Here is a 110,237-nt window from a genome sequence, read left to right as displayed (position 1 = left end):
GCTGGACCGCCCAGCCGTCCCGCGTCCGTACCTGTGCGCGAAGTCCCATCCCGTATCTCTCCTAGCTCGATGACCCACCCGGCCGTGCCGTCGGGGAATGAGTCGGGCCCCGGGGCGGACACGGCAGGCCGTCCCCTGCCCGCCGTACCCGCCTCCGGGGCCCTTTTTCACCCGGTCGCGACAGCCTCTCCGCTGGAAGTGCCGTCCGACCAGGGGTCTTCGCGATCCCTTCACGTGCGTACGCGCATCCCTATAGGTGCACGCGCGCCCGCGCCCGAGGGATCAATCACTCACCCGGGTGGGCGAGTTCGATGTCGTGCCCGTCGACTCCCGTACCGCTGACGGTGAGGGAGCCCGCCACCGGCGGGTAGCCGGTCGCGATGACGGTGTACTCGCCCGTGTCCAGGTCGGTGAAGGCGTACGCCCCGTCCTCGCCGGTCGTCGCGGTGGCGACCACGTTGCCCGCCGCGTCGATCAGCGTGACCCGGGCGTCGGTCAGCGGGCTCCGGGCGGACCCGGCCCGCACGATGCCCTGGACCAGCGCACCGGACCGCAACGCGGCCTCGACGCGGGTGACGCCCTGGCCGCCGATCTCCACCGGCAGCGCCAGCGGACGGAAGCCTGCCGCGTTGACCGCGACGGTCACGGAGCCCGGGATCAGCTCGCCGAAGGCGAACTCACCGGCCGGGCCGGACGTGCCGGTGGCCAGCACATCGCCCCGGACGTCGGTCACGATGACCATCGCGCCGTCGACCGGAGTGCCGGACCCTTCGGCCCTGACGGTTCCGGCCAGCCCGCTCGTACCGGACAGCAGGATGTCGAAGGCCAGCGGCTCCTCGCCGACGACCACCGTGGACGCCTGCGGCTGGTAGCCGTCGGCGGAGGCGATCAGCACATAGCTGCCGGAGCCGGGGGCGTCGAGGGTGTAGCCGTCGTCGGACCGGGCGACCGAACGCCCGAGCTGACGGCCGCCCAGCGAGATCAGCGTGACGGCCGCACGGGCGACCGGAGCGCCCTCCGCGCCGCGCACCACACCGTGCACGGGAGTGCCCTGGACGGTGTCGTGCACGTTCTCGTACGCGACACCGGCGCCGGCACCGCCGCCCTCGGCATGGGCATCGGCCTCGGCCGTGTCGACCGAGGTGACCCCGGCCGCGCCCTCGGAGACCGGCCCGGCCGCGCCGACGGCGGCGGGCACGGGGGCCTCGGCCGCCTCGACGGCTGCCGGAGCGTCGGCCAGGGTGTCGTTCCCGGTGCTGCTCTTCAGCGCGACCTCCTTGATGAAGATCGTCACGATGAAGGCGATCAGCGCGCACGGAGCGGCGTACAGGAAGACGTCGCCGACGCCGTGCCCGTACGCGGCCTCCATGACCAGCCGGAACGGCTCGGGCAGCTTGTCCAGGTCGGGGATGCCCCCGCCGCCGGTGCCGCCGTGGCCGAGCTCGGCGCCCTCGGGGCCGAGGGCGGCGAGGCCGTCCTTGACGTACTGCGTGACGCGGTTGCCGAGCACGGCGCCCAGCGCCGAGACGCCGATCGCACCGCCGAGGGACCGGAAGAAGGTGACGACGGAGCTCGCGGAACCGAGGTCCTCGGGAGCGACCTGGTTCTGCGTGGCGAGGACCAGGTTCTGCATCATCATGCCGATGCCGAGGCCCATGACGAACATGAAGATCGCGACGTGCCAGTACGGGGTGTCGTACCGGATCGTGCCCAGCAGCCCCAGCCCGGCCGTGACCAGGAAGCCACCGCTGACCAGCCACGCCTTCCAGCGCCCGGTCTTGGTGATGATCTGGCCGGAGACGGTCGAGGAGAGGAAGAGCCCCGCGATCATCGGGATGGTCATGACGCCGGACATCGTCGGCGACTTGCCGCGCGCCAGCTGGAAGTACTGGCTGAAGAAGACGGTGCCCGCGAACATCGCGATGCCGACGAACAGCGAGGCGATCGAGGCCAGCGTGATGGTGCGGTTACGGAAGAGGCGCAGCGGAATGATCGGTTCGGCGGCGCGCGACTCGATGAGGACGAAGATCAGGCCGAGCAGGGCGGAGCCCGCGACCATCACGTACGTCTGCCACGACAGCCAGTCGTACTTGTCGCCCGCGAAGGTCACCCAGACCAGCAGCAGCGAGACGGCGGCGCTGATGAAGAACGCGCCGGACCAGTCGACCTTGACGCCCTCGCGCTTGACGACCGGGAGCTTCAGGGTCTTCTGGAGCACGATCAGCGCGATGATCGCGAAGGGCACGCCCACGTAGAAGCACCAGCGCCAGCCCATCCAGCTGGTGTCGGTGATGACGCCGCCGAGCAGCGGACCGCCGACGGTGGCGACGGCGAAGACCGCGCCCAGGTAGCCGCTGTAGCGGCCGCGCTCGCGCGGGGCGATCATCGCGGCCATGACGATCTGCGCGAGGGCGGAGAGCCCGCCGACGCCGATGCCCTGGACGACCCGGCAGGCGATGAGCATGCCGCTGCTGGTCGACATACCGGCCACGACCGAGCCCAGGACGTAGATGATCAGGGCTATCTGGACCAGCAGCTTCTTGCTGAAGAGGTCCGAGAGCTTGCCCCAGAGCGGGGTGGTGGCGGTCATGGCCAGCAGCGAGGCCGTCACGACCCAGGTGTAGGCGCTCTGGCCGCCGCCGAGGTCGGAGATGATCTCGGGCAGGGCGTTGGAGACGACCGTCGACGACAGGATCGCGACGAACATGCCGAGCAGCAGCCCGGCCAGCGCCTCCATGATCTGCCGGTGTGTCATCGGCGTGCCGTCGGAGGCGCCGGAGGCGTTGCCGCCGCCGTGCCCTCCGTGCTTGGCGTGGCCGCCCCGCACACCGGTGGGTGTGGTCGTAGCCATTGAGTTCCTTATCCGTGCGTATTTGCTTCTGTTACACAGGTGTACGGGTGTGAGCCTCGTCGCCGAGGCGGGTCCTGCACTCGCCGGTGTGACGTCCGGGGGCGCAGCCGCCGGATCCGCGACAGGCGAAGCTGTCGCGCAGCCGGGACAGCAGCGCGATGAGCCGGCCGACGTCCTCGTCGGACCAGTCCTGGAGGTTGTGGGCGAACATCTCGGTGGTCCGCCGGGTCAGCTCGCCGAGCTGCTCGTGCCCGCCGGGGGTCAGCCGCAGGATGCGGGACCGCTTGTCCGCCGGGTCCGGAGACCGTTCGATCCAGCCGCGATCGGCCACATGGGCCACGTGCCGACTGGTCACCGACATGTCCACGGACAGCAGCTCGGCGAGCCGGCTGATCCGCATCTCGCCGTGCCGGTCCAGGAGGGTCAGTACGGCGGCGGATCCCGCGGGACACTCGGGGGGCAGGGCTCGGGCGAGCCCTCTTTTGACGGCCCCGACGGCACTGAGCTGCCGGGCCAGTTCCTCGTAACTACTCCGTGCGGCCACGGGAACCCCCAGCACACTCACGACTATGTTGTTGCTTAGGGCAACGATAGAAGCCGTTGGTTGCTGCAGGCAAACGAAAACGGGCTTGCAGAAGTAAAGGAACGCAAAAGCCTCCGTAGGGTCGAGGTCAAGCGCGTTCGCTGTCCGTCCTCAGGGGCATCTCCGCCCACGCTCCGGATGATCTCCGCCCGCTCACCGCCCGCTCTCCGCGCTCTCTCCGGGCGATCTCCGGGTGGGCCGCCGCAGGTGGAGCGGGGTGCCCCGGGTGGCCCCGGGGGTTGGGCCGGGGGCCCGAGTTCGCTAGGGTCCTGCCCCATGGCACACAACCCCCACGCCCCTCAGCCGGGCCCCGAGGGCAACCACGACCCGGCGGGCAGCACGCAGATGTTCCGCGCCTTCGTCGACGAGGGCGAGCCGCAGCGCCGGCAGCAGCCCGCGGCGACCTCGTCCGGGCCGAGAGCCGGGGTGATCGCGGCGGTGATCGCGGTCGTCGTCGTCCTCGGCGCGGTGGCCTGGCTCGCACTGGGCTGACCGGCTCGCACCGAGCTGATCACGACATCACGCAGGACGTCACGCACGACCGCACGATCCGGCCGCACGGGGGACGGACGGCGGGGCCATGACCGACCGGCTCCCGCTCCGCCCCGGGCGGCCTTCGTGCGTCTCGGGGCGGCTTCAGCGGGCTCTGCGGGTTCAGCGGCTCCGCGGACTGCGCGGGGTCAGCGGCTCCGCGGGGTCAGCGGCTCTGCAAGGTCAGCGGACTCTGCGGAATCCGGGCCTGCGGGCTCCGCGGAATCCGGATCTGTGGGCCCTCCGGATTCCGCCGGTCCGGGTCACTCCCACGCGGCGGAGACGTCCTCGGTCTCGACGCGCATGCCCAGCGGGACCCGCCAGGACTCCACGCAGACGGTGTACGTCTTCGAGCGCGTCGAACCCGCGGCGATCGGGGCGGGCAGGGGCTGGGACGAGGTGATGGTCGCCCAGTCGACGCCGAGGGCGCCGATGATGTGCGTGGCGAAGGTGACGCTCCCCGAACGCACCGGGGAGCCGCCGGTGTTGCGGAACTCCACGGTCACCTTCTCGCACCACCGCTTGTCCGCCGCCGCACGCTCCGGGGCGCTCAGCGTCAGCGCGGCCGGGGTCGCCGGCGGGGCGGGAGGCTCCGGGCTGCCGGAGGACCCGCCGCCGGGCTTCGGAGGCGTGGAGGGCTCGGTGGGCGTGGACGGCTTGGAGGGCGTCGAGGGCTTCGCACCCGCCCCACCTGGTGAACCGGATGAACCAGGCGAGTCGGGAGAGCCGGGTGCACCAGGAGAACCGGCCGCACCGGCACCCCTTTGACCGCCGGCCGCCCCCGTACGCTCCCCACCGCTCCCGCTCCCGCCACCGGGCCCGGGACCGCCCGTGGGGCCCGGCGAGGCGTTCGCGCCGGAGGCGGGCGCCGCAGAAGGGGGCGTACCAGTTCCGCCGCCCCTCGCCGCACCCCCGCCGCTCTCGTCGAGGGGCGTGAGCGTCACCTCGCCCGAAGGCCGCCCGCTCCCGCCCGAGGGGCTGCCCGAGCCTTCGGCGGCCGCGCCCACGGCCACGTAACCGTCGCCCGGTCCGCTGCCGCAGCCGGACAGCAGGCCGGTGCCCAGGCACAGCGCGACCGCCGAGGCGGCGATGGCGCTGCCTCGGCGGCCGGTGGATCCGCATGTCTGACGTCGCATCGCGTCAGTGTGTCTGACGCGCCGTCACATATGAAGCCTCGTGAACAGCTTTTCCGGCTCAGTCGGCGATGAGCCCTTCCCTGAGCTGCGCGAGCGTGCGGGTGAGGAGCCGGGAGACGTGCATCTGGGAGATGCCGACCTCCTCGCCGATCTGAGACTGCGTCATGTTCGCGAAGAACCGCAGCATGATGATCTGGCGCTCGCGCGGGGCGAGCTTGGCCAGCAGCGGCTTCAGCGACTCGCGGTACTCGACGCCTTCCAGCGCCGAGTCCTCGTACCCGAGGCGGTCGGCGAGCGAGCCCTCGCCGCCGTCGTCCTCGGGCGAGGGGGAGTCCAGCGAGGAGGCGGTGTAGGCGTTGCCGACGGCGAGACCGTCGACCACGTCCTCCTCGGAGACCCCGAGCGCGCGGGCCAGCTCCGGCACGGTCGGCGAACGGTCGAGCTTCTGGGCGAGCTCGTCGCTGGTCTTGGTCAGCGCGAGCCGCAGCTCCTGGAGGCGGCGGGGGACCCGCACGGACCAGGAGGTGTCGCGGAAGAAGCGTTTGATCTCGCCGACGACGGTGGGCATCGCGAACGTCGGGAACTCGACGCCGCGTTCGCAGTCGAACCGGTCGATCGCCTTGATCAGGCCGATCGTGCCGACCTGGACGATGTCCTCCATCGGCTCGTTACGGCTGCGGAACCGCGCCGCGGCGTACCGCACCAGCGGGAGGTTCAGTTCGATCAGTGTGTCCCGCACGTAGGTCCGCTCCGGACTGTCCGTTCCCTCGGGCCCCGAGGCGGGGCCGAGCGCGGCGAGCCGCAGGAACAGGGAGCGGGACAGCGTGCGGGTGTCGATGGCTTCCGGTGAGCTGGTGAGCACGGCGGGTGCCGGCACGCTCTTCGTGAGCGTGAGCACCTTCGAGCTGCCCTGTTCTTCGGACATGCCACCCCCTTGAGGTCGCGGACGGTCGCGGTGGCCGCGACCATCGGAGGAACGCAGCCTCCACCTGAATACCGGAGGCGGGGCTGCGGCAAACGCGCTTCGAGCAGAATGTCACATGTCGGCAACACGCTGTAGTGACATGTCGACAAGTCAGCGCCGAATCCGCCCTGGAAACAGGGGGTGTAGCCCTTTTATGCCGTCAGAACTGCTCTGTGGACGGTCTACCCGTTCCGGTTACGCCTCGATCCTGTTTGCGGATCTCAGTCGGGCGAAGCTTCGGGCGAGGAGCCTTGACACATGCATCTGGGAGACGCCTAGTTCGGCGCTGATCTGAGACTGGGTCAAGTTGCTGTAGTAGCGCAGGAGGAGGATGCGCTGCTCGCGTTCGGGAAGCTGGACGAGGAGGTGGCGTACGAGGTCGCGGTGCTCGACGCCGGCGAGCGCGGGGTCCTCGTAGCCGAGCCGGTCGAGCAGTCCGGGCAGCCCGTCGCCCTCCTGGGCGGCCTCCAGCGAGGTCGCGTGGTACGAGCGCCCGGCCTCGATGCAGGCGAGCACCTCGTCCTCGGAGATCTTGAGCCGCTCGGCGATCTCGGCGGTGGTCGGGGAGCGGCCATGAGCGGTCGTCAGGTCCTCGGTGGCGCCGGTGACCTGGACCCAGAGCTCGTGCAGCCGGCGGGGGACGTGGACGGTGCGCACGTTGTCGCGAAAGTAACGTTTGATCTCGCCGACGACGGTGGGCATCGCGAAGGTCGGGAACTGGACCCCGCGTTCCGGATCGAACCGGTCGATGGCGTTGATCAGACCGATCGTGCCGACCTGGACGACGTCCTCCATCGGCTCGTTGCGGCTGCGGAACCGGGCGGCGGCGTAGCGCACCAGGGGGAGGTTCGCCTCGATGAGGGCGTCCCGGACCCGGCCGTGCTCCGGGGTGCCCGGCTCCAGGTCGGTGAGCTGACCGAAGAGGACCTGGGTGAGCGCCCTGGTGTCGGCGCCGCGGGTCCTGGAGGGCCGGGCCGAGGGGTCGGGGGTCTCGGTCTGGATGTCCTCGGCCCGGACGGCCGGGACGGTCTGGCCGTTCTGGGCGGTCTGGGGAGGCACTTGAGGCGCTGTACTGGCCGGCACGGTGACGCCACCCCTTTGCGGTCAACTACGGTCAACTCATCCGTCAAAAGCGGTCATAGCATCACAAGACATGTCCACTGTGTGCAAGCACCGCATAGTGCCGTGTTGAAGGCATAAGGGTTTAAAAAGAACAAAGAACCCCTCGCCGGAACGGCGAGGGGTTGGGCGGAACCGGTACGGGGAACGGGTGGCCGGTCTCCGCGAGGGGGGTCAGAAGGGGTAGTCGGCGATCACCCAAGTGGCGAACTCGCGCCACTGCCCCGCGGCGGCCTGGTGGGCGGGGTGCTCGATGTACCGCTTGAGGGCGTCCTCGTCGGCGACGGCGGAGTTGATGGCGTAGTCGTACGCGATCGGCCGGTCGGTGATGTTCCAGGCGCACTCCCAGAACTCCAGCTCGGGGACCTGCCCCGCCAGCTCCCGGAAGGCCCGGTCCCCTGCGACGACCCGCGGGTCGTCCCGCTCGACGCCCTCGTTCAGCTTGAAGAGGACCAGGTGGCGGATCATCGTGGGTCTCCTACTTCACCAGTTCTGACATGAAGTCACCGACGCTCTGCGCGGCGGTGGAAATGCCCTCGAACCCTACCTGGACCAGCTCGGCGGCCCGCTGCGGAGACATGATGATCGTGTACAGCACGAAGACCACCAACATGTAGATGATGATCGTCTTTGCCTTGGCCACAATCCTTGCCTCCCCATCGACCCCACGTGCGATCGGGCGATTGTATCCGCACGAATGGTCGTATCCGGTGGCCGTTCGCCGGCCGTTCCCTGGCCTTCCTGATCACTGACGCGCCCTTTAAGGACCTACGGCCCCGCCATCGAGGTCTTTCGCCGGACCTCACGGCCCTCGCCGCGCGGCAGGATGGATACCGAGCCCGACGGGACCAGGCAGGACCCGAAGGGCCCGGAACAGGGCCTCCCTGTGGGGCCACCGTCGCGCGAACCCCCCTGACCGCGGCGGACCGGCCAGCAGGCCCTGTTCTCACCGGGGGGAGCGGCTTGTCCCCCCGATGCCGCTTCCCCCGACCTGAACCGGAACGCCCGGCCGCCGTACATCCTCTGTACGGCGGCCGGGCGCTCTGCTGTGCGCAGGGCGTCGGCGAGGACACCGCGGCAGCGCGTTCAGGCGTAACGCTCGAAGAGTGACTGGACGTACCCCTCCAGCCGCTGAGCGAGGACATCGGCGGTCAGATCGACACGTCCCAGCTCACGCCAGGGAACAGCGACCTTCTCCCCGTCCGGGGCGAAACCCAGCGCGTCCAGCAGCCGCCAGTAGAGATGGTCGGTGGGGTCCCCGGCCAGGGTTCCTCCCGCGGCGACGTACCGATCGGCGAACCGCATGCCCGCGGGAACCCCGTGCAGCAGGGCGACGGCCGTCGAGCAGTGCGCCACGTCCAGATCTGCGGGCCCCCAGGAGGTCTCCACCCAGTCCACGACCCCGCTGATCCGGAGATCGTCACCGGTGCCGGTGAAGAGGACGTTCCCCGGATGAAAATCCCGATGCAGGAAGCGCCCCTCGTACTCCGGAGGCTCACGGCGGATGACGTCGACGGCCCACCGCCAGAGCTCGGGCCGCGCGCCGGCCGAGGGCAGGGCCACCCGCTCGGGAGAGGCCCAGGCCTGATAGGTCCGAGGGCGTTGTCGCGCGGCCACGGGCAGCCGATGAATACGCACGAGCTGCCGCGCCAGCAGGTCGGCACGGTCATCGGCACCGCGATCGTCGAGGCGCAGGGTCCCCGGCAGCAGGGACATCAGCAGGGAGGGGTGATCGCAGTGCTCGGCCGCCGCGTCCACGGCCACGAGGGTGGCCGCCGGTACGTCCGTATCACCGAGGAGGCGCAGGACGTCCGCCTCCCGGTTCAACAAACCCTCCGCGTGCCGAACGTAGAAGGGCTTGACGAAGGACCGCAGAACGAGCGAGCGCGCCCCACCGGGTCCGCCGACATCCAGCCGCCGCATCTCCGACGACCAGCCACCGCGCAGCGACACGACCTGCTCGATGCGCTCCGCCTCGAACAGCCCCTTCTCCACCCAGGATCGCGTGGCATCCCAGCTCGGACGGTCACCACCATCCACACCGATGCTCTCGGCTCCCTCGCCCATGGAGGGCAGGCTAGCCGCGTCCCGTCGGGCGCGTCCCGAGTCCTTGCCGCCGAACTCGGATTGGGCCGACTCAGACCGATTTCAGCAGGTCGCGGAGGTTGGTCATGCGTGCTCTGACGTCGGCGGCCTCGGCGGGCGGGGTGTCGGGGTGGTGGGTTGTGCGGCAGGGGCGGCAGAGTCCGTCGGGGAGGGCTTCGGGCTGGCCGGGCCGACCACAGTCGGTGCACTCCATGAGGATGCGGCGGGCCGGGGCGGGGGTGCCGGGTGAGGGGCTCTCGGTGGCGAGGTAGGTGTTCCACCATTCGTTGTCGCGTGCGGTGCGGGACCAGAAGGTGCGGAAGGCCCAGCGGGTTTCGCCGCTCGCGTTGGTGATGGAGCACCGTACGCGGCGGAGGTGCCCGGCGACGGAGAGGGCGTTCAGGGCGGTGGAGATGGCCTGTTGCCCGTAGAGCGGGAGCTGTTTGGCGAGCTGCTTGACGCTCATCGCGGCACCTTCGGGAAGGTGGTCGACGAACCCGGCGACGTACCGCTCACGCGTTGGCAGGAGGGCAAAGTCCTGTCGTGTTCGGGGGAGTTGCTGTGGTGCGGAGCGCTTGCCGTACCCGGGATTGGCCATCGGGTACGCGGCGGAGAGTGCGGGGGCAGGCGGGGCGGAGCTAGTGTGCTGGGTAGCCACGGGATCGTCTTTCTGGGTTTAGCGATCTTGCGGTGAGACCCCGGCCTGGTGCGACAACACCGTGTCGGGGTCGTTTGGTTCTCGCACCGTAAGCGGCGGTCACGCTGCGCCGCAAGCTGTCACGATTAGTCATACTTCCTGGCTGTGACGGGGTGGGGAGGGAGGGAAGGTTTTCCCCAACCCCCTTCATCTACCTACTGGTTAAAGAAGGCGCTCGAACCTCGGGGCTCGCATCCCGACACCCGAATCCCGGGTCTCAAGCTTCGGGCCGGGCCCCCGTTCACGTACCCCCGGAAGAGTGAGTCGGCCGTCCCGAAGCTCGGGGCCCGGAACCCGAGCTTCGGGGGAAGAGCAGGGTGCCACGGCATTGCTGCGCACGAGGGTGCCTTTCCCCTCGCGAACGCTCGGCCGCCGCCTACGATCGCAGCATGATTCGTGCTGTCGTGTTCGATGTCGGTGAGTGTCTGGTCGACGAAACCCGTGAGTACGGGACCTGGGCCGACTGGCTCGGGGTCCCTCGGCATACCTTTGCCGCGCAGTTCGGAGCCGTGATCGCTCAGGGCAAGGACTACCGCGAGACGTTTCAGGTGTTCCGACCAGGGTTCGATCTCTACGCCGAGCGGGAGGCACGGGCCGCCGCCGGGCAGCCTGAGCACTTCGACGAGTCGGACCTGTACCCGGACGTACGCGACTCTCTCAAGGCGCTGCGTGCGGACGGCCTGTGGCTCGGTATCGCGGGCAACCAGACGACGCGTGCGGGCGGCATTCTGCGGGGCTTGTTCGCTCAGGATGTCGATCTGATCGGTACGTCCGACGACTGGGGCGCGTCGAAGCCCGACCCTGAGTTCTTCGTACGGGTCGCGGAAGTCGTCCCGGCCGAGCCCGAGGAGATCCTTTACGTCGGGGACCGCGTCGACAACGATCTGCGGCCGGCCGTCGCGGCGGGTATGCGTACCGCGCTCGTCCACCGAGGGCCCTGGGCCACGATTCAGTGGGAGACGGAAGAGGCGAGGAGGCTCCCCACCTTCCGAGTGGAGAGCCTCCTCGAACTGTCTCCGCTGATAAGACAGTTCAACGCGCGAGAGCGCTGACCGTGGTCGACCAGTCGTAGAGCCGCTCGTCCAGATCCTTCACGCACTGTTCGCCTTGGTGGCCGACCAAGGCCTGGCGAACCTCGCAGACTCGGTCCATGCCGGTCGCGTACCACGTGCGCTTCAGCTGATCGAGTGCGTGGACGGCGACGAGCCGACCGGCTTCGCGTACGGTGCCCCGCTCCAGCCGGGCCGTGAGTGGTGGCGTCCCACTGCGTCCGAGCCGAACAACGGGTACACCGCGACCTACGCCGTCTCCGAGGTCATGGTGCGCCCGCAGTGGCGGAAGCAGGGGTCTCGGAGCGGCTCCACGAAGCCCTGCTGAAGGAACGCCGCGAAGATCTCGCGGTGCTCCTGGTCGATGTGACGCACCCGAAGGTTCAGGAACTTTACGAGACGTGTGGCTACGAGAAGGCGGGTGAGCAGCAGCCCTTCGCCGACTGCCCGGCGTACGCGGTCATGGTGAAGAGGCTGCACCCCTGAGCGGTCCTGAGAGCATGCAAAGCAAAGGGCCCGGTTCACTGAACCGGGCCCTTCCTCTACAGCGGTAGCGGTGGGATTTGAACCCACGGTGACGGGTTACGCCACACTCGCTTTCGAGGCGAGCTCCTTCGGCCGCTCGGACACGCTACCGAGAGAGAGCTTAGACCATCCCGGGGCGTGGACAGAAATCGGTTCTCGGGCGTGGGGCCGTAGCCGGTCCGGCGTCGGGGTCGTGACCGGTCGGGTGGCGGGGCCGTAGCTGGTCAGAGCGTGCGGAAGAACGTCGTCAGCTGCTGGGCGCACTCGTCCTCCAGCACGCCCGCGATGACCTCCGGGCGGTGGTTCAGGCGGCGGTCGCGGATCGTGTCCCAGAGGGAGCCCGCCGCGCCCGCCTTCTCGTCGCGGGCGCCGTAGACGACGCGGGCCACGCGGGACTGGACCAGGGCGCCCGCGCACATCGTGCAGGGCTCCAGGGTGACCACCAGCGTGCAGTCGGTCAGGCGCCACTCGCCCACCGCCTCGGCCGCTCGGCGCAGGGCCAGGATCTCGGCGTGCGCGGTCGGGTCGCCGGTGGCCTCGCGTTCGTTGTGGGCGGCGGCGAGCTCGGTTCCGTCGGGGCCCAGAACAACGGCGCCGACCGGCACATCGCCGGCCGACGCCGCCTGCGCGGCCTCGGCCAGGGCGCGGCGCATCGGTGTCTGCCAGGGGTCGCGTACGGGGTCGGGCTCGGGTGCGCGTACAGGACCCGGGACGGGCTCGGGTGAGGGGTTCGGCGGTCGTGCGATCACCCGCGGACCCTAGCGGACGGGACAGGTGGGGGAAGGGAGGGAAGGTAGGAGGGGCGCGCGTAAGGGGCCGGCCTAGCGGACCGACTCCAGGACCTCCGCCGCTCCCACGGCCTCCGCGATCTCGGAGAGTGCGTCGGTCTGCAGGGTGAGCAGCTCCTTCTCGGACATCCCGAGGTCGGCGAGGACCCCGAGCTCACCGATCGGCCCCGCCGGAACGGCGTCCGGGTCGGGGGCGTCGTCGTCCTGGTCGGCGGCCGTGGGGGCGGGTCGTTCCGGTTCGCCGTCCTCCGTGCCGTCGAGGTCGACGAGCTCCTCCAGGGCGGCGATCTCGTCCTCGGCCCCTGGTTCGCGGCCGAGCATTTCGTCGGTGAGCAGGATCTCCCCGTACGAGGAGCGGGCGGCGGCGGACGCGTCCGAGACGTAGATTCGGGGGTCCTCCTCACCGTCCACCCGGACGACGCCGAACCAGGCGTCCTCCTGCTCGATGTAGACCAGGACCGTGTCCTCGTCCACCGAGGCCTCCCGGGCCAGATCCGTCAGATCGGACAGGGTCTCCACATCGTCGAGCTCTGTATCGCTCGCTTCCCACCCGTCTTCGGTGCGCGCGAGCAGTGCGGCGAAGTACACCGTGACTCTCCCACTGGTCATAGGCGAATCGGTCCGACGGGAGGGCGAACGGTGATCCGTCCGTCCTGAGCCCCGCCCAATCGGCATCGTGGCAGAAACAAGCGCCGTGCGAGACCTCTTCGACCGTTGCGTCGGCCATCAGTTCCAGGAGTGCCTGGTCGGCCCTCTCTCTGACGCGCCGATGGGCGAGGGGGTGCGCCGGTGGTACGGGAGGGGGCGCGGGAAGGCTCTTGGTACGGCCTCACCAGCGGAAAGTGCGCATCCGCATCTGCTGCCGCATCCGGGCGGCGCGGGCCCGGCGCGGCTGCACCCGGTCGCGCAGCTGTTTGGCCTCGTGCAGCTCGCGGAGGAACTGGGCGCGTCGGCGGCGGCGGGCCGCGTCACTCTCCTGCGCGTCCTCGACGTCGCTCGCCGCACCCGCCACGCCCTCGGCGTCGCGTCCGTCGCGCGGCCCGCCAGCGGCCTGGTTGCGCCGCAGTTCCCCGTCAGCCATCGACACACCACCCCAGTGCTGGGTCCGTATGCCCCCACCTTCCCCCCGAACAGGTGGTTGATGCCAGCGCAGAGTGCCGGACGGCACGGTTACTGTTGACGCATGCGGATCCACGTCGTCGACCACCCGCTGGTGGCGCACAAACTCACCACGCTGCGCGACAAGCGCACCGACTCCCCGACCTTCCGGCGGCTCGCCGACGAGCTGGTCACCCTCCTCGCCTACGAGGCCACCAGGGATGTGCGCACCGAGCAGGTCGACATCGAGACCCCGGTGACGCCCACGACGGGCGTCAAGCTCTCGCACCCCCGGCCGCTCGTCGTTCCGATCCTGCGGGCCGGTCTGGGCATGCTGGACGGCATGGTGCGGCTGCTGCCGACCGCCGAAGTGGGCTTCCTCGGCATGATCCGCAACGAGGAGACGCTCCAGGCGGAGACGTACGCGACCCGGATGCCCGAGGACCTCTCCGGCCGCCAGGTGTACGTCCTGGACCCGATGCTGGCCACCGGTGGCACCCTCGTCGCGGCCATCCGCGAGCTGATCAAGCGCGGCGCCGACGATGTCACCGCCGTCGTCCTCCTCGCGGCGCCCGAGGGCGTCGAGGTGATGGAGCGCGAGCTGGCCGGCACCCCGGTCACCGTCGTCACCGCCTCCGTCGACGAGCGGCTCAACGAGAACGGCTACATCGTGCCGGGCCTCGGGGACGCGGGCGACCGGATGTACGGCACGGCCGAGTAGGGCCGCCCTTCCCGCGATTTTCGCGCCCCGTTCCGGCTTCGTACGAGATGAGAACGTAAGAAGCCGGGGCGGGGCGCTTTCGTGAGCCGGGCCGGCCGACGGCCGGCCCGGCTCTCAGCAGGAGGGGGAAGGCGCCGGGGCCGGCTTCGTCAGGGCCGTCATCGCCGCGGTGGCCTCCTGCGGGGTGCTGAACGCCTTGAACTTCGCCCCGAGGATCAGATCGACCTCGCCCGTCTTCCGGGTGTCGGTCTTCTGCACCGTGCCCGCCAGCTGGGTGCCGAGCACCGTGAAGCTGCCGTTCTTCGCGGCCGGTGCGCCGAGCAGCACGCCCGCGCCCGGCACCTTCTTGTCGTACTCCTTCGACGCGTTGCCCACCTCGCCGATGGTGAAACCGCGCTTCTTGAGCTCCTCGGCGGCGGCCTTGGCCAGCCCGCTGCGCGTCGTCGCGTTGTAGACGTTGACCTTGATCGTGGCCGGTTTCGGCAGCGCCTTGACGGGGGTCGCCGACGGCTTCGCGGTGGGGCAGTCGCGTTTCTGGTCGGCCGCGCTGGCGCTCTTGTCGCCGCCGGTGAAGACGTCGATGAGCTGCAGGGTGCCCCAGCCGGCCAGGCCGAGGGCGACGACGGCGCCGATGCCGGCGAGGACCAGCCTGCCGCGGTGCCGGGGGCGCCGCATGCGGGGGTAGGTGTCGCCCGTGATGCGGTACTTTCCGCCCATGCCGGGGGGAGTGAGCATGCTCATGGACGCAGCGTAGTGCGACCCGGTGATGATGCGTACTAAATGATCAACGTATGGCACCCGGATGAGCGTGAAAGCACCCGAAAGCCCGAATCAGGGTCTCGGTGGGATGCGGAACTCCGTCGGAACCCCGTCGGGCCGCGTTCGTGACCCGTCGGAACCCCGGTGGGGTGTGCGGGCGCCTCGCGGTGGAGTGGGCGGGTGGGCGCCCGGGGCGGCGGTGTCAGCCCAGGTCGAGGACGCGGGCGTGCAGCACCTGGCGCTGCTGGAGCGCGGCGCGGACCGCCCGGTGCAGCCCGTCCTCCAGGTAGAGGTCGCCCTGCCACTTCACGACGTGCGCGAACAGGTCGCCGTAGAACGTGGAGTCCTCGGCGAGGAGGGTCTCCAGGTCCAGCTGGCCCTTGGTGGTCACGAGCTGGTCCAGGCGAACCGGACGCGGCGCGACATCCGCCCACTGGCGGGTGGATTCCCGGCCGTGGTCGGGGTACGGCTTCCCATTTCCGATGCGCTTGAAGATCACACGGAAAGCCTACCGGGCAAGGGCCACCGGGCGCAGCCACGGAACCTCACCGTGATGCGCACGCACGGCGGTGCAAAGGTCTTATAGCGCCGAATAGAGCGGGATACCGGGACAGGGCCGTCAGGCGGATGTCCCCGGAGCCCGGCACGGAATCCGTACCGGGCTCCGGGGGCGGTCGTCGGCTACCGCGCGACTCGGCCGTTGCCGCGCGACGGCTACTGCGTGACTCCGCTAGAGCGCGACTCGGCCGTGGCCCTCGCGCAGGCCGCCTCCGCTGCCTCCGCTGCCGGGCGTCCCGGTGCCGGTGTCAGGGTCGACCGGGCGGGTCAGCGAGCGCAGGTCGTGGGCGTACGTACCGACGGCGTCGGCGATCACGTCGATGTTGGTGTCGAAGTGGCCCATGTCGATGTTGTCCAGGTCGTCGCAGGCCGCGTGGTAGCAGGGGTCGTACGCGATCCCCGCCTCGCCGCCGTACACCTCGGCCTGGGCCGCCGTCTTGATGCCCTCCGCCCCGGTGTCCGTACCGCCGGAGGGGATGCCGGCCTCGATGAACGGGCCGTAGTCCGAGCGGCCGGTGAAGTCGGTGCCCTCGTGCGGCTTGCCCTTGCCGTCGAGGAACTCGTTGATGTCACGCTCCAGCTGGGCCGAGCCCTCCGGGCCGGGGCCCTCGCCGACCTCGTCGGAGTTGTCGCCGTCGAAGACGAACTGGACGCCGTTCGGCGAGGCGATCATGTCGAAGTTCAGATAGAGCTGGATCTGCTCGCGCTGCTTCTCGGAGAGCGCCTCGACGTACTTCTCCGAGCCGATCAGACCGTTCTCCTCGGCCGACCACCAGGCGAACCGGACCTTGTTGGCGGGGTTGCTCTTCGACTTCGCCAGTTGCAGCGCGACTTCGAGCAGACCGGCGGATCCGGAGCCGTTGTCGTTGATGCCGGGGCCCTCGGTCACCGAGTCCAGGTGGGCGCCGAGCATCACGGTCTTCGCGGCGTTGCCGCCGGGTGTCTCGGCGATGACGTTGCGGGTGGGACGGTCCTCCTGGAACTCGCGGATCTCGAAGGAGACCGTCACCTCGCCGCCCGCGAGGTCGGCGACGAGCTTCTCGCCCTCCTCCTGGGTGAGCCCGCCGGTCGGGATCCTGCCCGCGGCGACCTCGCCGAGCGTGCCGGACAGGACGCCCTCGACGTTGTTGTAGATGACCGCTCCGGCCGCGCCCGCCTCGGCGGCCGCCGCCTGCTTCTCGGCGAAGGAGCAGGCGCCGCGCTTGATCAGCGCGATCTTGCCGGTGAAGTTCGCGGAGGCGTAGTCGGAGACCTCGCAGCCCGGGGTCGCGTCGTCGGGTACGGCGACGAGCTCTGCCGTCAGACCGCCCACCTTCGTCGACGGCGTGTAGGTCATGGCCTTGATCGTGACGTCGCGCGGCGTCGGCGTCACCACGGAGAGCTTTTCGGCCAGCGTCTCCGTGTAGATGAAGCGGAAGCTCTCGTACGAGACCTTGTACCCGGCCCGCTGCAGCTGGCGGTAGACGTACGCCGCCGACGCGTCGTGGCCCAGCGAGCCGGCGGCGCGGTGGCCTTCGGTGGAGTCGGCTATCGCCTGGAACTGCCGGAGGTGGCGGTGGGCCTCGCGCGCGGACGCTTTCCTCACCAACTCCCGTGACAGCTTCGCCGCTTCCTTGCCGGGGTCGTGCGGTGCGGGGCGTCCGGGGTGCGGGGACGCGGCCAGGAGGAGCGGTGTGGCCAGAGCGGTGGCGGCCACGACAGCGATGGCTCTGCGACGTGTTGCGTGCACAGGAGTCCTTCCGGTCCGAAAACGGCTGAACGAATGTGCTGCGAAAGCTAGCGAGTGGCGTGACGCCTGTGAACCGGTGTGGCTGGTTCTGATCGGTCGGACGGGGGCGTCGGCCTGTTCCTGCGCATGTACGCGTCACTTCTTCCGCGCGGTTCCGGGCTTCTTCGGCGTTTTTGCCGACTTCGCCTTCTTGGCTGCCGCCTTGGCCTCCTGCTTGTACGCGCGCACCTCGACGAGCGACTCCGGGCCCGTGATGTCGGCGACCGACCGATGCGATCCGGCCTCCCCGTACGGGCCCGCTGCCTCCCGCCATCCCGTCGGCCGTACGCCGAGCTGTTTGCCGAGCAGCGCGAGGAAGATTTTGGCCTTCTGCTCGCCGAAGCCGGGCAGCGCCTTGAGCCGTCCCAGCAGCTCGTCGCCGGTCGTGGCGGTCCGCCACACCGCGCTCGCGTCGCCCTCGTACTCCGCCACCAGGTACTGGCACAGCTGCTGCACCCGCTGGGCCATGGAGCCGGGGTAGCGGTGCAGGGCCGGTTTGGCGGTGAACAGTTCGGTGAAGGCGTCCGGGTCGTAGGCGGCGATCCGGCCCGCGTCCAGGTCGTCGGTGCCCATCCGTTCCGCGAGGGTGTACGGGCCGGTGAACGCCCACTCCATCGGGACCTGTTGGTCCAGCAGCATGCCGACCAGAGCGGCCAGCGGGCTGCGGCCGAGGAGATCGTCGGCCTCCGGATTCTGGGCGATCCGCAGGGTGATGTCCTTGCCGCTGTCGCTCGGGGTCATGCTGCCGATCATCGCGAGCCCTGCGGACGACGGCGACCGGGGCTGGGCCGATGGCCTCTTCCCTGTCGACCGAAGGGAGTAGCCGGAGGGTGTGGTCGTCGCGCCCGCCGGGAGCGGCGACGAGCAGGGCCGGATCGCGTTCGACGAGCTGATCCCGCCCGCGAACACCCTCGCCCTGATCGCCGGACACCTGGACGCCCGGCGGCCGATCGGGGGCCCGGCTGGTCGTCGAGCCGCCGTTCTACCAGGGCGTCACCGTCGTCGCCCTGGTCCAGGCGGAGCGCGGGGCGGTCGCGGAGAAGGTCCGCGAAAGCGCGCTGGCCGCACTGTACGGGTACTTCAACCCGCTCACCGGCGGGCCGGCCGGGGACGGCTGGCCGTTCGGCAGGCCTGTCCAGTCCTGCGAGGCGTTCGCCGTGCTGCAACGGGTGCCGGGGGTCGACCTGGTGGAGGACGTACGGCTGTACCGGGCCGACCCGGTCACCGGCGAGCGCACCGACGCCACCGGGAAGATCCCGCTGGACCCGCACGCGCTGGTCTTCAGCTACGAGCACCAGCTCCGGGTGAGGGGGGCCTGAGCCGATGCGCAGCGGAACACCGGGGCTGCCGACCCCGCACCCCTTGATCGACCAACTCCCCGCCGTCTACCTGGAACAGGACTTCCTCCAGCGTTTCCTGGCCGCGCTGGACGACGTCCTCGCTCCCGTCCTCCTCTCCATCGGCAACCTGCCCGCACACCTGGACCCGCGCAGCGCCCCCGACGACTTCCTCGACCGGCTGGCCCAGTGGGTTGCCGTCGACCCGCACGAGGACAGCCCGCCGGAGCTGCGCCGGGCGGCGGTGCGCGGCGCGGTCACCCGGCATGCCCGGCGCGGCACGGTGGGCGGCCTTGCGGAGGCGCTCCGGCTGGAGACCGGCACGGAACCGGAGATCGTCGAGAGCGGCGGCACGGCCTGGTCGACCCGCCCCCACACCGCACTGCCCGGCCAGGACCGCCCTTGGGTGACCATCCGGATCCGGGCGGCGGGGGACGGCGGGGCGGGCGGCGACGGCGAGGCCGGCAGTGGTGGGGCCGGGGTGGAGCGACTGGACCGGGTACGGCTGGAGGAGCTGATCGGCGCGGAGGTCCCGGCGCACGTCGGATTCACCCTGGAGCTGCTGTGATCTGCGACGAGTGCGGCCGACGGAACCCTTCGCCGCCGGTGGGGCCCTCGTCGCCTGCGCAGGGTACGAGGCCTGCGGGGGGCGCGCGGCCGGCGGCTCGGGGGAGGACCGGCGTACGGCGGTGGCGGAGATCGAGTCCTTCGGGCGGCGGGAGTGAACGGGCAACGGGGTGGACGACAGCCCTGGACCGGGTGCGGGTCGTCGTTGTTTAGAGTGAGGCGAGTGGTTGATGCGTAGGGGGACGTATGAGCGACGCCGGACTTGTCGTCAGCGGAAGCAAGTTGAAGAAACTTGCTGACGATCTCCATGAGATGCAGAGGTACTTGGATCGGCAGGTCAGGCGGATGGATGCCGTTGTCGACTCCATCGAGGCGGGGTGGCGGGGCCCGGCGGCCAAGACCTACCGCCGGCGACACCGCGAAGCTGCCGAGGACGCCGTCCGTATCCGCGAGCTGATGAAGTTGGTCGAGTCCGCGGTGCGCATGAGCAAGGACGGCTTCACGGAACAGGAACTGGACGTGCTGGCACGCTTCCGACGTGCCCAAGCTGCCGTTGACGTCGAAGCCGAGGCTGATGCGCTGTCCACGCCCAACACTGACGTGCCACCCCCCGAAGCCAGGCCGCAGAGCCGTCTTTCCGGTCTGTGAGGAGCAGAGACATGCCACGGGACGAGGATCGGATAACCGTCGACTTCGCCACCCTGCACCGGCTCTCCGGTGATCTGGAAGAGATCATGAAGGAGCTCAACGAGAAGCTGGGCTTGCTCTACGACCGGGTTGAGAAGGTCGTTCTGACCTGGGACGGGGAAGCGCGCGAGGCCTTCATCGACAAGCTGGACGAGTGGGACAGGTCGGCGCAGGACCTCCAGGCCACTCAGGCCTGGCTGCATGAGGTCGTGACCAAGGGGCAGACCAACTACACCGCCGCCCATGCCGCCGTGCTGCGTGGCTGGGGAGCGGGCTGATGACCACGCCCGCCGGTCCGTCGCCGCAGGGCACGATCGACGTGACCCCGTTCGTACTGTTCGGGCTGTCCGGAAACGTGGCCGCGCAGCAGGACACCCTGCACCGAGGGGCCAACCGCTTCCTGGACGAGCTCGAAAGGTATCCGGACTGCGGCGGATACGGAACCGTCGCCTGGGAGTTCTCCGCCGAGTACAAGAAGGTGGGGAATCGTTTCCTTGAAGTGTGGGCCAGGTCGGTGGTCAGTATCGGCGGTGCCGCGGTCGGCTTCACGACCACGGCCAACAACTATGCGGCGGCGGACGCCGCGACCGACCCATCCGGCGCTTCACCCGCCCAGCAGTCTCCGCCTCCCGTGATCGACAGCCCTCCGAAGTACCGCTCGGTGACGGACATCAAGTGGGCCGACGCGGACCAGGGGCAGGACATCTTCCAGATGGCCCTCGAAGGCCTGGAAGCGGGGGTGCTGGCAATCATCAGGCCGCTGCTGGAAGAGGCCTTCCGGTGGGGCAAAGCGGCTGACATCGTCCCGCTGCCCGACTACCTGGGCCTGGACAACGTGTCCAAGGCCTGGCTGATGCCCGGGATCACGGTCGGTACCGCGGACGGCAACCTCACAGCGGCGCTCAACAGTGTGACGGATCAGCACAACACCGAGTGGTACATCGCGATGCGCCAGTTCTGCAGTGCCATCTGGGGCACCAGCGACTGGGGCAAGAAGCGCGGTGAGTACGTCTGGTCGCACGACAAGGCCAAAGGCACCGGTATGAGCCACCCGATCATGGCGGTGCTCATCGATACGTGCGATGCGGTCAGCGACGCCCTGCGGATGTGGGCGGAGGCCGCCGAGGAGGCCCGGGACGATCTGAGAAAGATCTATTACCGGGCGGTGCGTGACGCCCTGCCGCACATCGATACCAGTGACGGTATCGGCATGAAGGACCTGAAGAGCGTGGGAAAGGGCCTTCTGAACATGGGAAAGAGCTTTGCCTCAGGCATGGCTCTGGAGATCGACGAGGGGGCACTGAACTCTGTCGTCGAGGCTTACAACAACAAGGTGCGCCGGCAGGTGCGCGAACTCGAAAAGCTCCATGCGGACCTGGATGAGGCGTATCTCAGCGCGCCTTCCTTCAAGACGGAATCGGCACGTGCCGAAGCCTTCGGCGCCCGTGCTCTGACGGATTTCAAAGGCGACCCTCTCTACACTGTCCCGGGCGATGACGAAGCGAAGCACAAGTATCCGGTCGACCTCGCCAATCAGGAGGGGATATCCGGTGCGCACGTCATCGACAAGCATGTGGGCAAGACGGACGAGCAGCTTGAGCAGCGACTGCGCGACCAGCAGAAGGTGACAGCGAACGGAGTAAATCCAAGGGCTGTTTCGACCTTCGATACCCTTTCCGACGCGCAGCGGTACACCCAGGCCGTCCTGGACGATCCCGGTAATCAGCAGAGGATCGAGAAATGGCTGGCGGGGAATCCTGATCCCGCCAGGTCCACCCGGAACCTCGGGCTCGAATTCACCGACCCGGTGGGCAGGTCGTGGAGCCGTGGGGACTCCGCGCCGCACGATGCGAACAACGTGATGGTGACGCTCAGGCCGGTACCAGGGGGCCACCCGCCCTATGTTGTACTGACGTCGATGCCTTCCGACCTCCCTCCGCCTCCTTAGTTCGCCCGGCCGACCACGCTTGGCCGACTGTGCCTGACCGATGCCGCCCCTGACCGACGTACCGGGAGAAGCCACATGACCGTGGTGGACAAAGAGACCTGGAAGACAGCTGTGTGCGAGCTGTTCGGCGGCAGTGCGTTCGCCGCGGTCGGGCCGCGCGAGGGAGAGGGAGAGGGGGACTGGCGCGGAAGCGCCGTTGACGTCATGAGGCTGAGAACTCGTGACCCGCGGGGGTGGCTGAGCGTCAACCACGCCCCGGACGGCGACGTGCACACGCTCTGTGGTCCCGATCGCCCCTTTCTCCCTCCCCGCTCCACGGACTTCGACGCCGTGTACGACGTTTCGAGGCGGGGAGCGGCCCAGGTGCTGGTCACCCTGCAGGGCGACTGGTTTCTCACCGCCGGAATCCCCGGGTTCGACGAGCGTGAACCGGATTTGATGCGGCATGCCGGAGTGATCCTCGACCGCTTCGGCCCTGACGCGCTCTGCTATACGAATGCCTCCGCGGCCGGTGACGATCCGAACGGTGACATGTTCAACAGGGAAGCCGCCTATGAGGGCTTCACGGACTACGCGCTGGACTGCGGAGTGATCGTGGTATCACCGGCCGAGGTCGGTGTTTTCTGGGGCTTCGTCATTGACTGAGAGAGTGGGCTGTGACCAATCGTTCCTCGACCTACCCCGACCGGGAAACCGCGCACTGGTGCACCCAACAGGTCATCACTCGGAATGAGCAGACGGTTCACCGCTGGCTGGCCCAGGGCACGCGGGTGCGCCTGGCCATCGAAGCGGCCTGGCCTTCCCGGCCCGAGCCGGTGGGACGGGTTCTGTTGCAGTCGATGATGATTTCTGGACATGGCGCTGTGGACGTCCGGGCGGCGCGTGTGGTTCTCCAGCGTGATGCCGCGAGCGCACACGGTTTCGTCGTGCACGCCACTTTCCCGATCCATCTCTAGAGGGCCCCTCGACCATGCCGATGAAACCATTCGAATTCGATCGCCGTTACGGCGAGTTGGATCAGGTCGTGAGCGCCCACATCGGGCAGAACGCCGAGAACGTGAACGAGGACGGGCGCGAGCCGAGCCACGCGATGCAAGCGTATCTGCGCCACACCTGGCACACCCGCCCGTGGGCCCTGGCCATCGCTGAACAACAGCTTCGTGAGTACGCTCGCTTCCCGCCGGGCCGGCTCCGCCTCCGCCTGGGTGAGTTCTACCCCGTACCGGACGTCGGCCTGCCCGAGTCGCGTACGCAGGACTGGCTGCTCCACCTTGCGGACCAGGTGCGGCGCAGCGTCGACTCCGGTGAGGTCCCTGTGCCGTCGGCGCCTCGGACGCACTGGGAGTGGCACGCCCGCTTCCCGGAACTCGCCCAGTTCCTCGGAGGATGGTTCTCGCAGGACATGGTGGACGAGTTCGCCGACCATGAGGCGGCCGTGAGCCACTACGAGGCCACCACGGACAGGGCTCTCGTCGCTCGCTTGGTCGGTGAGGTCGCCGAACTTCTCGCCCTGGACCTGGAGGAGACCGACTACGTCCTCGGGCTGGCGGAGCTCGGCCTGGAGGTCGACCCGCCCGCACCTCTGTCGGTGGGCGCCTGGCTCGAAGCTGTCATGGGCAGGCTCGGCCGGCCCCGTCCGAAGTACGGGCCGAGCCCGACAGCCGAGTAGCAGGGAAGCCGCCGCTCCGGGGCGGCTCTTATGGGGACAGCCGCCCCGCCCGCATCCGCAGATAGCGGGCCTCGGGCTCGCTGAGGGTGGCGTCGGCGGCCGCGAGGTACGCGGCGCGGGCGGCGGCCGGCTCGCCGGCCCGTTCCAGGAGGTGTCCGCGTACGGCGTCGAGGCGGTAGGGCGGCTCCACCGCCCCCGCCAGCGCGTCGACCGCCGTGAGCCCCGCCCGGGGCCCGTGCACCATGGCGACGGCGACCGCCCGGCCCAGCGCGGCGGCGGGGTCGGGGGTGCGCCTGACGAGGAGGTCGTAGAGGGCGAGGATCTGCGGCCAGTCGGTGTCCTCGGCGCGCTCCGCCTCGTCGTGGAGGGCGGCGATCGCGGCCTGGAGCTGGTAGTCACCGGCGGGGCCCTGGGCGAGCGCCTCCTCGGCGAGCGCGGTGCCCTCGGCGATGGCGTCACGGTCCCAGCGGCCGCGGTCCTGTTCGTCGAGCGGGATCAGCTCGCCGTCGGGCCCGGTACGCGCCGGTGTGCGCGCCTCGGTGAGGACCATCAGCGCCAGCAGCCCGGTCACGCGCCCCTCGTGGGGGAGGAGCCGGCGTACGGCACGGGTGAGCCGGATCGCCTCGCGGGCCAGGTCGGTGCGGTGGAGGTCGGGGCCCGCGGTGGCGGTGTAGCCCTCGTTGAAGATCAGGTAGAGGACCTGGAGCGCGGCGGCGAGCCGCTGGTCGCGGTCCTGGGCGTCCGGCTGCCGGAACTGCGTACCGCGCACCGTCCGCTTGGCCCGGCTGATCCGCTGCGCCATCGTCGCCTCCGGCACGAGGTGGGCGCGGGCGATCTCCGCCGTGGTGAGGCCGCCGACCGCGCGGAGGGTGAGCGCGATCTGTGCGGCGGGGGAGAGCGCGGGGTGGCAGCAGAGGAAGAGGAGGGTGAGGGTGTCGTCCTCGGCGGGGGCCCGGCCCAGCCCGGAGGGTCCTTCGCCGGGCGGCGGGGCGACGAACGCGTCGGCCGGGGTGAGGGCCGCCGCCGTCTCCTCGCGCCGCCGCCGGGCCTCGTCGCTGCGCAGCCGGTCGGTGAGGCGGCGGGAGGCGACCCGGATCAGCCAGCCGCGCGGGTTGTCGGGGATCCCGTCCTTCGGCCACTGCCCGGCGGCCGCGATCAGGGCTTCCTGGACGGAGTCCTCGGCCGGGTCGAAGTGCCCGTACCGGCGTACGAGCGCGCCGAGGACCTGCGGCGCGTGGCGGCGCAGCAGGTCCTCGATGTGGTCGTCGGTCGTACGGTCCGGCTTCAGTCGTCGCTCCTAGTCGATCCCGCCGCCGACGGTGCGGATGAGCACCGGGTACTCGGGCGCCCCGGGCGGCTGCGGACAGCGTGCCACGCGGGCGGCGATCTCGGTCACCCTCTCCAGGTTCTCGCATTCGAGGATCCAGAACCCGGCGAGCAGCTCCTTCGTCTCGCTGTACGGCCCGTCCGAGACCACCGGCCGCCCCTCGGCGTCGACGCTCACGGCCCGGCCCTGCGCGGGCTCCGTGAGTCCGTACGCGGTCACCAGCTCGCCCGACTCGGCGAGGTCGTCGTTGATGCTGCCCATGTAGGCGAACATCTCCTGCATGGCCTTCTCGTCCCAGGCCGGGCTGGTGGCGTTGCCCTTGCCGGACTGCGCGTCGTAGTCCGCCTGGCTGCCCTGGACCATCACCAGATACTTCATGACCGTCGCCTCCTGGTCGCTCGTTCGCTCGGTGGTCCTTCTTCCTCTTGCACAGGGGACGTCGGGGCCGGGGCGGCGTTCTCGACACCACGCGCGGTTCTCTTTCGGATTCACTCCGGATGCGCCGCCGGATTCACCCGCTGGAGGGGTCGGATCGGGGCGTTCAGTAAGGTTCGGCTGCGCCTGGTTTCCGCCAGTCACCCCCGTATTCCCTCTCCTCTTCTCCGCTCTCCTCCCCTCCTCCCTTCTCCACTCCGAACGCCTGAGGTCCCGGCCCGTGCCCCCACCCACATCTCCAGCCCCGCTTCCGCACACCGCCCCCGCCCCCGTCTCCGTCGTGGGGATCGGCGCGGACGGCTGGCCGGGCCTGTCCGGTACGGCACGGGAGGCGCTGCGGGAGGCGGAGGTGCTGATCGGCGGGGCGCGCCAGCTGGACCTGCTTCCGCCGGAGTGCGCCGGTGTACGGGTGGGCTGGCCGTCCCCGCTGAGGCCGGCCGTTCCCCGGCTGCTGGCCGAGCACCGGGAGCGCCGGATCGCGGTGCTGGCGAGCGGGGACCCGATGTTCTACGGGATCGGCCGGGCGCTGGCGGAGGAGCTGGGTCCGGAGGGGCTGCGCGTGCTCCCGCACCCGTCCTCCGTCTCGTACGCCTGCGCCCGTCTCGGCTGGCCGCTGGAGGACACGGAGGTCGTGACGCTGGTGGGCCGCCCTGCGGCACGGCTGGCGGCTTCGCTGTACGAGGGCCGCAGGCTGCTGGTCCTGAGCGCGGACGCGAGCACGCCCGCCACGGTCGCGGCGCTGCTCACGGCCCATGGCTTCGGCCCGAGCCGGCTGCGGGTGCTGGAACAGCTGGGCGGCGAGGCGGAGGCGTACGTGGACGGCGTCGCGGAGACCTGGGCGCATGCCCCGGGGGACCGCCTGAACGTCATCGCGGTCGAATGCCGGGCGTCGGCGGACGCGCTGCGGCTCGGCACGGTCCCGGGCCTGCCGGACGCGGCGTACGAACACGACGGCCAGCTCACCAAGCGCCACATCCGGGCGGCCACGCTCGGGGCCTTGGCGCCCGCGCCCGGGGAACTGCTGTGGGACGTGGGCGGCGGCTCGGGCTCGATCGCGATCGAGTGGCTGCGGGCCCATCCGTCCTGCCGGGCGGTGAGCGTGGAGCGGGATCCGGTACGGGCGGAGCGGATCACGAGGAACGCGGACCGCCTGGGCGTCCCGGGCCTGCGGGTCGTCACCGGCCCGGCTCCCTCCGCACTGGCCGAACTGGAAGCGCCGGACGCGGTGTTCATCGGCGGCGGCCTGACCGCGCCGGGCCTGCTGGAGGCGTGCTGGGAGGCGCTGCGGCCGGGGGGCCGGCTGGTCGCGAACACGGTGACGCTGGAGTCGGAGGCGCTGCTGGCCGCACGGCACAAGGAGTTCGGCGGCGAGCTGGTCCGCCTGTCGGTCGCCCACGCGGTCCCGGTCGGCGGCTTCACCGGCTGGCGCCAGGCCATGCCCGTAACGCAGTGGTCGGTCAGCAAGTCCCCGGGATCCGGGGCACGTTCGCACAAGGGAGATCGATCATGACGGTGTACTTCATCGGCGCGGGCCCCGGCGCGGCCGACCTGATCACGGTGCGCGGCGCCCGGATCCTCGCCGCCAGCCCGGTCTGCCTGTACGCGGGCAGCCTGGTCCCGGTGGAGCTCCTGGCCGAGTGCCCGAAGGACGCCCGCCTGATCGACACGGCGAACCTGGACATCGGGCAGATCACGGCGGAGCTGGTCCAGGCCCACAAGGACGGCCACGACGTGGCACGGCTGCACTCGGGCGACCCGTCGGTGTTCAGCGCGGTGAACGAACAGATGAAGCGCCTGGACGAGGCGGGCGTGCCGTACGAGGTCGTCCCCGGCGTCCCCGCGTTCGCGGCGGCGGCCGCGGCGCTGAAGCGCGAACTGACGGTCCCGACGGTCGGCCAGACGGTGATCCTGACCCGCATCGCGCAGCGCGCCACGGCCATGCCGGAGGGCGAGGACCTGGCCACGCTGGGCCGCAGCGGCGCCCTGATCGTCCTGCACCTGGCAGCCCGCTACGTGGACCGCGTGGTCGACGAACTGCTCCCGCACTACGGGGCGGACTGCCCGACGGCGGTCGTGGCGATGGCATCCCGCCCGGACGAGATCGTCCTGCGCGGCCCGCTGGACTCGATCGCGGAGCAGGTGAAGGCGGCGGGCGTGATCCGGACGGCGGTGATCATGGTGGGGCGGACGCTGGGCTCGGAGCAGTTCCGGGACAGCTACTTGTACTCGGCGGGGCGGGACCGGGGGGAGTGCTGAGGGGCGGGGAGCTTCCGGCTCCACGCAGGACGCTGTTGTCGGACGCCTCTGCTGGAACACGGTCATGACATACAGATTCACCGCGCAGTTCGCCTGGGGCATCGACGACCCGGACCAGGAGTCGTGCATGCAGGCAGGTGTGGCCGAGTCGGACGACGAAGAGGGTTTCTCCCTGCACTTCATGTGCGACTTCGGGGACCCTCGCCCGCAGGAGATATCCCTGGGCATGGATACACACTGCCTTGTCACCCCCGACCAGAGCACGGCCTATGGATGCATACGCACCGTGGAATTCGAGCGGGATCTGCTGCGCGTGACGTTGGACCCCGAGTCGTTGGACGACCTTGAGCTGGAGGACCACGTCATCGAGGTCGTGCTTCGAGCACCGGCGGAAGATGTGGCACGCCTGCGCGAGGTGTTGCCCCGAATCCTGGAGTACGGGCGACTGGACGCCCGCCCGAAGCTGACCATGGTGTAGCGCCTGTAGCGGTCGGCCGCGCCGCTCGTGGCCGGGACGGCGCAGCCATGGACCTGTACCGGGCGGATGATCCGCGAGCGCGTGCCGCGCTGATCCCGGTGGCGAGTGACGAGAGCATCCCCAGAGTTTGTGGTTGGCGGTGGCGAAGGCGTTGATGCCTTCGGGTGGCGCGGCGTGCCAGGCGGGGATTTCGGCGGCCCGGTGTTCGGCGGAGGCAGGGGTGTGGCCGGTGGCGATGAGCCGGATGATCCAGTAGCCGGCGCCGAGCCAGGCGGCGCGGGTGGCCCAGGCCCAGTCGACGATACGCGCGCGATCAGCTTGCGGAGCACGGTCGTTGACGAGCACGTTGGTGTGGTTGAGGTCGGTGTGCAGGAGATGGTCCCCGGCGGGACGGGAGTCCCGCATCAGGGCCGAGGCGGCCCGCTGACCGGCGGCTGCGCGTACACCTGGACACCTCCGCGTCGCCCGCTCCTCCGCCCCGACCACCGGCTCACCGGATCGCGTATCCGTCCCACAGGGCGCCACCGGACCGGTCCAGCACCCCCGCCACGACCTCCGCGAAGGCCTTCGTGTCCCCGGTGATCGCCTGCGCGGCGGATTCCGACAGCGCGCGGTGTACCTCGGGGGCGGCCGCGGCCAGCCGTCGTGAGAGCCATTTGCCTTTGCCGAGCCAGTGCCCGCCGGCCAGCAGGACCAGCTCCGAGGCGCGCTGCAGCAGGTGCGAGACCAGGTACACCCGCTCCGCGGGGTCCGTGCAGCCCCGTAGGCCGTCGAGCAGGTCGGTCAGGATGTAGCGCTGGTAGTCGTGCTCATGCTCCGAGAGCGGCGGCGGGCCCGCGGCCCAGCGCGTGCGAGCCTCGTCCTGGAGCGCGGCGCCCAGCCCGTCCCTGTCCACCAGGAGCCTGCCCTCGGCGCACATGGCGAGCAGCGGCGAACTCCGCTTCGCGGTCTCCTGGTCGGCGAAAGCGTGCCAGCGGGTCTCTGTCTGCACGAACAGCTCCACCGGCCATCCGCGAAACACCAGGTTCTCCCGGCCCGCAGCGAGCTGGTCGTCCAGGAGGACCACGATGTCCAGATCGGACGTGGGTGTCCGGCGAAGGCTGCCGCTCCTCCCGGCCGCCTTCAGCGACCGGCGGCCGCCAGCACTGACGCCAGGCCCTCCTGCAGGTCTTTGACGAAGAGGTCGGGGACCTCCAGCGACGGGAAATGACCCCCGGCTTCGGGTGACCTCCAGTGGACGATCCGGCGGAAGCGCTCCTGTGCCCAGGGGCGCGGACTCTTCTCGATGTCGCGGGGATAGACCGTGATGGCCGACGGGACGTCGACCCGGAGGTCGGGATCGAGCGAGTCGTGGCTTTCGTAGTAGATGCGGGCCGCCGACGCACCCGTGCGCGTCAGCCAGTACAGGGTGACGTCGTCGAGGATTCTGTCGATGGAGATCCTCTCGAACGGGCTGTCCTCGGTGTCCGACCACTCCGCGAACTTGTCGAGGATCCAGGCGAGCAGCCCGACCGGTGAGTCGACGAGCGAGTAGCCGATGGTCTGCGGGCGGGCCGCCTGCTGCTTCGCGTACGCCGCGCGGCGGAGCCAGAAATCGCGGGTTTCCTCGGTCCACCCGCGCTCGACCGTCGTCAGCCCGTCCGTCGTCAGCCCGGGGGGTGCCTGCGCGGTCGTCGTGTGAACGCCCAGTACGTGTTCCGGGAACCTGCCGCCGAGGATCGTGGTGATCACGCCTCCCCAATCGCCGCCGTGGGCAACGAACGTGTCGTACCCGAGCCTTCCCATCAGCTCCACCCAGGCGGCCGCGATCTTCTCCGTTCCCCAGCCGGTGGTGGTCGGCCTGTCGCTGTGGCCGAAGCCCGGCAGGGACGGGACCACGACGTGGAAGGCCGGTGCGTCTGCGGCTTTAGGGTCTGCCAGTTCGTCCACCACGTCGATGAACTCGGCAATGCTGCCCGGCCAGCCGTGCGTCAGGATCAGGGGAGTGGCATCCGCACGTGCGGACCGGCGGTGCAGGAAGTGGATTCCCAGATCATCGATGGTCGTGCGGAACTGGCCGATCTGGTCGAGGCGCTCTTCGAACGATCGCCAGTTGTATGCGGTGCGCCAGTAGTGCACGACATCGACGAGGTCGGTGAGGGGAACGCCCTGTTCCCATCGGAGGGGGCCCGGTCCGGTGCGGTGGACCGTCTCGGTCTCCGGCAGTCGCGCCGCGGCGAGTCGTGCGCGCAGATCGTCGAGGTCGGCGTCGGTTGCACGCGCTTCAAAAGCTTGAACGTCGTTCGTCGGGCGGGGCATGAGACCTCCTGCCATCGGGAACCGGCTAAGCCGGTTCTAGCAGCAGCCCGAGCCGCGATGCAACCACCTAAGGTGGTTCCATGCGTGATCGGTTCCCTGACTTCCGTCTCGGCGGCGTGCTGGCGACCAGCTTCACCGGGACCCTGTCGGAGCGGCGCGGCGACCCTGTCGAGCGCATTCCCGTTCCGCGGCGACTCGTCGACTGGCTGGTGGTGAACGGCCTCGCCGTGGACTCCTGCACCCGTGTCCAGCTCGACCGTGCCCGGGATCTGAGGGAGGCGATTCACGCCGCCGCGACGGCGGCCGCGCTCCAGGAGGCGCTGCCCGCGTCTGCTGTCCAGGTCATCAACGACCGCAGCGCTCAGGGGCGGGCCGCGGCGATCCTGACGCCCGAGGGCGAGCGGCGCTGGCGGCTCGGCCCGGCTTCCTGCGTGGAAGACGCCCTCGGCGTGATCGCCGCCGACGCGATCAGCATCATCGCGGGCGAACGCGACGGAAGGCTCGCCCTCTGCGCGTCACCGACCTGCCGGGCCGCCTTCTTCGACACCAGCCAGAGCCGGACCCGTAAATGGTGCGACATGAACACCTGCGGGAATCGTCAGAAGAAGGCGCGCTTCCGTGCCCATCAGCGCGGAGGTCTCGGATCGGCGGAGTGAGACCAGGCCGGCGGTTCCTCCGCCTGCTCCTCCGTCAGGCCCCGCGCCGGGAAGCGGATCACCGGTAGCGGTGGGAGGTTGAAGACGGGGGCCAGGTACGTGTTCCGGGTGGGCAGGCCGGGGCCATGTCCAGGAGCAGCAGCGGGCGTGGACCGTGTTCGTACGGTCCTGGCGGGTGGTCCGTCTTGCGCATGCGGCTCCGGAGTCGGTAGGTCGCCTGGTCGGGTGGGGTGTTCCGACTGCGGGCGCGGGCGGAGGGACCACCGGCGCACCCGGACACGGACATGCCGGTGCCCGGCGGCGAACATGTCGCTGCCGGGCACCGGTGACGGGTGAACGGGCTCAGCCCCTGGCAGGGGCCTCGCGCGTCAGCCCTTGATCTCGATCTCGCCGTTCTTCGACGTCGAGGAGTCTGACTCCGGAGCCTCCGGCGTTCCCGGCGCGGGCACCGTGGCCGTGCGGGACTTGAGGTTCTGGAGGAGGGACGCCAGGTCAACGCCCGTCGTCGAGTTGAGCAGTTCCATGCCCTGCGCGACGTTGTCGGTGACCGTACGGGCCAGCTGGCTCGCGCCGTCCGTGGAGATGACCGTCATCTTGTCGATGGCGCTCAGCGGCTCGGAGGCCTTGGCCACGACGCTCGGGAGGACCTCGACCAGCATCTGGAGGACGGCCGCGTCGCCGTACTGCGCGAACGCGTCGGCCTTCTTCTGCATGGCCTCGGCCTCGGCCGCACCCTTGGCGGCGATCGAGGCGGCCTCCGCCTCACCCTCGATGCGGACCGCGTCGGCCAGCGCCGAGCGGTGCAGCTTCTCACCCTGACCGGTCAGGCGCGAGCGCTCCGCGTCGGCCTCGGCCTCCTTGACCTGGGCGATGCGGCGGGCCTCCGCCTCCTGCTCGGCCTGGTAGCGGGCGGCGTCGGCGGGCTTACGGACCTTCGTGTCCAGCTCGCGGTCGGTCAGCGCGGCCTGGCGCTCGGCGACCTTCTCCTGCTCCTGGAGCACTTCCTGCTGGCGTGCGGCCTCGGCGAGCGGACCGGCGGCGTTGGCCTTGGCGGCCGCGGCTTCCGTCTCGGCCTTGATCTCGGCCTGCTTCAGGTAGTACGTCCGCTCGGCGATGGCGATCTCCTCGGCCGCCTTCAGCCGGGCCTGCTCCGAGGCCCGCTTCGCGATGGCCTCGGCGATGTCCGCCTCCTGCTTGGCGCGGGCGGCCTCCGGGCGGCCGAGGTCCTCCAGGTAGGAGCCCTCGGTGGTGATGTCCTGGATCTGGAAGGCGTCCAGGATCAGGCCCTGGCCGGAGAGGCTGGCCTCGGCCTCCTCGGCGACCTGCCCGGCGAACGCGGCCCGGTCCCGGATGATGTCCTCGACCGACATACGGCCGACGATCGCGCGGAGCGCGCCGGAGAGCACTTCCTGGGTGAAGCCGACGATGCCGTCCTGCTGCTGCAGGAAGCGCTGGGCGGCGGCGCGGATCGCGTCCTCGCTGCCGCCGACCTTGACGATCGCGACGCCTTCGAGGTTCGACTTGACGCCGCGCAGCGTCACCGCGCCGCGCACGGCGATCGGGATGTGCCGGCTGGACAGGTCCAGGGTGAACTTCTGCTGGACGAACGGCACGACGAAGACGCCGCCACCGACGACGACCTTCTGGCCGCTGTTGTCGATGCTGGTCAGTCCGGTGACCGGGTCCGTCGACTTCTTGCCGCGACGGCCGGTGATGATGAACGCCTCGCTGGGCCCGGCCACCTTGTAACGCGTGATGACGACGAGGCCGAGCAGGACGAGAAGGACGACGATGCCGATGACGGCGATGACTACTGGACTCATGAGAGGTGTCCCCCCTGCCTCCCGTGGGGGGACGGCAGATTGTTGTGGAGCGGGGTGGTGCCAGGGAAAGGAATGGGAATGGGTAGCGGAATGGAGGTGATCGGGGCGGGCTGTGCCGTGTGGCGGTGGGGTGTCAGGTGGGCGGACGGTTCACGGTGGTCACGTGGTCAGCGCTCCACCGGGCGGACCGCGACCGAGGTGGTCGACAGCGCCGCTTCCACCCAGATCTCGGTCCCGCGCGCCACGGGCGTCGCCGACTTGGCCGCGTACTTCACGGGCTGGTCGCCCAGCCGCAGCAGCACCTCGCCGTAGCCCTCGGCCGGGATGGCCGTCACGACGGATCCCGAGGTGCCGACCAGGTCGCTGTCGCGCGGAGTGGAGTGCGTCTGGTCGCGCATCAGGGCCTTGCTGAGTTTCCAGGTCAGCCAGCCCGCCACCAGGCCGGCGGCGACGCCGACGGCCGTGGCCACGAGCGTTCCCGCACCGGTCGCGCCGAGCACGATCGCTCCGCCGAAGCCGAGCATCGAGATGAATCCGGCGATCACCGGGAGCGAGAGCAGCCCGTCGAAGAGGCCGTCGAGCACACCGTCGAAGAGGCCTTCGAGTACCCCGCCGAAGATCAGTGAGAGCGCGAGCAGCACGATCCCCGCAATGCCGAGACCGAGAAAGAAGGTCACGCGATCACTCCCCTGTTGTCGACTTCCCCCGAGCGTTTTCCGTCGATCTGGCTGGATGTTCCCATACACCACCTGCTTCGGTCACTGCCGGGTTCCGGCAATCTTTACGCTCCTTTGATGCCGGACAACCGGTCGGTGAGTGTGGAGAGTGACTGGAACGTCGCTCCGAGCAGAGCCACGTGCTTCCAGCGCAGGATTCCGTCCGGGCCGATGAGGAACACCGCCCGCCGCACCCCGATGCCCGGCGCGGAAACCCCGTACGCCTTGGCGATCTCCCGGCCCTCGTCCGCCAGCAGCGGCATCCGCAGGCTGAAGGCGCGGGCGAACGACTCATGGCTGTCCACACCCTGTGGACTGATTCCCCAGACGTCGGCGTCGAGCCCCTCGAAGGCCTCCATGCCCGAGGAGTACGAGCACAGCTGCTTCGTGCAGACGCTGGTGTTGTCCCCCGGGTAGAACGCCAGCACCACGGACCGGCCGCGGGCGGAGGACAGCTGGTAGTCGGCGCGTTCGAAGGTGTCGCCCGAGCCTGACAGCACTCCGCCGGGGAGGGTGAAGTCCGGTGCCGCGCTGCCGAGTTGAGGACCAGATGCCATGGAGGGCTCCTTCGATGTCGTATACGGGGATGTCGCGGATGGCACGGATGGTTCCGTGCCCGTGACCGTACAGTGGACGGCACTTCACCCATCCGGAGCGGCCGCGGCGCCGAATACGGGGAGAGGGGCACCGCGCCCCGCACCCGGACCTGGAGGTACGCGTGGCCGGACGACCGCCGTCGGCAGCGGTTCTCGTTCTGCACGGGGGCCGGGAGAGCGGTACGGGGCCGCCGCCGCCGGGCCCGCTGAATCTGCCCGGCGTACGGATGCGGCCCTTCGTCCGGGCTCTCGTCCGGGCCGCCCGTGCCGGCGGTGAGGACGTCCTCGTGCGGCAGGTGCGGTACGCCCACCGGGGCTGGAACGGCGACCGTGCGGACCCGCTCCACGACGCCGTGGCCGCCCTCGACGTCCTGCGGGAGGAAGCGGGCGAGGAGCTGCCGGTGGTGCTCCTGGGGCACTCCATGGGCGCGCGCGCCGCCCTCCGCGCCGCCGGGCACCCGCTGGTGCGGGGCGTCGTCGGGCTCGCGCCCTGGTGCCCGGCGGGGGATCCGGTCACCCAGCTCGCGGGGCGGGACGTCGTCCTCGTCCACAGCAACCGGGACCGGCTGACCAGCCCCCAGGCCACCCAGTCGCTCACCGCCCGGGCCCGCCGCGCCGGAGCCCGTACCTGCATGGTCACCGTCCGGGGCGGCGACCACGCCATGATCCGCCGGGCCGCCGCCTGGCACCGCCTCACCACCGGGCTGGTCACCGGGCTGCTCGGTTCCGGCAGTCTGCCGGGGGCGGTCGGCAGCGCCCTCGCCCTGCCGGCCACCGCCCAGGCCATCGAGGGCACCCTCGATCTCGACCTCGATCTGGATCCGGATCCGGCCCTGTCTCCCGATCCCGGCCGCGGGCGGTTCCGGGGCGGGACCGGCGCCCCGCGCTGACCCGGCCGCCCCGCCCGCCGGAGCGACCTCCGCCGTCCTGCGGATGCGGTACGGGAACGGGCGGCCGACGATGGGGGTTCGGGAGGCGACGAACGGCGGGAGGCGGGCTCTTGCAGGCCGACACGTGCGACGACGGCATGCCCTCGTCCTTCGACCCGAGGACCGTCGCGGCCCTGTTCGACGGCAATCCGGCCGCCGTCGCGGTGCTCGACCACGAACTCCGCTACACCTACGTCAACCCGGCCCTCGAACGGATCAACGGCCTCACCGCCGCCTCCCACATCGGGCGGACCTTCTCCCAGGTGCTGCCCGAGCTGCGGGGTCAGGCCGCCGCCCTGCGCGACGTCCTCGCCGACGGCAAGCCCCGCGAGGAGACGATCCAGGGGCGGACCTGGGCGGTGTCCGAGGCGGACCAGCGGTTCTGGCGGGCCACGTACCACCGGCTGGACACCGACGGGGCGGCGTGCGGGCTGATGGCGATCGTCGTCGAGATCACCGACATCACCCGGCAGCGCGAGGAGTTGGAGCAGGCCCGCGGCCATGTCGCCCTGCTCTCCACCGCCGCCGTCGCGATCGGCACCACGCTCGACATGGACACCACCTGCCGGGAACTGGCCGACTTCGTGGTACCGGACTTCGCCGACGTCGCGGCGGTCGACGTCTTCCCGGCCGAGGTCGGGCACGCCGTACGCCGCCCGGCCCCCGGTGTCGTACGGCTGCGGCGGGCGGCGCTGCGCGGCGACGGCGAACTCGACGAGCAGGTGCAGCGGTTCGGCTGTCCGGGGCAGTACGTCGACTTCGCCGCGGGCTCCGCGGTGACCCGCTGCCTGGCGGAGAACGAACCCGTGATCGACGACTGGGAGAACCACGAACGCGGGCGCAGCAGCATCACCTCGGACCGGATCACCGCCTCCGAGGCGCTCGGGCTGCGGCAGGCGCTCGTCGTCCCGCTCACCGCCCGCAGCCGTCCGCTCGGCACGCTCACCCTCGTACGGGCCGAGGGCTCACCGCTCTTCGACGGCCAGGACGTGGCCGTCGCCCGCGAACTCGCCGTCCGGGCGGGCGTCGACCTCGACCACGCCCGCCGCTACGACCACGAGCACAGCATCGCCCGCGAACTCCAGCGCTCCCTGCTCTCCGAGCCCTGGGGCCCCCACCCGCACGTCGAGATCGCCACCCGTTACCTCCCCGCCGACCGGGGCGTCCTGGTCGGCGGCGACTGGTTCGACGTCGTACCGCTCCAGGACGGCCGGCACCTCAAGGCCATGGGCGATGTGATGGGGCACGGGGTGGAGGCGGCCGTCGCGATGAGCCAGTACCGCTCGCTGCTCCGGCTGCTGGCGGGCGAGGACCTGCCGCCGCACCGGATCCTGGAGCAGCTCGACACCATGGTCGAGCGGTCGGGCCTGGACCGGGCGGCGACCTGTCTGCTCGCCGTGGTCGACCGGTTCGGCGGGGTGTGCGAGGTGGCCAGCGCGGGCCATCTGCCCCCGGTCCTCATCGACCCGGGCGCCGGGGCCCGGGTCGAGCCGGTTCCGGTGGGTCCGCCGCTCGGCACCGGGTTCGGCGGCTACCGGACCGCGTCCGTGCCCTGCGGCCCGGGCACCGTGCTGTTCATGTACACCGACGGTCTGGTGGAGCGCCGGGGCGAGGACATCGACGTCTCCGTGCGGCGGCTCGCCTCGCTGACCGTGCCGCCGGGCGGACGGCTGGAGGACCTGCTGGACCAGGTCCTCGACCGGTTCGGCGAGGACGCGGAGGACGACATCGCCGTTCTCGCCTCCCGGATCCGTGAGGGCCCGCCGGTGGTGCGGCCGACCCCGGCGGAGTGACGGCCGCCGTCGCCGGCTGCCCCGGTCAGCCTCAGCCCAGTTCCAGGCTGGTGATGCCGTACAGGCCCGGCCGGTCGATGGCCGGTTCCGGGCCGCTGTACATCCGGGCCGTGTCGAACGACGGGCTCAGACCCAGCTCCCCGGCCAGCCGCACCGCCGCCGGGTTGACGTCGGGTACGTCGACGGCGACCGGGGTGTCCGGGGCGGTGGCCGCCAGCGCGCTGACCAGGGACGCCGCCACGGCGGGGGAGGTGGCGTACAGCGGGCCGACGCGGGACGCGGCGCGGCAGGCCCGCAGTACCCCGAGGCCCTGGAGCTCGCCGTCCCGGACCGCCGCCAGGGCCGTGCGGCCGGGGGCGGCGATCCAGGAGGCCAGGAAGGTGTCCCGCGCGGCCGGGAAGTACCGCCGGTCGTAGGCGGCGAGCAGGTCGAACGGCACGCTCCGGGCGTCGACCAGGGTGGTGCCGGGCGGGGGCGCGACGTCCGGCGGGGGCGTGCCCTCGAAGCGGGCGTTGCTCCAGCAGGTGCGGAAGCCGGAGCGGCGGTAGTTGTCCTGTTGCGCGGGCACCCCGTCCAGGCCGACCGTGCGTCCGGCGAGCCGGGCCGTCCCGGCCTGCCAGGTCCGTAGCCCGTAACCCTGTCCGCGCAGGTGGGGGCGGGTCAGGTAGAAGCCGAGGAAGCCGTACGCGCTGCCGTAGCGGACGACGGAGACGGAGGTGACCGGTTCGCCGTCCAGCCGGCCGAAGAGGAAGCCGCCGGGGTCGGTCGCGAAGAACACCGCGCCGTCGTTCAGGCCCGGGTTCCAGCTCTCCTCGTGGGCCCACTCGCCCAGCGTCACGATGTCCTGGGCACGCGCGGCGGTGATCTCGAAAGGGTTCGGCACGGCACCTTCGTACCCCGGCCGGGCATCGTTCAGTGATCGACGATGGGGTGATTTCCGGCCTTTCGGGTGTACGTCAGGCCGCCTCCGGGTTCTCCTGCTTCCGGCGGCGCAGCTGTCGCAGGACGAGGGCGGCCGAGGTGATCAGCGGCAGCAGCCCCGCCACCGCGTCGGCGGTGTTCAGCTTGTCGTGCGTGCCCTTGGCCCGGCGGACCTGCTTCGACGCCCTGACGACCGCGAGCGCGCTGCTGCCCAGGCTCAGCACGAGCCCGGCCTTGCTGCCACGCAGGCCCTTGGCGGGCGCGGACCGGTTCTTCGCCATCGGGACACCTCCAGCCGGTGGGGCCCGTCCGTTCGCGGGCGCGCCCTCCCCGTCCACGTAACCGGGTGTCCGCCACCCTCGCAAACGCGGGCGGTCCCGTCGCGGCGCCCCGGCGCCGTCCCTCGTTCACATCACGTCCGTACGGGCGTCGCCGGGCCTTGCGATGGTCCCCCGCGGAAGACCATTTCGCGGGAGGGGACGTTCATGAACAGATCGACAGCGCTGTTGGTGGCCGGGGTGCTGGCGGCCGGCACGGTCGTGGCCGGGGCGGGCACCGGGGCGGCGGCAGCCGATCCGTGCGCCGGGAGCGGGCCGCTGCCGTACACCTGCGCGCAGCCGGGCGACCTGATCGACGTCACGCTCGGCGAACTCCACCCGACCCAGGCCGTACTCGGCTTCGACCAGGTCTTCTACAAGCTCGGCCGGTACGGCAGCGACCGCGACGAGGCGGCGGGCGACGTCAACAAGCGCTTCGACGACTGGTGCGAGACCAACGGCCAGGAGGAGGCGGCCTCGGCCGGCCCCGGCGCCCGGCTGGACGATCCGTCGAGCTTCTCCTGCACCGTGCCGCTCGGGCAGGAGACCCCGGAGACCATCGCCCCGATGAAGACGGCCGTCGTCGGACCGGGCGGCAAGCTCTATCTCACCGACGGGCACCACACGCTGACGTCGTTCCTGGAGGGCCCCGACGGCTCCCCCCGGATGCACATCCGGCTCCGCGTCACCGACAACTTCAGCTCCCTGTCCGCCCCGGCCTTCTGGCAGCGGATGACGGCCGAGAAGAAGGTGTGGCTGCGCGACGGGAACAACCGGCCGCTCGGCGTGGACCAGCTGCCGGACCGGCTCGGCATCACGCACTTCCGCGACGACCCGTACCGCAGCCTCGTCTACTTCACCCGGGGCATCGGTTACGAAGTCCCCGACGGCGCGACGGAGTTCCTGGAGTTCTCCTGGGGCTCGTGGCTGCGCGGCGAGCACGACGCGTCCGCGTACGACCTGACCGCCCCGGGCCCGTACCTCGACCTGGTGAAGCGCGCCTCGAAGTCGATGGCGGCGCTGGACGCCGACGCGGTCGTCGACGACGGGAAGACCGCCGCCCAGCTCGGCCGGATCGACGAGTGGAACGGCGGCAAGAAGGAGACGGGCGGGGAGTTCGCGAAGCTGGGCAAGCCGCTGAGCGACCCGAAGCCCGGCAAGCTCGCCCAGGCCCTCGACTACAAGGCCCGCGTCCTGCCCCTGCCCGCCTGCACCACCACGGTCACCGGGCCCCGCAACGGACCGCTCGTCGTGACGAGCGGTGTCACCTGCCTGGACCGGGCCGCCCAGCGCGGGCCCGTCGTCGTCCGCCCCGGGGCCGCCCTCGTGGTCACCGGCTCCACGGTGGACGGCCCGCTCCAGGCCGACCGGGCGACGGCGGTCCATCTGTGCGGTTCGCGCGTCAGCGGGCCCGTCGTGGTGACCCGCAGCTCAGGACCCGTACGGATCGGAGGCCCGGGCTGCACCGCGAACACCGTCGAAGGACCCGTCGTGCTCACCGGCAACGCCGCGCTCCGGTAGCACCTCAGACGAAGGCGTACGCCACCGTCGTCGCCGCGCCCAGGCCCGCGCCCGCCACGGTCTGGGCGACGGTGTGATAGCCGAGGGAGACCCGGGACCAGCAGACCGCCGCCGTCACCGCGTACGCGGCGGTCCACCAGGGCGAGTGGACGACGGCGAGGAGCGAGACGGCCGCCGAGGCCACCGCCGAGTCGACCGAGATCTTCCACACCGTGTTGACGGCCAGCAGGCCGATCGTCATCACCCACAGCGCGAGCATCGCGACGAGGATCCCGGTGGGCGCGTTCCCCAGCACCATCACCACCGAGCCGGCGCCGATCGAGCCCAGGATCACGAAGAAGATCGGCGCCCGCTTGGTGCGGTCCACCACATGGCGGTCGCCCCAGGTGCCGCGCCCGCGTTCCCACTCGATGTAGCCCGCCGGGATCAGCCCGGCGCAGAGCGCCCCGAGGAAGCCCCAGAGCAGCCCCGTCCAGTCGCCCGCCGCCGCCAGGCCGATGCCGAGCATGCCCGCCAGCAGGACGTTGCGCGGCTGGAGGACGTCGGTGACGGTGCGCGCCACGGAGGCCGTGCGGGCGGAGGCGGTGGGGATGCCCTCGCCGGTCGTGGTGTCCGTGCTGCCGGTCATGCGCTCGTCTCCGTCGTGCGGGTGGTGTCGGCGGTCGCGGCGGCGAGGACCGCCCGGGCGCGCTCCTCGTCGACCGTCCGGTACGCGGCGGCGACCCGGACCAGCCGGGCCACCTCCCCGTCCTGGTCCGCCGCGTGCTGGGCGGCGACCGGCGCGGCCCCTCCGGCGGGTGCGCCGGAGTCCTTCGCGAGGAGGGCGGCCCGGATCCAGTAGGCGTCCGTGAGGGACGCGGCCCGGCGCGGGTCGTCCGTGGCGCGGGCGGCGGCCCGTCCGGCGGCTGCGAGCAGCCCGTCGGGCACGTAGTGGCGCAGCTTCTCGGCGGCGTCCGCGATGTCGGCCGCCCAGCGGTCCACCCGCAGGTCGGCCGGGACGTTGAAGCGGGTCAGCTCGCGGGCCAGCGAGGCGGGCGGGTCGAACGGCTGCTCCGGGAACGCGGTCATCAGCTCGTACCAGAGGGCGTGCAGTTTGACCTGGGCCCGCCACAGCCTGGCCCGGCGTGCCCCGGCCGCGAAGGCGGGGATGGACGCGCCGAGGGCGAAGAAGGCGAACAGCACCAGTTGCGCCGCCTCGGTGATCTGGTCGAACCGCAGGGCGAAAGCCTCGCTCGGCTCGTCCACCACGCTGATCCACAGGAAGAGCGTGCGGCTGACGGTGTAGCCGACGCCGATGAACATCGCGAACGTCATCATCCCGAGCCCGATGCGCAGATGGCGCCGCCGGGCGTCGAGGGTGGCCAGCGCCCACTGGAAGGCGCACACGGCGGACGCGGCACCGAGGTAGAGGTAGAAGACGCTCATGTAGAGCGTGGCGCCCCCTTCCCCGGCGTGGTCGGAGACGAAGCGGTCCGAGGGCTCGGAGCGGTCGACGACGGTGAAGAACAGGACGGTCAGCAGGATCAGCGTGGCGACGGAGGCCTTGGCCGCCAGCTTCTGGACGAGCCGCGCGAACCGTACGTGGCGCGGGATCGCGCCCTCTTCGGGGTAGCTGCCGTAGATGGCCACGATGTAGCTGAGGATGGCCAGAATTGCCACGGTGGCGGTGTAGTGCTTGATGAGGACGGCGAGGTCGGTGACGGCGCTGTTGTTGAGGCCGATGCGCACCGCCTCGGTCTTCGTCCACAGCGCGACGGCGAATCCGGCGTAGCAGCCCCACAGGGCCCGGCGTCTGCGGTCCTCCTCGTCGCCCCACAGGGCAGCGGGCATACGCCACAGGGCAACGGCCGTCATCAGGCCGGCTATCAGGTAGCCGGCGAGATCGAGGGGGGTCACGGCGGTGTTCGTCCTCGAGGTCGGGGCGCGGGGCGGGGGACCCGCGGGCGGTGCGGTGGCACGTGTCAGGCGTCGTCGGACCGTCTTCCGGGGAAGAGACCGCGCCGGCGGTTGGCCACCGGGCGGGACAGGGAGTTGTCCAGCCGCCCCACCATGTCATCGGTGGTGAGGTCCCGTGCCATCCGGGGGATCAGGGACGCACCGAATTCGGCCATGCGTTCGTCGTGGGTGTCGTACTGCGCGCGGGCCTGGACGGTGCCACCGCCGGAGGCGAAGGACTCGGCGGCGGCCGGCGAGATCATCCGGGCGATCAGCGAGGTGTCGAAGACCGGGAGGAGTGTGCGCAGTCGCTCCGCGTCGAGCGTCGTCCCGTGGTCGAACCACTCGTGGCACAGCTCGTGCAGGATCACGTGCTGGGTCTGGTACGCGGTCGGCCTGCGGCGGTAGAGGACGAGGCTGGTGGAGCCCGCCTTCAGGCGCAGCCCGCAGGCGGTGTTGACGCGGGCGAGGCGGTCCGGCATCTCGTGCAGCCGGATGGTGCGCCCGCCGGCCTCCTCCATGTTCGCGACGAGTGCGTCCAGCGAGAAGGGAACCGGGAGGGGCAGGTCGGCGAGCCCGGCCTCGCACTCTTTCCGCAGTTTCCGCAGGGACATGACGAAGACGCTACGCTGCCGGGCCTGTCCGGTGGTGGTGCACGGCGGAATCTCTGCCACCGCTGGCCCCGCCGCTCTCCGCGCCGGGCCCGTCCTTGTCCCGGGCGGCGTCCTCCAGCAGGGACAGGGCGAACCGCAGCAGTTCCGGCGGGAGACCGTCGTCGTCCAGGCCCCGGCCGGCCAGGCCGCTGAGCTCCCCGGTGCGTCGCTTGGCCAGGAACTGGAGTCCGGCGACGACGTCGTCGACGACCTCGGACTCCTCCTTGAAGAAGCGCCAGTCCACGCCGAACCCCAGGCCGAGGGCCTTGAGGATGTCCTCGGACGGCTGGGTGACCTTGCCGGCCAGGATGTTGGAGAAGTAGCTGTGCGACAGCGAGCCGCCCCGGTCGCGGACCAGCTCGGCGAAGACCCGGCCCGAGATCTTCTGGCCGGGGAAGGTCTTCTCGACCATGTACTCGACCTTTTCCCGCAGCGAGTCGAGGCGGGGAAGCTCGTCCGGCTCGGGGGGGCCGACGGGTTCCGGACCGCGTTCGTCGCCGTCGTCCATGGCCATCCGGGCCTCCACGATCACCTCGGAGTCGGAACTGAGCTTGCGTAAACACTCTACGTCACTGTTAACTCGAAAAAACACGGGCAGGGGACCACGAGGGGAGTCCCTTGCCCGTGAATGATCCTGTGCCCCGTGACGCCCGGAGCAGGCTCCGGACAGGGGTGTAGCCCTTCACGACGGGGGATGCGTGAAGGGCTACGCGTGCATTATGGCCCCGCGGTCCTCCCGACGACAACTGACCGGTCGGTCAGTGATCCGCCGGACCGCGTCCGCCGGGCCCTTCCAGGTGGCCCAAATCTGTTCCGGCCGCGATAGACATGGCCTTGCGGGGCGATTAGGGTTTCTTGTGCAGTCACGTGAAACAGCGGTACGCGGCAGAGGCGCACCCCGCAGGCGTACGGCGCCCGGTTCCTCCGGTCACGCGTGACGGAAGAGGTGCAGATGCCCCCGGATACCCCCTCGCACGCCACCGACCGGCTCGACGACGACGATTACCCCGCCTACACGATGGGGCGAGCCGCGGAGATGATCGGTGCGACGCCGGGGTTCCTCCGGGCGATCGGCGAGGCCCGCCTGATCACCCCGCTGCGGTCCGAGGGCGGCCACCGCCGTTACTCCCGCTACCAGTTGCGCATCGCCGCCCGCGCCCGCGAGCTGGTCGACGCCGGTACGCCCGTCGAGGCCGCCTGCCGGATCGTCATCCTGGAGGACCAGCTGGAGGAGGCGCTGCGCCTCAACGAGGAGCTGCGCGGCCGGTCCGCCCGCTCCGGTGGTCCCGCGGAGCGCTGACCGCCGCCGCGTCCCGGGGTGCGGGAGGTTCCGCACGGCCCGGAAAGATATCTGCATTCGGCAGCACAGAATTTCGCGCAATGCGCGATGAGGCTTTTATGTCCCGGGATCTGTTCCGACGTGGCCGGTGATATTACGCACCCACCTCTCCGGGGGCATCGTGCTACTGTTGATCTCAGTTGCAGTTGTGGTTCCCAAAAACTTCAAGTGCTCTTGCCGATCGGATGTCGGCGGGCGCACTTCTGTATTTCCGGTGTTCTTCCGGACGGGGTAATCATCGCGGCGACGTGGGGCCCGCACAGTGTGGGCCCGCGGGCTCTGCCCCTAAGGAGATATGACATGGCTACTGGCACCGTGAAGTGGTTCAACTCGGAAAAGGGCTTCGGCTTCATTGAGCAGGACGGCGGCGGCGCCGACGTCTTCGCCCACTACAGCAACATCGCCGCCAGCGGCTTCCGTGAGCTGCAGGAGGGCCAGAAGGTGAACTTCGACGTCACGCAGGGCCAGAAGGGCCCGCAGGCCGAGAACATCACCCCCGCCTGATCACTCGGGCAGTACTGCGCAGCTGGGGCCCGCACCTTGGGGTGCGGGCCCCGGCTCGTTGTCGTTTCCGGGGCCCGCATCGCGCGCCCCTCGACGAAGCCGCGTCCGGTGCATTGATTCCCGGCGGCCGGGCTTCGTTTTCTTTTGTCATTTCATCGGCTCGTTCTTGCGATTCTGGGTGCCGTTCACGGTCTCTTCCCGAAAAGAATCCCTCGATACGTGCCCTATCGAGGAGAGGTTCTGCATGAACCGCGAACGCGCACCCCGCTCGAACGACCGATTCTCCCGCACCCGCTCCGGCGGCGGCCCCCGTCACTCCGGCGGCGGCGAGCGCCGGGCCGCGGGCTTCGGCGGCGGACCCAAGCGCTCCGGCGGCTCCGGCGGCTCGGGCCGGTCCGGTGGCTACGGCCGCCGCTCCGCCTCCGGCGTCAAGGGCGAGTTCGCCCTGCCGGTGACGCTCACCCCCGCCCTCCCCGCCGCCGAGACCTTCGGCGAGCTGGAGATGCCCGCACCGCTGAAGGCGGCGCTGGTCGCCGAGGGCATGACCGTGCCCTTCCCGATCCAGGCGGCCACCCTGCCCAACTCGCTGGCCGGCCGGGACGTGCTGGGCCGGGGCCGTACCGGCTCCGGCAAGACCCTCGCCTTCGGCCTCGCGCTGCTGGCCCGCACCGCCGGCCGCCGCGCCGACGCCAAGCGCCCGCTCGCCCTGGTCCTCGTCCCCACCCGGGAGCTGGCCCAGCAGGTCACCGACGCGCTCACCCCGTACGCCCGGTCGCTGAAGCTGCGCATCGCCACCGTGGTCGGCGGCATGTCCATCGGCCGCCAGGCCAGTGCGCTGCGCGGTGGCGCCGAGGTCGTCGTCGCGACCCCGGGCCGTCTCAAGGACCTGATCGAGCGCGGCGACTGCAAGCTGGACCGGGTCACCATCACCGTCCTCGACGAGGCCGACCAGATGGCCGACATGGGCTTCATGCCGCAGGTCACCGAGTTGCTCGACCAGGTGAACCCGGACGGGCAGCGGATGCTCTTCTCGGCCACCCTGGACCGCAACGTCGACCTGCTGGTGCGGACCTACCTCAAGGACCCGGTCGTGCACTCCGTCGACCCGGCCGCCGGTGCGGTCACGACGATGGAGCACCACGTGCTGTACGTCCAGGGCGCGGACAAGTACGCGACCACGACGGAGATCGCGGCCCGCGACGGCCGCGTGATCATGTTCCTGGACACCAAGCACGCGGTGGACAAGCTCACCGACCACCTGCTGCACAGCGGGGTCCGGGCGGCGGCGCTGCACGGGGGCAAGTCCCAGCCGCAGCGCACCCGCACCCTGGAGCGCTTCAAGACCGGGCATGTCACGGTCCTGGTCGCCACCAATGTCGCGGCGCGCGGCATCCACGTCGACAACCTCGACCTGGTCGTCAACGTGGACCCGCCGAGCGACCACAAGGACTACCTGCACCGCGGCGGCCGTACCGCCCGTGCCGGGGAGTCCGGCAGCGTCGTCACGCTGGTGCTGCCCAACCAGCGCCGGGAGATGACCCGGCTGATGGCGGACGCCGGGATCACCCCGCAGATCGCCCAGGTCCGCTCCGGCGAGGCCGAGCTGAGCCGGATCACCGGTGCGCAGGCGCCCTCCGGCGTCCCGGTGGTCGTCTCCGCCCCGGCCAAGGAGCGCGGCAGCGGCCGCGGCGGCGCGTTCATGGGCCGCGGCACCAAGCGTGGCGGCGGGGCCCCGGCCCGGCGCGGCCGTCCCGGAATCCCGACGCCGGAGGCCCGTGCGGCCGCCGCGCAGCGCCGGAACAACCGCGCCGCGTGACCCCGCGCGGCCGGCGGCCCCTGGCCGCCGGCCGCCCCGTACGTCCCTCCCCGTGCAGTCGACCCCTGTTGAGGAACCATGCGCTGTGTCATCGCCCGCTTCCCCTTCGATCTGTTCAAGAACGAGGTGGAGGACTCGATGAAGGGCATCAAGCCCGAACCCGTCACGGGCGACGCTGTGGTCATCAGCCGCCGGGTCTACCCCGTCAAGCAGGTGGGTGAAGTGATCACCCGGCAGGACCGCCGGGACTTCAGCTCCGCCGAGGTCGTCCGGGCGCTGTCCAAGCTCGGGTTCACCTGCCGTACCGCCGAGTCGGCCGTGCCCGCGCCGGCCCCGGCGCGTACCCCGCTGGAGACGGCCTCCGCACTGCTGGGCACTCCGCCCGAGACACGGACCGAGGCTCCCGGAGCCGTGTCCGCACCCCGGGCCGACGGGGTCTGAGACCCGCCTCCGCGCCCGCGGCGCCCCTCAGGGCGTCGGCGCGGCCGGCGGCGGCTTCTGCCGGGCCCACTCCATGCGCGGCTCCAGCAGCGGCTTCAGCAGCCGCCGGACCGGTGGGGTGCAGAGCAGGGTGACCATGACGGCGGCGCCCACGGTGACGGCGACCGTGCCCATCGTGGTGTCGAAGAACGGCCGGGCGTAGAAGCCCTCGTAGCGCAGGGCCCGGATGACGAAGCCGTGCAGGAGATACCCGTACAGCGTGCCGGTGCCCAGCGCGGTCATCCAGCTGCGGCCCCGGGGCACCCAGGCGAGGAAACAGGCGCCGAGGACGACGGCGGCCAGGAACAGCAGGAGCGTGGCCGCCGGGCCGGTCCACTGGGCGGTGTCCAGTTCCTGGGCGCTGTTCTTGCGGAAGAACCACGACGTCGAGGTCCGGGGCACCAGCCAGTACGCCAGGAGCATCCCGGCGACGAAGACGGGCACCGAGACGACGCGCACCCAGGTGCGGCGGACCATCGCGAAGTGGTGCGGGCCCAGCCGCAGCCCCAGGACGTAGAACGGCAGGAACTGCAGGATGCGCTGGACCGGGAGCGTTCCGTCGGCGGCGGGCGAGACCGTCGCGACGGCGGCGATGGCGAGCGACACCAGCACCGGGAAGCGCACGGTCTGCCACAGCGGGGTGGACAGCCGCCAGAGGAACAGTGCGGGCAGGAACCACAGCAGCCAGTACGGCTCCAGCAGCGACAGCGAGAAGTCCGGGTCGCGCAGGGCTCGGTGGAAGAGCGTGTAGAGGACCTCGAACACGAGGTAGGGCACCAGCAGGCTGGTGACCAGCTTCCACACCCGCTCCGGCCGCAGCTCGAAGTTCCGGGAGAAGTAGCCGGCGATCAGGATGAACACCGGCATGTGGAACGTGTAGACGAAGGTGTACGCGGCCTCCACGAGGCGGCCGGGCGGCAGCGGTTCCCAGGCGTGTCCGATCGCCACCAGCACGATCGCCAGGTACTTCGCGTTGTCGAAGAAGTGGTCCCGGCCGCCGGCGTCGGGGACGCCGGTCCCGGGGGAAGCGGCCGCGGTGGGGCGCGGCAGCCTCGAAGCGAGGGGGGAAGGCATCCTGACACCCTAGGCGCTCGACGCGTTCCCTTCGGAGGCTGTGGCGCTCATCACTTTTTGCCGACGGGTCCGGCCGGTTCGGCGCGCGTCTCCGCCCCACCCTCGGCGTCCAGGTGCGGCAGGATCCGGTCCAGCGGGCCCGGGATCCACCAGGCGGCCCGGCCCAGCAGGGTCATCACCGCCGGGACCAGCAGCAGTCGTACGACGGTGGCGTCGATGAGCACGCTGGCGGCCAGCCCCAGGCCCAGCATCTTCACCACGATGTTGTCGCTGATGACGAACGCGGCGAAGACGCTCACCATGATCAGTGCCGCGCAGGTGATGACCCGGGCGGTGATCTCCAGCGCGTGCGCCACGCTCGCCCGCGCGTCCCCGGTGCGCACCCACGCCTCGTGGATGCGGGAGAGCAGGAAGATCTCGTAGTCCATGCTCAGCCCGAAGACGATCGCGAACATCATCATCGGGACGTAGCTCTCGATCGGGACCTTCCCCGAGACCCCCAGCGCCGGGCCGCCCCAGCCCCACTGGAAGACCGCCACCACGACCCCGTAGGAGGCGGCGATCGACAGGACGTTGAGCACGGCGGCCTTCAGCGCGACGAGCAGGCCCCGGAAGACGGCCAGGATCACCAGGAACGCCAGGCCCACGACGACCGCGATGATCAGCGGCAGCCTGCTGGAGACGATGTCCAGGAAGTCGACCTGGGCGGCCGTCGTGCCGGTGACGTACGTGCTCGCGTCGTAGCCGGAGACGGCCTGCGGCAGGACGTCGTCGGTGAGGTGGTTCGTCAGCGAGGTGGTCCGCCCGTCCTGCGGGGCGGCCGCCGAGTAGGCGGTGGCGGTCAGCACATCGCCGTCCGAGGTGGCGGTGAGCGGGGTGATCACGGCCGCGTCGGGCACGTTCGTCAGTGCCTTCTGCGCCTGGTCGGCGAGGGCGGAACGGTCGGACGAGGGCACCTTGCTCCGGTCGATGACCAGTGTCAGCGGACCGTTGGAGCCGGGGCCGAAGGCGGTGGACATCAGGTCGAAGGCGCGCCGGTCGGTGAACGACTTCGGGTCGGCGCCGTCGCCGATGTGGCCGAGCTGGATGAAGAGCACGGGGAAGGAGAGGACGGCCAGCAGCACCACCCCGCCGGCCAGGAACCACCAGGGCCGTCGCTCCACCCGCTGCGCGTACCGGTGCCAGCCACCGGGCTCCGCGCCCTCGGGGGCCGGTACGGTCTCGGCCACCGGTTTCCGTACCCGCACCCGGTCGATGCGGCGGCCGATGAGCCCGAGGATCGCCGGTACGAGGGTGAGCGCGCCGAGGACCGCGGTGACCACGGTGACCGCGGCGGCGAGGCCGAGCTTGCCGATGAACCCGATCCCGGAGACCCACAGCCCCGACAGCGCGATGATCACCGTGCAGCCGGAGAGCAGCACGGCGTGGCCACTGGTGGCGGCGGAGTTCCCGGCGGCGGTCACCGGGTCCTGGCCGTCGACCAGGTTCTGCCGGTGCCGGGTGACCAGGAAGAGGGCGTAGTCGATGCCGACGCCGATGCCGATCATCGTGGCGAGCGTCGGGGAGACCGTCGCGAAGGTCGCGGCGGCGGCCAGCAGCCCGAGCAGCGCCAGCCCGCACAGCGCGCAGATCAGCGCGGTGACCAGCGGCAGTACGGCGGCCAGCAGACTGCCGAAGCCGATCAGCAGGACCACGATCGCCACGCCGAAGCCGATCGCCTCGCTGGTGCGGTCGCTCGGCTCGGGCCGGGCGAGCTCGCCGAGCGGCCCGCCGTATTCCACCTCCACCCCGGCCGAGCGCAGCGGCCGCACCGCGTCGTCGACCCCGTCGAGATAGGACGGGTCGAGCGTGGAGGGCTGCACGCTGAAGCGGACGGTGATGTAGGCGGTCTTCTGGTCCGTGGAGAGCGGCCCGGTGTTCGGGTCCGGCGGGGGCGGGGCGGAGCCGGACGAGGGCAGCGGGTTCTGCGCGGACAGGACGTCGGGGAGCTTCTGGAGGTCGCTGACTGCCGTGGCGACCTGGTCGGAGACCGAGGTGAGCGGCTTGTCCGCGTCGTGCAGCACCACCTGGGCGCTGTACCCGCCCGCCTGCGGCGCGTGTGCCTTCAGGACGTCGAGGCCGTCCTGCGACTGGGTGCCGGGCAGCGAGAAGTCGTCGGAGTAGTCACCGCCGTACGCGTGCTGAAGAACCTGGAGCCCGGCGAGCGCGGCCACCCACAGGACCAGGACGGTCACGAAGTGCCGGGCGCACCACTCGCCGGTGCGGCGCAGCGCACCGCGGCGGCGCGGGGCGGTGGCCCGGTCCGGGCGGGCCGGTGACGACGGCATGCGGCTCTCTCCTGCCTTCCACCCCCGCTACGCATTCAACGGCTCCGGCCGCCGCCCGGCACGCCGGTGCGGGGGAACGGGTGACGGGGAGCGGCCCGGCCGAGGGTGTCATAACGGCTGATTCCAGGGCGTTCCTTGCTATACACGAGCGATGGAGCACCCCGGGACCCTCGTCCTGATCATGGCCCTCGCGGTTCTCGCGCCGCTGCTCGGCTACGCGACCGGGCGGTGGCTGCCGGTCCCCGTCGTCATCTTCGAGATCGTGCTCGGTGTCCTGGTCGGGCCCGATGTGCTCGGCTGGGCCCACCACGACCAGGTCATCGACGCCCTGTCCGACCTCGGGCTCTCGATGCTGATCTTTCTGGCGGGGTACGAGATCAAGTTCGCCGAGGTCCGCGGCGACACGCTGCGCCGGGCCGGCGGGGCCTGGGTCCTCTCGTTCGCCGCCGGGCTCGGCGTCGCGCTGCTGCTCAGCGGGGCGGACCTGGCGAAGAGCCTGGTCATCGGCACCGCGCTGACCAGCACCGCGCTGGGTGCGGTGCTGCCGATCCTGCGGGACTCGGGGCGTCTTGAGGGGCGGTTCGGGTCGGTGGTGATGGCGTTCGGGTCGGTGGGGGAGTTCGGGCCGATCATCGCGATGGCGCTGCTGTTCAGCGGACGCAGTCCGGGTGCGGCGAGCGCGGTGCTGGCGGTGTTCGCCGTCGTCACGGCGGGTGCGGTGTTCTGGGCGATGCGGCCGCGGCCGCCGTGGTTCGCCCGGATCGTCGCCGTGACCCTGCACTCCAGCGGCCAGTTCGCCGTCCGCTTCGTGATGCTGCTGCTCGTCGGCATGCTGGGGCTCGCCCATGTCTTCGGCCTGGACACCCTGCTCGGCGCGTTCGCCGCGGGCATGCTGACCCGGCTCGTCCTCCAGGGGTCGGTTCCCGAGCGCAGCGACGCGATCCTGGAGCGGGTCGAGGCGATCGGCTTCGGCTTCCTGGTGCCGTTCTTCTACGTCGTCACGGGCATCGACTTCGATCTCGCGGCGCTCCTGGACGACGGCCGCCCGCTGCTGCTCCTGCCGGTCTTCCTGCTGCTGTTCCTGCTGGTGCGCGGGGTTCCGGCGTATCTGCTGGCCCCGCGCGACCTGACCGGGCGCGCGCCCAGGGCCGCGCTCGGGCTGTTCGCGTCGACCTGTCTGCCGCTGGTGGTCGCGATCACCGCGATCGGCCTGGACGAGAAGGTGATCGGGTCCGGCGAGGCCGCCGCCCTGGTCGCCGCCGCGATGGTGTCGGTGCTGGTCTTCCCGCTGCTGGCGTTCCGGCTGCTGCGCCGGGAGGAGGGGGGCGGGAGCGGCCGGGCGGTTCCGGGCCGTGCGGCGGAGAGCGGGGAGGCGTGGTGAGGCGGCCCGTTGGGCCTTTTGCGGGTGCGGAGACGGATCGGGGGGTGGCTCCGGCCTTTCCGGCTACGGCTCCCGGTGCGGCTGCTCGGGGCCTTCCTCCGTCGGTACGCACAGCACCGGGACCGTCGACATGTGCAGCAGCTTGTGCGGGGTCGAGCCCAGCAGGGCCCCGCGCATCGGGCTCTCGCCCCAGGTGCCGACGACGATGACCCGGGCCCCGTGCCGTTCGGCCGCGTCCAGCAGGGCCTGTGCCGGCTTCTCGTCCAGCACCTCGACCGAGGCCGGGACGCCCGCCGTCTCGGCCGCCGTGAGCGCGTGTTCCAGGCCGGTGCGCCCGGCCTGGCGGATCGCGTCGTAGTGGCTGCGGTACTCCGCGCCGTCGCGCAGCCCGGGGGCGGCGGCCCCGTAGACCAGGACCAGTTCCTCCCCGTACGCCGCCGCCACCTCGATGGCGATGCGCAGGGCGCGGGCGGCGCCGGGGGACTCGTCGTAACCGAGGACGACCGACATCTCAACGCCCCTTCCCGTCTCCGGAGCCGCCGGTGTCGCCCGGCCTGGTGGCCGTGGCGTGGACCAGGTCAGGGTCGGCGACCCCCGGCCGCTCCTGCCAGAACACCGCGTCCCGCAGGCGCCACACGACCATCAGGACCACGCCGACCAGGGAGATCACGATGCCGATGACGAGCGGTGGGCCCAGCCCGAACCAGGAGGTTCCGCTGTAGGAGTTGGCCGGGTCGGACATGTCGATGACCGAGCGGACCAGCAGCCAGGTCAGCAGTCCGGCGCCGACCACCGGGCCGAGGCCGATGAGCAGGAAGTTGCGCACGCTCTCGGTGAGATGGCGCCGGTAGTAGACGGCGCAGGCCACTCCGGTGAGCGCGTAGTAGAAGGCGATCAGCAGCGACAGCGCGGTGAGCGAGTCGAAGAGGGCGTTCGTGCTGATCTGGTTGACCACCAGGTACCAGGCGATGGCGATGCCGGCGACCCACCACGTACTGACGTCCGGGGTACGGAACCGGGGGCTGATGTGCCCGAAGTGCTGCGGCAGCGCCTGACGGCGGGCCATGGACAGGGCGGTCCGGGAGGCCGGGATGATCGTGGTCTGGGTGGAGGCGATGGCGGAGGTGGCCACCGCCAGCAGCAGGATCCAGTCCCAGCCGCCCAGCACGTCCCCGGCGAGCTGGGCGAAGATGAACTCCTCCTCGCCCGCGTTCTCCGCCAGGAACGCCGTACCCGCGAAGGCGACGACCGCGATGGCGACGGACAGATAGGTCACCAGGAGCACCACGGTGGACCACAGGCCCGCCTTGCCCGGGGCGCTCGCCGAGTCCTCCGTCTCCTCGGTGAGGTTGACCGCCGACTCCCAGCCCCAGTAGATGAACACCCCGAGCAGCAGCCCGCCGGTCAGCGCGGCGCCGCCCGCGCCGAACGGGTCCAGCCAGCCGATGGACGGCTCGATCGAGTCGAAGCCGGTCGTGCCCGCGTACACCCGGTAGAGCGCCACCGCGACGAAGACCAGCAGGAACGCGATCTGGAGGAGGATCAGCACGTTCTGCACCTTCGCGGAGAGCTCGGTGCCGATGACGCAGAGCCCGGTCATCACGATGATCAGGAGCACGGTGAGCAGCTGGCGGGCGAAGTCGTTCTCGACCCAGCCGTCCAGACCCACCGCCAGCAGGGTGAAGCTCACCGCCACATCGGCCAGCGAGCCCACCACCAGGACGCCGGTCATGGTGATCGCCCAGCCGCCCAGCCAGCCCGCCCAGGGGCCCATCGCCCGGGTCACCCAGGAGAACGTCGTACCGCAGTCCTGGTCGACCTTGTTCAGGTAGTAGAAGGCCGAGGCGATCAGCAGCATCGGCACGAACGAGGCGAACATGACGCCCGGGGCGTAGATCCCCACCAGAGCGACGATCGGGCCGATGACGGCGGCCAGCGAGTAGGCCGGGGAGGTCGCGTTCAGACCGATGACAAGGGCGTCGACGAACCCGATCGCGTTCGGCTTGAGGCCGGCATCCGGTTCGTCCCGCACACGGTCGTGGGCCATGGTTCCTCGCTCCGCCGGGCACCCCCGCCGGGAGCGGGCGATGATCCGGGTCCCATCGTAGGGAGACCCGGCGAAAGCCGCATTCCGGGCGGTGCGCCCGGAATGCGGGGCAGGCCGGTGGGAGTCCCGGCAGGACGTCACCCGAACGGCCCGCTCCTCTGCGAAGCCGGAGGCCGGAGCGCAGGGTGGAGTCCATGTGGTCCCGCCGACTCGTCCTGGGCGTTCTGATCCTGCCCCTGGCCCTCCTGGTGTTCGGAGACGGCCCGGCGTTCCGCGCGCCGGAGACGGAGCTGGCCACCGGACCGCGGCCTCCGCGCGGACTGCCGCAGCCGGCCGTCGTCAGCCGCCGGGACTGGGGCGCGGACGAGGACCTGGTGCGGGAGGGACCGCACTACACGGCCCCGGCGCGGGCGGTGTTCGTGCACCACACCGGCAACCCCAACGACTACGACTGCGCGGACGCCCCCGAGCTGATCCGGGCCGTCCAGCGCGACCACATCCGGCAGGACGGCTGGGACGACATCGGCTACAACTTCCTCGTCGACCGCTGCGGCACCATCTACGAAGGCCGCGCGGGCGGTGTCGGCCGCTCGGTGCTCGGCGCGCACACCAAGGGGTTCAACACCGACACGGCCGGCATCGCGGCGATCGGGAACTTCGGCCCGGGGGTCGAGGTGCCGAAGCCGATGATGGACGCGCTGGTGAAGCTGGCCGCCTGGAAGCTGCGGCCCGGGGCGGATCCGCTGGGCAGCGTCGACCTGGTGTCGACGAACGACGAGAGCCGCTTCGACCGGGGGCAGGTGGCCCGGCTGCACGTCATCTCCGGACACCGCGACAGCTTCGAGACCCGCTGCCCCGGCGACGCGCTCTACGACCTGCTGCCCGAGCTGCGGGAGCGCGCCGCGAAGCTGCGGGCCGCCGCCCCCGGGCACTCGGCGACGGCCCGGCTGCGCCCGTCCTTCTGACCTGACCTGACCTGACCTGCCCTGACCTGACCAGGCTTGCCTAGCGGGCGACGAACTGCGTGAGTATCGCCTGCACCTCGTAGATGTCGACGCCCTTGGTGAACGTCTTCTGGAGCGGCGTCGCGTTGCCCGAGATCCAGATCTTCAGCTCGGCGTCGAGATCGAACGTGCCGGCCGTCTCCACGGCGAAGTGCGTGATGCTGCGGTACGGCACGGAGTGGTACTCCACCTTCTTGCCCGTGATGCCCTGCTTGTCGACGAGGATCAGCCGCCGGTCCGTGAACAGGATGGTGTCCCGGACCAGCAGGAACGCGGCGTGCACCTGCTCGCCCTGCCCGAGCAGCCGGGCGTAGTCCTGCTGGGCGGTGGCCGGGTTGATCGTGTGGGCGTTGCCGAACAGTGCCATGAGGTCCCCGTCTCTCGGTCGTCGTACGTACAGAAGTACGCGCCGACGGGGGCGATGGTTCCCCCGCGCCCCGGACCCGGCTCCCGGGCTCAGAGCGGGACGATCGTCGTCTCCGTGGCCTTCACGCTGGTCCAGACGGCCGTGCCGTCGGCGATGCCCAGCTCGGCGGCGGCCGCCGGGGTGATCTCCGCGACCAGGTCCGGGGCCTCGGCCGAGGTGATCAACAGCCGCAGCCGGCTGCCGCCGGAGGTGATCTCGCGGACCGTGCCGGGCCAGACGTTGCGCGGGGAGCCGGTGGGCCGTTCCCGGTGTACGGAGACGGCTTCCGGCGCGATGACCGCGAGGGCGTCCGTGCCCGCCGGAAGGGGCTCGGCGACCACGAGGTGCCCGCCGTCCTCCGGCGCCAGGCCGTCGGCGGTGGCGGTTCCGGGCCAGGCGTTGTGGCCCAGCATCCGGGCCACCCACGGCGAGCGCGGGTGCCGGGTGACCTCGGCGGGCGGCTCGTCCTGGAGCGCCCGGCCGTCCTCCAGCACCAGGACCCGGTCGGCCAGCGAGACCGCCTCGACCGGGTCGTGGGTGACGATCAGACAGACCCCGCCGAACTCCGCGAGGTGGCCGCGCAGGGTGTGCCGCACCCGGGCCCGGGTGGTCTGGTCGAGGGCGGCGAGCGGTTCGTCCAGCAGCAGCAGACGCGGGCGGGCGGCGAGCGCGCGGGCCAGGGCGACCCGCTGGGCCTGCCCGCCGGAGAGCTGGGCGGGCCTGCGGTGGGCGAGGTGGCCCACCCCGAGCCGGTCCAGCCAGCCCTGGGCCTCGCGCCGGGCCTCGGCGCGCGGCACCCCGTGGGCGCGGAGCCCGTACGCCGTGTTGGTCAGCGCGCTCAGGTGCGGGAAGAGCGCCCCGTCCTGGGGCACCCAGGCGACGCCCCGGCGGTGCGGCGGGAGGGCGGTGACGTCGCTGTCGCCGAGGCGCAGGGTGGCGTGCGCGCGGGGTGTGAGGCCGAGGAGGGCCCGCAGGAGCGTCGTCTTGCCCGCGCCGTTGGGGCCGACCACCGCGATGGTGGTGCCGGGCGGGGCGTCGAGGGTGAGGCGGGTGAAGCCGGTGACCTCGGCGTGCAGCGGCCAGGGTTCGGGCGCGGGCTTCTTCAGGAGGTCCGGCGGCGGTTCGGGAAGGACGTCCGGCGCGGTGCCCGGGGGGTCCTCCGGGCGGGCCCCCGCCGTACGGCTCGCGAGGTCGCGGTCCGGGGTGCCGGTCCACCGGCCGCGCAGCGCGACGAGCACGATCAGCGCGATGGCCAGGAGCAGCAGCGACACGGAGGTGGCGGCCTCCGGCGAGTCCTGGAGCAGCAGATAGACCTGGAGCGGCAGGGTCTGCGTGGTGCCGGGGAGGTTTCCGGCGAAGGTGATCGTCGCACCGAACTCGCCGAGCGCCCGCGCCCAGGTCAGGGCGGCTCCGGCGATCAGCCCGGGGGCGACCATCGGCAGCGTCACGGTGAGGAACACCCGGACCGGCGAGGCCCCGAGGGAGGCGGCGGTCTCCTCGTACCGGGGGCGCAGTCCGCCGAGCGCGCCCTCCAGCGAGATGACCAGGAACGGCATCGCGACGAACGTCGCCGCGAGCACGGCGCCCGAGGTGTGGAAGGGCAGCGTGATGCCGAAGGTGTCCTCCAGCCACGGGCCGAGCAGCCCGCGCCGCCCGAAGGCCAGCAGCAGCGCGACGCCGCCGACCGTGGGCGGCAGCACCATCGGCAGCAGGACCAGCGAGCGGACGAACGCCTTGCCGGGGAACGGCACCCGGGCCAGCAGCCAGGCCAGCGGCACCCCGAGCAGGAGCGAGAGGCCGAGGGACCAGAGCGAGACCAGCAGGGAGAGCCGCAGCGCCTGGGTGGTGGCCTCGGCCGTGAGATGCGCGCCGAGGTCGCCCCAGGAGGTGCGGGCCAGGATGCCGACGAGCGGCAGCATCAGGAACGCCACGGCCAGCAGGGCGGGCACCGTCAGCAGGAGCGGGGCGCGGACCTGGGGTGTACGGCGGCGGACCGGGCGTTTCATCGGCGACCTCGTCGTCCTGGGAGTGCGGTGCCCGGCGGGTCCGTCGGACGGTACGGGCCCGCCGGGAGCGGTGCGGTCACGGCTGCTGGAAGCCCGCGCCCTGGAGGATCTTCTGTGCGGCGGGCGTGGAGAGCCAGGCGACGAACGCGGCGGCGGCCTCGCTGTGCTTCGACTCCTTCAGCGTGGCGGCCGGGTAGGAGGCGACGGCGTTCTGCGCGTCCGGGATGTCGATCGCGTCGACCTTGTCGGTGGCGGTCGCGGCGTCGGTCTTGTAGACGAGCCCGGCGTCCGCCTCGCCCAGCTCGACCTTGCTGAGGACCGCCCGGACGTTGGGCTCCTGGGAGACCGGCTTCACCTCGATCCTCTGCGCGTCGAGGATCTGCTTGCTGTAGCGGCCCACCGGCACCTCGGGGGCGGCCAGGACGACCTTCACCCCGGTGTCGGAGAGGTCCTTGAGGTTCTCGACCTTCTCCGGGTTGCCCTCGCCGACGGCGATGACGAGGCGGTTCTCGGCGATGACGGTCGGGGTGCCGGTCTCGCGGGTGAGGCCGTCCATCGTCCTGGTGTCCGCGGTGACCAGGGCGTCGGCGGGGGCGCCCTGCTTGACCTGGGCGGCCAGCTCCTGGGAGCCCGCGAAGGAGAACGTCACGCTGGTGCCCGGGTTCTCCTTCTCGTACGCCGCTCCCGCCTCCTTGAAGACGTCCGTCAGCGAGGCGGCGGCCAGCACGGTCAGGTCCGCCTTCGGGGCGCCCGAGGCGGAGGAGGTGGCCTTTGATCCGCTGTCCTTGTCCATGTCGTCGGCATTGTCGGATCCGGAGTCGTCGCCGCAGGCGGCGAGGGGGATCAGGAGGGCGGCGGTCAGGACGGCGGCGGCCGCACGGTGGCGGGTGATCGGCGGGGACATGAGGGTGGGTGCTCCTTGGATGCGTTCGCGGCCGACGGGCGACGGGTGGGCGGGGTCGCCGTGCGGGGCAGCGGTACGTGGGCGATGGCAGGCCGGGGCCGTAGGGGCCCGTCGCCGGCCTGTCTCAGGTGCGGTCGATGTGCACGCTGGTCGACTTCACGCGGGCGGTCGCCCGCATGCCGACCTCCAGGCCCAGCTCTTCCACCGCCTCCCGGGTCAGGAGCGAGACGAGCCGGTGCGGCCCGGCCTGGATCTCGACCTGGGCCGCGACATCGCCGAGTTTCACCGCGGTGACGATGCCGGGGAACGCGTTGCGGGCCGAGGTGTACGGGGCCTCGTCCTCGCCGCCCGCGCCCTGGCCGACCTCGATCGAGAAGGCGGCCAGCGCACGGCCGTCGATCAGCCGCCGGCCAGCCTCGTCGCGATGGGTCGCGACCCGGCCGGCGTCCGCCCAGCGCCGGGCGGTGTCAGGGCTGACTCCGAGAAGTCGTGCGGCCTGGCCGATTGTGTAGGACTGCATATGCAGCACGCTAGGGCAATCAGGCTTGCATTTACCATTGTCCGGGCGATGGTCCATTGCAGATGCGGGATGTCTCGGAGGAATGTACGAGGCAGCCGAACGGGCCGCGCCGGTGCTCCGGTCGCGGACCGTGGCGGCTCTCGGCCCCGGGTGGGGCGAGCCGGTCGGATCAGGTCACCGGGCTCGTCGCCGGCATCTCGCCCTCGGTGGTGGTCACGTCGATCACGGCGAACGCGGCCCCCTGCGGGTCGCTGATCGCCGCGAACCGGCCGAAGGGGCTGTCCACCGGCCCGAACCGCAGCACCCCGCCGCGCTCGGTCGCCTTCGCCACCGCCGCGTCGCAGTCCGGAACGGAGAAGTACACGTTCAGGAACGAGGGCAGATCGGGCGGGAAGTCCTTGTCCATCACCATCCGGCCGAGGACCGTCTGCCCCTCGACGTCGAACATGGCGAAGTCCATCGACTCGTCGTCGAACTTCCGGGTGGTGTACGAGAAGACCGCGGGGTAGAACGCGTCGACCTTCTTCGGGTCGCGGGTGAAGACCTCGCCCCAGCAGTACCCGCCGGGCTCGCCCATCTTCGTCTCGAACCCCTCGTGGGTGTTCGCCTGCCAGATGCCGAAGACCGCTCCGCCGGGGTCGCGGGCCAGCGCCATCGTGCCGAACTCGCCGACCTGCATCGGCTCCACCAGCACCTCGCCGCCCCGGTCGCGGACCTTCCGGGCGGTCGCGGCGGCGTCCGGCGACGCGAGGTAGAGACACCACGCCGAGGGGGCCCCTTCGGCGCCCGGCATGGGCGGGGAGACGGCGGCGGCCGGCCTGCCGTCCACGTACGCCTGCGTGTAGTTGCCGAACTCCGGCAGGCTCTCGCCGAACGTCCAGCCGAGCACGTCTCCGTAGAAGCTCTTGGCGCCCTCGATGTCGGCGAACATGGCGTCCGCCCAGCACGGGGTGCCCTCGGGTTGTACAGCCATGGCGCGCCGGTCCTTCCCTGGAGTCCGTGTCTTCGGCCCCGCCCTACGGGCCCCGCCCCGCAGGGCCAACGCTAGTCAGCCGGGGGCCGGTCCGCGCGTCGGAGGACCGGCGGATATGCACTAGTGCGTAAATTATGTGTGCTAGTGCGAAATCGGGGAAGGGGTTAGGATCTTGGCATGCCGGCACTTCCCCCTCGGCCCGTGACTCTGACCGGGCAGCACGTCCAACTTGTCCCGCTCGCCTTCGGCCACCTCGACGACCTCTTCGCGGCGGGAGGCGGGGACGAGGAGGTGTGGCGCTGGCAGGGCGGCCCGGCGCCGCGGACCCGTGAGGAACTGCGCAGCCGGATGGAGCAGGTGCTCGGCGACGCGGCGTATGTGCCGTTCGCCGTCGTCCACCGGGCGAGCGGCCGGGCCGTCGGCTGGACCACGTACCTGGACGTCGCGGTCCAGGACGAGCGCCTGGAAATCGGCTGGACCTGGTACGGGCGGGCGCACTGGCGCTCGGCGGTGAACAGCGAGACGAAGCTCCTGCTGCTGACGCACGCCTTCGAGGAGCTGGGCATGGGGCGCGTCCAGCTGAAGACCGACCACCGCAACGAGCGTTCGCAGGCGGCCATCGACCGGCTCGGGGCGCGGCGCGAGGGGGTGCTGCGGCGGCACCGGCGGCGACCGGACGGGAGCTGGCGGGACAGCGTCTACTTCTCGCTGCTGGCCGACGAGTGGCCCGCGGCGAAGGCGCGTCTCACCGCATGCCTGGCCGCGGGCTGAGGGGGATCTTCCGGGTCATCCCCGGGTCCGGTGCCGGACGGGCCGGGTCTCGGCGGCGTACTCCGCGCAGTCGGGGTTCTCGCAGGGGCCCGCTCGCCATACCGGGACGAAGATCCCGAGGGACTTGTGGCGGTGAATCTCGGAGGGGACGGGCTGTTTGCAGGTCGGGCACATGAAAGCGGCCCGCTGGTGAAGGTCACGCTTTTTGCTGTCCATTTACCCACGATAAGCGGGACCCGAGATTTTGGAAAGCCTTGGCCTTTGCTTTTCCTCTGCTTTACTTCGGCTGACGGCGCATGCTCAGCGTCACCGACACCGCCAGAATGACGACGATCACCGCCAGGCTGACCGGCGAGGGGATCTCCGGGATCGAGGTGCTGATCATCTTGTGGCAGGCCTGGAGGAGGAGCTTGACCGCGATGAAGGCGAGGATGACCGCCAGGCCGTGGCTCAGGTAGTGGAACCGGTCCAGCAGCCCCGCCAGCAGGAAGTACAGGGCCCGCAGGCCCAGGATCGCGAAGGCGTTGCTGGTGTAGACGATGAACAGGTCGTCGCTGACCGCGAGCACCGCCGGCACGCTGTCGACCGCGAAGATCAGGTCGGCCGCCTCGATCGCGGCGACCACGGCGAGCAGCGGAGTGGCGATCCGCCGCCCCTCCTTGTGGACGACGAAATGCGTGCCGGCATAGTCGTCCTGGACCGGCATGATCTTGCGCAGCAGCCGTACCGCGAAGCTCTTGCCCGGATCGAAATTCTCCTCCTGGCCGCTGAGGATTTTATAGCTGCTGTAGAAAAGGATCGCGGCGAAGAGGAACAGGACGAAGGTGAAGCGGTTCACCACCGCGACGCCGGCCGTCAGGAAGATCGCGCGGAACACCAGTGCGCCGATGACACCGAAGAAAAGCACCCGGTGCTGGTATTCCCGGGGCACCTTGAAATAGGCGAAGATCAGCGCGAAGACGAAGAGGTTGTCGACCGACAGGCTCTTCTCCAGCAGCCAGGCGGTGGTGTACTCCGTCCCGGCGGTCGTCCCGAGGACCAGGAAGACGACCCCGCCGAAGATCAGCGCGAGGCTCACCCACAGGGCGCTCCACAGCCCGGCCTCCTTGAAGCCGATGACATGCGCCTTGCGATGCGCCAGGAGGTCGACCGTCAGCGAGACGATCACGGTCGCGGCGAACACGATCCAGAGCCACACCGGTACGTCCACGCGGCAGACCTCCCACTCGGGTTTTTACGAGTGTGACCCGCCCGCCCCGTCGCCGCCCGCCGGAGGCCGCCGGGTGGCGGCCGCGACCGAGGCCATCAGCTCCGCGTCGAGGAACGAGGGGTCGGCCAGCCGGGTGGCGGCGGCGTAGGAGTTCAGCAGCGCCTTGGTCACCCGCAGCGCGGCCTCCGGGCGGCGGACCACCGGCTTCGCCCAGGCGGCGACCGCCGCGTCCAGCTCAGCCCCGGGCACCACCCGCTGGAGCACGGACAGCTCGTACGCCTCGGCGGCGTCGAAGGCCCGGCCCGTCAGGATCAGCTCGCGGACCCGGGCCGCGCCCACCTCGTGGATCAGCCGGGGCAGCAGCCCGCCCCAGGCGGTCGGCAGCCCGAGTGCCAGTTCCGGCAGCCGGAAGGAGGCGTTCTCCGCGCCGACCCGCAGATCGCAGGCCAGGGCCAGCGCGAACCCCGCGCCCACCGCCTTGCCCTGCACCCGGGCGATGGTCACGGCCCGGCCGCCGGAGATCGCCTCGCAGACCCGGCGGGCCTTCTCCCCGGCGACCCGGATGCCCCGGCCGCCCGGATCCTCCGCCAGCCAGTCCGCGAACTCGGTACGGTCGCCGCCCAGGCAGAAGTCGTCCCCGGCGGCGCTGAGCACCAGGACCCGCACCTCCGGGTCCGGGGCGACGACGACGTCCAGCAGCTCGTCGAGCATCGCCTCGGTCACCGCGTTGCCGGTCTCCGGCGCGTTCAGCTCCACGTACAGGACGGGGCCCTCGCGCCAGGTGCGTACCGTCGCGGGGCGGTCGTCGGAGCGGTCGCCCGCCGTCAGGAAGTCGGGCAGCGAGAGCTTCACAGCGCCACGCCCAGTGAGGTGATCCGTCTGAAGACCATCCGGGGCGCGTGGACCGGCGGCGAGACGGTGTGCAGGGTGGGGAAACGGTCCAGCATCCGCGCCAGCAGCGTCCGCGCCTCCAGCTTGGCCAGCGCCGCGCCCAGGCAGTAGTGCACCCCGCCGCCGAAGGTGAGGTGGCTGCCGCCGCGCAGGATGTCGAAGGAGTCCGGGTCCGGGTTCCGCCGCGGATCGTGGTTGGCGGCTCCGTACAGGACGTGGATCATGCTGTCCTTCTTGATCGGGACCCCGGCCAGGACGGTGTCCTCGGCCGCGATCCGGGTGTTGATGCGGATGGGCGGGTCGTAGCGCAGCGTCTCGTCGACGGCCGCGTCGATGTGCTCCGGGTGCTTTTGCAGCCACGCCCACCGGGCCGGTTCGGTCAGCAGGGCGGTCATCGAGGAGAGCAGCGTCGCGGTGGTCTCCAGCGAGGCGATGGTGACGAACATGGTGAGCCGGTAGAGGATCTCGTCCGCCCGCTCCCGGTCCGGCTCCATGGCGTCCCAGGTGTGGATCCAGCCGGTCAGCACATCGTGGCGGGGCTCCGCCCGGCGGCGGGCGACCAGCGCGGTGAAGTAGGCGCGCAGCCGCAGGGTCGCCTCGGCGGAGACGGCCAGCTGCGACTTGGTGGGCAGCAGTTCCTGGGCGAACACCTGGTTGTGTGTGATCTCCAGGATGTCCGGGTAGTCCTCGGGCGGTATCCCCAGCCAGGAGCCGACGGTGCTGATCGGCAGCTGTTCGCTGACCGTGGAGACGAAGTCCGCCTCACCCCAGCGGAGCTTCTCCGCCAGCTCGTCCAGCAGCCGGTCGGTGTCGCGCTCGACGTCGGGGGTGAGGCGTTCGATGGTGGAACGGTCGAAGAGATTGCCCAGCGAGCGGCGCTGGCAGGTGTGCTCGGGGGCGTTGAGCCGGGCGAGTGTGGTGGTCATCTCGCGGGTCGCGATCGCGTCCCACTGCTTGGAGTCGTCCTGCCGCTCCTGCCAGGCGAGATCCGGGGCGAGCCAGTTGCGGCCCCGGAGCACCTGGCTGCAGCTGTCGAAACCGGTGACGAAATACCCGTTCCACGGAGCGCGGACGACGTCACCCATCGTCCGCAGCTCCGCGAGTATCCCGTACGGATCGGCCTGTCCTTCGGGTGTATTGAGCCGCCGGAGCAGCCCGATGACCGCGCGCCGACCGTCCGGGGTCCTGCCCTTACCACCCGTGATGCTCACGCAGAGTTCCTTGACCTAGGCCCGTGGTTACCGCCCTGAACCTACCCCTCCGGATATCTGCGCCAAGCATCGATCTCTGTTGCCCACGTCACATGCAATCGTCACAAATGCCCGTTGTCATATGCGAATTGTCGGTCCGTGAGTCATACGCGGAACACGTCGAGGAACGAACTCCACCAGCCCTTCTGCTTCTTGCCGGAATCCGAGTCGTGACGGTGCGTCACAGGAGGTGCGGCGGGGGCGTTCCGGAACGGGTCGGGCAGCTGGGCCGAGGTCTGCGCCGGGGGCTGCACCCCGGTGCCGGCACGCCGCGCGGCGGTCGGGGTGAACCGTACGGGCAGCGCGACCAGCGCTCGGTGGAAGGGGCCCGGCCGCCAGGCCACACCCGAGGCGGGCACGGCCAGCGCGAGGTCCGGGACGGTGTTGAGGATCTTCTCGATCGCGGTCAGCGCGATCAGCGTCGCGGGCGACTTGGCCGGGCACACGTGCGGGCCGGCGCCCCAGGCCAGATGGGCGCCCTTGCTCAGGGTCTGACGGGCGTCGGTGAGCCCCGGGTCGCTGTTCGCGGCGGCGAAGCTGATCAGGACCGGGGTCTCCGCCTTCAGCACCACCCCGTCCAGCTCGATGTCCCGTACCGGGTAGTGCGTGGCGTAGTTGGCGATCGGCGGGTTGTTCCACAGGACGTCGTCCAGCGCGTCCTCGACGAGCATCCCCGAACCGCGCCGCTCGGGCGCGCCCGGCTGCTCACCGGCGAGCATCAGCAGCAGCGCGTTGCCGATCAGATTGCGCTCCGGCTCCACGCCCGCGCCCATCAGCATGACCAGCTGGTCCTTCAGCTCCTCGTCCCGCAGCCCCGCGGGGTGCTGGATCAGCCAGGAGGTGATGTCCTCGCCGGGCTGGCGGCGCTTGATCGCGACCAGCTCCATCAGGCACTCGGTCAGCTCGGCGTTGGCGCGGAGCACGTCCTCGCCGTCGAAGATGGCCGACATCGAGCGGGTCAGCCGGTCGCCGATGTCGCCCGGGCAGCCGAAGAGCTGGTTGAACAGCAGCAGCGGCAGGAGCTTGGCGTACTCGTTGAGCAGATCGGCGGTGCCGCGCTCGATGAACTGGTCGATCAGATAGTCGGCGATCCGCTCGACGTCACGGCTGAGCCGGCTGCTGTTGAGCCGGGCCAGCGACTCGGTGACCGCCTTGCGCAGCCGCAGGTGCTCCGCGCCGTCGGTGAACAGGCAGTTGGGCCGGAACACCATCATCGGCAGCACCGGGCTGTCCATCGGTACGACGCCCTCGCGCAGCGCGGCCCAGCGCCGCGAGTCCCGGGCGAACAGCGCCGGGTTCTGCAGCACCCGCAGCGCCGCCTCGTGCTGCACGATCAGCGTGGCGTCCACGCCGGGGGCCAGCTCGATGGGCGCGGCGGGGCCGTGGGTGCGTGCCGCGTCGTAGAAGCGGTGCGGATCGGCTGCGAACTCCGGTCCGTACAGCGACGTCTGCTGCTGATGCATGGGGCACCCGGCGGGGGCGCTGTACGGGGTGGCTCCCGGCGACGGGTCCATGTCGGCTTCCTCGGTGTGATCGCGGGGCCCGGTCGGGTCCCGGCTTCCGTATACGTTTCTGGTGCGGGCGGGCCGTGTGGGCCGCCGTGCGGGTCAGGCCGCGTGCGAGAGCAGATGGCGGACCAGGGTGATCAGCGCCTGCGCGGAGGACTTCTGGTCCCGGGCGTCACAGAAGACGACCGGGGTGTCCGGCAGCAGGTCGAGCGCCTCGCGCAGTTCGTTCTCGGCGTGCTGGGAGTACGGGTCGAAGCTGTTGACGGCGACCGCGTACTCCAGTCCGTACGTCTCGACGAGGTCGATGACGGGGAACGTGTCGGCGAGCCGCGCCGGGTCGACCAGGAGCAGCGCGCCCAGCGAACCGCGCGCCATGTCCTCCCACAGCTCCACGAACCGCTGCTGGCCCGGCGTGCCGAACAGATACAGCACCAGTTCGTCGCTGAGGGTGAGCCGTCCGAAGTCCAGGGCGACCGTGGTCGTCTTCTTGTCGGGGGCGCCGCGCAGATCGTCGACCTGGGCCGCGGCCTGGGTCATCCGCTCCTCGGTGCGCAGCGGGGTGATCTCGGACAGTGTGCCGATCAGCGTCGTCTTGCCCACCGCGAAGTGCCCGACGACGAGGATCTTCGCCGCGCGTTGCACCGCGTCCGGCACATAGATGCTCTCAGCCGAACCGGACTTGGAGTCCATGCAACACCTCTTCGAGGATCTTCCTGTCGACGAGCTGGGCCGGTGGCGGCGCCTTCCGGCGCAGCAGGTGTCCCTGCTGGTTTAAGTCCTGGAGCAGCAGACGGGCCACCCCGACCGGCAGGCCCAGGTGGCCGGCCACCTCGGCCACGGACAGATAGCCGCCGGAGCACAGCTCCCAGATCGCCTTGACCTCGGGGCCGGGGTTCGGCGGCGGCTGGCTCTCGGGGGCGAGCGTGACCAGCGTGACCAGCGAGAGGTCTTCCGCGTCGGGCAGCCCCCGTCCGCCGGTGATGACATAGGACCGGACGAACCCGCTGCTGACCTGCTGCTCCTCGCCCGGCGCGGTCATATCTCGCTGTCCGCGTGTCGGCGGGGAGGTGTGGTCATCGCCTTCCCCAGCGCGGTGACCTGCTGCTGCATCCGGAAGGACATCGCCTCCATGTCCACGTCGGCGGCGGCGGTGGCGGCGAGATAGGCGCCGGTGCCGGCGGCGATCAGGAAGATCCAGCCGTCCTCGTACTCCAGGAGCGTCTGCCGCCAGTGGCCCGGGTCGCGGGTGCCGATGAAGGGGGCGACGGCTCGGCTGAGGGACTGCATGGAGCTCATGGCCGCGGCGACGGTCTCCGCGTCGTCCCGGCCGATCTCGCTGGAGTTGGCGAGCAGGAGGCCGTCGGCGGACACCAGGATCGCGTGCCGGGCGCCGGGCACCTGGAGCAGGTCGTTGAGCACCCAGGACAGATCGGGGTTCACTGGAACTCGGGTCCTTCCGTCGTCGTCGTATCGCGTCCGGACCGGGTTCCGCGCTGGAACGCGCCGAGTCGGGAGGCGGTCTCCTCGTTGCTGCGCACGGGCTGCGGTTCGGCCGAGCGCACCGCGGAGACCGGGCTCTTGCGACGACGCTTCGGCAGCCCCCCGGCGGTGGTGGTGATCTGGGCCAGCGGCTGGGTCGCGGTGTCCGGCTGGGGGGTGGGCGGGAAGAGCGGGGTGGGCGCCGGGGCGGGGGCGGCCTGCCGGTGGTCCGCCCGCTGCGGCTGCGGAGCGATGGCTTCGGGCGCTTCCACGGGGGCCGCGGCGGGCGGCGCCTCGGTGGTGAGCAGTTCGTCGGGGATCAGGACCACCGCGCGTACGCCTCCATAGGGGGAAACGGAGTCCACCGAGACCCGGAAGCCGTAGCGGGCGGCGAGCATCCCGGAGACGGCGAATCCGAACTGCGGCGGGATGCCCAGGCTGGAGACGCTGATCGCGGCCTGGGGGGAGAGGAGGGCCGCCGCGCGGTCCTTCTCCTCCTGGCCCATGCCGAGACCGGCGTCGTCGACGATGAGACAGACACCCGTCGGCACGGCCTGGATGTTGATCTCCACCGGGGTGCCGGGGGCGGAGTAGTTCGTGGCGTTGGCCAGCAGTTCGGCGAGGACCACGGCGACGGGCTCCACGGCCCGGCTGACCACCGAGAAGTTCACCTGGCCGTTGACCCGGACCCGGTCGAAGTGCCGGATCCGGCCCTGGGCGCTGCGGGCCACGTCGAAGACGGAGGCCACGGTCTCGCGCCGGCCGAGCCAGCCGCCGCAGAGCACGGCGATGCCCTGGGCGCGCCGGCCGAACTGGCTGTTGGCGTGGTCCATGGCCATCAGGTCGGAGAGGATCCCGGGATCGTCGCCGTACTTGCGCTGGGCCTTCTCGATCACGACCTGCTGCTCGTCGGCCAGGCCCTGGAGGGTACGGACGGCGGCCTTGAGGACCGCCTTGGTCTCCTCCTCGGCGTCCTTGCGGACCTCCGCGAGTTCGGCGGACTGACGCTGCAGCAGACCGTTGTGGACGACGTGGAGTTCGTCCCGTTGGTGCAGGAGCGCGTCGCGCTCACCGCGCAGGTCGGTGTTGTGTCTGCGCAGCTTGACGTTGGTCGCGCGAGCCCGCAGAACGGCACCCACGGCGACCAGTGCTACGACAACCAGCGCCCAGATGACGGGGCCCTGTGGAAATGTCATGAGACTCACTTCAAGTGCCATGGCGGAAACGGCTTGACACCCCGTCATGCGGCACGCAGTCAGGGCTCGTTCGCCACGACCGTGCGCCGCTTCGGGAGGTGCCCCTCCGAAGGTGGGGCCGAGGAATTCATTCCTCCCGGAATGCCCCCATACGCCATCAGCCCACTGGAAGTAAGATGATCTTATCACCGGCCGCACGCCGAAATGTCAAGGCCGCCACGCCAGTTGCCACTCGACGCAGGATGTTCACATTGAGGAGACCTGGCGGACGGCGCCCCGGTGCCACCGGTACGGCCGGCGGGGTCCGGAGGGGGTGGTCGGCGGTCGCGGCTGCGGCCCCTCCGAAGGTACGGAATTCAACGTTCCGCTTCTTGTTCGGCGCCCCTGGAACCCGCCCCGCTCCTGCCGTACCCTTCGGTGATTCCTGGTCGGCAGGTGAAGGGGCGCATCGTGATTCGGGTTGCCGTCGTGGACGACGAGCAGCTGGTCCGGTCCGGGCTGAAATTGATCTTGGGCGCTGCTCCGGACATCGAGGTGGTCGCCTGCTGCGACGGGGCCGACGCCGTCGACCGCGTACGGGAGGCGCGCCCCGATGTCCTGCTGCTGGACATCCGGATGCCCGAGGTCGACGGACTGACCGTGCTGCGGCAGGTGGGCGCTCTGACGGCGCCGCCCGCCGTGGCGATGCTGACCACCTTCGACGCCGGCCGGCACATCGACGACGCGCTGCGCTCGGGGGCGGTCGGTTTACTGATGAAGAACACGGCCCCGGAACAGCTCGTCCACGCGGTCCGGGTGCTGGCCGCCGGCGGCCGGATCCTGGCGCCCGAGGCGGTCGGCCCGGTGATCGAGGGCTATCTCGCCGCGGGCCGGGACACCGGTGCGGCCGACCGCACCGGGGCCCTGACCGGCCGCGAGGGCCAGGTGCTGGCGCTGCTCGGCGCGGGCCTGTCCAACCGGGAGATCGCCCGTGAGCTGCGGCTGTCCCACGGCACGGTCAAGGACCACGTCAGCTCGGTGCTGTCCAAGCTGGGCGGGGTCAACCGGGTCCAGGCGGCGGTGCTCGCGGACCGGGCCGGTCTGATCGACGGGGCGTTGTGAAGCGCCTCCGCCCCCGCATACCGTCGCGCCTCTCCCGCCCGCGCCTCTCCCGCCCGCTCCTGCGCCCCGGCTCCCGCCGGGCGCGGGCCGTCGGCCGTGCCGCCGTGCCGGTCGGGATCGCCGTGGTCGACGGCCTCCTCGTCAACGGCTTCGGCCCCGGACCCGGCCTCTGGGTCGCGCTCGTCGCGGCGGGCGCGCTGGTGCTGCGCCGCCGCTGCCCCGAGGTGGTGCTGCTCGTCGGACTGCCCGGGATGTACGTCGGCCAGCTGGCGTTCGCCCCGCTGATCGCGCTGTACTGCCTCGCCGACCGCCGCCGCAGTGCGGCCGTCGGAGCCGTGGGGGCCGCCGTCGTCGCCCTGGCGCAGTTCCTGCCGTACCCGGTCACCGGCCTGCGGGAGCTCGCGGTGGACCGGGAGACCCTGATCACGGCGATGGACTCCTGCGTCCTGGCCGTCGGGGCGCTGGTCCTGGGGCGTACGGCCCGGGTGCGCCGCGAGAGGCAGCGGGAGCTGGCGGAGGGCCGGGAGCGCGAGCACCGGCTCCTCGCCGAGAAGACCCTGTCCACCGAGCGGGCCTGGCTGGCGCGCGAGATGCACGACGTCGTCGCCCACCAGGTCAGCCTCATCGGCCTCCAGGCCGGGGCGCTCCAGGCCGGCGAACCGGACGCCGCCACCGTACGGTCGACCGCCGGGGTCGTCCGCGAGCTCTCGGTGAAGACCCTCACCGAGCTCCAGCACATGGTGGGCGTCCTGCGCGCGGCCGGTGTCGCCGCGCCCGGCCTCGACCCGCAGCCTCGGCTCACCGACCTGCCCGCCCTGGTCCGCGACTGCGGTCTGCGCGTCACGCTCGCCACCCCGGACGGCCCCGGCCACTGGTCCCAGGCGGCGGAGCGGGCCGCCTACCGCACGGTCCAGGAAGCCCTCACCAACGTGACCAGGCACGCCCCCGGCGCCGAGGTGGACGTCCGGGTCCAGCCGCTGGACGGCGGACTGCGGGTCGACGTCCGCAACACCGCCGCCGACGGCTCCACCGCACCCCTCGGCCTGCCCGGCGGCGGTCACGGTCTGATCGGTCTGCGGGAACGGGCGCATCTGCTCGACGGCACCTTCGACGCCGGGCCCGAGCCGGACGGCGGATTCCGGATCCAGGCCGTGTTCCCGTCGCGGCAGACTTTCTGAGGGTGTGTCCGCACCCAGTGGATCCGTCTTTCCGGTCCTTCTCCAGGAGGAGATCCGAAACCTCTGACCCCGCCGACCGGCGGGGGATGTACCCGTCGAATGGCCGGATAATTCGGACCCACCTCCCTTAAGTGTATTGCTGCTTGCTGTCATTTCCCTTGGAAAGATAGGATCGCTGCGCGCCTTGACCAGCGCACGCCGTGCGGGGGCCGTCGTGACGGATCCGCCCTGCCGGCGGCCGTACGGGGGAAGTAGGGCAGAAATGGCAGATGACTGTATAGCCGTAGGGCTGATGGTCGCCAGATTGTCGTTGCGGCGAAGACTCACCAGGCTCTTCGCCCATCGTGGATGGAACGCCGTCGCGTGCGAGGGGGCCGGGGGGCTCCTTTCGTCCGACGTCCCGTCCGACGTCCTGGTCGTCGATATCGACCGGCTCGACGAGATACGGGGTGCCGCGCCGGTCGTGGCGCTGACCTACGGCTCGGAGATACGCCATCTCGGAGCGGTGGAAGCCGACGTCCGGGCGGTCGTGGACCGCGACGACCTGGACGAGGCCTTCCTGGAGGCCGTGCAGGAGGTCGCCGCCGGGCACGGGTGGATCTCACCCACGCTCGTCCGTCCGCTGCTGCGCGGGCAGCCGTCCGCACCGGCGGGGGCCGTCCGGCCGACCGCCGTACCCGGGCAGCCGCACCGGCCGGGGCGGCCGCACGATCCGGCCCTGACGGCACGGGAGTACGAAGTGGTCTCCCTGGTGTCGAAGGGAATGAACAACAGCGAGATCGCCGGTGCCCTCTATATCGCGGAGAGCACCGTGAAGTTCCATATGTCGAACATTCTGCAGAAGACCGGATTCCGTAACCGCGGTCAGCTCGTGGCGCGTATGCCGGTTGCCGGCTGAACCGGCAGCACAAACATGGAGGAGACCGTCATGGGAAAGAAGAAGGAAGCCCTTCGCTGGGCGCCGGTGGCCATTCTGCTGGTGCTCGCGCTGATCGCGCCGCTGTTCGGGGACAATCCGACCGGCGTCGTGATTCCGCTTCTGCTCGCGGTGATGCTCGCGGGCGTCAACGTCACGATGCAGAAGAAGGAGCGCTCCGCCCGCGGGGCCGAGTGATCCGGACGGGGGAGCACCACGGATGAATGCCGGGGCCGCCGCACCTGACCAGTGCGGCGGCCCCGGCATGCGTCGCTCATGACGTCCCGGTCACGACGCCTCGTACCGGGTGAAGCGCACCGCGCCCACCGCCCCGATCGCCACCGCGTACAGGGCGAGGACCAGGAAGCCGAGGCCCTGCGAGCCGCCGTCCGCCTCCGCCGCGGCCGTCATGATCGTGCCGCCGGCCGCCAGGTCGCCCGCCCCGCCGGGGAGCAGGTTGCCCAGCTCCGCGTCGCCGAGCGAGGAGGCGAGGATCCGCAACGTCGGCTCCAGGAACTGCGTCACCAGCAGGATGCCGACGATCGCCGCCACCTGGTTGCGCACCAGCGCGCCCACGCCGACGCCGATCGCGCCCCACAGGGTCATCACCACGATGCTGCCGCCCAGCGCCCCGAGCACCGTGCCGTCCGTGAGGTACGCCGGCTTCCCGTGGCCCGAGAGCAGCGCCACCGCCACCAGGGCGCCGGAGAGCACCGCGACCGTGCCGTACACGAACGCCGTGCCCAGCCCGACCAGGAGCTTGGCGCCGTAGACCCGGGCCCGGCGCGGCTCGGCCAGCAGCGTCGCGGAGATCGTGCGTGCGTGGTACTCCTGCGTCACCGCGATCACGCCGATGGCCAGCGGGAAGACGTACGCGAGCGCCACCGCCAGGTTGTACGCCGGTACGGCGTCGCCCGCCGTGCCGAAACTCAGCGGACTGCGCGGGGCGTTGAGGCCGCCGAAGACGATCAGCGCGGTGAAGCCGGCGCTGCACAGCACGACCGCGAGCAGCAGGATCCACCACAGCCGGATCGTGGTCAGCTTCAGCACCTCGGACCGCAGGAGGGCGGCCGTGGAGACCGCGCCGGATGCGGTGGCCGCGCTCGCGCCCCGGTCCGTCCGCGCCACCGTGCCCGCACCCGTACCCGTACCCGTACTCATGCCCGTACTCCGTTCCCGGCCCGTGTCAGCCGCAGGAAAGCAGACTCCAGGCGCTCGCCCGGCTCCAGCAGACCGTCGAGAGGACCGCTGCTCAGCAGCCGCCCGTGATGCATCAGCAGGACGTCGTCCACCGTCTGCTCCAGCTCGCCGAGCAGATGGCTGGAGAGCAGCACCGTCCGGCCCGAGGCCGCGAAGTCCCGCAGGAACTCCCGTAGCCACAGCATCCCTTCGGGATCCAGGCCGTTGGCCGGCTCGTCCAGGACCAGCAGCTCCGGATCGCCCAGCAGCGCCGAGGCCAGCGACAGGCGCTGCTTCATGCCGGTCGAGTACCCGGCGACCGGCCGGTCCGCCGCTCCGGACAGGCCCACGTCCGCCAGCAGGTGGTCGACCCGCTCCGGTCCGCACCCGGCGGCCGGGGCGTAGCAGCGCAGATGGCCCCGGCCCGTGCGGCGGCCGACGAACGCCCCGCCGTCCAGGCCGACGCCGATCCGCCGTGTGGGGGCGGCGAGTTCGGCGTACGGGCGGCCCCACAGCAGCGCGCTGCCGCCGGTCGGGCGGATCAGCCCGAGGATCATGCGCAGGGTCGTCGTCTTGCCCGCGCCGTTGGGGCCGAGGAAGCCGGTGACCCGGCCGGGCCGTACGTCGAAGGAGACTCCGTCGACGGCTCTCGTGCCCTTGAACTCCTTCTGGAGATCCCGGACCGAGATCACCTGCTCCTGATGTGCGTGTTGTGCCATGCGTCGGCTCCTCCTTCTCCTGCTGGGCCGTGTTCCCTTACCGGACCGTGTTCAGGTCGACCTGGGAGCGGACCAGGTCCCGGTACGGGCCGGGCTCGGTGATCAGCTCCTCGTGGCGGCCGGTCTGGACGACCCGGCCGTGCTCCAGCACCACCACGAGATCGGCGTTCACGATGGTCGACAGCCGGTGGGCGATGATGATCCGCGTGCACTCCAGCCGGTCCAGCGCGGCGGCGATCCGGGACTCGGTGACGGTGTCCAGCGCGCTGGTCGCCTCGTCGAGCACGAGGACGCGGGGCCTGCGGGCGAGCGCGCGGGCGAGCGCGACCCGCTGGCGCTGGCCGCCGGAGAGGCTGCCGCCCATCTCGCGCACCGGCGTGTGGTAGCCCAGCGGCATCGCCGCGATGTCGTCGTGCACATGCGCCTGGCGCGCGGCGTCGACGACCGCCTCCATCGTGGCGTCGGGCACCCCGAAGCGGATGTTGTCGGCGATGCTGCGGTTGCTGAGGACGATGTCCTGCGGGACGTACGCGGCGCTCCGGTAGAACGCGTCGGCGTCGATCTCGCGGATCGACACCCCGTCGTAGAGGACGTCACCGGACCGGATCGGGTACAGCCCCATGAGGAGCTTGCCCAGCGTGCTCTTGCCCGAGCCCGAACTGCCCACGATCGCGACCCGTTCGCCGGGCCGGATGTCGAACGAGACGTCCGCCAGGGCCGGGGTGCGGGAGCCGGGGTAGGAGAACCCCACGTTCCGCAGCCGCACCGCGCCTCGCACGGCGACCTGCCGGTCGCCGAACGCCCCCGGGTCCTCGGGCTGGTGGAGGATGTCGCCTACCCGCGCCACCTGCGCGTTCGCCGTGATCAGCTGGGTGAACGCGCCGGACAGCGACATCACCATGCCCAGGCTCGTCGCGGTCAGCGTCTGCGCCGCCACCGCCGAACCGAGGTCCAGCGAACCGTGCAGCACCAGCCACAGCCCCACCGCCAGCACCAGCAGCGGCCCGAACACCTGGAACACCGCGTAACCACTGGTCGCCACGCCCTGCAGGACGATCCGCCGCCGGGTCTGTTCCATCCCGGCCGCGTAGACCTGTCGCCAGTCCTGGAAGAACGTGCCGGTCATCCCGGAGACCTTCAGCGTCTCGATCGAGGACAGCGCCTCCATCTGGAGCGACGAGGACTTCGTCGTCTCGCTGATCTCCCGCTCGGTGATCCGCCGGATCGGCCGGTACGTCGCCACGGCCACCGCGAGCATGGTCAGGAAGACCGTGAACGCCGTCGCACCGAGGGTGAACGAGCGGTAGAACATATAGCTGAAGATCGCGATCAGGCTGCCGAGATCGAGCAGCACGACCGACAACTGGCTGGAGATCATGTCCCGTACGGACGTGATGCTGGAGAGCCGGTAGAACAGCTCACCCTGCGAGCGGTTGGCGAAGTACTTGTAGGGCAGCTCCAGCAGCCGCCGGAACGTCTTCCCCATCATCGCCTCGCCCAGGCTCCGGATCACGGACGCCAGCGCCACGGTCCTGAGCAGCGAGAGCAGGAAGAACACCGCCATCGGGGCGGTGAACGCCACCAGGACGAGGGCGATCGGGGCCTTCTCCAGATAGCCCGCGTAGTCGTTGACGGCGTACTGGGTGGCGATCGGCATGAAGATGGTGAAGGAGTACAGCACCAGCGACATCAGGAACGCCTGGATCAGCGGCTTGCGCGCACCGGTCAGCGAGCGCAGGAACTCCCGCCAGACGCTGGGCTCGCGGTGCCGCTCGGGCCGGTGGTCCGGCGTCGGTACGGCTTCGAGCGCGAGGCCCGAGTAGTGCTCGGCGAACTCCTCCGCCGGGTACGTGCGCCGGCCGCCGCCCGGGTCGACGACGGTCACCCGGTGCTCGTCGATCTCCTCGACGACCACGACATGGCTGTCGTCCCAGTACGCGATGAGCGGCAGTCGCAAACGCCCGAGCCGCTGCACCCCGGCCCGGAACGCCCGCACCTCGAAGCCCCGGCCGCGCAGGATGGCCGCGATCTGCTTGATGGTGAGGCCGTCGCGTCCCACCTCGTGCTCCCGGCGCAGCCCGGCCACCGAATCGCGGGAGCCGTACGCCGAGAGGATCATCGCGATGCAGCACAGACCGCACTCGGCCTGGGCGAACTGCTGGACCTCGCGGACCCGTCGGACCCTGCGCATACGCCATGCCATCAGCGGCCTCCGAGGCAGCGGGGAAGGCCGGTTCCGGGGTGGTCGAGCATCGCCTGGGCGGCGAACCAGCCGGACAGGCCGAGGAAGTAGGACGGCAGAAGGGGTTCGGTGCCGATCCCGCAGGACCAGCCGCCGTCGCCGTACCGGTCGAGGAACGCGGTGCGCAGCGCGGCGGCCGCGTCGCGCAGGTCGGGGCGGTGGAGCAGGTCCGCCAGATGGCACAGGACCGCGATCCGGCCGGCGAGCCCGTGGCAGAGGCTGAGGTCGGAGGCGAGGTGCGGGCCGCCGGTGTGCGTTCCGGCACCGGTGGGCTCCAGTACGCGGTCGATCTCCGGGGCCACGGCTTCCGCGATCCGGCCGGCCGGTTCGCCGAGGGCCGTGAGCAGGGCGGCGTGCGCGTACGCGAGGCCCGCGTACCCCTTGCACCAGCCGCCGTTGCCCGTTCCCGTCCCCCGGTCGCGCAGCCCCGCGTCCTGCCAGCGGTGGCGGCCGTACGCCTCGGCGAACCGCTCCAGATGGGCGCGGGCGCCGCTGCCCCCGTCGAGGCCCGCCGCGACCATCGCGGACAGGGCGGTGATCCGGCCGAACCTGCCGTGGGCCAGGCCGAGTTCCTCGCCGTCCCGGTGTGTGGCCGGGTCGCCGTCCACCGTGACGAGGCGGCGCAGCAGCCGCTCGGTCCCGGCCCCGGTGACCTCGGTCGCGCCGTGCGCGGTGTGGGCGGCGAGGTGGACGAGGTAGCCGCCGTAGCCGTTGAGGTGGTCGAAGTCGGTGGCGGAGAGGCGGTAGACGTCGAACGGGCCGTCGACCGGCCGGAACTGGACGGCTTCGGCACCGGAAGGGAAGCGGGCGCCGGGCGAGGTCAGCCGCCGAATCTCCCAGTCGGTCACCAGGTCGGAGAGCACGCCGGTGAACGGCGACATCGACAGCGGCGTTCCGTCGAGCACGGCCGGCCGGCTGTGCACGGCCGAGGCGCAGACCCGCTCCAGGTCCACGCCGAGCGGGGACGTGCCGGTGCGGGCCGCGCCCTGCGCGAGGTGCAGCAGCAGCCCGCCGCCGTCGTACAGCGTCGCGTCGACGCCGCCGAGGCGCAGCCCGTCGCCCCGGAGGCGGGGCGTCAGCCAGGTCGGGGCGTCCGCATCGCCGACGACGAGGTCGCGGAGCAGGGCGTGCCAGCCGGCCGGGTCGGCGAGGTGGACGGGCGAGGCGGCCGGGGCGGGCCCGGTGACGGGCTCCCGCCGCTCCCACACGTCGTCGGCGGAACCGGCCAGGGCATAACGGAGGTAGAGCGGGTCGCGGTCGGCGGGCCGGTCGAAGAACGACCGTACGGCGGCGAGCGCGGACTCGCGGGGCGTGAGCTGCGCGGCGCTGCGGATCTCCTCGTCGAAGTCGCCGCGCAGCAGCCCGGAATCGCAGTCCACGGTGAAGAACGGCACATCGAGGTCGAGCAGGGCCGCGACCTCCTCCCGGTGGACCGCGCCGGCCGACTCGGCGGCGGTGCCCCGGTAGTGGCGCGGCAGCTTGCCGAGCAGCTCGACCCGGTCCTGCCGGCTGCCCAGGTGCACGGGGTGCGTGGAGGCTTCCAGGAACCGGGCGTAGATGTAGGTCGGGCGGACGACCTGGCGCACGGCCCAGCCGGCGGAGTCCCGTACGACCGCCTCGATGGCGTCCCGTCGGGCGGCGAGCAGGGCGCGGGCCTCGCGGAATCCGGCGACGAGCTCGTCCGTCCAGCGGCGCGGGTCCAGCGGCCCGCCCGCCACGGTCGCCATGTTCGCGCCGTGCTCGACGACGACCTGACTGCGGTCGAAGCGGATGTCGTCCGTGCCCGCGTCCACGACCAGGTACGACTGGAGGTGCTCGGAGGCACCGGGCCGTACGCAGCCGATCCCCGAGATGTCGACGTCCAGCTTCGCTCCGGCGTAACGGGCCGGGAACAGCAGGGTGTTGAGCACCGACCGCTCGATGTCGAGGTTGAGGGAGGCGGCGGCGGGCGCCGAACGGGTCTGGCCCGGCGCGATGTTGGGCAGCGACACCAGGGTCTCGGTGTCGATGACGACCGGGCCGTCCGGGGTGGCGATGATGTTCTCGTGGTGCAGGTCGGTGGCGCCCAGCATCGACAGGAGGGCGGCGGACCGGCCGAAGCGGCGGAAGTAGCGGGCGCTGTGCTCCGCCGTCCCGTCCAGGTCGGCGTGGACCACGAACTCCTGCCAGACGTGGGCGGGCCGGACGAGCGTCCGGGGGTGCAGCGGGCCGAAGAACGAGCCGTCCGCGTCGAGGAGCGTGCGCAGGGAGGTCAGCAGCTGCTGGCAGTTGTCCTGCTGCGGCTTGTACACGGCCCGCGAGCCGTCGTCCCGGACCACCAGGCAGACGGTCCGCCCGCCCCGGTGGGCGTCGCCGAGGCCCGGGGTGACGGTGACGATCCGGCCGGGCCCGCCGAGGAGCGCGTCCAGCTCCGCCCGGTCCGCGACGGCGGCGTGCAGCACATCGGCCACCGTCCGTGCGGTACGGGCGGTGGCGAGGCGCAGCAGCCGGTCCAGCTCGGGGAAGCGGTCGAGCACCGCCTCGCGGCCGGGTGCCTGGGCGAGGCGGGCGTGGAACGCCTCGTACCCGGTGTCCTGCGCGCGGAAGGAGGCGATGAGGGTGCGCACGCCGGTCTCGATACAGAGGCCCATGAGCGAGCGGAGCGCGGACTCGGCGACACCGGCGAGGTCGGCCAGGTCGGCGAGGCCGGTGCCGGCCGGGCCCTGGTAGGAGGCGGCGAGCCCGGCGATGCGCTGGGCGCCGTCCCGCAGATACGGCGCGTAGAACGCGCCGAAGACGTCTGACCTCTCGTCGGTGATGCGCTGCACCAGGTCGTCGAGGAACGCGTCGCTCAGTTGCACTCGTGGACTCTCTTGCCGTCGTCGAAGGTGGGAGGGTGGGGGCGGGCGCCCCGGAAGTACCAGTTCCGGGGCGCCCGCACCACACCGGCTCAGCGGGTTCAGCAGCGCTTGGTGCAGCCGCTCGTCGGGCAGCCGCCCTGCATCGCGGCGCTGGCGCCGACGATCACGGTGGTGACGGCGGTGGCCGGGATGATGGTGGGCGTGAAGCCCGCGGCCAGCGACTCCGGCGCGTCCGCGAGCTCGACGAGCTCGTCGGCGCTGACGTATCCGGTGGCGTCGTTCATGGCGATGTCGCCCATGACGGTTCCTCTCTGTTCTTCCTGCGTGGATGGGTGTGGTGCCAGGGCCCGGCAGGATGCGGGCCCGGTTCGTGGGTGCGCCGTCGCGTCCTGGCCGTGGCCTAGGCGAAGCGCAGCAGGGAGGGGTGGCTCCCCGGGTCCAGGTGGCGAAGGACGGACCAGGCGAGTCCGGCCTCCCCGACCATGAGGCTGTTGGTGTACGCGTACTTGGTGTCCGAACGCTGCCCGTACCGCTCCACGACCTCGTCGAAGAGCCGCGGGTACAGGTCGCCGAGGCCGTCGCCGCCGTCACCGACCTGGTCACCCCCGCCGAACAGGCCGGGGACCAGCTGCTGCCCGAGCCCGACGATCTCCGCGCAGGCCAGGTCGCCGTGGCAGTACGTCGGGTTGTTGCCGAAGCCGCGGGCCAGGGTCAGCCCGGCCAGCCGGTCCAGCACCGGGCGGGACACCGCGCCGGGCGCGTGCTCGTTGCTCGTCAGCGCGCCCAGCAGCATCCCGGGCGCCCCGTGGCACCAGCCGTACGAGCGCTCCGGCTCGCCCCAGACGCGCGGCCAGTCGCGGTCGCCCTCCTCCTGCGCGTCGAGGACCGCGCCGAGGATCCGCAGCCCGAGGCCGTGCACGCCCGGGTCGCCGAACTCGGCCCCGTAGCGCAGCAGTACGGGCGCGATGCCCATCGCCCCGTGCGCGTAACCGGTGTACGGGGTGACCCGGGCGTCCGCCAGGCCGAGGCCGCCGAGCGCCTCGGTCTCCCGGGCGGCGATGGTGCGGACCGCCTCGGCGACGACCGCCCGCTCCGCCGGGTCGGTGGCGCGCTCGTGCAGCGCGAGGCCGACGGCCAGCGCGCCCGCCATACCGCTGAGGAAGTCGGTGCCGGCCTCGGCCCCCGAACACCGGGCCAGCTCCCGTGCCAGCTCGCCGAGACGGCCGGCGTCCGGCTCGTCCAGCAGCCCGCGCGCCACGACGAGGGCGTACGCGGTACCGGCCATCCCGGTCATCCCGCCCACCGACACCCCCTGCTCGGCGAGCCGGCCGCCGCGCAGCTGCTCCTCGACGGGGTTCAGCACGCTGCGCGCCGCCGCCGCGAAGTCCGCCCGGCCCGTCTCGCGGGCCAGCGCGGCGAGGACGAGGGCGGGGCCGGGGCTGCCGCCGTACAGGTCGTAGCCGAGGGTGCCCGGGCTCCACTGGCTCTGCGAGTCGGTGGTGACCTGCGGGGCGATCCAGGTCGCCGGGTGGCGGGGCTCGCTGCTCGCCACCCGGGTCGCGAGCAGCCGCTCCCCGATCCGTACGGCCTCGTCGACGAACCGGCCCCGCTCCACGGCGACGGCGGGCCTGCCGGCCGGACGCACCGGGACGAACCCGGTCTCCTCCCGGTCGGTGGGCAGCTTGTTGACGAACGAGAAGTCGATCAGGCGTAGTTCGCGCTCGATGACCGTCTCGTCGAGCCCGTGGATCCGCTCGCGGACGGTGGTCAGCGGCGGCTCCGCCAGGGCGTCGGCCCGTACGGTCCCGTCGGTCGAGCCCAGCGCGCGTGACCTGGCGGTGTACGAGAAGTACGGCACGTCGCCCCGGGCCATCTGCCGGACCTCGGCGCCGGCGATCGCGGGGGAGTCGCCGGTGCGCAGGACGACCCGGTTCAGGACAGCGGCGCGGACGACCGGGTCGGCCATGGCGTGTGGGTGGGTCGCCATGCGCAGCAACTGCGTGTAGAAGACGGTCGCCTGGTTGACGTGCCGGAACTGCACATCACCGAGGAACTCCTCGACGGCGTCGACGACGGCGTCCGGGTGGTCCGCCGCATACCGCAGTACCCGGCCGAACTCCCGCTTGACGATGTCCCGTTGGTCGTTGACGGGCAGCTGGGTGGCGCGCTGCACGGCGAGGTTGGCGTTGGCGGCCGTGGTCGTCGTGGTCACCATCCCGACGAACATGTCGTCGCGGCCCGGGTTCTGGAGGCTCAGCGACTTGTACGGGGAGCGCTGGCCGGTGTCGTAGCCGATCGCGCCGATGTCCATGCCGTGGTCGTCGTCGCCCGAGCGCACGACGAGCGGCAGCAGCCCCGACCCGATGATCGACTCCCGGAGCGTGAGCGCCCCGATCTTCGAGGCCGCGCCGTCGTCGTACGCCTCGGGGAGGTTCAGCCGGGGCGACAGCAGGGTCTCGGTGTCGATGACCACGGGCCCGGCGGCGCAGGACACCATGTTCTCGAAGTGGATGTCGGTGGCCCGCAGCAGGAAGAGGATGCCCGCGAGGGTCCCGATCCGGGCGAAGTAGTCCTTCTGCTCGCCTGCGAACTCCTCGGTGGGGATGAACTCCACGAACCCGCCGTGCTCGGTCGGGACCACGGCGACGGTCGGCAGATCGGTGCCGAGCCGGCCGTTCATCCAGGACACGAAGGAGCTGTAGCCGGCCTCCGCGCCGATGGGGTGCGGCTTGTAGAGCACCCGGCGGCCGTCGGTGAACAGGACCTGCGCGACGGAACGCCCGCCGTTGTGGGTGTCGCCCTCGCCGAGGACGAGACGGTCGACCCGGGGGCGCTCCGGGCCGCCCGGTATGAGCGCGGTCAACTGGTCCACGACGGAGTCGAGTTCATCGATGATCTCGACGACGTACCGCGCGGAGGACTCGACCTGGCGGCTCACCAGCGAGAAGAGATGCGGATAGCGCGCGGTCAACTCGTCGTGTCCGGCCGGGCTGTTGGTCCACCGGCGGAAGGCGGCGTAGCGCTCCTCGGGCGTCTCCCCGTCGAGCAGGCCCGCCGTGCGCCGCCGGTGCAGCTCCTCGACCAGGGTCCGGATCATCAGCCGGGAGACGAGCCCCGTCTGGTGCGCGAGGAAGTCGTCGACGACCTGTTGCGGCGCGGCCACCGTGGGCGACTGCGCGGCGGCCCGGCGTACGAGACCCGTCGCGGGCGCGGCGAAGTGCCGGAAGTAGTCGTGGAAGAGCCCGTCGGGGTCGCGGGAGGGGTCGTAGGCGTCGGGCGCGCCGGGCCGGGTCCGGTGCTGGTTCCGCTCGTCCTCGTCCGGTGCCGCCGCTGTCGCCGCTGCCCGCAGCCGTTCCTCGACGTGCGCGATCAGCTCGGGGTCGGTGAGCTCCGGCAGATACGTCCGCAGGGCTTCGGCGGTGCCGGGGGAGACGTCGTGACTGTTCATGAACACCGGATCCAGGACGGGGCGGGGCGGGGGAGGGGGGGTGATGCCCTCCCGGAGAGGGGGAGGCGAGACCAGGAGGGGGAGGTGACGCCGGGAGGTGGGTCCCGGCGTCATACGGTCACTTGCAGTTGTTCTGGCACTCGGCGGTGGCCGTGCAGAAGTTCCCGTTGTTCCCCAGGACGTAGCTGGCGCCGTAGCAGCTGAGGGAGGACACGATGGTTCCCCAGCCCTGACCGGCGGCGCTGACGGCGTCGAGGTTCTGGTCGTCGATCTCTTCGAGGATGCCGACGTTGGGGTTCGCCATGAGGCTCACACCTTTCACGCGAGGAAGCGGCGCGGCCGTGCGGCCGGGCCGTTCCGAATGGATCTTGACCCCTTGAACGCTAGGGATCCGATCCGCGCCGCGCCCCCGCCCGGAGACGGGTTCCGCCCCCGTCCCGGGGGGTGTTGTTCCCCGCCCGGAACCTCGCCGGGCGGCCGGGTGGCGCGTCGCTCAGGCGGGACCGGTGGAGGCGCGGGTCTCCAGGGACCAGGCGTGGCGGCGGACGGTGTCGGGGGCGGCCCGGTCCGCGAGGATGTCGCAGAGCAGCTCGGCGCAGGCGCGGCCGTACGCGGCGGGGCGCAGGTCGACGGCGGTGACGGGCGGTTCGGCGTTGCGCGTGGCGGGACCGCCGACGCAGGCCGCGACGAGCAGACCGGCGCCCGCGCCGCCGCTGCCCGCGCCGCCGCTGCCCGCCCTGCCGTTTCCGTCGGGCCGGCCGGCTTCGTGGCCGACCGTGCGGCCGAGGGCGGCCGCCGCGCGCAGGACACCCGTGGCGGACCCGTCGGGGGCGCAGATCACGGCGTCGACGGCCGGGTCGGCGGTGAGCAGTGCCCGGGTGGTCTCCTCGGCCTCCGCCGGGGTCGCCGCGAACGGCACGGTGCGCAGCGCCACCTCCACCCCGTGGGCCAGCCCCCAGGACCGGGCGGTCGCGCGCAGGGCGGTCGCCCAGGCGGAGGAGCCGGACGGGGCCAGGAGCGCGGGGCGGCGGGCGCCGCGCTCGGTGACATGGTCGAGGAGGGCGGTCAGCGAGGCGGCGTTGTCGCAGACCACGGCGGCGCTGGGGCCGGGTGCTGGGCCGAGGTAGCGCTCGCCGGTCACCACCGGGACGCCCGCGTCGAGCAGCCCCGGCACCGCGCTGTCGCCCGCCTCGGGGTCGATCACCAGCAGCCCGTCGACGCGCGAGCCGATCCGCCCGCCCGCCGCCCCCGAGCGCGCGAGCAGCACCATGTCGAGCCCGTCCTCCTGGGCGCGCTCCACGGCCCCGAAGGCGAGGTTCATGTAGTAGTCCAGCCGGGTCGCGGTGGCCGGCAGATGCAGCCCGACGGCCCCGGTGCTGGCGCGGCGCAGCCGCCGGGCGGCGCTGTTGGGGCGGTAGCCCAGCTCCTCCGCCACCGCGCGGACCCGGTCCCGGGTGGCCTCGGCGACCCGCCCCGAGCCCTGGAGCGCGTCCGACACGGTGCTCTTGGAGACCCCGGCGGCGCGGGCCACATCGAGCAGGGTCACGGTCCGGGAGGTCACGGGGGTGAAGTCTAGACGTTCGGGGAGGCACGGTGCGGGGGTTGCCGGAACGTTCCGGCAACGTTAGATTCGGGCCGTGCCGGAACGTTCCGGCAGTGTCGGTCCCCTCCGCCCGCACCCCGCCCCCCTGGAACTGGTCATGCGTCTGATCACCGCGTACAACCCGCCCGCCTCCCCGACCCGGACCCGCCCCGCCGAGCGCGCCCCCCTGCGCGTCGCGGCGGTCCAGCAGCGCTGGCACCGCGATCCGGCCGAGCACCGCGCCGCCCTGCTGGAGGGCATCCGGCTCGCCGCGGCGGAGGGCGCCCGCGTGGTCTGCCTCCAGGAGCTGACGCTCTCGCCGTACTTCGCGGTCGTCCGCCGCGCCGACCACCCCGAGCCCGCCGCCCCGGAGGAGCTGCTGACCGGCCCCACCTTCACCTTCGCCGCCGAGGCCGCCCGCGAGCACGGGGTGTACGTCCACGCCTCGCTGTACGAGAAGGCCCCGGCGCCCGGCGGCGAGGACGACGGCCTCGGCTACAACACCGCGATCCTCGTCGCCCCCGACGGCGCCCTCGCCCAGCGCACCCGCAAGACCCATATCCCGGTGACCGAGGGCTATTACGAGGACGACTGGTTCCGGGCCGGTCCGGCGGGCGACGACGCCTTCCCGCTGGTCACGGTCGACGAGGCCCGCTTCGGCCTGCCCACCTGCTGGGACCAGTGGTTCCCGGAGCTGGCCCGCGCCTACTCGCTCGCCGGGGCCGACGTCCTCGTCTACCCGACCGCCATCGGCTCCGAGCCCGGCTTCCCCGGCTTCGACTCCCAGCCGCTCTGGCAGAAGGTGATCACCGGCAACGCCATCGCCAACGCCACCTTCATGATCGTGCCGAACCGCATCGGAGCCGAGAACGGCCTCACCTTCTACGGCAGCTCCTTCATCGTGGACCCGTACGGCCGGGTCCTCGCCCAGGCCCCCCGCGACGAGCCCGCCGTCCTGGTCGCCGACCTCGACCTGGACGCCCGCCGCGACTGGCTGGAGCTGTTCCCGTTCCTGACCACCCGCCGCCCCGACGCGTACGGCCCGCTCACCGAGCCCCGCTGATCCGCCGGGCCGGAGCTCGGGGGCGATCCGGAGCCCGGACCTGCCGCGCCCGCGCCTCCGCGCTCCGACACGAACCTGAAACAGAGCCGCGCGATGCTCGAAGCACGCCCCTGACCGGCCCGAAGCGGCGCTCCCGGAGGCTGTCGACATACCCGATCCCCGAGGTACGCGACCGTCCGTCAGGAGACCAGCCGTGCAAAGCCCCCCGCCGCCCGCAGCGCCGGCCACGGACGCGGTGCCCGCCTCCGACCCCGCAACCGACTCCGACCCCGGCGTCGATCTCGACCCCGGCACCAGGGGACCCGCTCCCACGCCCGCCGGACGCACCGGCCGCTACCGTCCAGCCCCCGCCCCCGCCTCCTGGCTCGCCGCCGCAGCGGCCGTCGTCTGGGCGGCAACGATGGCGCTGCACCCCTGGATCCCGAACGCGGGCGTCGACGCGGGCAGCCTCTTCCAGACGCTGCTGCCCTGGACGGGCCTCGGCGTGCCGGTCCTGCTCGTTCTCGCCGCCGTACTCCGGTCCCGGCTCGTCGCCGTCGCCGTCCTCGCGCCCGCCGTCGTGTGGGTCACGCTCTTCGGCGGCGCTCTCACCGACAAGCGTTCCGGCGGCGGCGATCTGACGGTGGTCAGCCACAACGTGGACGAGGGGAACACCGACCCGGCCGGCACCGCGCGCATGCTCGCCGGGGCGGGCGCGGACGTGCTGGCGCTCGAAGAGCTGTCCGACGCGTCGGTGCCCGTCTACTCCCGCGAGCTGGCCGCCGCCTACCCGCACCACGCGGTGCTCGGAGGCGTCGGCATCTGGAGCAGGCACCCGCTGGCGGACGTGAAGGAGGTGCCGATCATGCCGTGGACCCGCGCGATGCGTGCCACGGTGCGGGCCCCGGACGGCCCGCCCGTCGCCGTGTACGCGGTGCATCTGGCATCGGTACGGGTCTCGGCGGCTGGGTTCACGACCGGCCGGCGCAATGACGCGGCCCGCGAGCTGGCCGCCGCGCTCCGGGCGGAGCCCGCGCCCCGGGTGGTGGTGCTGGGCGACTTCAACGGTACGTATCAGGACGACGCGCTGGCCCCGGTGACCTCGCAGCTGCGTTCCGCGCAACGGGAGGCGGGCGACGGCTTCGGCTTCACCTGGCCCGCCGGGTTCCCGATGGCCCGTATCGACGACGTACTGGTACGGGGGCTGACCCCGCGCGCCGCCTGGACCCTGCCCGCCACCGGCAGCGACCACCTCCCCGTAGCGGCCAGGCTGACCCGGTGAGCCGATGGCCGGGCCACCCGCCTTCCCCCGACTACGATGCGAGCGACCGGCTGACCGATCGACCGACCGACCGGCTGACCGACCGATCGACCGATTGACCGACCGACCGATGACCTCGAACGCCCAGGTAGGCAGCGTGTCCGAAGCCCGGGGCCCGGCCCCCGTCAGCGTGCTCGTGGTCGAGGACGACGCCACCATCCGCCGCGCCGTCCAGCTGGCCCTGGAGCGCTACGGCTACCGGGTCGCGGTCGCCGCCGACGGGCTCAGCGGTCTGGAGGCGTTCCGCGCGGGCGGGCACGATCTGCTGATCCTCGACGTGATGCTGCCCGAGCTCGACGGCATCGGCCTCTGCCACCGGATCCGCGAGGAGAGCCCCGTACCCGTCCTGATGATGTCCGCGCGCGGCGACGCCCTCGACGTGGTCGCGGGCCTGGAGGCGGGGGCCGACGACTATGTGATCAAGCCCGTCGACACCGCCGTCATGGTCGCCCGGATCCGCGCTCTGCTGCGCCGCGCCACCTTCCGCCCGGACCAGGAGGGACGCGCGCCGAAGAAGTCCGACCGGGCCCCCGACCATGTCCTGACCTTCGGCGACCTGACCGTCGACACGCTCGGCATGGAGGTGCGCCGGGCCGGCGAGCCCGTGTCGCTGACGCCGACCGAGCTGCGCCTGCTCCTGGAGTTCGCCGCCGCGCCCGGTTCGGTGCTGGACCGCCGCCGACTGCTGCGCGATGTGTGGGACTACGGCTGGGAGGGCGACACCCGGGTCGTGGACCTGTGCGTGCTGCGGCTGCGCAAGAAGATCGGCAGCGGGCGGATCGAGACCGTCCGCGGCTTCGGCTACAAGCTCGTCCGCGGCTGAGCGGCCGGCGACCGCCGTGGAATTCCTCAACCCCCGCGCCCTGCGCTGGAAGATCGCCGCACTGGCCGCCGCCGCGTGCTGCGCCGTCGCCGCCGTGATCGGCTTCCTGGTGCACGACGCGACCCGCGAACGCGGCCTGCGCGTCGGCAACGACCGGACCCTGACCCGGCTGATCGCCGCCGAGCGGGAGTTCGACCGTACGGGGAAGGCCCCGGCGGACATCGACGTCCGGACCAGGGCCGAGCTGCCGGAGCCGCTGGCGCGCGACCTCGCCGACCTCACCGGCAACGAGCTGCCGGGCACCGGTCGCGGATACGCCACCTGGTACGACGCCGATCCGCCGAACTGGTACTGGATGTGGGGCGCGGTGGCGGTCGGCGACGACCGGATCCTCGTCGTGCGGGACGACATGAGCATCGAGGTCCGCAGCCTCCAGCTCCTGGACCGCAGCATCGTGAAGTCCGTCCTCGCCGCCCTCCTGTTCGTCGTCCCGCTCGCCGCCCTCGCCACCGAGCCGATCAACCGGCGGCTGCGCCACGGGGCCCGTACCGCCCGCCGGATCGCCGACGGCGACCTGGACGCCCGGATCGGCCCCGCCGGGCGGGCCCGCGACGAGATCACCGAGATGTCGGCGGCCGTCGACGACATGGCAGACGCCCTCCAGCGCAAGCTGGAGAACGAGCGGCGCTTCACCGCCGACGTCGCGCACGAACTGCGCACCCCGCTGATGGGCCTGGTCACCGCCGCCGGGCTGCTGCCCGAGACCGACGAGGCGGCCGGCCTCGTACGGGACCGGCTGCGGGCCCTGAACGCACTGGTCGAGGACCTGTTGGAGATCTCGCGCCTGGACGCGGGCGCCGAGCGGGCCCGCCTCGACCCGGTGCCGCTGGGCGAGCTGGTCACCGACGTGGTGCGGCGTACGGGCACGGACACCCGTGTCTCCGTGGCGGACGCGGAGGTGGTGGCGACCGACCCGCGCCGGGTGGAGCGGATCGTGGTCAACCTCGTCGCCAACGCCCACCGGCACGGCGCGGCCCCCGTCGAGGTGACGGTCACCGGCGCGCGGATCGCCGTACGCGACCACGGCCCCGGCTTCCCGCCCGACCTCCTGGAGCGGGGCCCGCAGCGTTTCCGCACCGGCGCGAGCGAACGCGGCCGGGGGCACGGTCTCGGCCTGACGGTCGCCCAGGGCCAGGCGGAGGTGCTCGGCGCCCGGCTGGCCTTCGCCCACGCCCCGGGCGGCGGAGCGCTCGCGACCCTCGACCTGGCTCCGCGCGCACCCTCCGCCTGATACGGAACCGAAACGCACTCTCGCGGGGGTGGAAACGACGCTGTACGGGTCCGGAAGAACGACTCCTCGAAGGTGACTCCGGTACGGGAAACCGCGCTGTCACCTGGAGGAGCCCATGCCCGCAGCCCCCACTGTCACCCCTTCCACCGGGAGCGGTGTGCGCTTCCGCCGCTCGATCCTCGTACCGCTGACCGCCGCCGTGGTCCTCGCGGCCGGCACGGGAGGGTGGTACGCGGTCGGCGGCGGGTCGGCGGCCGGGTCCGGCGACGCCGAGGGGCCGGGGGAGGGGGTGGCGCCGCTCGCCCGGTCGATGCACCTGCCCTGGCCGCGCGAGGGCCAGGCGAGCGTGGCGGTCGAGGGGATCGGCAGCCTCGGCACCCGGGGCGAGCAGAAGCCGGTGCCGATCGCCAGTGTCACCAAGGTCATGACGGCCTACGTGATCCTCAAGGACCGTCCGATGCGCGCCGACGCCCCCGGCGCGACCGTGGTCGCCGATCAGCGGGCGGCCGACGAGTCGTACTCCTCCGTCGAGACGACGGCCCCGGTGCTCGCCGGGCGGAAGTACACCCAGCGGCGGCTGCTGGAGCTGATGATGGTGCCGTCCGGCAACAACGTGGCCCGGCTGCTGGCCCGTTGGGACGCGGGCGACGAGAAGGCGTTCGTCGCGAAGATGAACCGGACCGCCGCCGGACTCGGCATGCGCGCCACCACGTACACCGGGGTGAGCGGCATGGAGACGAGTACGAGGAGCACGGCGGCGGACCAACTGCGGCTGGCCCGGGCCGCCATGAAGGACCCGGCCTTCCGGCAGATCGTGGCGACCGGCTCCGTCACGGCCCCGGGTGCCGGGGTGAACTTCCGCAACACCAACAAGCTGCTCGGGCACGACGGGGTCATCGGCCTGAAGACCGGTTCGTCCACCCCGGCGGGCGGCAACCTCGTCTGGGCGACCAGGCAGAAGGCCGCCGGGGCCGATCGCCTGGTCATCGGCGTCGTGCTGCACCAGCGCGCCGGTACGTCGCCCGCCGAGGGCAGCGCCGCCGCCCACGAGGCCAGCCGCGCCCTGATCACCGCGATCCGCGCGGACCTCCCAGCGGCGGCGAACAGGGCGCGGCGGTAAGGGACGTGCCGGCCGTCAGTGCAGGGTCTTCAGCATCTCCGCGGAGAACGGGGTGATGTCCGCCGTACGCCCGTCGAGGGTCTTCGCCGCCCACTCGGGGTCGGAGATCAGCGCCCGCCCGACGGCGACCATGTCGAACTCGTCGCGCTCCATCCGGTCCAGCAGCTGCTCGATGCCGGTGACCCGGGAGTCGTTGCCCTGGAAGGCGCTGAAGAAGTCGCCGTCCAGGCCGACCGAGCCGACGGTGAGGGTCGGCCGGCCGCTGATCTTCTTCACCCAGCCGGCCAGGTTCAGGTCGGAGCCCTCGAACTCCGGCAGCCAGTAGCGGCGGGTGGACGCGTGGAAGACGTCGACCCCGGCCTCGGCCAACGGCGTGAGCAGGGCGTCCAGTTCCTCCGGGGTCCGGGCGAGCTTCGCCTCGTAGTTGTCCGACTTCCACTGGGACATCCGGAAGAAGAGGGGGAAGGCGTCGGAGACGGCGGCGCGGCAGGCGGCCACGATCTCGGCGGCGAACCGGGTCCGGGCGACCAGGTCGCCACCGTAGGCGTCGGTACGCCGGTTGCTGCCGGACCACAGGAACTGGTCGATCAAGTAGCCGTGGGCGCCGTGCAGTTCGGCGCCGTCGAAGCCGAGGCGCTCGGCGGCGGCGGCCGCGTCGGCGAAGGCGGCGATGACGTCGTCGAGGTCCTGCTGCGTCATGGCGCGGCCCTTGGGCTCACCGCTCAGCGACAGGCCCGAGGGGCCGACCGGCTCGGCGTCCGGGACGGGCCCGGCGCCTTCGGTGCGGGTGACGCCCACGTGCCAGAGCTGCGGAATGATCGCGCCGCCCGCCCGGTGCACGGAGTCCGCGACGTGCCCCCAGCCCGCGAGCGCCGCCTCGCCGTGGAAGCGCGGAACCCGGTCACTGGTCCCGGCGGACTCGTGGTCGACGTAGGTGCCCTCGGTGATGATCAGCCCGACGTCACCGGCGGCGCGCCGGGTGTAGTAGTCCGCCACGTCCTGCCCCGGAACGCCGTCCGGGGAGAACTGCCGGGTCATGGGCGCCATCGCGATCCGGTTCCGGGAGGTGAGTCCGCGGACCGTGAACGGGCGGGAGAGCGTGGCCGTCGCACGGGCGGCGGCGCTGCCCGCCTCCGTCGCGTCCTGCACACCTGCCGGGGCCGCAGGGGCTGCCGGGTCCGTCACGTCTGTCACGTCTGTCACGTCTGTCACGTCGGGTTCCTGTCCGTTGTGGGGGTGGTCCACCCGGCCCCAACGCGCCCGCGCCGCGTCGCCATCCCGGCAACGGCTCGGATACGGGTAAAGAGTGAGCAAAGAACGGAGTCGGCCTCCGGTGTCTCCGAGGCCCGTTCCGCCCCACGTCTACTCAGGCCGCTCGGGCTTCTCGGGCAGTTCCAGGTCCGTGCAGGCCCCGCGCCGTACCTGATCCGCCGCGAACGCGGACACGTACGTGCGCAGCAGCACGCGCTGCTCGTACCGTTCGGCCTCGGTCGGCGGCACGTACGTCGTGCCCGGCTTCCGGTGCCGGTCGGGATAGTCCTGACCCCAGCGCGCGGCGAAGCCGACGTCGTCCCCGTCGCACCTGGCGACGGCCCACGCCCGGTGCTCAGTGAGGGCGGGCCTCCGGGCGACGCCCCGGCCCATCGGCAGAGGGTCGGGGCCCGAGCCCATCTCGTGGACCCGCGGGCCCCAGTCGCCGAGCCAGGAGGTCAGCTCGACGATCGCCGTACCCTTTCGCGCGTCCGGGTACGTCTCCGTCGCGCGCAGGGTGCACCGGCCGACGATCCCGCCGTCGGCGACGGCGATGCGCACTTCGCCGTCGTGCCCCGCCGCCGGGACGCGGGTGGTGGCGAGGGCGTCGCAGGCGGTGCCCTTCGCCCGGGCGCGGGGCGCGTACGTCCCCTCGTCCGGCACCGCGCCGTCCGCCGGGGCGGGCAGCGGCTCGCCGCCGCAGCCGAGCTTCTCGGTGACCACGTTCGTCATGTGGACGGCGAGCCGCAGCATGGCCGCCTTCTCCGCGGGATCATGGGCGGAGTACGTCCAGGTGCTCACGAGCAACCGGCGCCGCTCCGCCGCCTCGTCCATCTCCGCTTCCGCCGGCGCCGCACGCGGGCATTCCGGCATCAGGTGGACGAGGCTGTTGTCGTCCTCGAAGCCGGGCAGCCCGCCCGGCAGCACGGCGTGCGGCGGGCGGGAGCTTCCGGCCCGCCCGAGTTCCCGGTCCCGCCCGATGCCCTCCGGGAAGGCCTCGACGGCGACCACGACCTGGCCGTTCTCGTTCCTCAGCACACAGTCGTACGTGCCGTCGTCGGCGTCGAAGGACTCCCGCGCCTCCCCGAGCCGCGTGTCCGTCCGCACGATCTCCAGTTCCCCGGCGGGCAGTTGGCCGCCGCACGCCTGGCGCGCCAGCCACCAGTCCTTCGCCGGCTCACGCACCGCGTTCCCGGCGATCAGCAGGACGACCACCGCCCCGACCGCGACCAGCAGCAACGTGCGGTGCCGGGAAGCCCAGCCCTTCAGCTGGTCCTCCAGCCGGGTTCCCGTCCGATTCCCCTCGATCGAGAAGAAGTACGGCCGCCCGGTCTCCGAGTGGAAGGACCTCATCCGCTCCTCCCGCTGACCAGGCACGGGGAACGGGTCGCCTGGCTCACGTCGGAACACGGCCTGGGCCACGGCCACGCCAACGCCCTGGTCGCGCACACCCGCGCCGAGGACGGCGACCGCTGACGGGCTCTCCGTTTGTCGCCGACCGCCTGCAGCCATGTCCGCGAACGGTAACCGAGGCATCCCGCCGGGCCCTTCGCATGTCTAGGTGGGTGCACGACATCGGCGGAGACGGCAAAAGGGGCGGGCGGACATGGCGAAGCACAAGGGAAGGGCCTGGCACAGCCGGCTCCTCGCGGCGGCGCTCGGTGTGACGGCGCTGGCCGCCGCCACCTCGGTGTGGACCGCGCAGGCCGACACCACCGCCGCCCGACCGCCGCAGGGGCGGGTCTCCTCGCCGGACGCCCAGGACCGGCCCGTGGCCAAGGTGGCGGCGGACATCGCGCACGCCTCTGACCGCGGGGACCGGGGTGTCAACATCACCATCGACGACGGGCCGGACCCGGTCTGGACGCCGCAGGTGCTGCGTCTGCTGAAGGACCAGGGAGTGAAGGCCACGTTCTGCATGGTCGGTACCCAGGCCCGGGCCCACCCGGACCTGGTCAAGGCGGTCGTGGCGGACGGCCACCGGCTGTGCAACCACACCGTCTCGCACGACACGACCATGGACACCAAGTCCGAGGCCTATCAGCGGCAGCAGATCCTGGACGCCGAAGGCATGATCATCAAGGCGTCCGGGGGTGTCCGTTCGCAGTACTACCGGGCCCCGGGTGGTGCGTTCACCCCGTACAGCCGGAAGCTCGCCGCCTCCCACGGGATGCGGCCGCTCGGCTGGAACGTCGACACCAAGGACTTCGAACATCCCGGTGCCGCCACCATGGTCGCCACCGTCAAGCGCGAGATCGCCAACGGGCCGACCGTCCTCTTCCACGACGCGGGAGGAGAGCGCTCCGAAACCGTGGCCGCTCTGCGCGAGGTCCTGCCCTGGCTGAAGGAGCAGGGGTACGCGTTCGGCTTCCCGGTGCGCTGAGCGAGGCCGGCCCGTACCGGACGACGTGACCGTCAGTTGGTCCAGACGACCGGGCTGTCGCGGTACGTGTCGCCCTCGTCGAACTCGGCGCCGGTGACGGGCGCGGTCTTCGTGGCGCTGAGCGAGCAGGTCTCGTACGACGCGCCCTTGGTAGTGAAGTCGCGGGGTGCGGTTTCGCGGTCGCACTTGCCCGGGATGTCGCCCATCAGGATGACGCCGGTGCCGGCGCCGCCGTCCAGTACTCCGTCGAGCTTCAGCGAGGCGTACGACAGGTCGGTGCCGCCGACGTTCTCCACCTTCATCTTGATGAAGTAGGGCGTCATGCCCTTCGCCTTGTCACCGAAGGCGGCCATGTCGGACTCGGCGCCCTTCTCGATGGCCGTGACGGTCACGGCGATGGTGCCCTTCTTGTCGCTCGTGTACCTGAACGGCACCACGGCCCGGTCGCCGACCTTGAGCTCGGTGCCCGGCGCGGTGACGTCACCCTCCGCCGGAGCCTCGCCGCCGCTGCCGCCGTCGCCACTGTCGTCGGTCGGGCTCTCGCTGCTCGGCTCGGACGAGGCCGGGGCCGAAGCGGACGCCGACGGAGTCTCCTTCGCGGCCGGCTCGCCGTCGTCGCCGTTGCAGGCCGAGAGTCCGAGACCCAGGGCGACCGCAGAAGCCGCGATAACGATGCGTCGCTTGTGCACTGTTACTACCTCACTACCGATGTACGAGAGTTCCGAGAAGGGTTCCGCTGTGCCGCGCATGCTGTCACATCGCGGAATACGTCGGGTACACGCCGGGAACCCCCACCGGCCGGGCACGCTCAGTGGATCGTGTCCCGCAGGGCGGCTGCCTCGTCGTCCAGGTCCTTCGCGACGCCCGGGTCTCCCGCCGCCGCCCGCAGCCGGGCGAGCTTCTCCAGCACACCCGCGAGCAGATACGGGTAGTCGATCCCGCGGGCCACCTCGACCGCGTGCTCCCCCCGGACGATCGCGGCCGCCAGGTCATGGGCGGCGTCAGGGAGCCCGTACAGACGGGCGTCGAGCAGGTCGACGAGAACCCGGGTCTCGAACATGGGGTCATGGAGTGCGCGCGCGACCTCGACGCCTTCGAGGAGCCGGCTCCGCGCCTCGGCGTACTCGCCCCGGGCCAGGTGGAGACAGCCCCAGGCGTGGGCGGTGTAGAACGGCCCCGACGCCCCGATGCCCCGGGCACACTCGGTCAGTTCGGCGAACGACTCCTCGGCCTCCTGGTGCCGGCCGAGTGCGAGCTGCGCCTGGCCGAGCCAGTAGGTGTCCCGTGCGATCAGGGCCCGGATCCCCTGCTTCCGCGCCCCGGCGACGATCTCCGCGAGGACCGCCGCCGCGCGTTCCGGACGGCCCGCCTGCAGATGGGCCAGGCCGACCTGGGAGTACGCGTGCAGTGCCGCCGCCGCCTGACCGCCCGCGTCGAGCCGTTCGTAGGCCTCGCGGCCCGCCGTGATCGCCTCGGCCAGACGGCCGTTGGGCACGAGGAAGAACGGCGCGTTGCTCAGCGCCTCCAGATAGCCCCGCCGGTCCCCGATCCGCTCGAACAGGCCCATGGCCTCGGTGTTGGACTCCTCCGCCGGACCGTAGCGCCGCCGGGTGTAGAGAAGCCCGGCCATCGAGATGTGCAGCCGGGCCCGGCCCCGCAGATTTCCCGCGGCCCTGGCCAGGCCCATCGCCGTGTCGTAGCACTCCTGCCAGTCGTCGAAGTACCGCTCCGTCTCGAACAACGCGTGCCCGCCCACGGCCAGTTCCCAGCACAGCTCGTCCCGGCCCAGCTCCGCGGCCTGCCGTACACCTGCCACCAGGGAGGCGCGTTCCGCGTCCAGCAGCTTCATCGGCGGTACGGAGGGCGGCAGGCCGGCCTCCACCCGCGCGGGCTCCCACCGGTCGGCGTCCTGCTGGAACATGTTCTGCCCCATGTGGTCACGGTCGGCGATGTCCGTGAAGGCCAGCAGCGCGCCGAGGACGCGGACGACGGACCCGTCCCGGGCCGCCGCCGTCTCCTCCGCCTCCGCGCGCTCCCGGGCGTACGCGCGGATCAGGTCGTGGAACGCGTAACGTGCCTGTCCGTTCGGCGTTCCGGAGGCATCGGGCAGGCGGGCGTCGAGCAGATGGACGTCCACCAGCTCGTCGAGGAGCTCCTGGGCCTCCCGCAGTTCGGTGTCGACGGCTGCCGCTGCCGCCCAGAGCGGGAAGTCGGGCGCCTCCAGCAGCCCGAGGAGCCGGAACAGCCGTCGTGCGCCGGGCCGCAGCACCTCGTAGCTCAGCCCGAAACTGGCCCGTACTTCCAGGTCGCGATAGCGCAGCGCGTCCAGCCGGTGCTGTTCGTCCGCCAGCCGGGACACGAGGTCCGCCGGCCGCCAGTGCGGCCGGGACACCAGGAGCGACCCGGCGATCCGCAGCGCGAGCGGCAACCGCGCGCACAGCCGGACCAGTTCGGACAGCTCCGCCCGGGATGCCGAGGCGAGCCGTCCGCCGGTGCTGCCGCGCAGCAGGGCCGTACTGTCGGCCTCGGACATCTCACGGAGCTCGACCCGGTGCGCGCCGCCCAGACCTCCCAGCCGTACGCGACCGGTGGCGATCACCCCGCAGGTACCGCTCGCCGGCAGCAGGGGAGCCAACTGCTCCTCGTTGCAGGCGTCGTCGAGCACGACCAGGATCCGCCGTTCCGCGAGCAGACCCCGGTAGAGATCCACGCGCTCCTCCGGATCGTCCGGAACGGCGGTGGCGGGCACTCCCAGCGCACGCAGGAAGCGGCCGAGCACGGCGGTCGCGGAGGCCGGCTGCGTACGGGTACCGGCCAGCGCCGCGAAGAGCTGGCCGTCGGGGTACGCGGACCGCAGCCTGTGCGCGGCCTGCACCGCGAGGGCGGTCTTGCCGACCCCGCCGGGGCCCGAGACCGTCACCGTCGCGGCGGGCTCGTCGGCGGCGTGCCCCGTACGGAGCACCGCCTCGATCTCCGCCAACTCGCGCTGCTGCCCGCTGAAATCACCGAGCGCAGGGGGCAGCATCCGGGCACGGGCGACGTCCGGCCGAGCCCGCTCCTCGGCCACGAGCACCGCGAGGTCCGGCGCAGGGCCGGGCGCCGGGTCCCCAGCCGTGCCCGGATCAGCGTCCGCGGCCGTGACCGCCGTCCGGTCCGGCGCGGCATCGTGGGCCACGACGGCCACCCGGTCCGACGCGTGAGCCGCGACCGCCGCGCGGTCCAGTGCGGGATCCTCGCCGAGGATGGCCCGGTGCAGGTCCCGCAACCGGTGCCCGGGCTCCAGCCCGGTCTCCTCGACCAGGACGTCCCGGACCTGGAGATAGGCCAGCAGCGCGTCCGCCCGCCGGCCGCAGCGGTACAGCGCGAGCATGAGCTGGGCCCACATCCGCTCGCGGGACGGGTGCTCCATCGTCAGAGCGGTCAGCTCACCCAGGACCTCGCCGTGCCGGCCGAGCCGGAGGTCGACGTCGACCCGCTCCTCCAGTACGCCGAGCCGCAGTTCATCGAGTCGGGTGGCCTCCGACCGCAGTGCCGGTACGTGGGCGATCTCGCCGAACGCCGGGCCCCGCCAGAGCCCCAGGGCCTCGTCGAAGAGCCGGCGCGACCGCTCGTGGTCACCGGCGGCCGGCGCGGCCCGGGCCGCGTCCGCCAGATCCTCGAAGCGTGCCGAGTCCAGCTCACCGCGGTCGGCGCGCAGCCGATAGCCCCGGCCCTCCCGGGTGATGCGCCCCGGATCCCCCAGGCGACGCCGGAGGCGGTGGACGTAGGTCTGCACGTTCTTGGTCGCGCTCTTCGGCTGCTCCGCGCCCCAGACCGCCTCCACCAGAGCGTCATCGGTGACCGTCCGGCCCGGCCGGCTCAGCAGGACCGCCAGGAGCATCTGCCCTTTCGGCGTGCCCAGTTCCAGCGGTACACCGGCCCGCCGCACGGTCAGCGGGCCCAGTACCCCGAAGTCCACAGCAGCCCCCCCGTCCTCGACGGCAACTCTAACGACCGCCGGTCGCACAGGGTTCGCGCCCGCCAGTAGAGTTCGATGCTTGTTCGATTCGCTGCGAGGTGGGGGGATGGCTGGTGGGCGCACAACTGAGAGACACCGCAGAGGAGCTGGCGGCGATGCTGTGGCGGGAGCACACCGTGTACCGGGAGCGGTCCGGGGGGATGGTCATCCGGGGTGAGCACGTGGAGCGGTGGATCAGTCTCGCCCCGGCGGGCGGCTCGGGCGAGGTCCTCGTACGCGCCGGGCGCATCCTGGACGGCGGCACCACCGCTCCGGCCCGTTCGGAGGCCGTGGTGCCCCTCTCCGCCGGCACGGGCCCGCTCGCCGCGACCTGCCGACGCCTGCTGGCCGAGACGGCGGCCGACGCGGTACGGGTGCCTCAGGGCCCGGCGGCGTCCGGGCGGTCCGACCGGCCCGGGCGGTCACAGCGCCCCAGTCGGTCCCGGAGGTCCGAGCGGCGGAACGGCAGGGAGAGGCACACCGGTTTCGGCTCATGGGTGATCGTGGCCTGCGTCGTGGGCGTGATCGCCCTGTACGTCTACAGCGCCTACGGCACCGTGCATCACTACTGACCGGTCGAGTTCGACGGCCAGGGTGCCGATGGGGCAGCCGTACCGGGCGGCGATGTCGCGCCGGCCGACCCAGGCTTCGGTCAGGGCCTTGAGCCGGTCGAGCGGGCCGGGCAGTCCGTCCAGCCGGATCGCCAGGTTCACTCCCGCGTCGCCGAGCGTCGCGCCGACCACCGCGCCGACCGAGCCGAGCGGAGCCGCCCCCTCGTTCTCCGCCGCCGGCGGGCGAGCTCGTCCAGGAAATGGGTCGCGCGCAACCTGCCTGCCTTCCGGTGGCCCCGACTCCGGCGGCACGGCGGCACGCCGGGCGCCTGCACCCGGCCCGACGCGGCCGGGCTCGGCGCCGCCGGATCCGGGAGGCGGTCGAGCTCAGGCGGCGGCGCCCCCGTCGATGACCAGGTCGCCGCCGACCACGGAAGCGGCGTCCGGCGAGGCCAGATACAGCACGGCCGCCGCGACCTCGGCGGTGGAGGAGACGCGCCCCAGCGGCGACGCGCCCTTCATCCGGCCGGCGCGGTCGGCGTCGGTCTCGCCCGGCAGCAGCGACATGGTGGTGGCGGACGCGCCGGGGCTGACGGCGTTGATGCGGATGCCGTCGGCGATGTGGTCCAGGGCGGCGGCCCGGGTCAGGGCGGAGACGGCGGCCTTGGTGGCGATGTAGCCGGCCACGCCCGGGACACGGCTGTGCGCACCGAGGTTGGAGGCGATGTTGACGATCGCACCGCCCGTGGGCTGCTCGCGCATCCGGGCGACTTCGGCCTGGAGGCAGAGGAACACCCCGGTGACATTGATGTCGAGCAGCGTGCGCCAGTCCTCCTCCGGGAGGTCGCCCACGGGTGCGCCGCCCCTGAAGACGCCCGCGTTGTTGACGGCGACATCGAGGCTGCCGAAGTGTTCGACGGTGCGGCGGACCAGCGTCCTGACGTCCTCGGAGCGGGTCACGTCCGCGGTGACCGCGGCCGCGGACCCGCCCTCCTTCTCGATCAGGGCGACCGTCTCGTCGAGCGGTCCGGCGGTACGCCCGGCCGCGACCACCGAGGCCCCCTCGGCGGCGAAGGCGAGGGCGACGGCCCGGCCGATGCCGGAGCCCGCGCCGGTGACGAGGACGGTCCTGCCGGTGAAGCGTGCGGTCATGGTGACGACTCCTGGGTCGGTGTGCGGTTACGTGGATGGCTGTTCGGTACGGGTGTTGAGGAACGCGGCGGCGGCGAGAACGGCCGCCGTCGCGGCGAGCGAGGCGGGGTCGGAGCCGAGGGTGAGCAGGGCGGCGAGGACGACGGTCGGGCCCAGCTCCATCGCGGTGTTCATGACGCCGCCCGCGAGCCCGGTCTGCCGCGGCTCCACCCCGTCGGTCGCGAGAACAGCGGCCCCCGCGAAGGAGGCGGCGGCCCCGGCCGGCAGCAGGAGCAGCCCGGGGAGGAGCCCGTACGCGTACGGGATGTGCGGCGCCAGGCCGGTGAGTGCGAGCAGCGCGAGGCCGCTCGCGGCGACGGCGAGCCCGGCGGTGGTGACGGCGGGCGCCCCGTACCTGGCGATGAGGGGCCCTGCCGTACGGCCCGAGACGAGCAGCGCCACCGCGAAAGGAACGAAGGCGGCGGAGGTCTGCAGCGGCGGCCAGCCGCGCTCCTGCTGCAGATGGAGCGAGAGGAGGACGAACGTCGTGGCGGTCCCGGCGGCGGTCAGACCGACGGCGGCGAGGGCGAGGGCCCTGCGGCGGTCGCGGAGGAACGCGAGCGGGAGCAGCGGGTCGTGGGAGCGGCGCTCGGCGGCCAGGAACGCCACGAGGAGCGCGGCCCCGCTGAGCAGGGGAACCAGGACGGCCGTCGAACCCCAGGGGCGGGCGTCGGTGAGGACGAGTCCGTAACTGGCCAGGGTGATCCCGGCGGTCGAGAGCAGCGCGCCCGGCAGATCCAGGGAGCGGCCCGGGCCGCCGACCGGTGTCACGGGAAGCAGCCGCGGCCCGAGGGTGAGGGCGAGGACGGCCACCGCGACCGGGACGGCCTGGGTCAGCCGCCAGGACGCGAACGCCGAGACGGCTCCGGAGAGCAGATGCCCCGCGGTCGCACCGAGCATCGAGAGCCCGCCCCAGGTGGCCATCGCCCGTCCGTACGCGGCGGGTCGGGGGAAGAGCGCGCGCAGTACGGACATGGCGGCGGGCGCGGCGAGCGCGGCGCCCACGCCCTGCGCGAAGCGGGCGGCGAGCAGCGTGCCCGGCCCCGGGGCGAGCAGCGCGGCGAGGGACGCGGCGGTGAACACGAGCAGTCCGGCGGTGAGGGCGCGCCGCCCGCCGAAACGGTCGGCAACGCGGCCGCCGAGGAGTAACAGCCCGGAGAAGGCCAGTCCGTAGGCGGAACTGAGGAGGATCAGGTCGGCCCGGTCGAGCGAGAACGCACGGCCGATCCGGGGCAGCGGCACGATGAGTGCGGTGAGCGCGAACAGCAGCGCTGTCTGCACGGTGCCGAGCAGCGCGAAGGCGGGCCCGGGCGCGGACCCGCGCGCGGGGGAGACGGCCGACGTCGTGGCGGCCTCGGCCGTGGTGTTCCAGCGCGGTGTATCAGCCATTGCTCCCCCGGTATTTGACTGATCGTTCTGTTATGGGTCCATGAAGTCACCCCGGTGGGGGTGGTGTGCGGTTGCCGAGCCGGGCGGCCGGGCGGCCGTTCAGTCGAGCAGGGCCAGCGCCTGCTCGGCGGCGTCCCGCACCCGGCCCGGGTCGTCCGACGCCTTGCCCACGACCCGCAGACCCTGCATCAGTACCAGAAGCATCCGGGCGAGCGCGCGCGGATCGCGGCCCGTGGGCAGCTCGCCCTGCGACCGGGCCCGTACCAGTGCCGAGTGCAGCAGGGTCTCGACGTGGCTCCAGCTCGCCTCGACCCGACGGGCCGCCGCCGGGTCGTGCGGGCCCAGTTCGGCGGCCGTGTTGGTGACGAAACACCCTTGGGTGCGGTGGTCGTCGGAGTGCGCCTCGGCGGCGAACCGCCGCACGAGGGCCCGTACGGCGGGCAGTGCGGGGCCGGGCTGGGACAGCTCTCCCAGCAGGCCCGGATCGCGGTTCTCGTTGTACCGGTCCAGTGCCTTCAGGTACAGCTCGTGCTTGTTGCCGAAGGTGGCGTAGATGCTGGCGCGCCCGATGCCGAGGTGTTCGACGAGGTCCGCCATCGAGGTCGCCTCGTAGCCGCGCCGCCAGAACAGCTCAAGGGCTGACTGCAGGGCGGCTTCGGGGTCGAATTCCTTGGTCCTGGCCACGCTCGAACTCTAGGCGATACTGAAACGATCGGTCAAATATCGTCGAGGATGCCGAGGGCGCCGACCGGATCAGCGACGGCCCGGCGGGACCAGCCCCGCCTCGTACGCGGAGATGGCCGCCTCCACCCGGTTGCGTACGCCCAACTTCGCGAGCACCGCGCTGACATGCGCCTTCACCGTCCCTCGACCAGGTGCAGACGCCCCGCGATCTCCGCGTTGGACAGCCCGCCCCGATGCCGGCCAGCACCTCGTGTTCCCGTTCCGTCAGCCGCTCCGGCGAGCGGTGGGGGTGCGCGGCCCGGTGCGCGCGCAGCCCGGCGATGACCCGGCCGGCGACCCGCGGGAAGAGGTAGGCCCCACCGGCGCCCACTGCCCGTACCCCGTTGAGCAGTTCCCTCGGGCCGTCCGCCTTCAGCAGGAAACCGTCGGCGCCCTCCTCCAGGGCGCGGGTGACGTACTCGTCCTGACCGAAGGTCGTCAGCATGATCACGCCGACCGGCGGCAGCTCCCGGTGGAACCGCGCCACCGCCGTCAGGCCGTCCAGGCCGGACCCGGACCGGAACGCCGTGTGCATCATCGGGAAGGGCCGCAGTCGTCAGGAAGACGGGCGGCGATCAACGCGTACGCCTCCTCGACGGTGTCGACCTCGCCGAGCTCGGTACGGTCGGAATCCCGGAACACTCGGTAACCACCCTTGAACAGCGGGTAGGCCGTCGCGACGTCACGTGCGTACGGCCACCGGGTGCTCCGGCGGAGGAACAGCACCCCATGGCCGACCATGGGGTAGAACTGCCGTAAGGACAGGTGGGAGTACGCGGTCCGAGGTACGGCCCGATCGATGAGATCGGGGTCGCAGGACAGCACGTCGGCCCACTTCGCGGCCACGCTCTCGTCCGCGCTCCCGGCTTCCTCTTCGATGCTCTCCATGAATTTCGCGACCTCGAGCATTCCGGAAGATCCGACAGGTGGCCTACCGGGCGCTCGTCGATGCCTGCCCCTCACCGATGATTGCGTAGATCGCTCCACACCAGTACCGGGAGAACCCATGACCGTGAGCAAGAACATCAACAACCCCGTGGGCCAGGGCGGCGGGCAGCGCAAGAGGCAGTCCCGCGCCGAACGCCAGAACAACGGCCCGCACCGCAACCTCGACCGTCAGAGTGCTGCCGAGCAGAAGGCGGAACTGGTGCGCAAGATGCGCGAAAAGGCGGCCGGGGCCGAAGGCGCCGGAGAGACGGGCGACGACACCAGCCGGAACTGACGCGACTGACGCACCTGCCGCGACGTGCCCAGGGCGGCGTCCACCGGTGCGGAGGGCCGGCGAGGACGCGGTCAGAACCAGTGCGGACAGTGAGGAGAGCGCTCGGCACGGAAGAGGGCGTCGGCCAGGGCGGCCGCGCCCGGGCGGTGGGCCCGGGCGGTGGGCCCGGGCGGTGGGCCCGGGCGGTGGGCCCGGGCGGTGGGCCCGGGCGGTGGGCCCGGTCCTAGGACAGACCGTCGAGCGGCCTGAGGAAGCGGCGCTCGTAGCGCTTGATGCAGCGGGTGTCACGAGCCAGCTTGAACGCCTGCCGGCACTCGGGGTCGGTCATGCTGTCCGATCGATACTGCTCGTACGCGGCCAGACTGGCGAAGGAGAACAAGGCGTAGGCGATGTCGCTGTCGCCCTCGCTCGGCAGGAAGTAGCCGTGGTGCGTCCCGCCGAACCGATTGACGAGCCGGACCCAGCGGCGACCGTACTCCTCGAAGTCCTCAAGCTTGTCGGCGTCGATCTCGTACTTCAGGTGAATGGTGATCATGCGTGCATGATGCCGTGCCACGGACGGGTACCACATCGTCTCCAGGGTGCGCACAACGGAAGCGGCGCGATGCCGGTCAGGGCGAGCCCTGGAGGTATACGCGGATCCGGGTCACCGCGGACGTCGCGGCCGAGAAGCTGATGGAGCGGCTCCCGCTGGTCACCGAGACCTGTTGCCGGCCGGTGTCGGTCACGACGACGCCCACCGTGCGGTCGCGCGTGTCCGGAGGCTCCGCCGCGATGCCCGTGATGCGCAGCTCGTCCACGCCGCTGAACACGACGAAGAACCGCACCGTGTTGTACCGCTTCTCCTCCCACTCCTCCCTGGGGTGGTCCGGTAGCCGCGGGGTCTCGAAGCCGAGGGTGACCGAGGTGTCCCGTTCGTCCACGTGCACGTAGTACAGCGGGCAGGAGGAGAGGTCCGGCTGCGTCTCGTAGAGCGCCGCCAGCTCGGGCCAGAGGGGAAGGTCCATCTCAGAGGTGCTCATAGAAGGTGTTCACATGGGTCTCGGGGACGGTGGGGAAAAGCTTGCGTTCCAGGATGCTCGTGAACTGGTGCGGGCCGGCGTCCTCGCCGTCCGGACCCAGGGTGAAGACGCTCAGGCGCCCTGCCAGAACATCCGCGTTGGAGGTGTACGACACGTCGAGCTCCGTCGCCGCCACGCGTACGGCCAGCCGGTGCCGGGGCAGGGGCGCGAGCACGACGTCGGCCGTCACCGGCGGACGCCACCCCGTCATCTCGAAGTCCTCCACGTGCGAGAACGCGAGGTGGCACTGCAGGGTGTCACCCGGTCCCCGGTCCCAGCGGTCCGGAAACCGGGGAAGGTCCAGGCGCAGCGTGACCACCGAGCCCCAGGCATCGAGGTGCACCGACCGCAGTCGGACTCCCGACAGCTCGGGAACCTCGTCGTAGTACGGTGCGAAGACATCCCGGTTGGGGACGAGATCAGTCCAGGTCATAGTAGTAATGCTCCTCCGCTCCTTCGATCTGTCCATTCCGGGTGTCGTCCCACGGCCGGACGTGGACGTGCGCCGGCTGGTAGCCGGGCTCGCCCGGTTTCTGGTGCCCGAAATGGTGGTCCTGGAAGACCACCACATCGCCGTTGGGCAGCTCGTACCACTCTTCGAGGTAGTAGATCGGCCGACCGTTCGCGTCCAGTTGCTGGCCGCCGCCCTGGTACTCCGGCTTGGTCGCCTTCGTGTACGGATAGCTGTTGGTGGGCTCCATGCCCTCCGGCACACCGGCGTCGCGCAGCGCGGCCGCCTTCGCCGTGGCCAGGTCTCGCCCCACCTTTGGCGGGCAGTCCGGTGCCAGCCCCAGCGGGTCCGACCAGGTCAGCGGGTTGCGGACGTAACTGGACGGGTTGGGCGCGGGCCCCAGGCCGAGTGGGTCGACCGAGAGGTATCGGGCCGTCTCCGGGTCGTAGTGGCGGAAACGGTTGTAGTGCAGCCCCGATTCGGGATCGAAGTACTGGCCGGGGAAGCGCAGCGGGGTGTACGCGGCGGCGTTCTTGTTCCACTCGGTCGTGCCCCACACCGTGGACCGGGCCCGCCAGGCGATCTCGCCGTCCTCGCCGATCAGTTCCTGTGGAGTGCCCACCAGGTCGGTGACGATCGAGAAGAAGCGGCTGTCGATGAGCCCTTGGTCGGCCCCGACGAGCCGTTCGGCCTGCGCGAGGGGCTGGAAGCCGTCGTGCTCCCAGGTCAGCGTGACTCCGTACGGGGTGCCGGCGGTGACGGTGGTCTGCTCGCAGAGGGTGTTCCCGTCCCAGGTGAAAGTCACCTCTTCCGCGACCGTCAGACCGTCGGCCGCCAGCCGCCGCTTGGCGATCCGGCGGCCCAGCGGGTCGTACTCGTATGTCCAGCGTGTCCCGTCCGGAGTGGTGAGAGCCAGCAGCCGGTCCTCGGCATCCCACTCGTAGCGCCAGGTATCGGGCTTGCGGGAGAGCCGGACCCGCTGCCGCAGGACGATCCGGCCGGCCGCGTCGTACTCGTAGCGGATGCCGCCCGCGCGGATCAGACGGGTCCCCTCGTAGGTGCGCGCTCCCGTGGCGTCCGGGCCGCCCGGACCTGAGCCGGGCCACGAGGCGTCCGTCTGGTTTCCCGCCTGGTCGTAGGCGTAGCGCTCGGTCCAGCCCGCGGCGCTCACCGCGGTGATGCGGCCGACCGTGTCCAAGGCGAAGCCGCGGTCACCGGCGAGCCGGTCCTCGATGCCCAGCACGTAGCCGTCGGCCCGGTAGGCGTACCCGCGTCGCTGCAGCGTGCGGCCTTCGGCGCCGTGCACGTGTTGCTCCCGGACCCTGCCGAGCTCGTCGCGGGCCAGGTCCAGTACGGCCGTGGCGCCCAGGCCGCGGCGGGTCTCGCGACCCGCGGCGTCGCGTTCGAAAGCGATGCGGCGGCCGTCGAGGGTCAGCTCCGCCCCCCGGCCCGCCGCGTCGTACGCCCACGTGCTGACTCCCCCCGACGGGGTGGTACGGGAGACCACCCGGCTGAGCGCGTCGTAGCTGCGGGTGAGTTCGCGGCCGTTGACCGTCTCCACGCGGATGCGCCCCGCTGCGTCCCGGACGAAGCCGAGCTCCGTGCCGGGGGCGAAGATGCCCGCCAGCCGGTCGGAGTAGTCGTACTCGTACCGGGTGACCACACCCCCGGAGTCCTTCAGCGTGCGGTTGTCCAGAGTGTCGTACTCGTACCGGATGACCTGTCCGGCCGCGTTCTCGCGCGCGACGACCCGGCCCGCCGCATCGTGCGCGTAGCGGATGGTCCTGCCGTCGAAGTCCGTTTCGGCGACGGTCCGGCCGGCCGCGTCGTGTTCGTACGTCCACTGGAGGCCTCGGGGGTCGGTGACCGACAGCAGCCGCAGCTCGGCGTCGTGGCCGAACTCGTGCCGCGCGCCGTCCGGACCGGTCCGGGCCGTCAGCACGTCGAAGTGGGAATACTCGGATGTGGTGACACCGCCGAGCGCGTCCTGGTGGCGGACGCAGTTTCCCTCGCCGTCGTACGTCCACGCCTGATCGGCCCCGTCCGGCTCGACCCGGCGGGCCAGTCTGCCCTCGGTCGTCCACTCCAGCCGGGTCGCGTGGCCCAGCGCGTCGGTGATCCGCACGGCCCGCCCGAACACGTCCCGTTCGTACCGGGTGACGGCGCCGAGCGGGTCGGTGATCTCTATCGGGAGCCCGGCCCGGTCGCAACGGATCCTCGTGACGCCGCCGAGGCCGTCGGTGACCTGGGTCAGGTGGCCGTGGTCGTCGAACGCGAAGCGGGTGGTGGCTCCCACCGGATTGGTGAGCGAGGTGCGGTTGCCCCGTTCGTCGTAGGTCTGGCGCCATCCTGTGCGGTCGCCGCGCCGCTGCCGGACCGGGCGGCCGTGCTCGTCGTAGTCGGTGCTCAGCTCCTTGCCGTCCGGGCGGAGCACCGTGACCAGTCGGCCCGCGTCGTCGCGTCCGAAGCGGGTGGTGCGGCCGATGGGATCGGTGAGCGTGACGAGCCGGTCGTGCCGGTCGTGGACGAAGCGGGTCACCCCGCCGAGTTCGTCGACGTGGGCCTTCACGCGGTAGCGGTCGTCGACCAGGTAGCGGCGCGTGTGGCCGGCGCCGGTGGTCGCGGTGGTGACCCGTAGGCCGGTCTCCGGGTCGACGGTGTCGTAGGAGAGGGTCAGGGCCATGTGGCCCTCGGTGCCCCCCTCGCGGACGCAGCGGTCCCGGTCGTCGTACGCGTAGTCGTAGCGGCGGTGGTTGGTATCGGTCCAGGAGGTGATGCGGCCGAGTTCGTCGTAGGTGAAGCGCAGCGGCAGGCCCGAGGAGTTCGTGACTTCGCTCAGGTTTCCGTCGGTGTAGCCGTAGGCGAGGATGCGCGGGCCGCCGGTGAGGTGCAGGGCGCTGATGCGGCCCTCGTCGACGTCGAAGCGCAGGTGGTACCCGGCACTGTGGGCCATGCCCAGGGGTGTGCCGTCGGCCGCGTACTCGAAGAGGATGACGTTGCCGTTGCGGTCCTCCAGTTGCGCGATCGGTGCGATGCCGTCCTGGGCACCTTCGGCGGGCGGGCTGAAGATCCGTACGTGGCCGTTCGCCGGATCGGTCAGCGTCCAGTCGCCGTCCGGAGTGCGGGCCAACGGCATGCGCGGGCCGGAGGAGGGCAGAACCGGCTCTCCGGGGGCCGGATGCGGATAGGCCAGCACCAAGCCGTCCTCCGCGACGAGGACCACGCCTTCGGCGTCGATCTCCAGGTGCTGGTCGATCGTGGAGGACCACATGGGGCCGAACCAGCGCCCGCTCTTGTAACCCGCCTCCGCCCGACGGGTGAACGCCATCGGGAGCGTACCGGGCAGCACGATGTCCGTCTGTGGCAAGAACATCCGGCCGGTGGCCAGGTCGACGGGGTCGGTGCCCTCGCACTTCTTGTCGCAGTCCGGGGTGTCGGACTTGTGCGGGCCTTCCTCGTCCAGCCCCTTGCGGCCGGGCTTGAGGTCATCGGCGTGCCTGGCGACCGTGGCACCCTTCTTGACCGCGCCGAGGCCCTTGGTACCGACGAGTTCCGGGATGAGTTTGCCGATGCCCTCGCTGGGGTCCTTCATGAACTCGTTGACCATCTGCTTGCCGGCGCCCATGGGATCGTTGACGGCCACGGTCAGCCCGGCGACGGTCGAATTGAGGCTGGTCTGGTACTCGGCGGGGTGGGTCAGGTTGTACGGGTCCATCGGGTTGACCGAGCGGACGAAGTTCGCGAGACCCGCGGTGCCCTTGACGACACCGCCTGCGAGATGGGTTCGCGCCACCTCCAGGTAGTCCATCCCGTCCTTGAGCTGTTCCGCGTACGAGGGCTTGGGCGGAGCGGCGTCCCGCGCCGCGCGAACCGCTGTTCGTGCCGTCTCGGCGACGTCGTTGCGCTGGGTCCGGGCGGTGTCCAGTCTGTCCTGAGCGGCCTTGATCAGCGGTCCGGCGGGATCGGTGAAGTGCTCCGACGGCCTCGGCGGCAGTGTGTCCTTCTTCGCTTCGACCGCGGCGTTGTAATCGGTGACCGACTTGTCGTAGGCCGTGCGCGCGTCCTGCGAGGCCTTCTTGGCCCTGTTGTACTCCTCCAAGGCCTCCTTGGCCTGAGCCTGCGCCCACTCCACGGTCTCCGCGAACCGGTTCATCGCGTCCGCGGCTTTGCCGAAAGCCTCCGCGGCCTTGAACCAGCGCGGTGGCTCCTTGGCTATCGCCTTCTGGAACGCGTCCGCCGACGCGCCCTTCAGACCGTCGCCCTGCAGCCCCTTCAGGCCTTTGCCGACCATGGTGAAGGAGGACTCGAAGTCATTCAGGTGCGAGACCTGGGCACGGATCTTCGACACGCTGCCGTAGACCAGTTTGTTCGGGTCCTCGGTCTGCCCGAGCTCCAGCTCCGAGACGTCCGCCCCGAGCCGGTTGGCGGCGGAGCGGCTCTTGTCGCGGATCCAGTCCCCGGCCTCGTCGAGCCCGACGTCCTCGGCCACGCCGGCGGCCTTGTCCCCGGTCCATTCGATCGCGTCGCCGACGTCCTCGGCCCGGTCCTCGACCCAGCCTTCCACGGGATCCGGTACGAAGTCCTTCCAGCCCATCAGCTGCCGTCCCCGTCGGCCTGGTCCAGCAGATCCTTGATCGAGCCGATCTTTCCGCTGGAAGTCAGCTTGTCCCCCGTGTCCGACCAGGTCTGCTTCATGTCCTGCCGGCTCTTCTCAAAGGACTCCGCGCTGTAGTCCGGCTTGTAGACGTCCGCCCGCCAGATGTCGTCCCAGCTCTTCTGCTCGATCTCGTCCTCACTCGCGTGCGGATTGCCGTACGCCGAGTTCGCCGCGACCTTGAACGCGCCTTGCAGGTACTGCTCTTCCTCCCACACCGTGCCCGCCGCGATCCCGAGGTTCCCGGCCAGCGTGCTGGCGTTCTGCACGAGACTGCGCACGCCCCACTCCCAGCGCTCGCAGAAATCCTCGAAGTCGGTGGCCAGACCCATGTGCCCGGCCTCCATCCCCGTCATCGACAGGTCCTCGAAACCCGAACCCATGGATGCGCCCGCCGCGTCACCCGTCTCACGCAGCTCGGCAATGGCTTTGCGCAGACCGTCCTGGATGTTCTTGACGGCGGCGGGCGAGACCTCCAGGTCTCCGTCGCCCGCCATCAGAGGGCACCCGCGAACTCATCGTCCGCATCCACCGCGCACCGGTCGGGGACGATACCCACGACGGGAGGGAACAGCATCGAGGCATCCTCATCCGCGACATCGACGACCACCCCGGTCGGACCGTCAACCGTGGGAATCACCGCATCGACCAGGCGGGCACCCAGGATCGAGAGGAACTCCCACTCACGGGGACCGGCCCCGGCACCGCGCGCCTCCGCGAACCTGGCCAGCGCCTCCTCGTCCGTGAACGCGTAGATCCAGCGCACGCCGCCCTGCCATCCCGACATGAGACCGCCGCCCTCACTCCCCGACAGCGGCACCAGCAGTGCCGTGCGGCGAAATTCCCCGAGCAAACGACCCGAATGCCCCGATCCATCACGTACAGCGGCTATTTCCTCGGCCAGTCCCATCAAGCGCCCCGTCCCCGAAGGCAGTTGGCAGCCCTCGATTCGCAGATGTTACTCAGGCGAGCAGCAGCCGGGCAGTACTACATCCTCGCTCCGTGCGCTCGATGGCCCGTGCCCTCCAAGGGGGTGCCGGTCGGCGGCTTGGGGCGCCTTCGCCCGCACCCGCCCTCATGGTGCTCGCCGGACCGGATCGGCGCCTCCAGTCACCGGGCATGCGGTGCGGGAGTCCTCAACAGGTCCGGACAACGGCGAAGCCCCAGGTTGCTGACCCGGGGCTTCGTGGAAGAGCGGGTGACGAGAATCGGACTCGCGCTCCGAGCTGGGGAATCAGCGGTTCTTGAGCGGTCGTCCCGGCTTTGACCTGCACGGTTGGCCGAGACGCACAGGATCGGGGCGGCCTGGATGCACCGTACCTGACCACTGGTGCTCGTTCTGCTGGCACGGATGGGGCACGAGCGGAGGCGGCGGTCCGGGCGCCGCAGCGGCCACTCAGAGGTGAACGTCCAGGAACTTCCGTACCTCGTCGATGGTCATGGGTCCCGTGCTGTGCGCCACTGCCGCTCCCTCCTTCAGCAGGAGGCAGGACGGGGCTCCGGTGATCCCGTATCGCTCGGTTGCCGCCGGGCAACGCGTGATGTCGGTGCGGACGACCGTCAGGCGGCCTGTGCAGACGGCGGCGATGTCGCCCACGACGACATCCATCACCCGACAGGGCTCGATGGCCTTGGGCCAAGCCCCGGTGAAGTATGCGAGAACCGGAACCGTGCTTCTCCCGAGGATGAAATCAAACTCCGCGTCCTCACGAGGTCGGTGAACCAGTCGTGTCATGGAAGCTCCTGAGCTCACGTTACGTACTCCATCCCATCATCCCTCGCGCGGTGTGCCAGGTCGGCCCCGGCCGGTCGTCCGGCCGGCTGCCGGGAGGGCGGTACGGGCCGTTGCCGGACGGCGGTGGTCCCTGGGACGAGCGGCCGGCCCCTTGTCACGACGACCGGAAAGCCGTTCTCCAGGGTCAAAGCGGTTTGGCACCGGGAACGAGCACGGTTTCCGGACGCTCGCGGACGCGGCGGTGGACGGGTGACGCGTCAGCGGACCCGGAGACCGACCGCCAGCGTCAGTTCGAGGACCCGGTGTGGTGATGCGAGATCGGGAAACAGCTCCCGCAGCTGCGACATCCGGTAGCGAACCGTCTGGGGATGGACGAACAAGGCCGCCGCGACCTCGTCCCGCCTGCCCTGGTGCAGCAGCCACCCCCGCAACGTCTCCTCCAGCCGTCGTGCCGTTGCGGCAGGCAGGGTCTGCAACGGTGCGAGGGCTCGGGCGCGCAGGTCGGCGAACGCGTCCGCGTCGGCGCTGAGCACCAGGTCGGGCAGGTGGTCCTCGGTGTCGCGAATGTCAGAGGAAAGGGAGCGCGCGCGCAGGGCTCGTGCGTACGAGGCGGACGCGTGGGTCCATGGCCGGGCCGGGCCGACCACGGCGGCGCGGTCGGTCAGCTGCCGTAGGAGACGTGATCGGTCGGCATCGGGGACGAGGAGCACACCGGTGGCATCCGGCAGATCGTCGAGGACGAGGGTGCTCGGGTCCAGCGTCCGGTAGGCAGGCCGGGCCTGGGCAGCGGGCAGCAGGACGGCGGTCAGCGAAACCGGAGGCTGCCACCTGGCCCGCTGGCCGGAGGCCAGCAGCACGTCCGGGCTCGCGCCGGCGAGGAGGTCGCGGGCCAGGTGTTCCAGGTGGCGCTCGTGGGCTCTGCCCCGGGCGGCCAGTTCGTCGGCGTGGCCCGCGGCGCTCGCGGCGGAGAGCTCGTCGATGTAGGCGAAGGTCAGCTCGGCGAACTTCGCGACCTCGGCGGCGGGCAGACCCGCGGGCACGGCACCCGCTGCCAGACAGCGCCAGGCGACCCGGGCGCCGACGCGGTAGGCGCTGAGCAGGGCGTCCATCGAACGGCCGTCGCGCACCTCGCCGCGGCCCAGCTCGTAGGCGGCGTCCCCGGCGTCGCCGCCCGTGGCGTTCCCGCTCGCAAGGTCCAGGTAGTGCCCCAGGGCGGTGCGGACGGATCTGCGGATGGTGGCGCCCATGCGGCCCGACAAGGCATGGGCGTAGGGAGGAACCTCGTCGATGATCGCCTGGACGACTTCGTCGGCGGTGGTCTTCAGTGCGGCCCGAAGGACGGTGACCGTCGTCTCATTCAGGGTCAGTTCGCTGGCCCTGCGGATTGCGTAGCTCATTTTTTGTTCCCTGCGAACAATTCAGCCGACCAGATTTACGTCCTGTGGTCAGGACTTTACGCCCGGAGGCGCAGCAAGCTGGAGTCATGACGAGTGGAGCCCTCCGCGGCAGGGCGTGGAAACTGCTGGAGATGGTCACGACGCCGCTGCTGCCGTCGGACTACCTCGACCTGGTCAGCCCGCTGCGTGCGGGCGCTGACCTGTGTGGGCGCATCGAGGCCGTGCACTCCGAGACCGATGACTCCGCGAC

General features: G+C 71.6%; 109 protein-coding genes, 1 tRNA gene and 4 pseudogenes (2 of these 114 running past the window's edge). 40 read left to right on the top strand and 74 right to left on the bottom strand.

What is annotated here, in order from left to right; translation table 11 throughout:
• From AC0VY3_RS35460 to AC0VY3_RS35450, 3 genes are all read right to left on the bottom strand, one after another.
• Nucleotides 1-49, bottom strand: the start of a protein-coding gene (locus tag AC0VY3_RS35460; RefSeq protein WP_137229600.1) for a YceI family protein. It extends 770 nt beyond the left edge of the window; 49 of the gene's 819 nt are visible here — the first part of the coding sequence; it begins with the start codon at nt 47-49; its stop codon lies beyond the left edge, outside the window.
• Nucleotides 50-286: 237 nt separating this feature from the next.
• The gene (locus AC0VY3_RS35455; RefSeq protein WP_475551794.1) at nt 287-2,755 is read right to left on the bottom strand and encodes an MFS transporter; all 2,469 of its coding nucleotides are present in this window, start codon (nt 2,753-2,755) and stop codon (nt 287-289) included.
• A 127-nt stretch (nt 2,756-2,882) separates the two neighbouring features.
• Complete coding sequence (locus AC0VY3_RS35450) at nt 2,883-3,395, bottom strand: MarR family winged helix-turn-helix transcriptional regulator (protein ID WP_030077454.1); 513 nt, start codon at nt 3,393-3,395, stop codon at nt 2,883-2,885.
• A 315-nt stretch (nt 3,396-3,710) separates the two neighbouring features.
• On the opposite strand from AC0VY3_RS35450, the gene AC0VY3_RS35445 reads away from it, so the two are divergent.
• A complete protein-coding gene (locus AC0VY3_RS35445; RefSeq protein ID WP_073223167.1) occupies nt 3,711-3,926 on the top strand; it encodes a hypothetical protein in 216 nt (71 codons plus the stop codon).
• A gap of 302 nt (nt 3,927-4,228) precedes the next feature.
• Here the strand turns inward: AC0VY3_RS35445 and AC0VY3_RS35440 are convergent, their stop codons facing one another.
• The 7 genes from AC0VY3_RS35440 to AC0VY3_RS35410 all read right to left on the bottom strand — a co-directional run bounded on the left by AC0VY3_RS35440 (nt 4,229) and on the right by AC0VY3_RS35410 (nt 9,867).
• The gene (locus AC0VY3_RS35440; protein WP_475551552.1) at nt 4,229-5,101 is read right to left on the bottom strand and encodes a hypothetical protein; all 873 of its coding nucleotides are present in this window, start codon (nt 5,099-5,101) and stop codon (nt 4,229-4,231) included.
• Nucleotides 5,102-5,159: 58 nt separating this feature from the next.
• Nucleotides 5,160-6,026 carry an RNA polymerase sigma factor SigF gene (locus AC0VY3_RS35435; protein WP_018958648.1) on the bottom strand — a complete coding sequence of 289 codons (867 nt, stop codon included), beginning with the start codon at nt 6,024-6,026 and terminating at the stop codon, nt 5,160-5,162.
• A gap of 234 nt (nt 6,027-6,260) precedes the next feature.
• Nucleotides 6,261-7,148, bottom strand: a complete 888-nt coding sequence (locus AC0VY3_RS35430) for an RNA polymerase sigma factor SigF (RefSeq protein ID WP_103510851.1) — start codon at nt 7,146-7,148, stop codon at nt 6,261-6,263.
• A gap of 210 nt (nt 7,149-7,358) precedes the next feature.
• Complete coding sequence (locus AC0VY3_RS35425) at nt 7,359-7,652, bottom strand: Dabb family protein (RefSeq protein WP_015610041.1); 294 nt, start codon at nt 7,650-7,652, stop codon at nt 7,359-7,361.
• A 10-nt stretch (nt 7,653-7,662) separates the two neighbouring features.
• The gene (locus AC0VY3_RS35420; protein ID WP_010056643.1) at nt 7,663-7,827 is read right to left on the bottom strand and encodes a hypothetical protein; all 165 of its coding nucleotides are present in this window, start codon (nt 7,825-7,827) and stop codon (nt 7,663-7,665) included.
• Nucleotides 7,828-8,270: 443 nt separating this feature from the next.
• Nucleotides 8,271-9,251 (bottom strand): phosphotransferase family protein, encoded by a 981-nt coding sequence (locus AC0VY3_RS35415; protein WP_475551551.1) that lies wholly within the window; start codon nt 9,249-9,251, stop codon nt 8,271-8,273.
• A gap of 70 nt (nt 9,252-9,321) precedes the next feature.
• Entirely contained in the window at nt 9,322-9,867 is a 546-nt protein-coding gene (locus tag AC0VY3_RS35410) for a hypothetical protein (RefSeq protein ID WP_475551793.1), read from the bottom strand.
• Nucleotides 9,868-10,355: 488 nt separating this feature from the next.
• Between AC0VY3_RS35410 and AC0VY3_RS35405 the strand changes: the two genes are divergently transcribed.
• Entirely contained in the window at nt 10,356-11,018 is a 663-nt protein-coding gene (locus AC0VY3_RS35405) for an HAD family hydrolase (RefSeq protein ID WP_475551550.1), read from the top strand.
• Here AC0VY3_RS35405 and AC0VY3_RS35400 read toward each other — a convergent pair.
• Nucleotides 10,999-11,166: pseudogene (locus AC0VY3_RS35400) on the bottom strand (transcriptional regulator); the annotation flags it as partial. The gene AC0VY3_RS35405 and the pseudogene AC0VY3_RS35400 overlap by 20 nt on opposite strands.
• On the opposite strand from AC0VY3_RS35400, the pseudogene AC0VY3_RS35395 reads away from it, so the two are divergent.
• Nucleotides 11,161-11,501: pseudogene (locus AC0VY3_RS35395) on the top strand (GNAT family N-acetyltransferase); the annotation flags it as partial. The pseudogenes AC0VY3_RS35400 and AC0VY3_RS35395 overlap by 6 nt on opposite strands.
• Nucleotides 11,502-11,563: 62 nt before the next feature.
• Here AC0VY3_RS35395 and AC0VY3_RS35390 read toward each other — a convergent pair.
• From AC0VY3_RS35390 to AC0VY3_RS35375, 4 genes are all read right to left on the bottom strand, one after another.
• Nucleotides 11,564-11,651: transfer RNA gene (locus AC0VY3_RS35390), tRNA-Ser, on the bottom strand.
• A gap of 113 nt (nt 11,652-11,764) precedes the next feature.
• Nucleotides 11,765-12,193, bottom strand: coding sequence for a tRNA adenosine(34) deaminase TadA (tadA, locus tag AC0VY3_RS35385; protein ID WP_475551792.1), 429 nt, complete (start codon nt 12,191-12,193; stop codon nt 11,765-11,767).
• 168 nt (nt 12,194-12,361) lie between these two features.
• Complete coding sequence (locus AC0VY3_RS35380) at nt 12,362-12,916, bottom strand: tRNA adenosine deaminase-associated protein (RefSeq protein WP_103513287.1); 555 nt, start codon at nt 12,914-12,916, stop codon at nt 12,362-12,364.
• Nucleotides 12,917-13,157: 241 nt separating this feature from the next.
• Nucleotides 13,158-13,409 carry a hypothetical protein gene (locus AC0VY3_RS35375; protein WP_103513318.1) on the bottom strand — a complete coding sequence of 84 codons (252 nt, stop codon included), beginning with the start codon at nt 13,407-13,409 and terminating at the stop codon, nt 13,158-13,160.
• Nucleotides 13,410-13,511: 102 nt separating this feature from the next.
• On the opposite strand from AC0VY3_RS35375, the gene upp reads away from it, so the two are divergent.
• The gene (upp, locus tag AC0VY3_RS35370; RefSeq protein WP_030075862.1) at nt 13,512-14,147 is read left to right on the top strand and encodes a uracil phosphoribosyltransferase; all 636 of its coding nucleotides are present in this window, start codon (nt 13,512-13,514) and stop codon (nt 14,145-14,147) included.
• A gap of 114 nt (nt 14,148-14,261) precedes the next feature.
• Here the strand turns inward: upp and AC0VY3_RS35365 are convergent, their stop codons facing one another.
• The 4 genes from AC0VY3_RS35365 to AC0VY3_RS35350 all read right to left on the bottom strand — a co-directional run bounded on the left by AC0VY3_RS35365 (nt 14,262) and on the right by AC0VY3_RS35350 (nt 17,973).
• Entirely contained in the window at nt 14,262-14,864 is a 603-nt protein-coding gene (locus tag AC0VY3_RS35365; RefSeq protein WP_242738572.1) for a LytR C-terminal domain-containing protein, read from the bottom strand.
• Nucleotides 14,865-15,108: 244 nt separating this feature from the next.
• Nucleotides 15,109-15,405 (bottom strand): type II toxin-antitoxin system VapB family antitoxin, encoded by a 297-nt coding sequence (locus tag AC0VY3_RS35360; protein WP_003967677.1) that lies wholly within the window; start codon nt 15,403-15,405, stop codon nt 15,109-15,111.
• 231 nt (nt 15,406-15,636) lie between these two features.
• Complete coding sequence (locus AC0VY3_RS35355; protein WP_258047514.1) at nt 15,637-17,193, bottom strand: M28 family metallopeptidase; 1,557 nt, start codon at nt 17,191-17,193, stop codon at nt 15,637-15,639.
• Nucleotides 17,194-17,328: 135 nt separating this feature from the next.
• Nucleotides 17,329-17,973 (bottom strand): HhH-GPD-type base excision DNA repair protein, encoded by a 645-nt coding sequence (locus tag AC0VY3_RS35350; RefSeq protein WP_475551549.1) that lies wholly within the window; start codon nt 17,971-17,973, stop codon nt 17,329-17,331.
• Between the two features lie 416 nt (nt 17,974-18,389).
• Between AC0VY3_RS35350 and AC0VY3_RS35345 the strand changes: the two genes are divergently transcribed.
• From AC0VY3_RS35345 to AC0VY3_RS35310, 8 genes are all read left to right on the top strand, one after another.
• The gene (locus tag AC0VY3_RS35345) at nt 18,390-18,551 is read left to right on the top strand and encodes a hypothetical protein (protein ID WP_475551548.1); all 162 of its coding nucleotides are present in this window, start codon (nt 18,390-18,392) and stop codon (nt 18,549-18,551) included.
• A gap of 4 nt (nt 18,552-18,555) precedes the next feature.
• Entirely contained in the window at nt 18,556-19,137 is a 582-nt protein-coding gene (locus AC0VY3_RS35340) for a phage tail protein (RefSeq protein WP_475551547.1), read from the top strand.
• Nucleotides 19,138-19,382: 245 nt separating this feature from the next.
• On the top strand, nt 19,383-19,784 hold the full coding sequence (locus AC0VY3_RS35335) for a WXG100 family type VII secretion target (protein WP_103513283.1): 402 nt from the start codon (nt 19,383-19,385) through the stop codon (nt 19,782-19,784).
• A gap of 11 nt (nt 19,785-19,795) precedes the next feature.
• Nucleotides 19,796-20,101, top strand: coding sequence for a WXG100 family type VII secretion target (locus tag AC0VY3_RS35330; RefSeq protein ID WP_103513282.1), 306 nt, complete (start codon nt 19,796-19,798; stop codon nt 20,099-20,101).
• Nucleotides 20,101-21,771, top strand: a complete 1,671-nt coding sequence (locus AC0VY3_RS35325; RefSeq protein WP_475551546.1) for an RNase A-like domain-containing protein — start codon at nt 20,101-20,103, stop codon at nt 21,769-21,771. The genes AC0VY3_RS35330 and AC0VY3_RS35325 overlap by 1 nt, the downstream gene beginning before the upstream one ends.
• Nucleotides 21,772-21,846: 75 nt before the next feature.
• Nucleotides 21,847-22,416: a hypothetical protein gene (locus AC0VY3_RS35320; RefSeq protein WP_475551545.1), complete on the top strand. Its 570-nt coding sequence runs from the start codon at nt 21,847-21,849 to the stop codon at nt 22,414-22,416.
• An 11-nt stretch (nt 22,417-22,427) separates the two neighbouring features.
• Entirely contained in the window at nt 22,428-22,727 is a 300-nt protein-coding gene (locus AC0VY3_RS35315) for an RNase A-like domain-containing protein (RefSeq protein ID WP_103513279.1), read from the top strand.
• A 14-nt stretch (nt 22,728-22,741) separates the two neighbouring features.
• A complete protein-coding gene (locus AC0VY3_RS35310; protein ID WP_103513278.1) occupies nt 22,742-23,440 on the top strand; it encodes a contact-dependent growth inhibition system immunity protein in 699 nt (232 codons plus the stop codon).
• 28 nt (nt 23,441-23,468) lie between these two features.
• On the opposite strand, the gene AC0VY3_RS35305 is transcribed toward AC0VY3_RS35310, so the two are convergent.
• Together AC0VY3_RS35305 and AC0VY3_RS35300 are read right to left on the bottom strand one after the other, a co-directional pair.
• On the bottom strand, nt 23,469-24,728 hold the full coding sequence (locus tag AC0VY3_RS35305; RefSeq protein WP_475551791.1) for an RNA polymerase sigma factor: 1,260 nt from the start codon (nt 24,726-24,728) through the stop codon (nt 23,469-23,471).
• A 9-nt stretch (nt 24,729-24,737) separates the two neighbouring features.
• The gene (locus tag AC0VY3_RS35300) at nt 24,738-25,145 is read right to left on the bottom strand and encodes a YciI family protein (protein ID WP_103513276.1); all 408 of its coding nucleotides are present in this window, start codon (nt 25,143-25,145) and stop codon (nt 24,738-24,740) included.
• A 277-nt stretch (nt 25,146-25,422) separates the two neighbouring features.
• Between AC0VY3_RS35300 and cbiE the strand changes: the two genes are divergently transcribed.
• The 3 genes from cbiE (at nt 25,423) to AC0VY3_RS35285 (ending at nt 27,936) form a co-directional block, all read left to right on the top strand.
• Nucleotides 25,423-26,712, top strand: a complete 1,290-nt coding sequence (cbiE, locus tag AC0VY3_RS35295) for a precorrin-6y C5,15-methyltransferase (decarboxylating) subunit CbiE (RefSeq protein ID WP_103513275.1) — start codon at nt 25,423-25,425, stop codon at nt 26,710-26,712.
• Entirely contained in the window at nt 26,709-27,458 is a 750-nt protein-coding gene (gene cobM, locus AC0VY3_RS35290; protein ID WP_103513274.1) for a precorrin-4 C(11)-methyltransferase, read from the top strand. Before cbiE ends, cobM begins: the two co-directional genes overlap by 4 nt.
• A 64-nt stretch (nt 27,459-27,522) precedes the next feature.
• The gene (locus AC0VY3_RS35285; protein ID WP_103513273.1) at nt 27,523-27,936 is read left to right on the top strand and encodes an Imm10 family immunity protein; all 414 of its coding nucleotides are present in this window, start codon (nt 27,523-27,525) and stop codon (nt 27,934-27,936) included.
• 490 nt (nt 27,937-28,426) lie between these two features.
• Here the strand turns inward: AC0VY3_RS35285 and AC0VY3_RS35280 are convergent, their stop codons facing one another.
• Together AC0VY3_RS35280 and AC0VY3_RS35275 are read right to left on the bottom strand one after the other, a co-directional pair.
• Nucleotides 28,427-28,927, bottom strand: a complete 501-nt coding sequence (locus AC0VY3_RS35280) for a nucleotidyltransferase domain-containing protein (protein WP_258047512.1) — start codon at nt 28,925-28,927, stop codon at nt 28,427-28,429.
• 131 nt (nt 28,928-29,058) lie between these two features.
• Complete coding sequence (locus AC0VY3_RS35275; RefSeq protein ID WP_103513272.1) at nt 29,059-30,234, bottom strand: epoxide hydrolase family protein; 1,176 nt, start codon at nt 30,232-30,234, stop codon at nt 29,059-29,061.
• Between the two features lie 80 nt (nt 30,235-30,314).
• Here AC0VY3_RS35275 and AC0VY3_RS35270 point away from each other — a divergent pair, with 80 nt between their 5' ends.
• Nucleotides 30,315-30,890 (top strand): CGNR zinc finger domain-containing protein, encoded by a 576-nt coding sequence (locus AC0VY3_RS35270; protein ID WP_103513271.1) that lies wholly within the window; start codon nt 30,315-30,317, stop codon nt 30,888-30,890.
• 368 nt (nt 30,891-31,258) lie between these two features.
• On the opposite strand, the gene AC0VY3_RS35265 is transcribed toward AC0VY3_RS35270, so the two are convergent.
• From AC0VY3_RS35265 to AC0VY3_RS35255, 3 genes are all read right to left on the bottom strand, one after another.
• Entirely contained in the window at nt 31,259-32,713 is a 1,455-nt protein-coding gene (locus tag AC0VY3_RS35265) for a flotillin family protein (RefSeq protein WP_103513270.1), read from the bottom strand.
• Between the two features lie 167 nt (nt 32,714-32,880).
• Nucleotides 32,881-33,390: a hypothetical protein gene (locus AC0VY3_RS35260; protein WP_103513269.1), complete on the bottom strand. Its 510-nt coding sequence runs from the start codon at nt 33,388-33,390 to the stop codon at nt 32,881-32,883.
• A 104-nt stretch (nt 33,391-33,494) separates the two neighbouring features.
• The gene (locus AC0VY3_RS35255; protein WP_103513268.1) at nt 33,495-33,986 is read right to left on the bottom strand and encodes a peroxiredoxin; all 492 of its coding nucleotides are present in this window, start codon (nt 33,984-33,986) and stop codon (nt 33,495-33,497) included.
• 161 nt (nt 33,987-34,147) lie between these two features.
• Here AC0VY3_RS35255 and AC0VY3_RS35250 point away from each other — a divergent pair, with 161 nt between their 5' ends.
• Nucleotides 34,148-34,915: an alpha/beta fold hydrolase gene (locus AC0VY3_RS35250; RefSeq protein WP_103513267.1), complete on the top strand. Its 768-nt coding sequence runs from the start codon at nt 34,148-34,150 to the stop codon at nt 34,913-34,915.
• Between the two features lie 137 nt (nt 34,916-35,052).
• Entirely contained in the window at nt 35,053-36,747 is a 1,695-nt protein-coding gene (locus AC0VY3_RS35245; protein ID WP_475551790.1) for a PP2C family protein-serine/threonine phosphatase, read from the top strand.
• A gap of 31 nt (nt 36,748-36,778) precedes the next feature.
• On the opposite strand, the gene AC0VY3_RS35240 is transcribed toward AC0VY3_RS35245, so the two are convergent.
• Together AC0VY3_RS35240 and AC0VY3_RS35235 are read right to left on the bottom strand one after the other, a co-directional pair.
• Complete coding sequence (locus tag AC0VY3_RS35240; RefSeq protein WP_103513266.1) at nt 36,779-37,630, bottom strand: GNAT family N-acetyltransferase; 852 nt, start codon at nt 37,628-37,630, stop codon at nt 36,779-36,781.
• 73 nt (nt 37,631-37,703) lie between these two features.
• Complete coding sequence (locus AC0VY3_RS35235) at nt 37,704-37,949, bottom strand: hypothetical protein (protein ID WP_103513265.1); 246 nt, start codon at nt 37,947-37,949, stop codon at nt 37,704-37,706.
• Between the two features lie 204 nt (nt 37,950-38,153).
• On the opposite strand from AC0VY3_RS35235, the gene AC0VY3_RS35230 reads away from it, so the two are divergent.
• Nucleotides 38,154-39,506 (top strand): ParB-like protein, encoded by a 1,353-nt coding sequence (locus AC0VY3_RS35230; protein WP_475551544.1) that lies wholly within the window; start codon nt 38,154-38,156, stop codon nt 39,504-39,506.
• Nucleotides 39,507-39,510: 4 nt separating this feature from the next.
• On the opposite strand, the gene AC0VY3_RS35225 is transcribed toward AC0VY3_RS35230, so the two are convergent.
• The 4 genes from AC0VY3_RS35225 to AC0VY3_RS35210 all read right to left on the bottom strand — a co-directional run bounded on the left by AC0VY3_RS35225 (nt 39,511) and on the right by AC0VY3_RS35210 (nt 42,608).
• A complete protein-coding gene (locus AC0VY3_RS35225) occupies nt 39,511-40,134 on the bottom strand; it encodes a hypothetical protein (RefSeq protein ID WP_475551543.1) in 624 nt (207 codons plus the stop codon).
• Complete coding sequence (locus AC0VY3_RS35220) at nt 40,131-41,402, bottom strand: MAB_1171c family putative transporter (protein WP_475551542.1); 1,272 nt, start codon at nt 41,400-41,402, stop codon at nt 40,131-40,133. Before AC0VY3_RS35220 ends, AC0VY3_RS35225 begins: the two co-directional genes overlap by 4 nt.
• A gap of 65 nt (nt 41,403-41,467) precedes the next feature.
• A complete protein-coding gene (locus tag AC0VY3_RS35215; protein ID WP_103513314.1) occupies nt 41,468-42,055 on the bottom strand; it encodes a toxin in 588 nt (195 codons plus the stop codon).
• A 10-nt stretch (nt 42,056-42,065) separates the two neighbouring features.
• The gene (locus AC0VY3_RS35210) at nt 42,066-42,608 is read right to left on the bottom strand and encodes a hypothetical protein (protein WP_475551541.1); all 543 of its coding nucleotides are present in this window, start codon (nt 42,606-42,608) and stop codon (nt 42,066-42,068) included.
• Nucleotides 42,609-43,046: 438 nt separating this feature from the next.
• Between AC0VY3_RS35210 and AC0VY3_RS35205 the strand changes: the two genes are divergently transcribed.
• From AC0VY3_RS35205 to AC0VY3_RS35190, 4 genes are all read left to right on the top strand, one after another.
• Nucleotides 43,047-43,394, top strand: coding sequence for a MerR family transcriptional regulator (locus AC0VY3_RS35205; RefSeq protein ID WP_103513260.1), 348 nt, complete (start codon nt 43,047-43,049; stop codon nt 43,392-43,394).
• A 339-nt stretch (nt 43,395-43,733) separates the two neighbouring features.
• Entirely contained in the window at nt 43,734-43,937 is a 204-nt protein-coding gene (locus AC0VY3_RS35200; RefSeq protein WP_003967653.1) for a cold-shock protein, read from the top strand.
• A gap of 244 nt (nt 43,938-44,181) precedes the next feature.
• Entirely contained in the window at nt 44,182-45,753 is a 1,572-nt protein-coding gene (locus AC0VY3_RS35195) for a DEAD/DEAH box helicase (protein WP_475551540.1), read from the top strand.
• A 78-nt stretch (nt 45,754-45,831) separates the two neighbouring features.
• Nucleotides 45,832-46,194, top strand: a complete 363-nt coding sequence (locus tag AC0VY3_RS35190; RefSeq protein WP_475551539.1) for an SCO5918 family protein — start codon at nt 45,832-45,834, stop codon at nt 46,192-46,194.
• A 27-nt stretch (nt 46,195-46,221) separates the two neighbouring features.
• On the opposite strand, the gene AC0VY3_RS35185 is transcribed toward AC0VY3_RS35190, so the two are convergent.
• Together AC0VY3_RS35185 and AC0VY3_RS35180 are read right to left on the bottom strand one after the other, a co-directional pair.
• The gene (locus tag AC0VY3_RS35185; RefSeq protein WP_475551538.1) at nt 46,222-47,307 is read right to left on the bottom strand and encodes an acyltransferase family protein; all 1,086 of its coding nucleotides are present in this window, start codon (nt 47,305-47,307) and stop codon (nt 46,222-46,224) included.
• Nucleotides 47,308-47,357: 50 nt separating this feature from the next.
• A complete protein-coding gene (locus tag AC0VY3_RS35180) occupies nt 47,358-49,634 on the bottom strand; it encodes an MMPL family transporter (protein WP_475551537.1) in 2,277 nt (758 codons plus the stop codon).
• Between the two features lie 151 nt (nt 49,635-49,785).
• On the opposite strand from AC0VY3_RS35180, the gene AC0VY3_RS35175 reads away from it, so the two are divergent.
• Entirely contained in the window at nt 49,786-51,015 is a 1,230-nt protein-coding gene (locus tag AC0VY3_RS35175; RefSeq protein WP_475551536.1) for a cation:proton antiporter, read from the top strand.
• 63 nt (nt 51,016-51,078) lie between these two features.
• Here the strand turns inward: AC0VY3_RS35175 and AC0VY3_RS35170 are convergent, their stop codons facing one another.
• On the bottom strand, nt 51,079-51,525 hold the full coding sequence (locus AC0VY3_RS35170; RefSeq protein ID WP_103509659.1) for a universal stress protein: 447 nt from the start codon (nt 51,523-51,525) through the stop codon (nt 51,079-51,081).
• Nucleotide 51,526: 1 nt separating this feature from the next.
• Nucleotides 51,527-53,062: an APC family permease gene (locus AC0VY3_RS35165; protein WP_475551535.1), complete on the bottom strand. Its 1,536-nt coding sequence runs from the start codon at nt 53,060-53,062 to the stop codon at nt 51,527-51,529.
• Between the two features lie 194 nt (nt 53,063-53,256).
• On the opposite strand from AC0VY3_RS35165, the gene AC0VY3_RS35160 reads away from it, so the two are divergent.
• Nucleotides 53,257-54,027, top strand: coding sequence for a peptidoglycan recognition protein family protein (locus AC0VY3_RS35160; protein WP_475551534.1), 771 nt, complete (start codon nt 53,257-53,259; stop codon nt 54,025-54,027).
• Nucleotides 54,028-54,067: 40 nt separating this feature from the next.
• On the opposite strand, the gene AC0VY3_RS35155 is transcribed toward AC0VY3_RS35160, so the two are convergent.
• The 5 genes from AC0VY3_RS35155 to AC0VY3_RS35135 all read right to left on the bottom strand — a co-directional run bounded on the left by AC0VY3_RS35155 (nt 54,068) and on the right by AC0VY3_RS35135 (nt 58,875).
• Nucleotides 54,068-54,433, bottom strand: a complete 366-nt coding sequence (locus tag AC0VY3_RS35155; RefSeq protein WP_103509657.1) for a PH domain-containing protein — start codon at nt 54,431-54,433, stop codon at nt 54,068-54,070.
• 89 nt (nt 54,434-54,522) lie between these two features.
• Nucleotides 54,523-56,478: an ABC transporter permease gene (locus AC0VY3_RS35150; protein ID WP_475551533.1), complete on the bottom strand. Its 1,956-nt coding sequence runs from the start codon at nt 56,476-56,478 to the stop codon at nt 54,523-54,525.
• A 76-nt stretch (nt 56,479-56,554) separates the two neighbouring features.
• On the bottom strand, nt 56,555-57,382 hold the full coding sequence (modA, locus tag AC0VY3_RS35145) for a molybdate ABC transporter substrate-binding protein (RefSeq protein WP_475551532.1): 828 nt from the start codon (nt 57,380-57,382) through the stop codon (nt 56,555-56,557).
• Between the two features lie 124 nt (nt 57,383-57,506).
• Nucleotides 57,507-57,902: a TOBE domain-containing protein gene (locus AC0VY3_RS35140; protein WP_103509654.1), complete on the bottom strand. Its 396-nt coding sequence runs from the start codon at nt 57,900-57,902 to the stop codon at nt 57,507-57,509.
• A 169-nt stretch (nt 57,903-58,071) separates the two neighbouring features.
• Entirely contained in the window at nt 58,072-58,875 is an 804-nt protein-coding gene (locus tag AC0VY3_RS35135; RefSeq protein WP_475551531.1) for a VOC family protein, read from the bottom strand.
• A gap of 177 nt (nt 58,876-59,052) precedes the next feature.
• On the opposite strand from AC0VY3_RS35135, the gene AC0VY3_RS35130 reads away from it, so the two are divergent.
• The gene (locus tag AC0VY3_RS35130; RefSeq protein ID WP_475551530.1) at nt 59,053-59,646 is read left to right on the top strand and encodes a GNAT family N-acetyltransferase; all 594 of its coding nucleotides are present in this window, start codon (nt 59,053-59,055) and stop codon (nt 59,644-59,646) included.
• Nucleotides 59,647-59,923: 277 nt separating this feature from the next.
• On the opposite strand, the gene AC0VY3_RS35125 is transcribed toward AC0VY3_RS35130, so the two are convergent.
• From AC0VY3_RS35125 to AC0VY3_RS35090, 8 genes are all read right to left on the bottom strand, one after another.
• The gene (locus tag AC0VY3_RS35125; RefSeq protein ID WP_103509651.1) at nt 59,924-60,856 is read right to left on the bottom strand and encodes a TerC family protein; all 933 of its coding nucleotides are present in this window, start codon (nt 60,854-60,856) and stop codon (nt 59,924-59,926) included.
• Between the two features lie 24 nt (nt 60,857-60,880).
• Complete coding sequence (locus tag AC0VY3_RS35120; protein WP_475551529.1) at nt 60,881-61,708, bottom strand: enoyl-CoA hydratase/isomerase family protein; 828 nt, start codon at nt 61,706-61,708, stop codon at nt 60,881-60,883.
• The gene (locus AC0VY3_RS35115; protein ID WP_475551789.1) at nt 61,705-62,832 is read right to left on the bottom strand and encodes a cytochrome P450; all 1,128 of its coding nucleotides are present in this window, start codon (nt 62,830-62,832) and stop codon (nt 61,705-61,707) included. The genes AC0VY3_RS35120 and AC0VY3_RS35115 overlap by 4 nt, the downstream gene beginning before the upstream one ends.
• 269 nt (nt 62,833-63,101) lie before the next feature.
• Nucleotides 63,102-64,511, bottom strand: a complete 1,410-nt coding sequence (locus tag AC0VY3_RS35110; RefSeq protein ID WP_103509649.1) for a cytochrome P450 family protein — start codon at nt 64,509-64,511, stop codon at nt 63,102-63,104.
• Between the two features lie 93 nt (nt 64,512-64,604).
• Complete coding sequence (locus AC0VY3_RS35105; RefSeq protein ID WP_030075676.1) at nt 64,605-65,195, bottom strand: GTP-binding protein; 591 nt, start codon at nt 65,193-65,195, stop codon at nt 64,605-64,607.
• Complete coding sequence (locus AC0VY3_RS35100) at nt 65,170-65,544, bottom strand: DUF742 domain-containing protein (protein ID WP_103509648.1); 375 nt, start codon at nt 65,542-65,544, stop codon at nt 65,170-65,172. The genes AC0VY3_RS35105 and AC0VY3_RS35100 overlap by 26 nt, the downstream gene beginning before the upstream one ends.
• Complete coding sequence (locus tag AC0VY3_RS35095; protein WP_030075680.1) at nt 65,541-65,945, bottom strand: roadblock/LC7 domain-containing protein; 405 nt, start codon at nt 65,943-65,945, stop codon at nt 65,541-65,543. Before AC0VY3_RS35095 ends, AC0VY3_RS35100 begins: the two co-directional genes overlap by 4 nt.
• A complete protein-coding gene (locus tag AC0VY3_RS35090) occupies nt 65,942-67,180 on the bottom strand; it encodes an ATP-binding protein (RefSeq protein ID WP_475551528.1) in 1,239 nt (412 codons plus the stop codon). The genes AC0VY3_RS35095 and AC0VY3_RS35090 overlap by 4 nt, the downstream gene beginning before the upstream one ends.
• Nucleotides 67,181-67,630: 450 nt before the next feature.
• Between AC0VY3_RS35090 and AC0VY3_RS35085 the strand changes: the two genes are divergently transcribed.
• The 4 genes from AC0VY3_RS35085 (at nt 67,631) to AC0VY3_RS35070 (ending at nt 70,573) form a co-directional block, all read left to right on the top strand.
• On the top strand, nt 67,631-68,281 hold the full coding sequence (locus tag AC0VY3_RS35085) for a response regulator (RefSeq protein ID WP_103509646.1): 651 nt from the start codon (nt 67,631-67,633) through the stop codon (nt 68,279-68,281).
• Entirely contained in the window at nt 68,278-69,459 is a 1,182-nt protein-coding gene (locus AC0VY3_RS35080) for a sensor histidine kinase (protein WP_475551527.1), read from the top strand. The genes AC0VY3_RS35085 and AC0VY3_RS35080 overlap by 4 nt, the downstream gene beginning before the upstream one ends.
• Before the next feature lie 262 nt (nt 69,460-69,721).
• Entirely contained in the window at nt 69,722-70,357 is a 636-nt protein-coding gene (locus tag AC0VY3_RS35075; RefSeq protein WP_103509645.1) for a helix-turn-helix transcriptional regulator, read from the top strand.
• A 30-nt stretch (nt 70,358-70,387) separates the two neighbouring features.
• Nucleotides 70,388-70,573, top strand: coding sequence for a hypothetical protein (locus AC0VY3_RS35070; protein WP_230543432.1), 186 nt, complete (start codon nt 70,388-70,390; stop codon nt 70,571-70,573).
• 90 nt (nt 70,574-70,663) lie between these two features.
• Here AC0VY3_RS35070 and AC0VY3_RS35065 read toward each other — a convergent pair whose 3' ends face one another.
• The 8 genes from AC0VY3_RS35065 to AC0VY3_RS35030 form a co-directional block, all read right to left on the bottom strand.
• On the bottom strand, nt 70,664-71,536 hold the full coding sequence (locus AC0VY3_RS35065; RefSeq protein ID WP_475551526.1) for an ABC transporter permease: 873 nt from the start codon (nt 71,534-71,536) through the stop codon (nt 70,664-70,666).
• The gene (locus AC0VY3_RS35060) at nt 71,533-72,273 is read right to left on the bottom strand and encodes an ABC transporter ATP-binding protein (RefSeq protein WP_103509642.1); all 741 of its coding nucleotides are present in this window, start codon (nt 72,271-72,273) and stop codon (nt 71,533-71,535) included. Before AC0VY3_RS35060 ends, AC0VY3_RS35065 begins: the two co-directional genes overlap by 4 nt.
• A gap of 37 nt (nt 72,274-72,310) precedes the next feature.
• Nucleotides 72,311-74,464 (bottom strand): peptidase domain-containing ABC transporter, encoded by a 2,154-nt coding sequence (locus AC0VY3_RS35055; RefSeq protein ID WP_475551525.1) that lies wholly within the window; start codon nt 74,462-74,464, stop codon nt 72,311-72,313.
• Between the two features lie 11 nt (nt 74,465-74,475).
• The gene (gene lanM / locus AC0VY3_RS35050) at nt 74,476-77,355 is read right to left on the bottom strand and encodes a type 2 lanthipeptide synthetase LanM (RefSeq protein ID WP_475551524.1); all 2,880 of its coding nucleotides are present in this window, start codon (nt 77,353-77,355) and stop codon (nt 74,476-74,478) included.
• A gap of 98 nt (nt 77,356-77,453) precedes the next feature.
• Nucleotides 77,454-77,654, bottom strand: coding sequence for a class II lanthipeptide, LchA2/BrtA2 family (locus AC0VY3_RS35045; RefSeq protein WP_030627248.1), 201 nt, complete (start codon nt 77,652-77,654; stop codon nt 77,454-77,456).
• A 101-nt stretch (nt 77,655-77,755) separates the two neighbouring features.
• Complete coding sequence (locus AC0VY3_RS35040; RefSeq protein ID WP_475551523.1) at nt 77,756-80,803, bottom strand: type 2 lanthipeptide synthetase LanM family protein; 3,048 nt, start codon at nt 80,801-80,803, stop codon at nt 77,756-77,758.
• Nucleotides 80,804-80,921: 118 nt separating this feature from the next.
• Complete coding sequence (locus AC0VY3_RS35035) at nt 80,922-81,107, bottom strand: plantaricin C family lantibiotic (protein WP_030075698.1); 186 nt, start codon at nt 81,105-81,107, stop codon at nt 80,922-80,924.
• Between the two features lie 189 nt (nt 81,108-81,296).
• A complete protein-coding gene (locus tag AC0VY3_RS35030) occupies nt 81,297-82,364 on the bottom strand; it encodes a LacI family DNA-binding transcriptional regulator (RefSeq protein ID WP_475551522.1) in 1,068 nt (355 codons plus the stop codon).
• Nucleotides 82,365-82,503: 139 nt separating this feature from the next.
• Between AC0VY3_RS35030 and AC0VY3_RS35025 the strand changes: the two genes are divergently transcribed.
• The 5 genes from AC0VY3_RS35025 to AC0VY3_RS35005 all read left to right on the top strand — a co-directional run bounded on the left by AC0VY3_RS35025 (nt 82,504) and on the right by AC0VY3_RS35005 (nt 87,982).
• Complete coding sequence (locus AC0VY3_RS35025; RefSeq protein ID WP_103510635.1) at nt 82,504-83,448, top strand: carbon-nitrogen hydrolase; 945 nt, start codon at nt 82,504-82,506, stop codon at nt 83,446-83,448.
• A gap of 193 nt (nt 83,449-83,641) precedes the next feature.
• Entirely contained in the window at nt 83,642-84,709 is a 1,068-nt protein-coding gene (locus AC0VY3_RS35020) for an endonuclease/exonuclease/phosphatase family protein (RefSeq protein ID WP_475551521.1), read from the top strand.
• Between the two features lie 109 nt (nt 84,710-84,818).
• Entirely contained in the window at nt 84,819-85,571 is a 753-nt protein-coding gene (gene cseB, locus AC0VY3_RS35015) for a two-component system response regulator CseB (protein ID WP_103510633.1), read from the top strand.
• 16 nt (nt 85,572-85,587) lie between these two features.
• The gene (locus tag AC0VY3_RS35010; RefSeq protein ID WP_242738458.1) at nt 85,588-86,862 is read left to right on the top strand and encodes a sensor histidine kinase; all 1,275 of its coding nucleotides are present in this window, start codon (nt 85,588-85,590) and stop codon (nt 86,860-86,862) included.
• A gap of 115 nt (nt 86,863-86,977) precedes the next feature.
• Nucleotides 86,978-87,982, top strand: coding sequence for a D-alanyl-D-alanine carboxypeptidase family protein (locus AC0VY3_RS35005; protein ID WP_475551520.1), 1,005 nt, complete (start codon nt 86,978-86,980; stop codon nt 87,980-87,982).
• A 15-nt stretch (nt 87,983-87,997) separates the two neighbouring features.
• On the opposite strand, the gene AC0VY3_RS35000 is transcribed toward AC0VY3_RS35005, so the two are convergent.
• Nucleotides 87,998-89,131, bottom strand: a complete 1,134-nt coding sequence (locus tag AC0VY3_RS35000) for an NADH:flavin oxidoreductase (protein ID WP_475551788.1) — start codon at nt 89,129-89,131, stop codon at nt 87,998-88,000.
• A 213-nt stretch (nt 89,132-89,344) separates the two neighbouring features.
• Nucleotides 89,345-90,586: a hypothetical protein gene (locus tag AC0VY3_RS34995; RefSeq protein WP_475551800.1), complete on the bottom strand. Its 1,242-nt coding sequence runs from the start codon at nt 90,584-90,586 to the stop codon at nt 89,345-89,347.
• Between AC0VY3_RS34995 and AC0VY3_RS34990 the strand changes: the two are divergent.
• Nucleotides 90,474-90,709, top strand: a pseudogene (locus AC0VY3_RS34990) (DUF4287 domain-containing protein). The gene AC0VY3_RS34995 and the pseudogene AC0VY3_RS34990 sit on opposite strands and share 113 nt — an antisense overlap.
• 130 nt (nt 90,710-90,839) lie before the next feature.
• Complete coding sequence (locus tag AC0VY3_RS34985; RefSeq protein ID WP_103510628.1) at nt 90,840-91,616, top strand: polysaccharide deacetylase family protein; 777 nt, start codon at nt 90,840-90,842, stop codon at nt 91,614-91,616.
• A 32-nt stretch (nt 91,617-91,648) separates the two neighbouring features.
• Here AC0VY3_RS34985 and AC0VY3_RS34980 read toward each other — a convergent pair whose 3' ends face one another.
• Both AC0VY3_RS34980 and AC0VY3_RS34975 read right to left on the bottom strand, forming a co-directional pair.
• The gene (locus AC0VY3_RS34980; protein WP_103510627.1) at nt 91,649-92,305 is read right to left on the bottom strand and encodes a hypothetical protein; all 657 of its coding nucleotides are present in this window, start codon (nt 92,303-92,305) and stop codon (nt 91,649-91,651) included.
• A 119-nt stretch (nt 92,306-92,424) separates the two neighbouring features.
• A complete protein-coding gene (locus AC0VY3_RS34975) occupies nt 92,425-95,574 on the bottom strand; it encodes an AfsR/SARP family transcriptional regulator (RefSeq protein ID WP_475551519.1) in 3,150 nt (1,049 codons plus the stop codon).
• 155 nt (nt 95,575-95,729) lie between these two features.
• Here AC0VY3_RS34975 and AC0VY3_RS34970 point away from each other — a divergent pair, with 155 nt between their 5' ends.
• Entirely contained in the window at nt 95,730-96,185 is a 456-nt protein-coding gene (locus AC0VY3_RS34970; protein ID WP_475551787.1) for a hypothetical protein, read from the top strand.
• 366 nt (nt 96,186-96,551) lie between these two features.
• On the opposite strand, the gene AC0VY3_RS34965 is transcribed toward AC0VY3_RS34970, so the two are convergent.
• The 5 genes and pseudogenes from AC0VY3_RS34965 to AC0VY3_RS34945 all read right to left on the bottom strand — a co-directional run bounded on the left by AC0VY3_RS34965 (nt 96,552) and on the right by AC0VY3_RS34945 (nt 100,355).
• Nucleotides 96,552-97,316 carry an SDR family NAD(P)-dependent oxidoreductase gene (locus AC0VY3_RS34965; protein ID WP_103510624.1) on the bottom strand — a complete coding sequence of 255 codons (765 nt, stop codon included), beginning with the start codon at nt 97,314-97,316 and terminating at the stop codon, nt 96,552-96,554.
• Nucleotides 97,317-97,343: 27 nt separating this feature from the next.
• A complete protein-coding gene (locus tag AC0VY3_RS34960; protein WP_475551518.1) occupies nt 97,344-98,744 on the bottom strand; it encodes an MFS transporter in 1,401 nt (466 codons plus the stop codon).
• Nucleotides 98,745-98,843: 99 nt separating this feature from the next.
• Nucleotides 98,844-99,428: a TetR/AcrR family transcriptional regulator gene (locus AC0VY3_RS34955; protein ID WP_103510622.1), complete on the bottom strand. Its 585-nt coding sequence runs from the start codon at nt 99,426-99,428 to the stop codon at nt 98,844-98,846.
• A 69-nt stretch (nt 99,429-99,497) separates the two neighbouring features.
• Nucleotides 99,498-99,975: pseudogene (locus AC0VY3_RS34950) on the bottom strand (LuxR C-terminal-related transcriptional regulator); the annotation flags it as partial.
• A gap of 26 nt (nt 99,976-100,001) precedes the next feature.
• Nucleotides 100,002-100,355, bottom strand: coding sequence for a DUF6193 family natural product biosynthesis protein (locus AC0VY3_RS34945; protein ID WP_146065905.1), 354 nt, complete (start codon nt 100,353-100,355; stop codon nt 100,002-100,004).
• Between the two features lie 118 nt (nt 100,356-100,473).
• On the opposite strand from AC0VY3_RS34945, the gene AC0VY3_RS34940 reads away from it, so the two are divergent.
• Nucleotides 100,474-100,689 carry a DUF6243 family protein gene (locus tag AC0VY3_RS34940; RefSeq protein WP_475551517.1) on the top strand — a complete coding sequence of 72 codons (216 nt, stop codon included), beginning with the start codon at nt 100,474-100,476 and terminating at the stop codon, nt 100,687-100,689.
• Between the two features lie 223 nt (nt 100,690-100,912).
• Here AC0VY3_RS34940 and AC0VY3_RS34935 read toward each other — a convergent pair whose 3' ends face one another.
• From AC0VY3_RS34935 to AC0VY3_RS34900, 8 genes are all read right to left on the bottom strand, one after another.
• Nucleotides 100,913-101,224, bottom strand: coding sequence for an NIPSNAP family protein (locus AC0VY3_RS34935; RefSeq protein ID WP_103510619.1), 312 nt, complete (start codon nt 101,222-101,224; stop codon nt 100,913-100,915).
• 76 nt (nt 101,225-101,300) lie between these two features.
• Complete coding sequence (locus AC0VY3_RS34930) at nt 101,301-101,711, bottom strand: Imm50 family immunity protein (RefSeq protein WP_103510618.1); 411 nt, start codon at nt 101,709-101,711, stop codon at nt 101,301-101,303.
• Nucleotides 101,698-102,183, bottom strand: coding sequence for an Imm50 family immunity protein (locus tag AC0VY3_RS34925; RefSeq protein ID WP_242738434.1), 486 nt, complete (start codon nt 102,181-102,183; stop codon nt 101,698-101,700). Before AC0VY3_RS34925 ends, AC0VY3_RS34930 begins: the two co-directional genes overlap by 14 nt.
• Nucleotides 102,170-106,795 (bottom strand): putative T7SS-secreted protein, encoded by a 4,626-nt coding sequence (locus AC0VY3_RS34920; protein WP_475551516.1) that lies wholly within the window; start codon nt 106,793-106,795, stop codon nt 102,170-102,172. The genes AC0VY3_RS34925 and AC0VY3_RS34920 overlap by 14 nt, the downstream gene beginning before the upstream one ends.
• Nucleotides 106,795-107,352 carry a hypothetical protein gene (locus AC0VY3_RS34915; protein ID WP_103510615.1) on the bottom strand — a complete coding sequence of 186 codons (558 nt, stop codon included), beginning with the start codon at nt 107,350-107,352 and terminating at the stop codon, nt 106,795-106,797. The genes AC0VY3_RS34920 and AC0VY3_RS34915 overlap by 1 nt, the downstream gene beginning before the upstream one ends.
• Nucleotides 107,352-107,765: an SseB family protein gene (locus AC0VY3_RS34910; RefSeq protein WP_103510614.1), complete on the bottom strand. Its 414-nt coding sequence runs from the start codon at nt 107,763-107,765 to the stop codon at nt 107,352-107,354. Before AC0VY3_RS34910 ends, AC0VY3_RS34915 begins: the two co-directional genes overlap by 1 nt.
• 486 nt (nt 107,766-108,251) lie before the next feature.
• Nucleotides 108,252-108,590: a thioredoxin family protein gene (locus AC0VY3_RS34905; RefSeq protein ID WP_475551786.1), complete on the bottom strand. Its 339-nt coding sequence runs from the start codon at nt 108,588-108,590 to the stop codon at nt 108,252-108,254.
• A 257-nt stretch (nt 108,591-108,847) separates the two neighbouring features.
• Nucleotides 108,848-109,987, bottom strand: coding sequence for a PucR family transcriptional regulator (locus AC0VY3_RS34900; RefSeq protein WP_475551515.1), 1,140 nt, complete (start codon nt 109,985-109,987; stop codon nt 108,848-108,850).
• Between the two features lie 86 nt (nt 109,988-110,073).
• Here AC0VY3_RS34900 and AC0VY3_RS34895 point away from each other — a divergent pair, with 86 nt between their 5' ends.
• Nucleotides 110,074-110,237, top strand: the start of a protein-coding gene (locus AC0VY3_RS34895; RefSeq protein ID WP_475551514.1) for a ferredoxin reductase. Its footprint extends 892 nt past the window's final position; 164 of the gene's 1,056 nt are visible here — the first part of the coding sequence; its start codon is at nt 110,074-110,076; its stop codon lies beyond the right edge, outside the window.

Source organism: Streptomyces sp. iso_384 (genome assembly GCF_056172905.1).
The sequence above is the reverse complement of the archived record's forward strand: the minus strand, read 5'-3'. Positions and strand labels throughout refer to the sequence as shown.

What these genes read in the sequence shown, in the direction of transcription:
- AC0VY3_RS35455 (WP_475551794.1), bottom strand. Translation starts at nt 2,755, where the DNA reads ATGACACACCGGCAGATCATGGAGGCGCTGGCCGGGCTGCTGCTCGGC.
- AC0VY3_RS35445 (WP_073223167.1), top strand. Translation starts at nt 3,711, where the DNA reads ATGGCACACAACCCCCACGCCCCTCAGCCGGGCCCCGAGGGCAACCAC.
- AC0VY3_RS35440 (WP_475551552.1), bottom strand. Translation starts at nt 5,101, where the DNA reads ATGCGACGTCAGACATGCGGATCCACCGGCCGCCGAGGCAGCGCCATC.
- AC0VY3_RS35435 (WP_018958648.1), bottom strand. Translation starts at nt 6,026, where the DNA reads ATGTCCGAAGAACAGGGCAGCTCGAAGGTGCTCACGCTCACGAAGAGC.
- AC0VY3_RS35425 (WP_015610041.1), bottom strand. Translation starts at nt 7,652, where the DNA reads ATGATCCGCCACCTGGTCCTCTTCAAGCTGAACGAGGGCGTCGAGCGG.
- AC0VY3_RS35415 (WP_475551551.1), bottom strand. Translation starts at nt 9,251, where the DNA reads ATGGGCGAGGGAGCCGAGAGCATCGGTGTGGATGGTGGTGACCGTCCG.
- AC0VY3_RS35410 (WP_475551793.1), bottom strand. Translation starts at nt 9,867, where the DNA reads ATGGCCAATCCCGGGTACGGCAAGCGCTCCGCACCACAGCAACTCCCC.
- AC0VY3_RS35405 (WP_475551550.1), top strand. Translation starts at nt 10,356, where the DNA reads ATGATTCGTGCTGTCGTGTTCGATGTCGGTGAGTGTCTGGTCGACGAA.
- tadA (WP_475551792.1), bottom strand. Translation starts at nt 12,193, where the DNA reads ATGCGCCGCGCCCTGGCCGAGGCCGCGCAGGCGGCGTCGGCCGGCGAT.
- AC0VY3_RS35375 (WP_103513318.1), bottom strand. Translation starts at nt 13,409, where the DNA reads ATGGCTGACGGGGAACTGCGGCGCAACCAGGCCGCTGGCGGGCCGCGC.
- upp (WP_030075862.1), top strand. Translation starts at nt 13,512, where the DNA reads ATGCGGATCCACGTCGTCGACCACCCGCTGGTGGCGCACAAACTCACC.
- AC0VY3_RS35365 (WP_242738572.1), bottom strand. Translation starts at nt 14,864, where the DNA reads ATGGGCGGAAAGTACCGCATCACGGGCGACACCTACCCCCGCATGCGG.
- AC0VY3_RS35350 (WP_475551549.1), bottom strand. Translation starts at nt 17,973, where the DNA reads ATGACCCCGAGCGACAGCGGCAAGGACATCACCCTGCGGATCGCCCAG.
- AC0VY3_RS35340 (WP_475551547.1), top strand. Translation starts at nt 18,556, where the DNA reads ATGCGCAGCGGAACACCGGGGCTGCCGACCCCGCACCCCTTGATCGAC.
- AC0VY3_RS35335 (WP_103513283.1), top strand. Translation starts at nt 19,383, where the DNA reads ATGAGCGACGCCGGACTTGTCGTCAGCGGAAGCAAGTTGAAGAAACTT.
- AC0VY3_RS35330 (WP_103513282.1), top strand. Translation starts at nt 19,796, where the DNA reads ATGCCACGGGACGAGGATCGGATAACCGTCGACTTCGCCACCCTGCAC.
- AC0VY3_RS35325 (WP_475551546.1), top strand. Translation starts at nt 20,101, where the DNA reads ATGACCACGCCCGCCGGTCCGTCGCCGCAGGGCACGATCGACGTGACC.
- AC0VY3_RS35320 (WP_475551545.1), top strand. Translation starts at nt 21,847, where the DNA reads ATGACCGTGGTGGACAAAGAGACCTGGAAGACAGCTGTGTGCGAGCTG.
- AC0VY3_RS35310 (WP_103513278.1), top strand. Translation starts at nt 22,742, where the DNA reads ATGCCGATGAAACCATTCGAATTCGATCGCCGTTACGGCGAGTTGGAT.
- AC0VY3_RS35300 (WP_103513276.1), bottom strand. Translation starts at nt 25,145, where the DNA reads ATGAAGTATCTGGTGATGGTCCAGGGCAGCCAGGCGGACTACGACGCG.
- cobM (WP_103513274.1), top strand. Translation starts at nt 26,709, where the DNA reads ATGACGGTGTACTTCATCGGCGCGGGCCCCGGCGCGGCCGACCTGATC.
- AC0VY3_RS35285 (WP_103513273.1), top strand. Translation starts at nt 27,523, where the DNA reads ATGACATACAGATTCACCGCGCAGTTCGCCTGGGGCATCGACGACCCG.
- AC0VY3_RS35275 (WP_103513272.1), bottom strand. Translation starts at nt 30,234, where the DNA reads ATGCCCCGCCCGACGAACGACGTTCAAGCTTTTGAAGCGCGTGCAACC.
- AC0VY3_RS35270 (WP_103513271.1), top strand. Translation starts at nt 30,315, where the DNA reads ATGCGTGATCGGTTCCCTGACTTCCGTCTCGGCGGCGTGCTGGCGACC.
- AC0VY3_RS35265 (WP_103513270.1), bottom strand. Translation starts at nt 32,713, where the DNA reads ATGAGTCCAGTAGTCATCGCCGTCATCGGCATCGTCGTCCTTCTCGTC.
- AC0VY3_RS35255 (WP_103513268.1), bottom strand. Translation starts at nt 33,986, where the DNA reads ATGGCATCTGGTCCTCAACTCGGCAGCGCGGCACCGGACTTCACCCTC.
- AC0VY3_RS35245 (WP_475551790.1), top strand. Translation starts at nt 35,053, where the DNA reads ATGCCCTCGTCCTTCGACCCGAGGACCGTCGCGGCCCTGTTCGACGGC.
- AC0VY3_RS35235 (WP_103513265.1), bottom strand. Translation starts at nt 37,949, where the DNA reads ATGGCGAAGAACCGGTCCGCGCCCGCCAAGGGCCTGCGTGGCAGCAAG.
- AC0VY3_RS35230 (WP_475551544.1), top strand. Translation starts at nt 38,154, where the DNA reads ATGAACAGATCGACAGCGCTGTTGGTGGCCGGGGTGCTGGCGGCCGGC.
- AC0VY3_RS35225 (WP_475551543.1), bottom strand. Translation starts at nt 40,134, where the DNA reads ATGACCGGCAGCACGGACACCACGACCGGCGAGGGCATCCCCACCGCC.
- AC0VY3_RS35215 (WP_103513314.1), bottom strand. Translation starts at nt 42,055, where the DNA reads ATGTCCCTGCGGAAACTGCGGAAAGAGTGCGAGGCCGGGCTCGCCGAC.
- AC0VY3_RS35210 (WP_475551541.1), bottom strand. Translation starts at nt 42,608, where the DNA reads ATGGCCATGGACGACGGCGACGAACGCGGTCCGGAACCCGTCGGCCCC.
- AC0VY3_RS35205 (WP_103513260.1), top strand. Translation starts at nt 43,047, where the DNA reads ATGCCCCCGGATACCCCCTCGCACGCCACCGACCGGCTCGACGACGAC.
- AC0VY3_RS35200 (WP_003967653.1), top strand. Translation starts at nt 43,734, where the DNA reads ATGGCTACTGGCACCGTGAAGTGGTTCAACTCGGAAAAGGGCTTCGGC.
- AC0VY3_RS35195 (WP_475551540.1), top strand. Translation starts at nt 44,182, where the DNA reads ATGAACCGCGAACGCGCACCCCGCTCGAACGACCGATTCTCCCGCACC.
- AC0VY3_RS35190 (WP_475551539.1), top strand. Translation starts at nt 45,832, where the DNA reads ATGCGCTGTGTCATCGCCCGCTTCCCCTTCGATCTGTTCAAGAACGAG.
- AC0VY3_RS35185 (WP_475551538.1), bottom strand. Translation starts at nt 47,307, where the DNA reads ATGCCTTCCCCCCTCGCTTCGAGGCTGCCGCGCCCCACCGCGGCCGCT.
- AC0VY3_RS35180 (WP_475551537.1), bottom strand. Translation starts at nt 49,634, where the DNA reads ATGCCGTCGTCACCGGCCCGCCCGGACCGGGCCACCGCCCCGCGCCGC.
- AC0VY3_RS35175 (WP_475551536.1), top strand. Translation starts at nt 49,786, where the DNA reads ATGGAGCACCCCGGGACCCTCGTCCTGATCATGGCCCTCGCGGTTCTC.
- AC0VY3_RS35170 (WP_103509659.1), bottom strand. Translation starts at nt 51,525, where the DNA reads ATGTCGGTCGTCCTCGGTTACGACGAGTCCCCCGGCGCCGCCCGCGCC.
- AC0VY3_RS35165 (WP_475551535.1), bottom strand. Translation starts at nt 53,062, where the DNA reads ATGGCCCACGACCGTGTGCGGGACGAACCGGATGCCGGCCTCAAGCCG.
- AC0VY3_RS35160 (WP_475551534.1), top strand. Translation starts at nt 53,257, where the DNA reads ATGTGGTCCCGCCGACTCGTCCTGGGCGTTCTGATCCTGCCCCTGGCC.
- AC0VY3_RS35155 (WP_103509657.1), bottom strand. Translation starts at nt 54,433, where the DNA reads ATGGCACTGTTCGGCAACGCCCACACGATCAACCCGGCCACCGCCCAG.
- AC0VY3_RS35150 (WP_475551533.1), bottom strand. Translation starts at nt 56,478, where the DNA reads ATGAAACGCCCGGTCCGCCGCCGTACACCCCAGGTCCGCGCCCCGCTC.
- modA (WP_475551532.1), bottom strand. Translation starts at nt 57,382, where the DNA reads ATGTCCCCGCCGATCACCCGCCACCGTGCGGCCGCCGCCGTCCTGACC.
- AC0VY3_RS35140 (WP_103509654.1), bottom strand. Translation starts at nt 57,902, where the DNA reads ATGCAGTCCTACACAATCGGCCAGGCCGCACGACTTCTCGGAGTCAGC.
- AC0VY3_RS35135 (WP_475551531.1), bottom strand. Translation starts at nt 58,875, where the DNA reads ATGGCTGTACAACCCGAGGGCACCCCGTGCTGGGCGGACGCCATGTTC.
- AC0VY3_RS35130 (WP_475551530.1), top strand. Translation starts at nt 59,053, where the DNA reads ATGCCGGCACTTCCCCCTCGGCCCGTGACTCTGACCGGGCAGCACGTC.
- AC0VY3_RS35115 (WP_475551789.1), bottom strand. Translation starts at nt 62,832, where the DNA reads ATGGGTGACGTCGTCCGCGCTCCGTGGAACGGGTATTTCGTCACCGGT.
- AC0VY3_RS35110 (WP_103509649.1), bottom strand. Translation starts at nt 64,511, where the DNA reads ATGGACCCGTCGCCGGGAGCCACCCCGTACAGCGCCCCCGCCGGGTGC.
- AC0VY3_RS35105 (WP_030075676.1), bottom strand. Translation starts at nt 65,195, where the DNA reads ATGGACTCCAAGTCCGGTTCGGCTGAGAGCATCTATGTGCCGGACGCG.
- AC0VY3_RS35100 (WP_103509648.1), bottom strand. Translation starts at nt 65,544, where the DNA reads ATGACCGCGCCGGGCGAGGAGCAGCAGGTCAGCAGCGGGTTCGTCCGG.
- AC0VY3_RS35090 (WP_475551528.1), bottom strand. Translation starts at nt 67,180, where the DNA reads ATGACATTTCCACAGGGCCCCGTCATCTGGGCGCTGGTTGTCGTAGCA.
- AC0VY3_RS35075 (WP_103509645.1), top strand. Translation starts at nt 69,722, where the DNA reads ATGGCAGATGACTGTATAGCCGTAGGGCTGATGGTCGCCAGATTGTCG.
- AC0VY3_RS35070 (WP_230543432.1), top strand. Translation starts at nt 70,388, where the DNA reads ATGGGAAAGAAGAAGGAAGCCCTTCGCTGGGCGCCGGTGGCCATTCTG.
- AC0VY3_RS35065 (WP_475551526.1), bottom strand. Translation starts at nt 71,536, where the DNA reads ATGAGTACGGGTACGGGTACGGGTGCGGGCACGGTGGCGCGGACGGAC.
- AC0VY3_RS35060 (WP_103509642.1), bottom strand. Translation starts at nt 72,273, where the DNA reads ATGGCACAACACGCACATCAGGAGCAGGTGATCTCGGTCCGGGATCTC.
- AC0VY3_RS35055 (WP_475551525.1), bottom strand. Translation starts at nt 74,464, where the DNA reads ATGCGCAGGGTCCGACGGGTCCGCGAGGTCCAGCAGTTCGCCCAGGCC.
- AC0VY3_RS35045 (WP_030627248.1), bottom strand. Translation starts at nt 77,654, where the DNA reads ATGGGCGACATCGCCATGAACGACGCCACCGGATACGTCAGCGCCGAC.
- AC0VY3_RS35040 (WP_475551523.1), bottom strand. Translation starts at nt 80,803, where the DNA reads ATGAACAGTCACGACGTCTCCCCCGGCACCGCCGAAGCCCTGCGGACG.
- AC0VY3_RS35035 (WP_030075698.1), bottom strand. Translation starts at nt 81,107, where the DNA reads ATGGCGAACCCCAACGTCGGCATCCTCGAAGAGATCGACGACCAGAAC.
- AC0VY3_RS35025 (WP_103510635.1), top strand. Translation starts at nt 82,504, where the DNA reads ATGCGTCTGATCACCGCGTACAACCCGCCCGCCTCCCCGACCCGGACC.
- cseB (WP_103510633.1), top strand. Translation starts at nt 84,819, where the DNA reads ATGACCTCGAACGCCCAGGTAGGCAGCGTGTCCGAAGCCCGGGGCCCG.
- AC0VY3_RS35005 (WP_475551520.1), top strand. Translation starts at nt 86,978, where the DNA reads ATGCCCGCAGCCCCCACTGTCACCCCTTCCACCGGGAGCGGTGTGCGC.
- AC0VY3_RS34995 (WP_475551800.1), bottom strand. Translation starts at nt 90,586, where the DNA reads ATGAGGTCCTTCCACTCGGAGACCGGGCGGCCGTACTTCTTCTCGATC.
- AC0VY3_RS34985 (WP_103510628.1), top strand. Translation starts at nt 90,840, where the DNA reads ATGGCGAAGCACAAGGGAAGGGCCTGGCACAGCCGGCTCCTCGCGGCG.
- AC0VY3_RS34970 (WP_475551787.1), top strand. Translation starts at nt 95,730, where the DNA reads ATGCTGTGGCGGGAGCACACCGTGTACCGGGAGCGGTCCGGGGGGATG.
- AC0VY3_RS34965 (WP_103510624.1), bottom strand. Translation starts at nt 97,316, where the DNA reads ATGACCGCACGCTTCACCGGCAGGACCGTCCTCGTCACCGGCGCGGGC.
- AC0VY3_RS34960 (WP_475551518.1), bottom strand. Translation starts at nt 98,744, where the DNA reads ATGGCTGATACACCGCGCTGGAACACCACGGCCGAGGCCGCCACGACG.
- AC0VY3_RS34945 (WP_146065905.1), bottom strand. Translation starts at nt 100,355, where the DNA reads ATGGAGAGCATCGAAGAGGAAGCCGGGAGCGCGGACGAGAGCGTGGCC.
- AC0VY3_RS34940 (WP_475551517.1), top strand. Translation starts at nt 100,474, where the DNA reads ATGACCGTGAGCAAGAACATCAACAACCCCGTGGGCCAGGGCGGCGGG.
- AC0VY3_RS34935 (WP_103510619.1), bottom strand. Translation starts at nt 101,224, where the DNA reads ATGATCACCATTCACCTGAAGTACGAGATCGACGCCGACAAGCTTGAG.
- AC0VY3_RS34930 (WP_103510618.1), bottom strand. Translation starts at nt 101,711, where the DNA reads ATGAGCACCTCTGAGATGGACCTTCCCCTCTGGCCCGAGCTGGCGGCG.
- AC0VY3_RS34925 (WP_242738434.1), bottom strand. Translation starts at nt 102,183, where the DNA reads ATGACCTGGACTGATCTCGTCCCCAACCGGGATGTCTTCGCACCGTAC.
- AC0VY3_RS34920 (WP_475551516.1), bottom strand. Translation starts at nt 106,795, where the DNA reads ATGGGCTGGAAGGACTTCGTACCGGATCCCGTGGAAGGCTGGGTCGAG.
- AC0VY3_RS34915 (WP_103510615.1), bottom strand. Translation starts at nt 107,352, where the DNA reads ATGGCGGGCGACGGAGACCTGGAGGTCTCGCCCGCCGCCGTCAAGAAC.
- AC0VY3_RS34910 (WP_103510614.1), bottom strand. Translation starts at nt 107,765, where the DNA reads ATGGGACTGGCCGAGGAAATAGCCGCTGTACGTGATGGATCGGGGCAT.
- AC0VY3_RS34905 (WP_475551786.1), bottom strand. Translation starts at nt 108,590, where the DNA reads ATGACACGACTGGTTCACCGACCTCGTGAGGACGCGGAGTTTGATTTC.
- AC0VY3_RS34900 (WP_475551515.1), bottom strand. Translation starts at nt 109,987, where the DNA reads ATGAGCTACGCAATCCGCAGGGCCAGCGAACTGACCCTGAATGAGACG.